Source organism: Anaerovibrio lipolyticus (assembly GCF_021531495.1).
Taxonomy (GTDB): domain Bacteria; phylum Bacillota; class Negativicutes; order Selenomonadales; family Selenomonadaceae; genus Anaerovibrio.
Map to the genome: position 1 here is coordinate 1 of NZ_JADYTY010000005.1, position 92,951 is coordinate 92,951.

90 protein-coding genes and 3 tRNA genes are annotated in these 92,951 nt (G+C 45.5%); 11 read left to right on the forward strand and 82 right to left on the reverse strand.

Translation table 11 applies throughout. The features are described from left to right. Window positions 1-108: 108 nt before the first annotated feature. On the forward strand, window positions 109-672 hold the full coding sequence (locus tag I6E26_RS03230; protein ID WP_235320401.1) for a hypothetical protein: 564 nt from the start codon (window positions 109-111) through the stop codon (window positions 670-672). A gap of 48 nt (window positions 673-720) precedes the next feature. On the opposite strand, the gene I6E26_RS03235 is transcribed toward I6E26_RS03230, so the two are convergent. From I6E26_RS03235 to I6E26_RS03300, 14 genes are all read right to left on the reverse strand, one after another. Continuing rightward, on the reverse strand, window positions 721-1,572 hold the full coding sequence (locus I6E26_RS03235; RefSeq protein WP_235320402.1) for a histidinol-phosphatase: 852 nt from the start codon (window positions 1,570-1,572) through the stop codon (window positions 721-723). Then, window positions 1,572-2,372, reverse strand: a complete 801-nt coding sequence (locus I6E26_RS03240; protein WP_235320403.1) for an HAD family hydrolase — start codon at window positions 2,370-2,372, stop codon at window positions 1,572-1,574. The genes I6E26_RS03235 and I6E26_RS03240 overlap by 1 nt, the downstream gene beginning before the upstream one ends. 80 nt (window positions 2,373-2,452) lie before the next feature. Continuing rightward, a complete protein-coding gene (gene nirJ2, locus I6E26_RS03245) occupies window positions 2,453-3,445 on the reverse strand; it encodes a putative heme d1 biosynthesis radical SAM protein NirJ2 (RefSeq protein ID WP_235320404.1) in 993 nt (330 codons plus the stop codon). After that, window positions 3,442-4,635: a putative heme d1 biosynthesis radical SAM protein NirJ1 gene (gene nirJ1, locus I6E26_RS03250; protein ID WP_235320405.1), complete on the reverse strand. Its 1,194-nt coding sequence runs from the start codon at window positions 4,633-4,635 to the stop codon at window positions 3,442-3,444. The genes nirJ2 and nirJ1 overlap by 4 nt, the downstream gene beginning before the upstream one ends. Before the next feature lie 30 nt (window positions 4,636-4,665). Beyond that, a complete protein-coding gene (locus I6E26_RS03255; protein ID WP_235320406.1) occupies window positions 4,666-5,298 on the reverse strand; it encodes a TetR/AcrR family transcriptional regulator in 633 nt (210 codons plus the stop codon). A 125-nt stretch (window positions 5,299-5,423) separates the two neighbouring features. After that, a complete protein-coding gene (locus I6E26_RS03260; RefSeq protein ID WP_235320407.1) occupies window positions 5,424-7,187 on the reverse strand; it encodes a phosphoethanolamine transferase in 1,764 nt (587 codons plus the stop codon). Window positions 7,188-7,952: 765 nt separating this feature from the next. Next, window positions 7,953-8,030 (reverse strand) — tRNA-Arg (locus tag I6E26_RS03265). 124 nt (window positions 8,031-8,154) lie between these two features. Continuing rightward, window positions 8,155-8,514, reverse strand: coding sequence for a hypothetical protein (locus tag I6E26_RS03270; protein ID WP_235320408.1), 360 nt, complete (start codon window positions 8,512-8,514; stop codon window positions 8,155-8,157). A gap of 175 nt (window positions 8,515-8,689) precedes the next feature. Beyond that, the gene (gene yqeB / locus I6E26_RS03275) at window positions 8,690-9,529 is read right to left on the reverse strand and encodes a selenium-dependent molybdenum cofactor biosynthesis protein YqeB (RefSeq protein WP_235320409.1); all 840 of its coding nucleotides are present in this window, start codon (window positions 9,527-9,529) and stop codon (window positions 8,690-8,692) included. 66 nt (window positions 9,530-9,595) lie between these two features. After that, the gene (locus tag I6E26_RS03280) at window positions 9,596-10,255 is read right to left on the reverse strand and encodes a TatD family nuclease-associated radical SAM protein (protein ID WP_235320410.1); all 660 of its coding nucleotides are present in this window, start codon (window positions 10,253-10,255) and stop codon (window positions 9,596-9,598) included. A 1-nt stretch (window position 10,256) separates the two neighbouring features. Beyond that, a complete protein-coding gene (locus I6E26_RS03285; RefSeq protein ID WP_235320411.1) occupies window positions 10,257-11,084 on the reverse strand; it encodes a pyridoxamine kinase in 828 nt (275 codons plus the stop codon). 15 nt (window positions 11,085-11,099) lie between these two features. After that, complete coding sequence (locus tag I6E26_RS03290) at window positions 11,100-12,317, reverse strand: FtsW/RodA/SpoVE family cell cycle protein (RefSeq protein WP_235320412.1); 1,218 nt, start codon at window positions 12,315-12,317, stop codon at window positions 11,100-11,102. Continuing rightward, window positions 12,314-12,964 (reverse strand): tRNA (guanosine(46)-N7)-methyltransferase TrmB, encoded by a 651-nt coding sequence (gene trmB, locus I6E26_RS03295; RefSeq protein ID WP_235320413.1) that lies wholly within the window; start codon window positions 12,962-12,964, stop codon window positions 12,314-12,316. The genes I6E26_RS03290 and trmB overlap by 4 nt, the downstream gene beginning before the upstream one ends. Before the next feature lie 18 nt (window positions 12,965-12,982). Further along, entirely contained in the window at window positions 12,983-14,914 is a 1,932-nt protein-coding gene (locus I6E26_RS03300; RefSeq protein ID WP_235320414.1) for a sigma-54-dependent Fis family transcriptional regulator, read from the reverse strand. 198 nt (window positions 14,915-15,112) lie between these two features. Here I6E26_RS03300 and I6E26_RS03305 point away from each other — a divergent pair, with 198 nt between their 5' ends. Continuing rightward, window positions 15,113-15,451 carry a hypothetical protein gene (locus I6E26_RS03305; RefSeq protein ID WP_235320415.1) on the forward strand — a complete coding sequence of 113 codons (339 nt, stop codon included), beginning with the start codon at window positions 15,113-15,115 and terminating at the stop codon, window positions 15,449-15,451. Between the two features lie 55 nt (window positions 15,452-15,506). On the opposite strand, the gene I6E26_RS03310 is transcribed toward I6E26_RS03305, so the two are convergent. The 26 genes from I6E26_RS03310 to I6E26_RS03435 form a co-directional block, all read right to left on the reverse strand. Then, entirely contained in the window at window positions 15,507-15,932 is a 426-nt protein-coding gene (locus I6E26_RS03310; RefSeq protein WP_235320416.1) for a F0F1 ATP synthase subunit epsilon, read from the reverse strand. Window positions 15,933-15,935: 3 nt separating this feature from the next. After that, entirely contained in the window at window positions 15,936-17,348 is a 1,413-nt protein-coding gene (atpD, locus tag I6E26_RS03315) for a F0F1 ATP synthase subunit beta (protein WP_235320417.1), read from the reverse strand. Between the two features lie 12 nt (window positions 17,349-17,360). Next, complete coding sequence (gene atpG, locus I6E26_RS03320) at window positions 17,361-18,209, reverse strand: ATP synthase F1 subunit gamma (protein ID WP_235320418.1); 849 nt, start codon at window positions 18,207-18,209, stop codon at window positions 17,361-17,363. 16 nt (window positions 18,210-18,225) lie between these two features. Continuing rightward, window positions 18,226-19,761, reverse strand: coding sequence for a F0F1 ATP synthase subunit alpha (gene atpA / locus I6E26_RS03325; RefSeq protein WP_235320419.1), 1,536 nt, complete (start codon window positions 19,759-19,761; stop codon window positions 18,226-18,228). Between the two features lie 23 nt (window positions 19,762-19,784). Then, window positions 19,785-20,327, reverse strand: a complete 543-nt coding sequence (atpH, locus tag I6E26_RS03330) for an ATP synthase F1 subunit delta (RefSeq protein WP_235320420.1) — start codon at window positions 20,325-20,327, stop codon at window positions 19,785-19,787. Continuing rightward, window positions 20,321-20,824 (reverse strand): F0F1 ATP synthase subunit B, encoded by a 504-nt coding sequence (gene atpF, locus I6E26_RS03335; RefSeq protein WP_235320421.1) that lies wholly within the window; start codon window positions 20,822-20,824, stop codon window positions 20,321-20,323. The genes atpH and atpF overlap by 7 nt, the downstream gene beginning before the upstream one ends. Before the next feature lie 40 nt (window positions 20,825-20,864). Then, window positions 20,865-21,116, reverse strand: a complete 252-nt coding sequence (gene atpE, locus I6E26_RS03340) for a F0F1 ATP synthase subunit C (RefSeq protein ID WP_154406142.1) — start codon at window positions 21,114-21,116, stop codon at window positions 20,865-20,867. 48 nt (window positions 21,117-21,164) lie between these two features. After that, a complete protein-coding gene (atpB, locus tag I6E26_RS03345) occupies window positions 21,165-21,836 on the reverse strand; it encodes a F0F1 ATP synthase subunit A (RefSeq protein ID WP_235320422.1) in 672 nt (223 codons plus the stop codon). Between the two features lie 83 nt (window positions 21,837-21,919). Further along, the gene (locus I6E26_RS03350) at window positions 21,920-22,291 is read right to left on the reverse strand and encodes a hypothetical protein (RefSeq protein WP_235320423.1); all 372 of its coding nucleotides are present in this window, start codon (window positions 22,289-22,291) and stop codon (window positions 21,920-21,922) included. Between the two features lie 343 nt (window positions 22,292-22,634). After that, window positions 22,635-23,006 (reverse strand): flagellar protein FliT, encoded by a 372-nt coding sequence (locus tag I6E26_RS03355; RefSeq protein WP_235320424.1) that lies wholly within the window; start codon window positions 23,004-23,006, stop codon window positions 22,635-22,637. Continuing rightward, the gene (gene fliS / locus I6E26_RS03360; RefSeq protein WP_235320425.1) at window positions 23,006-23,392 is read right to left on the reverse strand and encodes a flagellar export chaperone FliS; all 387 of its coding nucleotides are present in this window, start codon (window positions 23,390-23,392) and stop codon (window positions 23,006-23,008) included. The genes I6E26_RS03355 and fliS overlap by 1 nt, the downstream gene beginning before the upstream one ends. 23 nt (window positions 23,393-23,415) lie before the next feature. Then, the gene (gene fliD / locus I6E26_RS03365) at window positions 23,416-25,185 is read right to left on the reverse strand and encodes a flagellar filament capping protein FliD (RefSeq protein WP_235320426.1); all 1,770 of its coding nucleotides are present in this window, start codon (window positions 25,183-25,185) and stop codon (window positions 23,416-23,418) included. A gap of 17 nt (window positions 25,186-25,202) precedes the next feature. Further along, window positions 25,203-25,664, reverse strand: a complete 462-nt coding sequence (locus I6E26_RS03370) for a flagellar protein FlaG (RefSeq protein ID WP_235320427.1) — start codon at window positions 25,662-25,664, stop codon at window positions 25,203-25,205. Window positions 25,665-25,698: 34 nt separating this feature from the next. Continuing rightward, the gene (csrA, locus tag I6E26_RS03375) at window positions 25,699-25,926 is read right to left on the reverse strand and encodes a carbon storage regulator CsrA (protein ID WP_235320428.1); all 228 of its coding nucleotides are present in this window, start codon (window positions 25,924-25,926) and stop codon (window positions 25,699-25,701) included. After that, window positions 25,926-26,372: a flagellar assembly protein FliW gene (gene fliW / locus I6E26_RS03380; RefSeq protein WP_235320429.1), complete on the reverse strand. Its 447-nt coding sequence runs from the start codon at window positions 26,370-26,372 to the stop codon at window positions 25,926-25,928. The genes csrA and fliW overlap by 1 nt, the downstream gene beginning before the upstream one ends. Window positions 26,373-26,451: 79 nt before the next feature. Continuing rightward, a complete protein-coding gene (locus I6E26_RS03385) occupies window positions 26,452-27,078 on the reverse strand; it encodes a DUF6470 family protein (protein WP_235320430.1) in 627 nt (208 codons plus the stop codon). Between the two features lie 58 nt (window positions 27,079-27,136). After that, a complete protein-coding gene (locus I6E26_RS03390; RefSeq protein ID WP_235320431.1) occupies window positions 27,137-28,960 on the reverse strand; it encodes a flagellin N-terminal helical domain-containing protein in 1,824 nt (607 codons plus the stop codon). 10 nt (window positions 28,961-28,970) lie between these two features. After that, window positions 28,971-30,806, reverse strand: coding sequence for a flagellar hook-associated protein FlgK (gene flgK / locus I6E26_RS03395; protein ID WP_235320432.1), 1,836 nt, complete (start codon window positions 30,804-30,806; stop codon window positions 28,971-28,973). 17 nt (window positions 30,807-30,823) lie between these two features. After that, the gene (gene flgN, locus I6E26_RS03400) at window positions 30,824-31,291 is read right to left on the reverse strand and encodes a flagellar export chaperone FlgN (protein WP_235320433.1); all 468 of its coding nucleotides are present in this window, start codon (window positions 31,289-31,291) and stop codon (window positions 30,824-30,826) included. Between the two features lies 1 nt (window position 31,292). Continuing rightward, entirely contained in the window at window positions 31,293-31,778 is a 486-nt protein-coding gene (locus I6E26_RS03405; protein WP_235320434.1) for a flagellar protein FlgN, read from the reverse strand. Between the two features lie 14 nt (window positions 31,779-31,792). Next, window positions 31,793-32,071: a flagellar biosynthesis anti-sigma factor FlgM gene (flgM, locus tag I6E26_RS03410; RefSeq protein WP_235320435.1), complete on the reverse strand. Its 279-nt coding sequence runs from the start codon at window positions 32,069-32,071 to the stop codon at window positions 31,793-31,795. Window positions 32,072-32,301: 230 nt separating this feature from the next. Continuing rightward, window positions 32,302-32,697, reverse strand: coding sequence for a flagellar protein (locus tag I6E26_RS03415; RefSeq protein WP_235320436.1), 396 nt, complete (start codon window positions 32,695-32,697; stop codon window positions 32,302-32,304). Window positions 32,698-32,776: 79 nt separating this feature from the next. Continuing rightward, window positions 32,777-33,430 carry a ComF family protein gene (locus I6E26_RS03420; protein WP_235320437.1) on the reverse strand — a complete coding sequence of 218 codons (654 nt, stop codon included), beginning with the start codon at window positions 33,428-33,430 and terminating at the stop codon, window positions 32,777-32,779. Window positions 33,431-33,445: 15 nt separating this feature from the next. Then, entirely contained in the window at window positions 33,446-35,620 is a 2,175-nt protein-coding gene (gene recD2, locus I6E26_RS03425; protein WP_235320438.1) for an SF1B family DNA helicase RecD2, read from the reverse strand. A 37-nt stretch (window positions 35,621-35,657) separates the two neighbouring features. Next, window positions 35,658-37,634 (reverse strand): ABC-F family ATP-binding cassette domain-containing protein, encoded by a 1,977-nt coding sequence (locus I6E26_RS03430; protein WP_235320439.1) that lies wholly within the window; start codon window positions 37,632-37,634, stop codon window positions 35,658-35,660. Between the two features lie 12 nt (window positions 37,635-37,646). Next, window positions 37,647-38,993: an LCP family protein gene (locus I6E26_RS03435; RefSeq protein WP_235320440.1), complete on the reverse strand. Its 1,347-nt coding sequence runs from the start codon at window positions 38,991-38,993 to the stop codon at window positions 37,647-37,649. 270 nt (window positions 38,994-39,263) lie between these two features. Here I6E26_RS03435 and I6E26_RS03440 point away from each other — a divergent pair, with 270 nt between their 5' ends. Both I6E26_RS03440 and I6E26_RS03445 read left to right on the forward strand, forming a co-directional pair. Beyond that, window positions 39,264-39,422 carry a hypothetical protein gene (locus tag I6E26_RS03440; protein ID WP_235320441.1) on the forward strand — a complete coding sequence of 53 codons (159 nt, stop codon included), beginning with the start codon at window positions 39,264-39,266 and terminating at the stop codon, window positions 39,420-39,422. A 42-nt stretch (window positions 39,423-39,464) separates the two neighbouring features. After that, window positions 39,465-40,607 carry an HD-GYP domain-containing protein gene (locus tag I6E26_RS03445; RefSeq protein ID WP_235320442.1) on the forward strand — a complete coding sequence of 381 codons (1,143 nt, stop codon included), beginning with the start codon at window positions 39,465-39,467 and terminating at the stop codon, window positions 40,605-40,607. Window positions 40,608-40,916: 309 nt separating this feature from the next. On the opposite strand, the gene I6E26_RS03450 is transcribed toward I6E26_RS03445, so the two are convergent. Further along, window positions 40,917-42,233, reverse strand: a complete 1,317-nt coding sequence (locus tag I6E26_RS03450; protein WP_268824782.1) for an IS4 family transposase — start codon at window positions 42,231-42,233, stop codon at window positions 40,917-40,919. Window positions 42,234-42,551: 318 nt separating this feature from the next. Here I6E26_RS03450 and I6E26_RS03455 point away from each other — a divergent pair, with 318 nt between their 5' ends. From I6E26_RS03455 to I6E26_RS03465, 3 genes are all read left to right on the forward strand, one after another. Further along, window positions 42,552-42,731 (forward strand): hypothetical protein, encoded by a 180-nt coding sequence (locus I6E26_RS03455; RefSeq protein ID WP_235320444.1) that lies wholly within the window; start codon window positions 42,552-42,554, stop codon window positions 42,729-42,731. Continuing rightward, complete coding sequence (locus tag I6E26_RS03460) at window positions 42,716-43,423, forward strand: hypothetical protein (RefSeq protein ID WP_235320445.1); 708 nt, start codon at window positions 42,716-42,718, stop codon at window positions 43,421-43,423. The genes I6E26_RS03455 and I6E26_RS03460 overlap by 16 nt, the downstream gene beginning before the upstream one ends. A 93-nt stretch (window positions 43,424-43,516) precedes the next feature. Next, on the forward strand, window positions 43,517-44,797 hold the full coding sequence (locus I6E26_RS03465; protein WP_235320446.1) for a YadA-like family protein: 1,281 nt from the start codon (window positions 43,517-43,519) through the stop codon (window positions 44,795-44,797). 56 nt (window positions 44,798-44,853) lie between these two features. On the opposite strand, the gene I6E26_RS03470 is transcribed toward I6E26_RS03465, so the two are convergent. The 15 genes from I6E26_RS03470 to I6E26_RS03535 form a co-directional block, all read right to left on the reverse strand. Then, a complete protein-coding gene (locus tag I6E26_RS03470) occupies window positions 44,854-46,710 on the reverse strand; it encodes a hypothetical protein (protein ID WP_235320447.1) in 1,857 nt (618 codons plus the stop codon). Continuing rightward, entirely contained in the window at window positions 46,700-48,379 is a 1,680-nt protein-coding gene (locus I6E26_RS03475) for an ATP-binding protein (RefSeq protein ID WP_235320448.1), read from the reverse strand. Before I6E26_RS03475 ends, I6E26_RS03470 begins: the two co-directional genes overlap by 11 nt. A gap of 14 nt (window positions 48,380-48,393) precedes the next feature. After that, window positions 48,394-50,007 carry an ATP-binding protein gene (locus I6E26_RS03480; RefSeq protein WP_235320449.1) on the reverse strand — a complete coding sequence of 538 codons (1,614 nt, stop codon included), beginning with the start codon at window positions 50,005-50,007 and terminating at the stop codon, window positions 48,394-48,396. A gap of 96 nt (window positions 50,008-50,103) precedes the next feature. Further along, window positions 50,104-51,276: a hypothetical protein gene (locus I6E26_RS03485; protein WP_235320450.1), complete on the reverse strand. Its 1,173-nt coding sequence runs from the start codon at window positions 51,274-51,276 to the stop codon at window positions 50,104-50,106. 185 nt (window positions 51,277-51,461) lie between these two features. Beyond that, complete coding sequence (locus I6E26_RS11305; RefSeq protein WP_328227958.1) at window positions 51,462-51,671, reverse strand: helix-turn-helix domain-containing protein; 210 nt, start codon at window positions 51,669-51,671, stop codon at window positions 51,462-51,464. 236 nt (window positions 51,672-51,907) lie between these two features. Beyond that, window positions 51,908-52,165: a hypothetical protein gene (locus I6E26_RS03490; RefSeq protein WP_235320451.1), complete on the reverse strand. Its 258-nt coding sequence runs from the start codon at window positions 52,163-52,165 to the stop codon at window positions 51,908-51,910. Window positions 52,166-52,338: 173 nt separating this feature from the next. Next, window positions 52,339-53,508, reverse strand: coding sequence for an IS200/IS605 family element RNA-guided endonuclease TnpB (gene tnpB / locus I6E26_RS03495; protein ID WP_235320452.1), 1,170 nt, complete (start codon window positions 53,506-53,508; stop codon window positions 52,339-52,341). A 532-nt stretch (window positions 53,509-54,040) separates the two neighbouring features. Next, entirely contained in the window at window positions 54,041-54,499 is a 459-nt protein-coding gene (locus tag I6E26_RS03500) for a PHP domain-containing protein (RefSeq protein ID WP_235320453.1), read from the reverse strand. Further along, complete coding sequence (locus I6E26_RS03505) at window positions 54,496-54,759, reverse strand: TIGR03905 family TSCPD domain-containing protein (RefSeq protein WP_235320454.1); 264 nt, start codon at window positions 54,757-54,759, stop codon at window positions 54,496-54,498. The genes I6E26_RS03500 and I6E26_RS03505 overlap by 4 nt, the downstream gene beginning before the upstream one ends. 57 nt (window positions 54,760-54,816) lie before the next feature. Next, window positions 54,817-55,683: a 16S rRNA (adenine(1518)-N(6)/adenine(1519)-N(6))-dimethyltransferase RsmA gene (gene rsmA, locus I6E26_RS03510; RefSeq protein WP_235320455.1), complete on the reverse strand. Its 867-nt coding sequence runs from the start codon at window positions 55,681-55,683 to the stop codon at window positions 54,817-54,819. A gap of 14 nt (window positions 55,684-55,697) precedes the next feature. Further along, the gene (gene rnmV / locus I6E26_RS03515; protein ID WP_235320456.1) at window positions 55,698-56,234 is read right to left on the reverse strand and encodes a ribonuclease M5; all 537 of its coding nucleotides are present in this window, start codon (window positions 56,232-56,234) and stop codon (window positions 55,698-55,700) included. Beyond that, window positions 56,227-56,916: a dTMP kinase gene (locus tag I6E26_RS03520; RefSeq protein ID WP_235320457.1), complete on the reverse strand. Its 690-nt coding sequence runs from the start codon at window positions 56,914-56,916 to the stop codon at window positions 56,227-56,229. The genes rnmV and I6E26_RS03520 overlap by 8 nt, the downstream gene beginning before the upstream one ends. 42 nt (window positions 56,917-56,958) lie before the next feature. Continuing rightward, window positions 56,959-58,545: an aminotransferase class I/II-fold pyridoxal phosphate-dependent enzyme gene (locus I6E26_RS03525; RefSeq protein ID WP_235320458.1), complete on the reverse strand. Its 1,587-nt coding sequence runs from the start codon at window positions 58,543-58,545 to the stop codon at window positions 56,959-56,961. Continuing rightward, window positions 58,545-59,729 carry a sensor histidine kinase gene (locus tag I6E26_RS03530; RefSeq protein ID WP_235320459.1) on the reverse strand — a complete coding sequence of 395 codons (1,185 nt, stop codon included), beginning with the start codon at window positions 59,727-59,729 and terminating at the stop codon, window positions 58,545-58,547. The genes I6E26_RS03525 and I6E26_RS03530 overlap by 1 nt, the downstream gene beginning before the upstream one ends. A gap of 119 nt (window positions 59,730-59,848) precedes the next feature. Continuing rightward, on the reverse strand, window positions 59,849-61,009 hold the full coding sequence (locus I6E26_RS03535; protein ID WP_235320460.1) for a type III PLP-dependent enzyme: 1,161 nt from the start codon (window positions 61,007-61,009) through the stop codon (window positions 59,849-59,851). Window positions 61,010-61,254: 245 nt separating this feature from the next. On the opposite strand from I6E26_RS03535, the gene I6E26_RS03540 reads away from it, so the two are divergent. Beyond that, window positions 61,255-61,716: a nitrous oxide-stimulated promoter family protein gene (locus tag I6E26_RS03540; RefSeq protein WP_235320461.1), complete on the forward strand. Its 462-nt coding sequence runs from the start codon at window positions 61,255-61,257 to the stop codon at window positions 61,714-61,716. A gap of 54 nt (window positions 61,717-61,770) precedes the next feature. Here I6E26_RS03540 and rbr read toward each other — a convergent pair whose 3' ends face one another. The 3 genes from rbr to ilvB form a co-directional block, all read right to left on the reverse strand. Beyond that, a complete protein-coding gene (gene rbr / locus I6E26_RS03545) occupies window positions 61,771-62,313 on the reverse strand; it encodes a rubrerythrin (protein WP_268824780.1) in 543 nt (180 codons plus the stop codon). Window positions 62,314-62,409: 96 nt separating this feature from the next. After that, complete coding sequence (gene ilvN, locus I6E26_RS03550) at window positions 62,410-62,910, reverse strand: acetolactate synthase small subunit (protein WP_235320462.1); 501 nt, start codon at window positions 62,908-62,910, stop codon at window positions 62,410-62,412. Further along, entirely contained in the window at window positions 62,907-64,598 is a 1,692-nt protein-coding gene (gene ilvB / locus I6E26_RS03555) for a biosynthetic-type acetolactate synthase large subunit (RefSeq protein ID WP_235320487.1), read from the reverse strand. Before ilvB ends, ilvN begins: the two co-directional genes overlap by 4 nt. A gap of 294 nt (window positions 64,599-64,892) precedes the next feature. On the opposite strand from ilvB, the gene I6E26_RS03560 reads away from it, so the two are divergent. Beyond that, window positions 64,893-64,966 (forward strand) — tRNA-Gly (locus I6E26_RS03560). A gap of 57 nt (window positions 64,967-65,023) precedes the next feature. On the opposite strand, the gene I6E26_RS03565 is transcribed toward I6E26_RS03560, so the two are convergent. The 11 genes from I6E26_RS03565 to I6E26_RS03615 form a co-directional block, all read right to left on the reverse strand. Then, complete coding sequence (locus tag I6E26_RS03565) at window positions 65,024-65,248, reverse strand: hypothetical protein (RefSeq protein ID WP_235320463.1); 225 nt, start codon at window positions 65,246-65,248, stop codon at window positions 65,024-65,026. A gap of 22 nt (window positions 65,249-65,270) precedes the next feature. Continuing rightward, on the reverse strand, window positions 65,271-67,028 hold the full coding sequence (locus tag I6E26_RS03570; protein ID WP_235320464.1) for a GTPase: 1,758 nt from the start codon (window positions 67,026-67,028) through the stop codon (window positions 65,271-65,273). 14 nt (window positions 67,029-67,042) lie between these two features. Further along, on the reverse strand, window positions 67,043-68,764 hold the full coding sequence (locus tag I6E26_RS03575) for a B12-binding domain-containing radical SAM protein (protein WP_235320465.1): 1,722 nt from the start codon (window positions 68,762-68,764) through the stop codon (window positions 67,043-67,045). Next, window positions 68,764-69,942 carry a radical SAM/SPASM domain-containing protein gene (locus tag I6E26_RS03580; protein WP_235320466.1) on the reverse strand — a complete coding sequence of 393 codons (1,179 nt, stop codon included), beginning with the start codon at window positions 69,940-69,942 and terminating at the stop codon, window positions 68,764-68,766. Before I6E26_RS03580 ends, I6E26_RS03575 begins: the two co-directional genes overlap by 1 nt. A gap of 9 nt (window positions 69,943-69,951) precedes the next feature. After that, a complete protein-coding gene (locus I6E26_RS03585; RefSeq protein ID WP_235320467.1) occupies window positions 69,952-71,706 on the reverse strand; it encodes a hypothetical protein in 1,755 nt (584 codons plus the stop codon). Then, window positions 71,703-72,113: a hypothetical protein gene (locus I6E26_RS03590; protein WP_235320468.1), complete on the reverse strand. Its 411-nt coding sequence runs from the start codon at window positions 72,111-72,113 to the stop codon at window positions 71,703-71,705. The genes I6E26_RS03585 and I6E26_RS03590 overlap by 4 nt, the downstream gene beginning before the upstream one ends. Window positions 72,114-72,125: 12 nt before the next feature. Next, complete coding sequence (locus I6E26_RS03595; RefSeq protein ID WP_235320469.1) at window positions 72,126-73,031, reverse strand: GTPase; 906 nt, start codon at window positions 73,029-73,031, stop codon at window positions 72,126-72,128. A gap of 294 nt (window positions 73,032-73,325) precedes the next feature. After that, window positions 73,326-74,273, reverse strand: a complete 948-nt coding sequence (locus I6E26_RS03600; protein WP_235320470.1) for a cell division protein FtsZ — start codon at window positions 74,271-74,273, stop codon at window positions 73,326-73,328. A 29-nt stretch (window positions 74,274-74,302) separates the two neighbouring features. Then, window positions 74,303-74,482 (reverse strand): hypothetical protein, encoded by a 180-nt coding sequence (locus I6E26_RS03605; RefSeq protein ID WP_235320471.1) that lies wholly within the window; start codon window positions 74,480-74,482, stop codon window positions 74,303-74,305. A 237-nt stretch (window positions 74,483-74,719) separates the two neighbouring features. Continuing rightward, window positions 74,720-75,256 (reverse strand): helix-turn-helix domain-containing protein, encoded by a 537-nt coding sequence (locus tag I6E26_RS03610; RefSeq protein WP_235320472.1) that lies wholly within the window; start codon window positions 75,254-75,256, stop codon window positions 74,720-74,722. Window positions 75,257-75,261: 5 nt separating this feature from the next. Next, window positions 75,262-75,792 (reverse strand): hypothetical protein, encoded by a 531-nt coding sequence (locus tag I6E26_RS03615; RefSeq protein WP_235320473.1) that lies wholly within the window; start codon window positions 75,790-75,792, stop codon window positions 75,262-75,264. A gap of 347 nt (window positions 75,793-76,139) precedes the next feature. On the opposite strand from I6E26_RS03615, the gene I6E26_RS03620 reads away from it, so the two are divergent. Further along, window positions 76,140-76,214: transfer RNA gene (locus I6E26_RS03620), tRNA-Glu, on the forward strand. A gap of 678 nt (window positions 76,215-76,892) precedes the next feature. Here I6E26_RS03620 and ilvA read toward each other — a convergent pair. The 12 genes from ilvA to I6E26_RS03680 form a co-directional block, all read right to left on the reverse strand. Further along, complete coding sequence (gene ilvA, locus I6E26_RS03625) at window positions 76,893-78,146, reverse strand: threonine ammonia-lyase (protein WP_235320474.1); 1,254 nt, start codon at window positions 78,144-78,146, stop codon at window positions 76,893-76,895. Window positions 78,147-78,251: 105 nt separating this feature from the next. Further along, window positions 78,252-79,271, reverse strand: coding sequence for a PocR ligand-binding domain-containing protein (locus tag I6E26_RS03630; protein ID WP_235320475.1), 1,020 nt, complete (start codon window positions 79,269-79,271; stop codon window positions 78,252-78,254). A 256-nt stretch (window positions 79,272-79,527) separates the two neighbouring features. After that, window positions 79,528-80,439 (reverse strand): radical SAM protein, encoded by a 912-nt coding sequence (locus I6E26_RS03635; protein ID WP_235320476.1) that lies wholly within the window; start codon window positions 80,437-80,439, stop codon window positions 79,528-79,530. Between the two features lie 76 nt (window positions 80,440-80,515). Continuing rightward, complete coding sequence (locus I6E26_RS03640) at window positions 80,516-82,429, reverse strand: LTA synthase family protein (protein ID WP_235320477.1); 1,914 nt, start codon at window positions 82,427-82,429, stop codon at window positions 80,516-80,518. 77 nt (window positions 82,430-82,506) lie between these two features. Beyond that, window positions 82,507-83,274: a DeoR/GlpR family DNA-binding transcription regulator gene (locus tag I6E26_RS03645; RefSeq protein ID WP_235320478.1), complete on the reverse strand. Its 768-nt coding sequence runs from the start codon at window positions 83,272-83,274 to the stop codon at window positions 82,507-82,509. Window positions 83,275-83,548: 274 nt separating this feature from the next. After that, window positions 83,549-84,871: a ClC family H(+)/Cl(-) exchange transporter gene (locus I6E26_RS03650; protein WP_235320479.1), complete on the reverse strand. Its 1,323-nt coding sequence runs from the start codon at window positions 84,869-84,871 to the stop codon at window positions 83,549-83,551. A 113-nt stretch (window positions 84,872-84,984) separates the two neighbouring features. Next, on the reverse strand, window positions 84,985-85,218 hold the full coding sequence (gene rpsR / locus I6E26_RS03655) for a 30S ribosomal protein S18 (RefSeq protein ID WP_154406631.1): 234 nt from the start codon (window positions 85,216-85,218) through the stop codon (window positions 84,985-84,987). A 69-nt stretch (window positions 85,219-85,287) separates the two neighbouring features. Then, complete coding sequence (rpsF, locus tag I6E26_RS03660) at window positions 85,288-85,572, reverse strand: 30S ribosomal protein S6 (protein ID WP_235320480.1); 285 nt, start codon at window positions 85,570-85,572, stop codon at window positions 85,288-85,290. Between the two features lie 170 nt (window positions 85,573-85,742). After that, the gene (locus I6E26_RS03665; RefSeq protein WP_235320481.1) at window positions 85,743-87,251 is read right to left on the reverse strand and encodes a phosphomannomutase/phosphoglucomutase; all 1,509 of its coding nucleotides are present in this window, start codon (window positions 87,249-87,251) and stop codon (window positions 85,743-85,745) included. 13 nt (window positions 87,252-87,264) lie between these two features. Beyond that, a complete protein-coding gene (locus tag I6E26_RS03670; protein ID WP_235320482.1) occupies window positions 87,265-87,915 on the reverse strand; it encodes an HAD family hydrolase in 651 nt (216 codons plus the stop codon). Window positions 87,916-87,935: 20 nt separating this feature from the next. Next, window positions 87,936-89,846: a fructose-1,6-bisphosphatase gene (locus I6E26_RS03675; RefSeq protein ID WP_235320483.1), complete on the reverse strand. Its 1,911-nt coding sequence runs from the start codon at window positions 89,844-89,846 to the stop codon at window positions 87,936-87,938. A gap of 318 nt (window positions 89,847-90,164) precedes the next feature. Beyond that, window positions 90,165-91,490: a flagellin N-terminal helical domain-containing protein gene (locus I6E26_RS03680; RefSeq protein WP_235320484.1), complete on the reverse strand. Its 1,326-nt coding sequence runs from the start codon at window positions 91,488-91,490 to the stop codon at window positions 90,165-90,167. A 317-nt stretch (window positions 91,491-91,807) separates the two neighbouring features. Here I6E26_RS03680 and I6E26_RS03685 point away from each other — a divergent pair, with 317 nt between their 5' ends. Next, a complete protein-coding gene (locus I6E26_RS03685; RefSeq protein WP_235320485.1) occupies window positions 91,808-92,818 on the forward strand; it encodes a DUF2939 domain-containing protein in 1,011 nt (336 codons plus the stop codon). Window positions 92,819-92,951 lie beyond the last annotated feature (133 nt).

Here is a 92,951-nt window from a genome sequence, read left to right on the forward strand (position 1 = left end):
ACGCCTTTTTTATCTTCTGAAATATACAGTTTTCAAGGAACTACACCATTTTACGGTGTGGGAAGTTTAAAAATGTTATAATAAAACCATGAAATTAAGGAGGAAACTATGGAATATATAAATTTTCAGGTAGGTGAAAAATTCCCCCTGCCTATTAAGAATCAGGGGGATGGTGGTCTATTTCAAATTGACGCCAATGGCTGTATGTTTATTTTGCAGCTTAGCAAAACCGATGTTATTGCAGTAGAGGCCTTTCGTACTGGCAAGCTGGAGCTGGGCCTCTATGAACAGGATGGTATTTTGTTCCTGCTTTACAAGATTGATGGCATCTTCAAGGATGGCTGGGGAGATTGCCCTCTAGGTGTACAGTTGCTGCCACCTGGGCTAAAGCCTATTTTAGAGGACTTGCAGGAGCCTGTTATGCACCTTTATCTGGTAGATACCCAGTTGCAGGTTCTGCTGGCTCAGCGTACCGTAGAGCTTTCTGAGGAGTTCTTTGACCAGCTTCGCCATGCTGTAAAAAATCAATTAGAATCCTCTATGACCTCCGGTGCCTTTGTTACAACTTTGCAGAAAATCTGGGCTCAGCATACTTCCAAGGATATGAGCGAGCACCTCTTAGCCCACCAGCAAATAGAGATGAAAATCCCACCTATGGCACCAAAACACTAAAAGCAAAGCCCCCGCAACTGTCATTTGCGGGGGCTTTGTGCTGTCATTCTACCCTAGCTCCACCAGATTTCTCTGTCTATGGTCAAAGGTAAGGCCCTGAGTATATCCAAATCCCTTAGCATATTCAATGGCCTTGTCAATATAGCTGCCACAATCCCCTGGCTTATGGGCATCAGAGGAAGTAATTATAGGCAGATCATATTCCTTGGCCAGCTTCATAAACTCTGGATAAGGAGAAATTTCCTCAATAGGATAACGATATAGGGTGCCAGTATTCACATCTACACCCATATTGGCTTTTTTCAGAGCCTTAACAGCTCGCAGCAGATATGGCTGTACATCAAAATCTGGCAAATATTTATACAAACGTATATTGAAAGGATGTCCCAACACATCATAGCAGCCACCAGCACAGAGATGTTCAATCTCCTGGGTGTACCACTCATAAATATCATCTAAGGAATGATTCTGCCACTCAGCCTTGATTTCACTGGAATCATAGGCCCAACCTCGAATGAAGTGTATAGAGCCAATAACATAATCAAAATCATAGTGAGACAAAATTTCCCTTACCTTGGCCTGATTCTGAAAATTGCAAACCTCAATACCGGTTTTTACTTTATAACCCAAAGACCGGAGCTTGGCCATAAAAGCGAAATAATCCTCCAAAGTATGCTTGAATTTATTCCGCTTTAACCATTTTTGCTGAAAACTTCCTACAAAGGAATCATCCAAAATCAAATCATCGTAATAAAGCTGCTGAAACTCTGGAAAGGTATGGCTATGCTCGCTAATACCGATTTCATCCAAGCCTCTTTTCTGTGCCGCCTCAAAGAAGCCCTTTACCCACTCCACATCATAATCGCCATATTCAAAATGCATATGATAATCGTATTTCACTAAATCATCCCCTGACGAATAAACTCCTTAATCTGCTCCATTACCCCATGCTCTACATTGCTCTTGCACTGGAATCTAGCCACCTTTTTCAAATCAGGATGGGCATTGGCCATAGCATAGCTGTAGTACACGGACTGCATCATTTCATAGTCATTCATATAGTCGCCAAAGGCAGCACATTCCTCTGGCTTGAAGCCAAATTTTTCCTGCACCTTTTTAACCGCCCAGCCCTTGTTAGCATCTGGATTCAAATAATCCACCCACACATTGCTGCTCAGAGTACGATGGAGATAGGTATCCAAATCAGACATAGGTTCCCAGATATTCTTTACAGAATCCTCATATTCATTGTCTGCCAAGGCCAGTTTGATGAAATCATCATCAATATCCTCAAATCTGTCTACATACTCAGCTCTGGTATAATATTTGTGCAGTTCTCCAATATATGGCTCCCACTGGCGCAGAACGTAGCTGTTCTTTTTACCACTGACTACGGGATAAATATGAGGTATACTCATGGCCTTGTAAAGAACCTTCATATATTCAGCCTTATCAATAGTGCTGGAAAACATTTCCTTTTCCCGATAGCAGGAATAAGCTCCATTCTCTGCCAGAAAGAGGAAATCATCCTTGTACTTACCCATTTGATACATCAGGGCATAATACTGACGGCCACTGGTAGGAGCAAAAATTACATTCCGCTTTTTCAGCTCTTCCATAACCTCATCAAATTCAGCTGGCAGCTGGCCATTCTCGTCCAGCAAGGTTCCATCCATGTCAGAAAAAATTACTTTTATCATATACTTCACCCCGTATCACCAATTGCCAAGAGATTGGCAACCCTACAACATCTCTACAGCCTGCCCCAACCATCCTGATTTTAGCCCTTGCGGCCATGATAAAGGCACCAAGGCTCCTCTGCCATATAGTCACCCTCATGGTAGTAGGCAGCTCTGGCCCGACAGCCACCGCAGGCTCTCTTGTACTGACAGCTGCCGCAGCCACCGGAATATTCCATAGTACGCAGTTTGTTCAGCACAGGGCTGTTTTTCCAGATTTCATCAAATGGAGTCTGGCGCACATCCCCCAGCTCCATATTCAAATAAGCACAAGGCTGTACCTTGCCCTTAGGGCTAATTATACAATAGGCTGTACCAGCAAGGCAACCTCTGCGGAAGCGGGTTTTCAATCCCATCTGGTCTGCAATCCGCAGGAACTGCGGAGCACAGGTTGGCTTCAATTCAATATCCACCTGCTGCTGTTTTTTCATGATTCTGGTCAGGGTTTCCTCATAAGCCTCTGCCCGCAAGGACTCTGCTTCAATGGTTTTGGCTCGTCCCGTAGGCACCAAGAAGAAGAAATGATGGGCCACGGCCCCCTCGGCTACGGCAAAATCCGTCAAAGCCTCCAGCTCGTGATTGTTCCACTCCATAACTGTGGTGTGAATCTGAAAGGGCAGGCCTACAGCACGACAATTTCGCATCCCCTGTACCGCCCCTTCCCAGGCTCCCGGGAACTTACGGAACTGATTGTGCTTCTCCTTATCCATAGAGTCCAAGGAGATTCCCATGCCCATAGCCCCGGCATCCTTTAGCTTTTGGGCCATTTCCAAGGTAATCAAAGTGCCATTGGTACCAAATACCGGCCGAAGACCTAGACTGGTGGCATAGGCTACCAGCTCCACAATATCAGGCCGCATCAAAGGCTCGCCCCCAGAAAAAATCATAATTTTGAAATTGGCTCTAGCTATCTGCTCCAAAAGCGTCTTGGCCTCTGCTGTAGACAGCTCCTCCTCAGCCTTACAGCCTGCATCTCGATAGCAATGGTCACAGTACATATTGCAGGCATTGGTAGTATTCCAGGAAACTATCATTTGTCAGCACCTCCTGCTATACCAATTTCCTCATCTGTCAAATAACATGATGGGTCAGACTCCCAGAAATCCCCGGTAACAGCCTCTGCCCTGGTACGGAAATTGCCATTGCAATTTTCCAGGAAACGACACTGACTGCAGCGCCCCTTTAATAGTGGCTTTCTATCCTTTAGACCAGCCATAATTGGATTGGAGGTGTCCTGCCAAATTTCACTAAATTTCCTATCCCTTACATTGCCAAAGGTGTGATGCTGGGTAAACTGGTCTGGGTGAACATAGCCAAAGGGATCTACCTCCCCAAAGGCTATACCAGAGCGATTGCCTCCGTTCATGGAAATATATTTCTTTATCTGGGCCGCCTGCTGGTCATTGCCCTCTGAAACAGCCTTGAGATACATATAAACACCATCACAATGGTTATCTACAGTAAGAATCTCCTTTTCCAGACCTCTATCCTCAAAATCCTTGGTACGGCGAATAATAATATCCATAGCCCGACGGGATTCCTCCGCGGTAACATCCTGATTCTTCATGGCTGTACCCCGACCGGAATAAACCAAATGATAGAAGCAGACTCTGTTAATATTCTCCCGTTCAATAAAATCAAAAATATTTTCCAGCTCCTGAATATTGTGATGATTAATGGTAAAGCGCAGGCCCACCCGCTGACCTACAGCCACACAATTCTGAATACCCGCCATAGCCTTCTGGAAGGCTCCTTCTACTCCTCGGAACTGGTCATTTACATCCTGCAAGCCATCCAGGGAAATCCCTACATAACCCACCCCAATATCCTTGATGCGCTGAGCCACCTCTCTGGTAATCAAGGTGCCATTGGTGGACAGGGTTGGACGCACTCCCTTGGCCTGAGCATATTCTGCCAGCTCAAAGAAATCTGGACGAATCAAAGGCTCACCGCCAGAGAATAGCAATACTGGTACATGAAAATCTGCCAAATCATCAATGAAGCTTTTGGCTTCCTGGGTAGTCAGCTCATTCTGATACTTCTTATTATCAGAGCTCATATAGCAATGACGACATTTCAGATTGCAGGTTTTGGTGGAATTCCATACCACCACCGGCCCCATGCCCTCACCGGCACCATTTCGCATGGCATGGGCATTCTTGGTATATCTCAGAGAATCACCATAGTATTCTCTGGCAAATAAAAGCTTGGTTACACTAATCATTTTTTACACTCATCCTATTACACAATTTATCTATTTGGTACAGATAGCATCAATTATCAGTCTAAGCTTCATGGTAATATTTTCTTCAAAGCTTAAAGGCAGACTGCTAAAGGCTGCTGCCTGAAACAAAGAATGGAACATTTCCGTAATAATTTCTGCAGAAACATCCTGCCGAAATTCTCCACTGGCCTGTCCCTCCTGCACCAGCTGTAGAAACATGGCCATAAAAGCAGGACCATGACCTCTATGCTCATGAGGTTCCAGGTCACAGTCCTTTTCCTTGCCCTTAGCCTCCTCTGAAGCTTGCTCCGGCCGTGCTCCAGCACTTAAGAACAAAGGCAGGACATATTTATTGCTATCTACCAGCTGTGCCGTCATCAGCACCATCTCTCGCAGGATTTCTGCCTTGCTTTTTTGCTCTGCGGTCAAATGCTGCAACCTCTGCTGCAACTGTACAGCTAGATTATCTAACAAGTAGTGCAGCAGCTGATCCTTAGAGTCAAAATAATTATAGAAGGTTCCCAATCCCATATTGGCTGCCTTCATAATATCCGCTATTGAAGTGGCTTGAAATCCCCGCTGGACAAATTGTTCAATGGCTGTTTCCATGATTGTTTGCTTAGCTAGAAGCTTTTTTTGCTCCCTTTTGCTAATTTCAGCCATAAAAAAACACCTCCCAAATAACTCATTGCTATATTATATATGATATTCATGGATTTTTAAAGTAAAAAATGAATTGTGTTCATATTTTTGCATCTGCAAAAACCTAATTTTAGGACATCTTGTCATTAATGACTATAAATCTCGCCACCATAAATGCGGTCAAAAGGTTCAAAATCATTGCTAAAAATACTTTTAGAGATTTTATTATCTGAAAAATTCACACCTATTGCATCAAAAATAGAATACATTAGATAATCTGTACGATATGGTCTGTGAACACCATTTTTTATGCGCTGCCATACTTCTGGATATTGTTCACGATATTGCTTAGAGGTCCATACCACAAAGGGAATCTCAATCATATGCTTGCTTCTTTTTTCCTCAGCAGTATGCTGGGCATTTTTTGAAGTGTCATAAAGATCCATACCATGATCAGAAATATAGAAAATTATCGCATTTTTGTCCTCAAAACGACGAATAATTTCATTGACTATATAATCATTATAGAGTACAGCATTATCATATTCTGCCTTGGTTTGCTTCTCCCCTTTGCTATCTCCTTCTTCGTCATCAGCCGTAAATTTGGCAAATTTATCAGTATACCGTGAACTGAATATTTCGTGTGTACCGTATAGATGAATTGTATAATACTGTCTAGGCTGGTGGTTATCCTGCAAAAATTCATCTAAATAAGGCAGTAATTGTTCATCTGGCTGAGCAGCAACAAAACCGCCTCCCTTTATGCCACCGGTTATGCGCATGAATTTGAATTCATCGGAACGGTGTGCATATACCCCTTCAAGGTTTCCCCAGCCTGAGGATGGTTCCTGATTAGATAGCCACGTTGTATGATATCCAGCCATCCTTATAGTATCTATAAGATTCAAGTATTCATACCAGGGATCGCTACTGTCCCTATCCTTTGGTGCTGTATTAAAAATCATACTCATGGCCTGTGTAGTTCCGTTACCGCAGGCTATGGTATCATCAAATACCGCCAGCTCGCCTTGTTTTTCCCTTGCTTCAAGCAAAGGACTGGTAGGTAGGTTGTAACCATATAAGCTCATATGATTTCTATCCGTGGATTCTCCTAAAACAAACACCACATAAGGAACCTTCATATCTCCAGCTTCTACAATCTGCGATTCTTTGGCCTTATCCATACCTGAACAAATAATATCGTCACCGCCAATCTCCATCCGTGCTGCATAAAAATCCATACAAAAACGAGCCACATCCCAATATTTATAGAGTGTATCGTATTTCCAATGAGTAATTTCCCATGAATAGTCTATATCGTCACAGATGGATTCTTTGGCGATATAACCCATTTTGGCAAATGAACATAGAAAACATATTAGTATAAATATAGACAGTTTTGGATTAAGGCCTATGTGACGGATTTTATGTATTGTATATGCAAACAAAGAAAGGAAGCACACCAATGCTAGAATTACCTTTACATGTAATACATATGCCCTCAAAAATTCCCAGGCTGTTCCAGGATCGGTGCTTAGGATAATAGCTAGTTTTGTCTGATCCAATACATCTCCATATTGGTAAAGCAGGAACCAGTCTACTGTGCATACAATTATTGCTATGATAATAAAACATCTTTCAAGAAATACTTTGAATATACAACCTGGGAGGTAGCGAATAACAGCTGCTGTTATGTATATCATAGAAAAGCTGGTTAAAAAATGACCTATAGCTTCGATAAGTGCCTTAACTGGTGCAGAGCTATCTGCTTGTAAATAAAAAAGTCCAATTATGCTGCTATTAAACAGCATCATTAAGCATAAAAAATCCTTGATTCTATCGGTAATACGAAATACTTTATCTAAGATATTTTGAAATAATATTTTTATTTTCATCCACAAATCTACCATTGATAATCTTCATCCCTTTAATGTATTTTTTGTTGTACGCCCTCAATATTATACAATATTACAAAAAATTTGTTGACAAAATTCTGATTTGTAGAGCCAAAGAATTATTTGCATAATGGCATACATATACTCTTTACTGAGTCATGACATATACCCTTACAGGCACGCTCGCGCTATATTGATGTGCCTCACGCTGCTAAACTCATTTAATCACATGAAAAGTTTCACGATGTTCATCTTTTCATGGCTTAAATTCGTTAAGAAGCAAGGCACATCGATATACCTGTTAAGGGTATATGTCATGCCTTCTACTTTGTATATTCATTGCACCTTCCTGCTTTGGCACAATTTGGAACGACCTATTTTCTACGAGGATAGCAGAATTATTTGGATTGACAATATCGATAAGCCTTGATGATTCGGCAACAGCCGAAGGGACATGACACTTTTGCGTCGGGAGACTCCTGCTTTTGCGTAGCAAAAGTGGCCCCGGTAGCACTCTCTATCATTACGGCCTCTGTGAATTGGCTCAGCGACAAGCGGTATTACTGCGTATGGATAAATCACCAGATAGGGCCATTAAGTCGGACAGAGCAAAAGTCGTTATGACCGCAGGCTGTATATCGAGAATCTTTGACATCCCGAATTATATTTACATTCTTAGGGAGATAGGCAACTCGTCAAATCAGAATTTCTCTTGCGTGCAAAATAGAATATTTACGCACAAAAAAACCTCTACCCAAATGGATAAAGGTTTAATCTCAATGGTGACCCAGGAGGGACTCGAACCCCCGACCCTTTGATTCGTAGTCAAATACTCTAATCCAGCTGAGCTACTGAGTCATAATGTCAATCTCACAATCAACATTATTATATTATCACATCACCTATATCGTGTCAACACTTTTTCAGCAATTCCCAATTATTTTTCAAGAATTACTCAATCAAAAGCATAGTCACTAATCTCTTAGATTTCTGCCTTGCTCACACCATCAGGTACCAAGGCAGAACTCATCTGCACCCACACCTTATCCTCCTCGCTGCAGGAGTAAAGCTTCTGATGCTCGGCTGGCACTGGCTGATTTTCCTCTACCTGGCTAATATCCAGCTGAAGGCGATTCCTGGCATCCCGGCGGAAGGAATATTCCCCTCTAGTAGACAGCCATTCATTCACCATTTCCAGATTCATAAAGGAAGCCGCCTTGTTATAGGCCTTGTACTCCTCGGTAGCCGCCGCAGCAGCCTGCTTTATATCACTATAAGCACCTAGCAGAAAAAAATCCACGCTTTTTTCTGTGGTTACTAATTTGGTAACTACATAAGACACAAAAACACCACCAATTTATTACAGTCCCATTGAAGGGCTAGACTGATTAATTTACCCCATGCTAACGGGTGCTAAGACCCCCTCCTCTTAGGAGGGAGTTAAGCACCCGTAAGGCTCTGGATTTATTCGACTAAATTCAGTGGGAGTCTAAAGCTCCCACTGAATAAGTCTCATTTTACTTCTTCCAAGAGAAGCGGGACTTCTTCGCATGGGAATTTTCCCACACCATAATAGCCTCCAGCACAGAGCCGGAAATACAACGGCTCTTAGCAGAGATAGTTGTGCAGTTGGCTGGCTGGGTGCTAGGATCTATTTCCGCAATCTTCAAGCCTGTACGCACTGGACAGCCATCATGCAAAAGACCTCTCAATACACCCTCCACAGGAGCCTTGATTTCAAAAACATTGCCCCCATCCATATTCAGCTTGGCTATAACCTCATCCTTCTTCACAATATAGGACAGAGGATGTCCAGCCTCCAAATAACCATCACAAGGAGCATTAATGGAGTGGGAAGCCCGCATCAAAGCCCGCAGCTCTACAGTTTCCTTCTCTGGCAGGGCCTGTCCTTCATAAATAATCCGGCCCAGATTATGACCTCTGGTAGTTTCAATAACACAGTTTACATCCCGGCCAGCCACAAAGCCAGGGCCAATAGCCACGGTGAAATCCGCCATATCCATATAGGTTCCCATATTCCGCTTGGCATAAATAGCATCTATCAGGATTCTTGGCTTTAGCTTCTGAAGACAATCTGCCTCTGGATCCACCATAATCACAATCTGACCGTTTTTCAGCATTTTCTCTGCATCATGGAGAGAATCCGCCCGGGTACAGATGGTACGCTCCACTTTCTTTTCCCCATCATAAACAGCCTCAGCAAAAACAATATCCCGACGTATGGCAGAGGGAGCAGCCTTCTCCAGCATCAGCACCTGAAAACCAGTATTATGGAGACGATGGGCAATACCTGTGGCCAGCTCGCCACCACCACGAATTACTACAAGTTTTTTCATACAGAAATCACTCCTACAATATTTCCTTCACACATACCGGAGGCTCCGGCTAGCATCATAGCTATATCAGCTATCCTCATATACACGAACTCTCAGCTTTAGGCCCCGTTCATCACATAGCTTCTGACAAAGGTCAATCTCCGCCTGATTCTCCACCTTTTCTACCACAGTGAGCACCACATGAGGTACGTATTTCTTGCAATCCACAGCAAATTTCAGCATGGCATCAAAGGAAGGCAGACCATATTGAGCATGAGTCAGCTCCAAATACCGCTGGGCATTGGAGGCATTCAGGCTAATGGATATAGTATCTAGAAGTCCCTGAAAATCCTTGGCTGTATCCCGACCATAAAGCAAATCAGACAAACCATTGGTATTTAACCGGGTTGGTATCTCTGGATGAATCTTTTTTACATAGGCCATCAGCTCCAAAAGTACCTCCAGCCGCATGGTAGGCTCACCAAAGCCACAGAAAACAATTTCCTTGACTATATCCCAGGGCAGCTTGTCCAGCTCTGCCTTTACTTCCTCAGCTGTTGGCTCCTTCTTCAGCCACAGACTGCTTTCCTCTGCCATATGCTTCATAGTCCGCAGGCAGAAGCTGCAGCTGCAATTACAGCGATTGGTAATATTCACATAGATGCCTCTTTTGCCCTGAGGCTGTTCCTTTAGGCTATCCTCTACCCGGACATAGCGTCCGCCCTCATGTACTGCATATACCAACATATCAGCTCAACTCCGTTAAATATTCTTCAAAGGCCAAACCATAATTCCAAGGCAAATCCAACTCCACAGTGTAGCCCAGCACCTTGGTAATAAACTCAGCCGCCTTATTTACTGCCACAGACAGGCTCTCTCCCTTAATCAGGCTAGCCGCCACAATGGCAGCAAAGGCATCTCCTGTACCAGAGCGATCCCCGCCAATTTTTGGCTGGCTGACAATGGACTGACAACCATTTTTTTCGTAGACAAAATTCAAAACCTTGCCCTCAGCATGAAGCCCCGTAATAACCACCTGCTCCGGGCCTTTATCTGCTAAAGCCTTGGCTAACTTAGCCAGCTCCTCTTCCTTAATATCCCCATTTTCTGGATATTCCATATCCAAAAGCTGGCAGGCCTCTGTAAGATTTGGGGTAAGCAAATCCGCGTGAGCCAAAAGCCGCTTCATTTCATGACATATTTCCGGGGTATAGGAGGAATACAGCTTGCCATAATCTCCCATTACCGGATCCACCATAACCTTGGTAAAGGGCTTTTTAAACCGTTGAATAAATTCTTCCACAATATTTATCTGAGCTACAGAGCCCAAAAAGCCTGTGCAGATACCATCAAATTCCAGACCATTAACCGCCCAGTTTTCCATATAAGGCACCATACGCTCTGTATAATCATCTATATAATGCTGAGGAAATCCCGTATGCACTGACAAAATAGCTGTAGGCAGGGGACATGCCTGTATCTTCATAGCCGAAATCAAGGGCAGCTCCACCGCAATGGAACAGCGGCCAAAGCCAGTCATATCGTTGATTAGGGCAATTCTTTTCTGTCTTTTCATCGTCTAACTCTCTTTTTATTTAATTCTGGTAAGCTTCGGACGCTGGCCCGGCATCAATCGCATAGGCTTTTGCCGGTTTGCCAGATTGTGCTCCGTCAGCTTTTCCATTTTCCGTTGCTTAATCAAGCTATAACGGTTAATATTCACCAATATTCCCAAGGCCGCCATACTTACCAGCAAGGAACAGCCTCCGTAGCTGATAAAGGGCAGAGGAACACCAATGACAGGCAGGAAACCTGACACCATAAACATATTAATAACAGCCTGCAGGCAAATCAGAATAACCAAGCCGCCAGCCAAAACCTGACCATAGGCATCATAGGCATTTTTGGCAATTTTTGCGCCAAAATATCCCAAAAGACCATATAATATTATCAGGCCTGCCGCCAGCAAAAAGCCATTCTCCTGACAAAATACCGCAAAGGCAAAGTCAGTATGAGCCTCCGGCAAATAAGCATATTTGGCCAATCCCTCACCTAGTCCCATGCCCCAGAATCCACCGGAACCAATGGCCGTAATAGACTGTACCGTCTGATAGCCCATGCCCTGAGCATCTGCCCAAGGATCTAACATAACCTTTATACGCTGCAAACGATAAGGCTGATATATACACAGGGCTGTCGCTGCCGCCACAACAATAAAGATGAGATTTTTAATCTTGCCCATATCCAGACCAGCAACTATCAGCATCAAAAGAGGCACGCCTAAAATAATCATCATGGTACCCATATCCGGCTCCAGCTCGACCAAGGCAGCCAAAACCACCAATGTTCCATGCTGACTCTGTATCAGCTTAAATGCCTGTCTTTTTTGAATACAATAGGACAAATAATAGGCCTCAATCATCACACTGCATATCTTGGCAAATTCTGCTGGCTGAACAGAAAAGGAACCTATATATATCCAACGCTTGGCACCATTAACTGCCGTACCAAACCCCAATACATATACAAGCATAGCTATAATAACCAATATTATAGGCACTAGAATATCCCGCCACCTATGATAATCCACCCAATAGCAGAGGAAAAAAAACAAGCCTCCCACACCCATAATCAGCAAATGCTTCAGCAAATAGAAATAAGGAGAACTCCCCTCATCCTCAGCCATGACAAAGGTGGCACTAAAGATATTAACACTGCCTGCTATCAACAGCATAACCATAATCCAGATAACAGCCTCATGGTCATTACTCCAAATAGCCAATTTTTCAGGTATTGTTACCTTTTTCAAGCAAACACGACCTCACAGCGATTTATTTTCTCGCCAAATCCACTAAATTTACGCTCATACTCCGTCATAATATTATCAGGACGGTTCTCACTATGGAGATCAAAGGATACATCCTCCACCTGCAGACCAGCCTCCTGGAACTGCTCCAAGGAGAAATCAAAGAGGGGCCTGTTATCAGTCTTAAAAATCAATTTACCTGGCTTTTTCAACAGCTTATCATAGCGGTGCAAGAAACCAATATGGGTAAGACGCCTCTTGGCATGTCTTGCCTTAGGCCAAGGATCGCAGAAATTAATATAGAACTGATCTACCTCTGGCTGGTCAAAAATCGTTTCTATATTGTTAATATCAAAAACCAGCAGCTTAACATTAGTCAGCCCCAGTTCTCTAATCTTCTTAGCAGCAGAATACAATACATCCTGCTGAGCCTCAATGCCAATAAAATTCACCTCTGGATGCCGCAGAGCCAGCTGGCTGATAAAATCACCCTTGCCAGTGCCCAGTTCTACATACAAAGGAGCCTGACGGCCAAATACCTCATGCCAACGGCCCTTCTGCTCCTCCCCTGCTGGCTTATCCTTTGGAAATACAAAATCATCAAAATCATGAATTGCTTCATCAACCCAAGGTTTTCTTCTTAAACGCACAATAGCCTCCTAAATTCTCTACTTATCAAAAATTGTCTTATCAAGACCAAACTTCTTTAAATATCTATATAATGTTACCCGGCTTACATTCAGCATATTGGCCAAACGGCTGATATTGCCTCCCGCCACAGACCAAAGCTGAACAAATACCTCCTTGTCCTCTTTCCAAGGACGTCCCTTGCGGGCGCTGCAGGTAAAGTCCACATCATCCGGGCTAACCAAGGTACCGGGAGTGTTGAAAAATACTGACTCCATAACATTCTGCAGCTGCTTAATATTTCCCGGCCAATCATAGGAGAAAAGCTTTTCCACAGCCTCCGGCGTCAGCACCTTCACAGGCACCTGATGCATAGCCGCCAGCTCCTTTAGCATCTGGCTGGCTAAGGCCCCTATATCCTCCTTGCGGTTCCGCAAAGCCGGCAGCCTAATAGTATGGCCAGCAACAATATTCAAAAGCTCCTGAGGGAACTCTCCCCGCTCCACATAGCGTCTTAGATCTCCATCACAGGCAGCAATAATCCGCACATTAATATGACGGCTGGTGCTTTCCCCTACCCGTCTGGATTCCATAGTTACCAGCGTAGCAGCCAGAGTACGGGCCAAATCCATAGGCATTTTTTCAATATCATCAATAAACAGAGTGCCTCCGTCAGCCAGCTCCAGCTTCCCGGGATGGCTTACATCCTTGTTCACGCTGATACCAAAAAGCTCCTGCTCCATAATATCCGGCGTGCTATCCCCGCATTGATAGATAATAAAAGGGCCCTGAGCCTGACGGCTGGCTTGATGAATACCATGAGCCATCCGCTGCTTGCCTGTACCTGCTTCACCTAGCAGCAAGATATGCTTCTTGCTCTTAGCCACCCGCTGAGCCTTGGCCTTCACAGAGGCAAAGGCACTTTCCTCATCACATACCAGAGAGCTAAGGCTGTACTTGGCGGTAAAACCTGCAGCATGAGCCACCATAGTACGAAGATCTTCTATAGGCATGGAAACCGTCACAACACTTTTCACCTTGTCGTGAATATCCCTTTCCACAGGCACCACGGTGGTAATATCCTCATAGGTTTTGTGCTGGGTAATCCAGGTTACCTCCTTGTTATGGCTGGAAATCCCCTGCAAGCCCTTATAGATAGGTGTATGCTTATAATTAATCACCATATCCGTCAGCTTTATATCCAGATTCCGCAGCTCCTTACGGCCTACACCGATTTTTCGCAACCGTTGCAACCCCAGCTTATTGGCATAGGATACATTGGAATCCTCCAAAACATGATATACCGCAAAGGGCACTACATCCAAGAGCATTTCCTGAGCATTCAAGCGCTTTTGCTGCTGCAAATACTTCTCCATGCCATATACCAAGGTTTTCATAAAGGCCATAACAGCCTCCTGAGGCATATTTTCGTAATGCATCCCCACCATAGTTATAATATAGCACATTTTATTGTCCACAAAAACTGGTGCGGAACAAGCATCGCTATCATGAGATTCCCTTATCCACATTTCTGGGCCAAATACCCAGAAAGGAGTCTGCAGCTCACAAGCCATGCTAACACTGCTGGTGCCTATCTGCTCCAAGCCAACCCGTACTCCTTCAATTTCTCCCGGAGTCATCTGATAGAAAGGCATGGAATAGCTTTTTAGCACCACACATTCATCGTCTAAAAGCAACAGACTAATATCATATTCCTTGAAAAAATCCCTTAGACCGGTAGTCAGATGCTTTAGATACATCATAGCATCCCGATGCAGCTTTTGTCTGGCGGCAAAGGTTTCAGGAGATAGGCGGCAATCAGTACGGATTCTATCTGTAGGAGGATTTAACTCACGACTTTTTTGCCAGGAAGCTGCAATTTCCGGATTTACATTGGGGTCAATCTGGCCTGTTTTCATATATAAATCATAATAGCCTTGCAGTTTTTCTCTATTTCTTGGGCCTCGTACCATGCAGCATCCTCTCCTTCATACCATTTATTCTATCATTAGCAGTTTTTTACTGCAAATTTATTTTGTCAGAACGCTTTCTTTAAGGCCTACGGCATGACAATATATGTTTTCTCCAAGTCCGATTGAAAATTGCAAATAACAATAGTATATGATACAATAATATAGTGTTTTTAATATGAAAGGGACGGGGGTTCTCAAATGGCAACTCAATATAAGAAAATTCAGAACAAGCTGCATCCAAAGGAAGCGGAGCAGAGCAAGACTGACCTGAAACCAAAGGCCAGCCGTGATGCACTGCTTTTGGTGCTGATTGCTTTAACACTGGTTATTTTGGCAATAGGCTGGAATACTATGGATGATATTGGCCGTGCTATGTATGGCTTCATGGTAGCAGGTATGGTAATTGTTTATCTCAATCGCCGCCTTACCAATCTCTCCGAAAATATTCGCAAATGCCTGATTGCTGTCAGCTCAACACTCTTGCTAGGCTCCATTGTTATGCTAGGCTACAGCGTATATTTACAGTTTTTCAAATAAAGAATTACACAAAAATACGATGTTCGGTTCGAACATCGTATTTTTTTACGCTTTTTTATTCGATTGATTTGCCACAGGCTCTGAGGCGGGCCATCGCACGCTGCAAGGCAATCTCAGCACGCTTGTTGTCGATAGGTGGATCAGTCTGACGACCACTCTTGAAGGCCTCCAGACGCTCTCTTGCTCTATCATATGCCTTCTGGGCACGCAGAACATCAATCTCCACAGGCAGCTCTGCTGCAGAAGCCAACACCGTAATCTTCTCCGGCTGAACCTCCATAAAGCCACCAGCCACAGCAATCAGGGACTCTGTGCCATCAATCTTCACCCGCATGGCATGAGGTATCAAACCTGTAACCATAGGAGCATGCTTAGGCAGAATACCCAGCTCGCCAGCTGTGGAACGAACAATCAGCATATTTATATCGGCTGTATAAACAACCTTGTCAGGAGATACAATCTCTAGCTTAATAGTAGCCATTGATTAACCCTCCTTCTTCAGCTGCTCCGCCTTTGCCACAACCTCTTCGATACCGCCTACCATGTAGAAGGCAGCCTCTGGCAGGTCATCATATTTACCCTCCAGAATTTCCTTGAAGCCACGGATGGTATCCCTGAGCTCTACATACTTACCAGGAGTGCCGGTAAATACCTCGGCTACAGCAAATGGCTGAGACAGGAAACGCTGAATCTTACGGGCACGAGCAACAGTCAGCTTATCCTCATCGGACAGCTCCTCCATACCCAGAATAGCAATAATATCCTGCAGCTCCTTGTACTTCTGCAATACAGCCTGCACGCCACGGGCTACCTCATAATGCTCTGTACCAATAACATTAGGATCCAGAATACGAGAAGTAGAATCCAATGGATCTACGGCTGGATAGATACCCAGCTCTGCAATCTGACGAGACAATACTGTAGTTGCATCCAGATGGGTAAAGGTACCAGCTGGAGCAGGGTCAGTCAAGTCATCGGCAGGTACATATACAGCCTGTACAGAGGTAATGGAACCCTTCTTGGTGGAGGTAATACGCTCCTGCAAAGCACCAATATCAGTGCTGAGGGTTGGCTGATAACCTACTGCGGAAGGCATACGGCCCAGCAGTGCGGATACCTCGGAACCAGCCTGAATGAAACGGAAAATATTATCGATGAACAGCAGCACGTCCTGGCCCTGTACATCACGGAAATACTCAGCCATGGTCAAGCCAGTCAGAGCAACACGCATACGTGCTCCTGGTGGCTCATTCATCTGACCATATACCAGAGCTGTTTTGTCAATAACTCCGGACTCAGTCATCTCAGACCACAGGTCGTTACCCTCACGGGTACGCTCACCTACACCAGCAAATACGGAATAACCACCATGCTGGGTAGCAATATTATGAATCAGCTCCATGATAAGAACTGTCTTGCCTACGCCGGCACCACCAAAGAGGCCGATCTTACCACCACGGGAATATGGAGCAATCAGGTCAACAACCTTGATACCAGTCTCCAGAATCTGAGTGGAAGTCTCCTGCTCATCAAACTTTGGTGCAGGACGATGAATTGGCCAGAACTCCTTATTGCCAACAGGCTCAGGATTGTGGTCAACTGTCTGTCCCAAAATATTAAATACTCGACCAAGGCAGGCGTCGCCTACTGGAACCTTAATAGGTGAACCAGTATCAACAGCCTCCATCCCGCGGGTGAGACCATCAGTAGAGCTCATAGCGATACAGCGGGTAACACAATCACCCAGATGCTGCATAACCTCTACTACCAGATCAATATTCACATCGCTGGCTTTACCCTGGATTGTAACTGCATTGAGGATCTCCGGCAGCTGACCTGCAGGAAATTCAATATCTACGACAGGTCCAATAACCTGTACGACTTTACCCTTTGCCAATGGTAAACCCCCTTATTTCAGTGCCTCAGCACCGCCCACGATTTCTGTAATCTCGCGAGTGATACCGGCCTGACGAACTTTATTATAATGCAAATCAAGTTTTGCGATAAGCTCCTGTGCATTGTCCGTAGCATTGCTCATAGCATTCATACGGGAGCTGAGCTCGCTGGCTGCAGCCTGCAAAAGAGCGGCATAGATTGTAGTTACCAGATACTGTGGCAGCATATAGCCCAGTACAGACTGAGCATCCGGCTCATAGATGTACTCGGCATGGGTTCCACCCTGACCAGCCAAATTGCCAAAAGGCAAAAGCTGAACAGTCTCAGGAACACAGCTGATAGCTGACACAAAACGGGTATAAACCATAGAGATTTCCTTGACCTCCCCAGAAACAAATCTGGAAATCAGGTCTACAGCAATCTCCTTGGCATTATCATAGGAAGGACGCTCACTGATACCAATATAGGACTTGGCCACCTCATAATCCCGATTTTTAAAGAAAGCATCGGTTTTGCGGCCTACAGCCACGATTTCAGTGTTGGACTTGTCCTCAATACCAGCCACAGCCTCCTTGAAGGCATTGCTGGCATACGCACCAGCCAGGCCCTTGTCAGAAGCCATTACCAGAATCAGCTTTTTGCCCTCCTGGCGCGCCTCCAGCAGAGGATGAGTAAAATCCCCTGCATTGGCAGCGATATCTGATACTACCTGTGCCATTTTATCTGCATAAGGCTTGTTGGCCACAGCCGCCTCCTTTGCCTTGCGCAAACGAGAGGTTGCAACCATGTTCATAGCGTTTGTGATTTGCTGAATACTCTTTACGCTCTTGATACGACGGCGTATATCCTGTAAACTAGCCAAATAAAATCACCTCGCCTTATGCCATTTTGTATGTTACAGTTTCCTTGAATTCCTCAATAGACGCGGAAATAGCCTTCTCCAGTGCATCATCCAGCTTCTGCTGCTGAACAATCTTCTCACCGATTTCTGGATGCTCTGCATGCATGAACTTCAGGTACTCATCCTGGAAGGCTACTACCTTCTCTACAGGAATATCTACCAGATAGCCACGAACAGCAGTAAAGATAACCAGTACCTGATCCTCTACAGACATTGGAGAATACTGAGCCTGCTTCAAAGTCTCAACCATGCGGACACCACGGTCAAGCTGAGCCTTGGTAGCGGCATCCAGATCAGAAGCAAACTGGGAGAATGCTGCCAGCTCACGATACTGAGCCAAATCCAGACGCATGGTACCAGCAACCTGCTTCATAGCCTTAATCTGAGCGGAACCACCTACACGGGATACGGACAGACCTACGCTGATAGCAGGACGGATACCGGAATAGAAAGCATCGGTCTCCAGCATGATCTGACCATCTGTAATGGAAATTACGTTGGTAGGAATATATGCGGAAAGGTCACCTGCCAAAGTCTCAATAATTGGCAGTGCAGTAATAGAGCCTGCACCCAGATCATCAGACAATTTAGCAGCACGCTCCAACAGACGGGAATGTAGATAGAATACATCGCCTGGATATGCCTCACGTCCTGGTGGTCTGCGGAGCAGCAGGGACATAGCACGGTATGCCGCAGCATGCTTGGTTAAATCATCATAAACGCAGAGACAGTGGCCGCCCTGACCATTCTCATCTTTTCTATACATAAAATACTCTGCCATAGCAACACCGGCATAAGGAGCCAGATACTGCAAAGGAGCAGAATCAGCAGCTGTAGCAGCTACTACGATACTATATTCCATAGCACCGGCATCTTCCAAGGTCTTTACCACGCGGGCTACGGTGGAAGCCTTCTGACCAATAGCTACATATACGCAGATACAGTTCTGGCCCTTCTGGTTCAGAATGGTATCTACGGCAATAGCAGTCTTACCAGTACCACGGTCACCGATAATCAACTCACGCTGACCACGGCCGATTGGTACCAGAGCATCCAATGCCTTGATACCAGTCTGGAGAGGCTCATGTACAGACTTTCTGTCTGCAATACCAGGAGCATTAAACTCAACTGGACGAGTCTCAGTAGTAGGAATAGGGCCCTTGCCATCAATAGGACGGCCCAAGGCATCTACTACACGGCCAATCATGGCCTGACCTACAGGAACCTGCATAATAGTTCCAGTTCTCTTTACCTGAGCGCCTTCCTTAATCTCGGTTTCACCGCCAAGAATAACGGCACCTACGTTGTCCTGCTCCAGGTTCAGAACCAGACCATATATATCATTACCGAAATCCAACAGCTCGCCAGCCATGGCCTTGTTCAAGCCATGAATATGGGCAATACCGTCACCGATTTCGATAACAGAGCCAACTTCATCAACATTCAGATCAACAGCATAATTTTTGATCTGATCCTTGATAATGGCTGTTATTTCTTCCGGATTCATCTTCATACTTCGCTGTCACCCCAATTTTATCAATTACTTGCCATCAATTCAGCCTTGAGAGCCTGCAAGCGTCCGATAACACTGCCGTCAATACGGGTGTCACCAATCTTTACCACCACGCCGCCAATAATGGACTGGTCCTGATGAGTACGGAGCTGTACCTTTTTGCCGGTTACAGACTCCAGCTTGCTGCTCAGGCGGCTCCGAAGCTCCGCCTTCAATTCATAAGCCGTAGTAACATCTGCAACGATGATACCCTGGGCCTTGTTGGACAGCTCCTGATAGCAGTCGTTAATAGCCTCCAGCAGCACAATGCGGCGCTTGTCCACCAGCAGGAGCAGGAAATTCATCATCATAGGTGAAACCTGATCCTTTAACAGCCTGAGAAGCACCTGCTTCTTATCTTCCGGCTGTATCTGGGGATTGGTCAGGAAGTCCTTCAATTCTGCCTGAGCAAATAGAGCCTGACTTACATCGGCAAGCTCACGGCCATATTCCTCAAGCTTATTGTCCTCATTGGCAATCTCAAAGATTGCCGTCCCGTATTTACGGGCAAGCTGTATATTTAGCATGGCAGATCACCAATTTTGTCCTTATCCAGCTGATCAATAAACTCGCCAATAAGGGCCTCATTCTCAGCAGCATCCATATTCTTGGAAACAATCTTCTGAGCTGCAGCCATTGAAAGAACCACCATCTGGCTTTTCAACTGCTCTACAGCCTGGGAACGCTCACGCTGAATCTGCTGCTGGGCAGCTTCCTTCATCTGCTTGATTTCGCTATGAGTCTCCTGAATCTTGGCAGAATGCTCATCCTGAGCACGCTTTTCTGCCTTATCCATAATATCCTGTGCCTTGACACGAGCACTAGCCAGCTGTGCCTTGTAATCCTTCAGGACAGCTTCAGCCTCTGCCATATCAGCATCAGCCTTCTCAATGCTGCCAGCAATGCGCTCCTCGCGCTCCTTCAGCATTTTTACGATAGGCTTATAGGCCACCAAGCGGAGAACGACAACCAGAATCAAGAAGTTCAGCATCTGAGCAACCAGTGTTGCATTTATATCTATCAATTCTATTGCCTCCTCTAAAAATCACACTTCAAATAGTCTCTTATTTGATGAGCGGATTTGCAAAGAGCATAATCAGGGCAATAACTGTAGCAATAATTGCCATGGACTCTACCAGACCGATAGAAATCAGGGTGTTGGTGAACAGCACGTTCTTAGCCTCTGGCTGACGAGTCAAGCCCTCGATGAACTTGCTAGCAACAAGGCTATCGCCAAGACCTGCACCGATTGCTGCCAAACCCATAGTAATACCTGCACCCAGCAGAGCTGCTGCTACCATAATTGCGTTTTCCATTAGAAAAATCCTCCTCTTACATTCCAATTCATAAAAATAGATAAATCCTTAGTCTTCACTTTCCTTGACTGCATTGGCAAGATATGCCAAGGACAGACTGGTGAAGATAAATGCCTGAACTCCGCCGATAAAGATACTGAAAGCCAGCCATACAACAGATGGTATAGGCATCCAGATTGGTACCAGCTTCAGCAGGATGATAATCAGAATCTCGCCTGCCATAATGTTACCAAATAGACGGAAGGACAGAGTGATAGGCTTTGCTACCTCCTCAATGGCATTGATAACCACAAATGGGGCTACTGGCTTGAAGAAATGCTGAATATAATGCATGCCCTTCATGTAGATACCCAGAACGTGGACAATCAGAACCATCAGGAGAGCCAGACCTAAGGTGGTGTTCAGATCATTTGTCGGAGATGCCATCTGTGGCACCAGACCTAGCCAGTTGGAAATTACCAGGAACAGGAACAAGGTAACAATCAAAGGTGTCAAAAAATCCCCTCTGGTTCCCAAATTGTTGTGAACCTGTTCACGGAGCCAAACAATGAGAATTTCTACTACATTCTGAGCTCCGGTAGGCACCAGCTTAAGACTTCTGGAAGCCAAAAAACCAATTGCTATAACAATGGCCATGGTTATCCAGGTCATCACCAGTGTTTCCCAATTGAAGGTCAGTCCGGCAAACTGCACTGTTTCGCGAACACCGATTTCGTGCATAGAACCTCTACCTCCTTTTGTTGTGCAGACTCTAAGTCTGTCACACCACTTGAAATTCCTTTGACAAAATATTGGGGAAGCCTCTACATTTGTCTGGCTGATAGAATCAGCATTACCATGCCCAGCATATACACTATGCCAAAGCCTGTGACCGTGGCCAGAAACTGTCCAAAGGACACCTGTATCGCAGCCCAAAATACAACCGCCATCAGCATCAATCGTAGGATTGCACCTATAACCACATGCTGCTTGGCTTGGGCGATAGTCATATCTCCGCTGCGCCACAATCTGCCGAACATTACACCATACCAAACCATGCCAAGGCCATAGCCTGCTAATAGACCAGCCAGCAGCTCCAGCTTGCCAGCAGCCCATAGATTCACCACAATCAGCACCGTACCAGCAATGAGATACTTTGCCAGTGGCCTGGCCTTTGTCAAAAAAATTTCCCTCATATTCCTCCTCCGATGCAGAGCATCTTCGATTGAATATTAATAAATTGGCAGAAATATAATCCGCCCTCTAACCGTTTCATTATAACATATCTTTTCAGAGAATACATCGCTATTGTGTAAAATAATTAAATTTATTTATTTATTTTTTTGTATGTATAAACATACCTTATATGTAAATAATTATTAGTTATTGAACCTCATTGTTTCAGTAGATAAAGATTTTTATTCTCAACTATATTGTTCTGAATGCAATCGAATTACAAAAAATATCGAATATAACCCATTTAGCTGTAAAAGAAAAAGCCACAACATTTTCTGTCGTGGCCTTCTCAAAATATTTAATTTAAAGCTGGCGATTAAAACTATAGCCGCCGTTGGTAACTCCCCGTATCCCGTCATAAGCCCTAACCTGAGTATTGTTTCGGCGGGATTTGTTCAGCCAGGTTCTAGCCTTGTACATAATCTGCATATCCAGAGGCTTAATCTGTTCCTTGAGCTGAGCACATTCCTCCGTATGGCGGAAATCCTGCTTTTCCACTGGCAGAGCCTTCATCATTTCCATCAGCTGCTGCCGCTGATCCACCAAATTCAAAAAGGTATCAATCTCCTCAGCCTTAATAAACTTCAAAAGCTCCTTAGTAACCATCCAATACTTTTCCCACAGCTGGCGATCCGTAAACTCCAACTGGCGTCTAGGCATAACAGGAGGCTTCATTAGGAAGCACCTCTTTCCTGACGAGCGGTTTTCATAGCCTGAGCCCAGGCATCCCGCAGCTCACGGATAATATCCATGCACTCCGTAACCTTCTCCGGCTTGCTTTTCATATTAGCCTCTACCAGACCATTGTAAACATAATCATAGAGAGGCATAAGCTGCTTGGAAATATCATATTCCATCTTCAAGGTAGCCTGAAACTCCAGAATAATCTTCTGGGCTTTCTGGAGAGAGTTGTTGCAACGCTCCCACTCCTTGGCCTCCATAGCCTCCAGCCCTTCCTTCATAAACCGGAGCGCACCATTATATAGCATCAGGGTTAAAGCCTCTGGCGTAGCGGTCATAACCTGCTGTCTCTTATAGGCTTCTGCTGCATTATTAATCATATATTTCCCTCTTTTTCAGGCCATTAGCCAGTAATATAGCTAAGCTGAGCACCTAGCTTGGAAAGAGCAACCTCCATAGCATCATACTTTTTGTACAGCTTGCTTTCATAGGACTTCATCAAGGTCTGGAAGCTGGTCATCTTGGTGTTCATATTGGTAATCAGCTTGCCCAGATAGCTTTCATCATCAGTTTCCTTGCTGGTGCCGGCATAGTTTTCCAGATTCCTAATGTTAGTGGTCATAGAATTGTACAATCTGTTGGCAATACCAGTGTTGAGATAGTCACTCTTGCTGGTGTAGGTATCAGACTGGTTCTTGTTGGTAGAGCCAGAGATATAGGTACTATCCTGGTCAGAAGCAAAGAGCTGGTACACGCAATCCGGATCCTCAGTCAAAGCCTTCTTCAGCTTTTCCTCATCCAGAGTAATATGGCCCTGGTTAGTGGAGGAAGTAATACCTATAGAGGACATAGAATTATAAGAATACTTGTTGCCCCTAGCATCGGTAAGAACTGTATCCACCGCATCCACCTCGGTATAGAGAGCTTCCCGCATATCACTGATAATGGAATAGATATTGTTATCATGATACAGAAGGCCAGACTTAGCCTTTTCATTCCACTTGTTAATCTGGGACTCTGTCATTTCAGATTCCTGCTTCTTGGTCAGTGGCTTGTAGTCAGTATTCTTTTCCTCTCTATACTTAGTGTTAAGGCTGTCAATGAGAGTATTGTAGGTTTCTACAAACTTCTTCACATTATCCACAATCTTGTCAGTGTCCTGAGAAACGCTGATGGTAGAAGCCTGATAGGTGCCATCTGCATTCTTGGCAGATACCCCATTGAAATTGTAGATAACATTGGCTACATTCAGCTTGTTAGTATCAGATTCATAGGTCTTGCCATCAATGGTAGCCTTGGCATTGGTGCCAGTAGCAGCTACATTCATTTTGTCTGTTTCGAAAGTAATTGCACTGCCCAAGGTATTATTCTGTCCATCGTAGCTGGCCAGATGAAGCTTGTTCAGAAGCTTGGCAGATGCCTCGTTATTAGCTTTTAAGCCGATTTTGTTAGCAGAGCCGCTGGTTTTGTTATACAGGCTGAAGCTGTCGTTGACAGTGTCATAGCCACCCTGAACATTGGCACCGCTGTTGGAGAAGGCAGTAGCCAAATCATTCAGCGTCTTGTTATCCCCAAATATCTGATCATAGGTAAACTCTACCTTGTGGGTAACAGGCTTGCCATCGCTATCCACCTCATCGCCATCCTGCACTTCAATGGAAATAGCTACATCAGAGCCTTTGAAGGTATCATTCTTGCCAGTGGTATCATTCTTAACAAGGTAAGAGGTTTGACCATCGACAGTAGTCTTAGTAGCATCTCCACTAAAAAGCACATCCTTCAGATATGCACTATTAGCAGCAGAATTATTAGCTCTGTCAATCTTCTGGCCATTGGCCGTCATCAGATAGGCATTGCTGGCCACCTGCTCCACAGTTATCTTGTGGTTCATGGCAGCAGCCGCACCATTGGCAGTAACGCTAACCACATCATTATTGCTGCTGGTTGCCTGCATGGCACTCATATTGGACTGCATTTTGAAGGTAGACATGCTTTCCTTAAATGCTTTTACATCTGTATATACTGTGTTATAGGCTTCCTTTACCCAGGTCTGCTTTAGCTGAGTCTGGTACATCTTATCGTACTGATTCTGCTTGTTCATCATTCCCATTTTTACCAGGGATTCAATGTCAAGACCTGAGCCGGACAAGCCATAGATTCCGTTTGCACCCATTGCCGGTCCCTCCTTTATTACGCTTTCTTATCCAGGAAGGCGCCTAGCCATTCCTGAGCCTTAATCATTCCTTCCACCATTTCCTCTGGTGGATATTCCTTAATAACTTCCTTGGTGTTCTTGTCCACCATCTTTACGGACATAACTCCTACTTCCTTGTGATATTGGAACTCCAGGTCACAGTTCAACTTGCTCATAAGCTCATTCAGCTCTCTGGTCATTTCGCTGACAAACTCATGGGACAGAGGGTTTTTGCTATCCTGATTTTCCTGCTGTTCATCCCCGGTCTGTTGAGGGTTGCCAGCAGCATTAATGGCATCCACGCCATCGGTCTGAACCGCTGACTTAACAACAGCATTGCTATCTGACTGAGTATTCTGACTGCTTGCCTTGGTCTCGCTGGTATACCTTGATCTCTTGTTATCAGCAGCAGATACAACCACTGCTGCCGTTACCATGTCCTGCATCTTTCCAATCATCGTTATCCCTCCATAGAAAAAATGATTTAGTCCTTTAGTTTTTTTCAGGCAAAGCCTGTGACAGATCAAAATCTGCAGGTGCCGCCGCTGCATTGCGGTTCTCATCCTTAATCGCCCTGTAAATTTCTCCCCGATAGATCTTTACATGCCGAGGGGCATCTATTGCTACCCGGACATTTTCGCCATTAACATCCACAATATTAATGACTATATCATCCCCTACCATAATCTGCTGGTGGGGGCGTCTAGTCAATACAAGCATTATTCTGCCTCCTTCTTCTTAGGAAACAGTCGATGCTTGGTGGTATACTGAGTCTTTTCCAGCACCACCTGTCTAGCCTCTCTGCTGTGTCTGTTAATAACCACTGGTGCCAGCAGATTAGTAGTCATATTGGCAATACCTGTAGCCGGAATAGATATGAGGGTACATACCAGAATATCATCCATTGCCTCCACCCCTAGCTTCTCCATATTGGTATCATCCAGTTCAAAGCTGTAATCTGGGAAGAAAACAAAAGGATCCGTCATGAGAAAAGCCAGTTCAGGAGTAGTCAAAGATTGCAAAAACATATATGGTGTACCTTCTTCATAAGGCAGTACCACAAATTCATGCTCCTCCTCAAAGGCTGGCAGGCCATCAGCAAATCTGATAATATCCTGATCCTCAATCTCCAGCTCGCCAAAACGGCGGGTATTTATCTTTCTCATATAAAAGCCTCCAAAAATTATTTTCGCAATCCTCTACATACAAATCATAAGCAGGACAATTACTTGTAAAGTTCACACCCTATGCCTGTATATCATAATGACCTTCCGTGGTCCACATGCGAATGGAGCCTTCCGTAGCAATATATGTTTCAGCCTCGCCAACCCGAATATCTATATTGGCCTTGGCCTGAGGCTTAATACTATATCTATCATGTCCCACATTCATCTGCCCCTTTATCTCCGAAGGGGTTACAGTAAATACCGGATCAGGAATATCCTTGGCCACCCAGGTGGGCCATTTTACCACCTGGTTCCAGAAGTGGGAACGATTCTGACGGCCAATAATGCTTTCTCCCGGCTTGGCTCCGTTTTTCGCCATATCCCAGCCCTCCTGGGTATGACGGGAGGTAGCCGCCGCTATATCCTGCTGTCCCTTCTGTCCATAGGTCTGAGCAAAATCCGTATTATTGAGATAACCATAGGCCTTGCGGCAGGGATAACAATCAATATCCACCTTCACCAGACTAACGCCCATATCAGCCAAAGGAGGCTCATAATCCCGGTGCATTTCTGCTGGAACATAGCCGTTTTTCAATCCCATAGCCTGCTGCTGGCGAATACCAATGCGAGGCAGCTTCTGGTCAATATTCACATATTTCATAGTGGACAGGATACCTGTGCCTCCAATACCATCTAACATTCCCATCTGCCTCACATCCTTTCTAATTTAAGTATACATCACCAAGACAATTTAGACCAGCAAATTACAAATAATCTGCCAAGGTACCTGGCAAAATCTTGGAGCCTACAGACAGAGACAAGCTATAGATTGTCTGGTACTCCATCAGCTTGGTAGCCAACTGAGCCACATCGGTACTGGATACATCAGAAATATCACTGGTAATGGATTCATTCTGAGTTACCAGCATACTGGAGGAGGATTTGTAGGCCTGCTGTCTAGCTGCCATCTTGGTCTGAGCACCCAGCACTGTAGCATGGGCACTATCAGCAATGGTCATGCCCTGCTCACCAGCCCATTTGTAATCCGCAGCATCCATCTTGGCTACAGTGTACAAAAGCTGATTCAATCTGGCTGTACCACTATGAGGATCATTGCCTACATCGAAAAGATCACAGCCATTAATATCCTGACCAGTAACATTTACCGTATCAGTAGCTTTATCTACACCGCCATTTTTCTTAACCATGGAGATGTATTTATCATCACCAGCATATTTAACAATATACTGCTTAGTGGTAGACAATCCTGTTTTAGATTTACCATCTCCAGCCAAATCTAAAATATTGCCTTTATTATCCTTAACCTGCAAAACCTCACCAGCAGTATTAATAACACCATTTTCGTTGAAGAAATCATTAACACGGAAGTTATTAACAGCCTTATCCTTTAAATTTGCCTTCGGTGTTAAAGGATTTTTAGTCAATGCCAATACACCGTTTTTATTTAAATCCTGTGCATCATTTATAGTGTCCTGAGTATATTGATTTCCTTTTTCATCAACATAGAAATTATATCCACTACCTGCATCTTTATACTGTACCAGCTTTTTCGAAGAAAAGTATGCTTGCTGAGTATCATTCAAGTATATTTCTTGACCTGTGGCAGTTGCCTGATTCATGTTGTACATATTATTACTTGGTATTTGCAAATCACTAACAGGTATCTCCAATACATTAATGACATCTACAACATTTGGACTAGCTGCTGCTTTATCATAAATATTCCCAGCACCATCAACATAATATGATTTACCGTCAATTGTACCAGTATAATCTTTCAAATTTTTCGAGCCAAAAAATGTTTTCAAGGCATCATTTTGCAACACTTTCCTGCTACCATCATCTCTATACTCATTTACACAGGTAACTCTATCGCGAGCAGCATCAAAATTTTCCTGATTTTTATAGCCATTTTTAACAAAATCTTCAGTAAAAATATCTCCTGTATTAACATTCATATAATATGTACTAACAATTTTATTTCCTTTTCCATCGTCCGTAGTACACTGCAATTTCAGCATCTGCTTTAGAGTAGTATTTTCCTCACCCCAATTAGAAGCTCCGGAGAAAAAGGCAGACTGCTTTTCATCCAAGGTAAAGGTATCGCCCCTATTCATTTTATCAGCGCTGATTTCAAAAGGCATAGTAGTATCCTTCTGTCCAGCAAAAAGGAAGCGATCTCCAATCTGGGTATTCAAATCCGCCACCTGCTCCTGCACATTGGCCAAAAGCTCCTTGGCAATATCCTTCATATCGCTCTCATTGTTGGTAGAATTAGAACCCTGCTCCACCTTGGCCTTAAAGGTCTGCAACAAATCAGTTACATTTACCAAAGCCGCATCCGCATTCTTCATCCAGCTAGCCGCAGTGCTAACATTGCTCTGATACTGCTCATTGCTAATCTGATTGTTCTGATAACGCAGATATTTGGAATAGCCCACTGCATTATCTGAAGCTCTATGCAGCTTGCTGCCATCAGCCTGCTCCATCAGCTTGCTGTACTGCTCATAAGTTCCGTTCAGCTGCTTCAAATAATTATTGGACATCATTGTACTAGAAATTCGCATCTATATCACCTTATCTTCCCACAGTACCAGTACCGTTAATCAATTTATCCAGACATTCATCCATTGCAGACAAGCAACGGGAGCAGGCAGAATATCCCTGCTGGAAGGTTATCATATTGCTAAGCTCCTCATCCCAATTTACGCCATTGGTGGAACTTCTGAGATTTTCTACCTGATACATAACCCCAGACTGGAATTTTACCCTGCCGTTCATATTGGAGGCATCAGAACCCATAGTGGTCATGCTGGTGTTGTAATAGCTGTAGAGAGAACCATTACCAATCAAGCGGTCTGTGCCGTTCACCTCTGGGCTGGTCTTGTCCCGCTCACAGTTAAAGAGAGCTGCCACCCATACCGCATTGCTGCCATCACCTGTACCATTAACCCCTACTACCAAAGGCTTACCCTGAGCATCCAACTCAATATCGCTAAGCAGATATAATGGATTGCCATCTGCATCTTGCTTGGCCAGCTTGGCATTTGTGGTAGTACCGCCATTCAGAGCCATATAAATTTTTTTGCCGCCAGTTTCCTGTTTAGCCAAATTAGCATCTGTGGTAGTTATGTTACTAGTAACACCAGTAGTACCAGTAGCAGTCTTAGTTTGATATAGAATGTTGCCTGTATCGCTACGTTCTCCGCTTCTAGTAGCCAGCTTCTTGTGACCATCTGTAGCGGTCAGCTCGCTGTTAACAGTCAGCTTTTCCAGAATCTGCATACCAGAAAGTTCTTCCTTATCCCCGGTATTTACATCATACATAGCCAGCTTGCCAGTCTTGGCATCCCACTGGAAAGCCTTATCGCTTTCACCGTAGAAATTCAAGCCAGTGGTGGCATTATCCTTGGCATTAGCATTGCCAAAAGGCTTATCCTTAAATCCATCAATACCATAACCTGCCTTGTGCTGGTCATTCATGGTAGTAAACATAAAGGCCGCCATATTGGCCACCTGATCTATATACCCCTTGTCCTCAGCTACAGCCTCAAACTGAGCTTTCAACTCACCATTGCCAGGAGTATACACCGTGCCAGTCTGCTTAATCATAATATCATAATCACTGAGGCTGTAGGTGGTGTTATTCTTCGGTGCAGACATTTCCAAATCCACCTTGGTAATGCCATTAACCAAGGTAGTACCGTTGCTGACCAAGGTGTACATACCATTGGCAGATTCATAAACCGTAATATCTGTCATAGAGGTAAGCTGATCTACAATCAAATCTCTCTGATCCCGCAAATCATTGGCATGAGCACCAGTGGCTTCAATACCAGAAATATTCTTATTCAGCTCTACCACCTGTCCCATAAGGCGGTTCATCTTTACCACGCTAAGACTGATATCATCATAGAGGGAATCAATCTGCTCCTTGGTCTGTTTAGCTGCAATCTGCAGGCTCTGAGCAAAATTCTGTCCTGCATTAATAACATTCTGACGGCTGGTATCACTGCTGGCCGTAGTAGAGCAATCCTGCCATGCCTGGTAGAACTTCTCCATAGCATTCTGAACACCGCTGTTATCAGAATCATTAAAGATAGACTCTATCTTGGCATAATTATCAGCCTTGCCATTGTAGTAGCCATCAGTACTATTTTCCTTCCAATACTGACGATCTGCATATATATCTCTAGCCCGAATAACAGAGGTAACTGTGGAACCATTACCCACCTGACTGGCTCCTGCCAAGGTATACACCTCGGAGGAAGGGGTGGCCGCTGCATGAGCAGTCTGGCGGGAATATCCCTCTGTATTGGAATTACTGATATTGTGACCAACGGTATTTAACCCCAGTCGCTGTGTATAGATACCATTTACCATGGTATTAAGACCTGAAAAGGTACTCTGCATTTTTTACACCTGCCTAATTATATATTTGCTTCAAACATCTTGGTACCGGTCAGAGTGCCCACCCCGCCAGCCTCAGCTGCACTATAGGTTATTCCTGCCACGGCTCCAGTTAGAACATTTATATTGTAATCAATATAGCTCATATTCTTATCAAGATACTGCTTGTTATCTCCAGCCACAGTTTTTAGCTGATTGAGAGCCTTTTCCAGCTTCCCTACCAGCTGCAGAGCCATATTTTTCTCCAGGCTATCCCTTTGAGTTGACAGCCATTCTACTGCACTCTGTGCCTTCTGCTGTTGGAGAAAAGCCTGTCTCCTTTTTTCCAGCAGATTCAAATCTATAATCACGGTCTCGATTTCCTTGGTAAGACGCCGTACTGCAGGAGCTGCTGTATGTATAAGAGCTTCCCTTTGCTGACCTGACAGCTCCAAAAGCCGCAAGCACAGTACCAGCTGCTGTCGTAAAAACTGTATAAATTCCTGCACCTTATGCCTCCAGATTAAAATTCTTGCGATGAATAACCTGCTCCTGGCCCCGACTGCCATAGGTAGGCTCCACCATAGAGCCTCCCAGTTGGTTCAGCTTGGCATTAATAGCCTCCAAGGCACTGGTAATCAGGATTTCATTATTGGCATTGGCCTCCTGCACATCCTTTACCAGCTGAGCCAGCATCTTGTGCAGCTTATAGAGAAGCTCCTTTTGCTGAGCATTAGGACACTGCTCCCAAACCTGATGCATTTCCATATCAGGCCGTACCTTGACACCGCTATCAGCCATTTTTTGTAACAGCTGCTGCCGTTGTTTCTCCGCCTGATTGATTTCCTTAATAATATCTTCTTCTCTGAAAATCAGCTTTTCCAACTCCTGCATTTTTACCAGCACCAGAACACCATGCTTTTCCTTGTTCAGCTCCTGCAGCTTTTGGTAATTGCTAATTAAAAGGGCCAGTATCCTGGCCAATTCCTGCCACATATCCCTACCTCATCTCAATAACGATACTGCAGCAGCTTGTCTGCCAAAGCACCATTATCAACCTTATAGGTACCAGCAGCCAGCATATTCTCATACATAGCCACCTTGTCCATCCGCACATCAGAGCCAGCCTTTAGCTTACGCATAATCTCATTAAACTGCTGTCCCTGAGAAGAAATCTGAATATCATCCCCGGCAGGCTCTGACTGCTGATAGGCCTTACTAACCTTGTTATTACTGCCTGCATTAGCATATACACCTGCAATGCCCTGCAAATTGCCATTAATAATCACATTGCTCACCATCCTAAACATCTATCACAGAGAAAATCAGTCTGCCCTTTCCCAGTGGCACACCAACCCAAATCATTAATTCTAGGAAAAATATCGAAAAAAAAGACAGGATTCTTAAATCCTGCCAGCCTATATCAAAAATTTTGTCAACTCCAAAAAGCTCCCCTCAGGGAGTCATGAAAAGATGTTGTCATAATCTCTTCAAGCTATAAAATTATCCTTGCCATTGCTTATCTATTTCTAGTGGTATTGTACATAGTCGTACTGCGGTCTACCTTCTTCATATTTTTCTCGGCCTTCAACCGCTCCGCCTGATTGCGAATATTCTTGCTGCATTTAGCGCACAGCTTGCCTGTAGTAATAGGGGCACCACAGCCCTGACATGGATAGCTAATCTCCAGCCCGCTGGCAATAAACCGGCCAGCTTTCAACATACGGAACACTACCTTTTCCTTAACGCCGGTACCATCAACAATCTCCTTGATACTGCATTTATCATGATCCCGAACAAAGGAGTATACCACCTGCTCCATTTCCTGTTCCTTGCGGAAGCAGTCCTGGCACATGCCTTGACCAATTTCCATATACAATCTCCCACATTCAGAGCAATTTTTCAGCTTATTCATAAAATCCACTCCTATTCCATTGTCCCTTTGTCCTATTATAATGGATTTTCAGCATACATTCAATATATTTTACTTTGGACTATTTTCGTCCCGAAGCAACAACCAGTCCTGTAATATCCACTGCCCCTGCTTTTTTCAGCACCCGACCACACTCCAGCAGGGTTGCCCCAGTAGTCATAATATCATCCACCAGCAAAAGTCTCCTTCCCTGCAAGGATTTTTCCCCAGCCAGTTCAAAGACATGATGGAGATTTTTCCGTCGCTGTACTCCACTCAGACCATATTGAGGCTTGGTAGCCTTGGTTCGTATCAGCCAATCCTCCGTAGCTATACCATAATCGGCCAAAGGCTTCTGAAAAATCAACTTACTTTGATTGAAGCCTCGCTGAGCCTGCTTCTCTTTGTGAAGAGGCACAGGAACCGCCACCAAATTTTCCCACAAGGCAGGTATCCGCCCTATCCCCTCTGCCACTAGACTATGTAGACCGGGAACCATCACCTGCTTCTGCTGATATTTCAGTTGTCTCAGCATATTCCTAAGTTCCCCTTCATACAAGCCCAAAGCCCAAATGCCACCAAGAAAAAGCTCTGTCATTTCCCTGTCCAAGGGCAATAAATGAGGTCGGCACACTCTGGCCAAACATTCATTGCACCACTGTCCCTGATGCTCCACATAGTCATTACAGCCGGGACACTTGGGAGGAAAAAGTAAATTCCAAAGCCACTCCACCATGCCAATCCCTCATTTCTACAGCCTATGTCCCAGTCTTTCCGCCAACAGGGTATAACGCTTTCTGGTTCTATCATTCTCCACGGCAGTATTAAGAGCCGCCTTGGAACCTATTAAAATCACCAGCTTCTTAGCTCTGGTAACAGCCGTATACAAAAGATTCCGCTGCAGCATAATATAATGAGCTGACACCAAAGGCAGTACCACCACTGGATATTCACTGCCCTGACTTTTGTGTACCGTCATGCAGTAGGCCAGCTGCAGCTGGTTAAATTCCGAGCTTTCGTATTCCGCCTCCAGCTCCTCACCAAAATGCACCAGCATCCGTCCCGGCTCCAAATCCACAATATAGCCAATATCCCCGTTAAATACTCCCTTGTCATAATTATTTTTATTCTGCATTACCTTATCTCCCAGGCGGAAGCTGCGACTGCCATTTACCACCTCTGGCATATCCTCCTGCAATGGATTCATGGCATTCTGCAACAGTTGGTTCAACCGCTCCACCCCACAGGCATTTCTATGCATAGGAGAAAGCACCTGCACATCATACATAGGCTCATAGCCCATCTTCGGCAGATAGGTCTTGCACAAGGCCACAATCTGCTGTTCCGCCCAGTCAGCATTATTCTGCTCAATAAAAATAAAATCACTGCCCTTTTCTCTGGAGCACTGAGGCAGCCGCCCTGCATTAATAGCATGGGCATTTAGCACAATGGTGCTGTCATCGCTTTGACGGAAAACCTCTGTCAGGCATATCTTAGGCACCACACCGCTGCGAATAATATCCTGCAGCACTGAGCCAGGCCCCACCGCTGGCAGCTGATCCACATCTCCCACCAAAATCAAATGGGCACCATCTGGCACCGCTGCCAAAAAGTGCTTCATCAGCACAATATCCATCATGGAAACCTCGTCCAGAATAATTACATCTGCCTCCAAAGGTTCATCCTGATTGCGCCCAAATCCAGAGCCACCCTCCTCTGGATTGCCGCCCGCCTCCAACATACGGTGCACAGTACAAGCACCTCTATGAGTAGCCTCGCTAAGTCTTTTGGCCGCCCGGCCTGTAGGAGCACCTAATAGGATTTCCAGCCCCTGCTGTTCCAATATATCCAGCATAGCCCGAATCACTGTGGTTTTGCCAGTACCAGGCCCTCCGGTCAGCACAAACAAGCCATGCTCCAGCACAGCCTCCACTGCCTGCCGCTGCTGCTCTGCCAGAGTTATTCCTGTGGAACGCTCCCATTTAGCCACCAGCTTCCCCCGTCCCCTGGCGGAAACAGGCATAGCCTCCCGCTGAATCTGCAAAAGTCTTTGCGCCGTTTCTCGCTCAGCCCTGTAAAGATAATCTGGATAAACCAGCACATCCTCTCCCACAGACTCCTGAGCCAAAAGCCCCTCTGCCAAATCCTGCTTCATAACCTCCCAGACAATATCCCTGGGAACCCCAATGCCCTTTTCCACATCGCTAACCAACTGGCCATCAGGAATACAGCAATGGCCATAAAGAGCAATTTTCTGCAACTGAAAATCCAGAGCCGCCGACACTCTAAACCGGCCACAGGTATCCATACCCATCCCCTTGGCAATATTATCTGCCACCAGAAAGCCAATGCCATCTACCTCTCGTACCAGACGGTAAGGATTCTGCTCCATAACTTCCACCGCAAAAGAGCCGTATTTCTCATAAATACGGCCTGCATAAATGCCAGATACCTCATGCTCCTCCAACCACAGCATTACCTGCCGCAGCTCAGCCTTTTCCTGATAGGAAGCATGAATTTTTTCTGCTGTTTTGGCCCCAATGCCTCGCACCTCCCGCAGGCGATGGGGCTGTTTTTCAATAATCTCCAAGGTCTGCCCGCCAAAGACAGCCACAATTCTAGCCGCCATAGCCTTGCCTACCCCTTCGATTACCCCAGAGGCCAAAAACCTTTCAATGCCCTGGGGACTGGTGGGAGCGCTAATCACCATATGGAGAGCCTTAAACTGACTGCCAAAGCGGGGATGCTCTATCCACTGTCCCTTTAGCTCCAGCTGCTGTCCCTGCAAAGGGGCCGTAGTCTGCACCGTTACAGTAACAGTGCTATGCTGTCCCTCTGGCTTAAAGCGAAATACGCTAAAAGCACCATCAGGACTGCTGTAAATAATATTTTCTACCACGCCTGTCATGGCTTCCAGTTCTTCCATGCTCTCCTCCTTTCTCTGCCCCCTAAAAAGGCTTCTCTTACAAATCAGACAACTGCTCCCATTTCTCGTACTTGGCCTGAATCTCCGCTTCCTTATCACTATAGGCCTGAGCGATTTCCATGCTTTTCTCTGGATCAGCCTGAATAGCTGGATCATTCATTTCCATTTCCAGCATCTTCAACTCCGCCTCTGCCATAGCAATCTCCGCCTCAGTTCGCTGGAGGGTTTCCGTCCTCTTAGCCTCGCTCATGCCCCTAAAAGGATTGTTCTTTTCAACCTTTTTCTCTGCCTTTGCCTCAGCAGCTTTACCAGCAGTCTTGGCCCTGTCAGATAATTTAACTGCCTCAGCCTTGGCTTTGGCCTTTTCTGCCTCTGCTGCTGCCTTGGCCTCAGCCTCCAGTTCTGCCAGTTCCTGAGCCTCCTCAGCCTTTTTCTCCCGATAATAACTGTAATTGCCATTGTATTCCTGGAGACGGCCATCTGCTATTTCCAACACGCAATTGGCCACCTTGTCCAAGAAATAACGGTCATGGGACACAGTAATATAGGTACCTGGGAAGGTGGACAAAGCCTCCTCCACTGCCTCCTTGGCTGGAATATCCAAATGGTTGGTAGGCTCATCCAACACCAGGAAATTGGCTCCTGTCAGCATCAGCTTCAAAAAAGCCAAACGGGACTGCTCTCCACCAGATAGGGAGCCAATCAACCGCAGTACCTCATCCCCATGAAAGAGAAAAGCTCCCAAATATCTACGGCTTTGCTCCTCCGACAGGCCGTATTCATATTCCATTTCCTCCAGCACAGTACGCTCCATATGCAGCCCCTCATGCTGCTGAGAAAAATAGCCAATCTTCACTCTGGAACCCAGCTTGATTCTACCCTGAGAAGCCTCCAGCTCCCCAATCAAAAGCCGCAGGAAGGTAGTCTTGCCAGCACCGTTAGGCCCTACCACAGCCACACCGTCCCCCTTGCGAATCAGCACATTCACATGGTCAAAGAGATTCTTGTGACTATCTGGGAAATTGTAGGCCACATCCTCAAACTCAGCCACCCGCTGGGCACATTCTCCGGTCGGATTAAAGGCAAAATAATTAAAGGCTGCCGTATCAGCCGGCTTCACAATCCGCTCCAGCCTATTTAGCTGGCTCTGGCGGCCTCTAGCCTGCTTGGACTTAATCCCGGCCTTATACTTGCGGATATATTCCTCGGTTTTTTTAATATGCTCCTGCTGCTTTTCATAGGCCGAAAGCTGAGCCGCCCGCCGCTGCTCCCGCACCTTCATGTAATAGGTATAGTTTCCCTCATAGGCTGTTACCGTCTTGTTTTCAATCTCAAAAATCCTGTTGGCCACCCTGTCCAGGAAAAACCGGTCATGGGAAATAATCAGCACCCCACCGGCGTAGTTCTGCAAAAATCCCTCCAGCCACTCAATCATGCCTACATCCAAATGGTTGGTAGGCTCGTCCAAAAACAGGAAGTCCGGCTGTCTCAGCAAGGCCTTAGCCAGGCAGACTCTGGTTTTCTGACCACCAGAAAAATTAGCCACCTGCTTAGCCAAATCTTCCTGAGTAAAACCCAAACCAAAGGCAGTACGGCGAATACGGCTTTCAAAATCATAGCCACCTGCATTCTCAAACCGCTCTACCAGACGACCGTAGGCCTCCAGCTTTTCCTCACTATGATTCTCCTTGATTTCCGCCTCCATAGCCTCCTTGGCCGCAGCCAAAGCCAGTACATCCTCAAAGGCTGTTTTCAGCTCATCATAGAGGGTATAGTCACTGCTCATATCCGCCTGCTGTTCCACATAGCCAATGGTATCCACTGGCTCCATAGATACAGTACCCTTATCATATTCCACCTTGTTCAGCAGGCATTTCATCAAGGTAGACTTGCCAGCTCCATTAGCGCCCACAAAGCCTACTCGTTCTCCCCGCTTAATCTCGAAGCTGACATCATTAAACAGCTCCTCTATACCAAAGGCCTTGCACAGGCCTGTAACCTTTATGCTTCCCATTCTATCTCCTATTTACTCATAATCCCGACCGATATAAATAACCGCTTCATTAGGCTCCCCGCCATCCATAATGGTGCAGGCAAAAGGCATACCATAAAACCAATCAGTATTACTGCTGTCTGTTACAATAATGGTATGTGCTCTATCGCTCTTGCGACCGGTGTCTACACCGGTTACATTAAAGCCCTTGGCCCGCAGCTTGTCTGCCATGCGGGCTGCCGCCCCATTAATACCGCTATCATTAATAATGAACACCGAAATTCCCTCTGGACCAGAGGCCTTGGCCACCTTTGCCTTGGTTTCAGTCTTAGACTCCTTATCCCCCTCCTCAGAAGCAGACTTAGAGGACTTGGTTTGAGCCGTATCGGATTTTTCCGCCATTACCGTAATTCCCTTTGGCAAGGAAGCCTCATATTCCTTTACCAGCACCTGGGCAGACTCCAGAGCGCTATCTGCCAGCTCTGTATTCATTTGGCTGGCCACTAGCTGTCTTAGCTTCATTATATCTGGCAGCCAATAGCTGATATCCTCCAAATAAGCAGGACTGCCTGGCACCATTTCCGAGATCATACCATGCTCCCTGATGGAAGGCAGCAGCTGAGCCAGAGAAACCATCTCCGTCAACGGCATATCTGTTTCTACAGCCGATTGAATCTCCTCCATCAGCTTAGGCAATTTAGGCACTACTGATGGAGAAAGCATCTTTTCCATTACCGCCTGCATAAAATGCTGTTGGCGGGCTATACGGCCAATATCCCCCTCCCCATCTCTAAACCGTACATATTGAATAGCCTTTTTGCCATCCATATGCTGCATACCAGGATACAAATCAATGACCAGTCCCCCATCATCATCCCAGGGATCCTCATAATACATCCGCTTTTCTACATTAATATCCACACCATCCAGAGCATCAATAATCCGCTCAAAGGCCTGAATATCCACCAGCACATAATAATCCATCGGCACTCCCAGCAGCTTCTCCACAGTTTTTCGTGTCAGCTTGTGACCGCCATAGGCATAAGCATGATTAATCTTGTCGTAACCATTGCCTTCAATCTGTACTCTGGTATCTCTAGGCAGGGACAAAATCTGGGCTGTTCCTGCATCCTTATTTACAGTAACTGCCATCAGGGTATCACTGCGGCCTGCATCATCATTACGGCGATCCACACCCATAACCATAATATGCAGATAATTATCTGACTTCTGAATCCCTGACTGAGTCTCTATATTTTCCGCGACTTCCTGACTACCAAACCAATTAGCAGCCACAACTCCTGTTACAATTACCACCAATATTACCGCCAGAATATATACTCTGGTCAGATTACGACGACGCCTGCGCCTAACTCGCATCTTTTCAAACTCCTCTTTTCCACACAATCACAAACGAATCTTCTAAACCTTTCCCTAGTATATCAAAAGGCGGTAGCTGTCGCAAGGAATATCCCCCTTTTTCCTAATTAACAAATAAATTCAATTGCCTAGTATCTTTTCCTATGTTATAATTAAATTAGAAACATGTTTTCTTATGCGAAAGTGGGATTATATGACAAACAGAAAAATTCGCGATACTGTTTTTTGCCATTTCATGAGTAATGAATCACATCCTTTGAGCAGCAAACATTGAAGCTAAGCGATGCCTTTGAAACTCAGTCAGACAAATTAGAACTTGCTGTCCATGTATATAATCTGGCGGATGGCATGGATGATGAATTGAAAAGAAAATGCCTGCCTATAGGAGAATACAGCATATTCTCCAACGCTTATAAGCATGTGATATGATATAAATGCATGATTTGTAGTTTCTGAAAGAGATATTATACCATGATTAGATTACCCATAAATAAATTAAAACCAGGAATGGTTACAGCCCAGAGTATCTACAACGAAAAAGGAGCCAGCTACCTCACTCGAGGTACCAAATTAAGCAGACAGTATATAAACAGCCTGCGGAAAATTGGTATTTCCAAGGTAACTATTACCTCTCTGGATCCAGATTTACCCCTGGCACCACCAGAGGATATTATCAAGGAGGAAACCAGGGTAACGGCTATCCATCAGGTATTTGATACCTACTGCCGTCTACAGCAGAATGACCAACTGGATATACCCCCTTTGCTTTCAACCTCTGAATCCATTATTGAGGATTTGATTCAAAAGCCGGAAAATCTGGTGCAGATTACGGATATCCGACTTTATGACGATTATACCTTTGCCCATTCCGTTAATGTGGCAGCTCTTTCTGCCATGCTGGGCCTGCTATGCCATTATTCTAAAAAGGATTTAATGACTCTCACGGCAGGTGCCCTGCTTCACGATATTGGCAAGCTGGATGTATCCCTCAAGATTCTCAACAAGACCACGGCTTTATCTGATGATGAGTTTACCCTGATTCGCCATCATCCTGAGTGGGGCTATCTGCGGCTGATCAATACTAAGGACAGCAATCTGAATATGAAAGCCATTGCGGATATTGCCTACCAGCATCACGAGCACCTTGATGGGCATGGCTATCCAAATCATTTGGTAGAGGAGCAGATTTCTGAATTTGCCCGCATTGTGGCCATTACAGATGTGTATGATGCTCTCACCACCCAGAGGCCATACAAAAAGGCTTATTCACCTCATATTGCCTACAAGATTATGACCAAATGCTCCGGCAAGCAATTTGATCCATTGCTTCTGGACCTGTTCTTTAACCATGTTGCTCTGTTCCCAGTAGGCACGGTACTGAGAACTGCCCTTGGATTTGCTATTGTCAAATCCACCACCATTGGAATGACTCGGTACCCCAAGGTAATTCTTTTTACCGACAGCAATCGCCGCCTGCTGGATACCCCCGTTACTCTGGAGGTCAGCCAACAGGAACCTGGTTTTATTGAATCTATCTTGGATGGCTCTGAGCTAACCGCCCTGGGCTATCACTTGAAATACAATCCGTCCGTACTATTGCTGGAGAACCAATAAAATAATCTGCACAAAAAAACAGCGAGGCAATCCCCGCTGTCATTAAGTTAGGGGTCAGATTTATTCTGACCTCTTTCTTATACCCATAAGCCATTAAGTTAAGACGTTAAAACAGTCTCCCATGTATGGATAAAACCAAGTCCAAGCATGGGAGGCTTCTTTTTGTTTTTTTGGGGGCTATATTCTTCCACTCCAACCCCGATAATGAGGCATAACCACCGAAAATCCGGAGAATTTTGCCACACCAAACAGGGCAGTCCCAATATCTCGGACTCCCCTAAAATACTTTCCTGTTAAGTTGCAGTGTGGCTACGCCACCCGATAACCAAAGGCAACGGCAGACTTTGTCTTAATATTCCGCTCGTCCTGCCGTCCTTGACGAATGGGCTGCTTGTATTTGAGTAGTTCCTCGTACAGCTTTGTTATCGGCTCGTTGCGATAAAGCCTAAAGAAGCTGCGGGTGGACAGACACGCCATCTTGAAATCAATGGCATATAGATATTTAGTATCTTTCTCGACGTCTTTTTTGATAGTAGAATTTTCTGCATTTTCCTCAGACTGTTTTGCTGTCTCCGCCTTAGCTGCTTCCCATTCCCAAGCCGCAATGACATTCCTCGCCACGGCATTGAACATGATAAGATGTGCGTAAATCTCCATCTGAACAGCTTCGTCCTTCTTGCTGTGGAAGTGCATACCACCGAGGGAATATTTCATATCTCGAAAGCTCGTTTCGATACCCCAACGCATGTGGTAAATCTCTTTCATTTGGGCAATAGAAAATTCAAACCTGCTGAGGTTCGTAATCAGAATCTCCCAGGCGTCGTCACCAGTGTCGGGGTCGTTTATGAGGAACTTTACGACGCGGAACGTGATTGTACAGGCGTCCTCAAAATCCCATCGTTGAGTTCTTGTTTTTGGGGAGCGGGTTTCTTTAATGTGTCGCCTGGGTGCGTTGATTTTATAGACTGGTTCTCCATTAGCCCGCTTATTCAGATATTCTGTATGCGAAGTAGTCACAGGAATAGCAATCTCCATGTCACACTCCTCATCGGGAAGATAGTTGATTTCTTTGATGCCATTCGTTCTCGCCCGAAGTACATAATGGCAGTTTTCCGTGCGGTTCAGTGTCTCGATTAAGTTGAAACTCTCATAGCCCCTGTCCATGATAATTATGAACGGGTTGTCTTTGGACAAACGGCTAATCATCTTCAGGGCAGCGTTTCTTTCGTCCCAGGAGTTTCTAGGCTGCAATACGCAATCCATATACTGACGAGACGCTATGTCGTACATAATGTTGGCATGAATCTGGCAGAACGGTTTGATAAACGCTCCGTTCCTTTTGTTCGTGTCCACGACAAAAGCCGACTGCGGATTCCACGGCGTAGTGAAGTCCGAGCCGTCAATAGCGTACAGGCGGTATTTCCCGTTGAACAGTTTCTTCGGGGCAGACTGGTTGTAATGAGACAGCAAATCCTCAAAGACAGGCAGGGACAGCTTATCTCTTGCCTGAACATAAGCAGAGGTAGTTATTCTCTCGGAAAGTTCAGGGAATGCTTCCTGCAATTCGGCGTTGAGGCTGTTACCCTGCATATTGAGCATAACCTTTACGAGCTTATCAAACGGCAGTTTGCTTTTGCGGGCGAAGTCCTACGGCTGTTTCCTGTAACAGTCGATGTTCTCCGTTATATGGGAAATGGAGGTATTGAGGGCATCCATTGCGTTCGACTTGCGTTCTGGCATGACGGTCAATACCTCCTTCCTGATTTATCGTTTACATGAACCGTTCATAATATAACTATAGCACGTGGTCAATCTTTATGTTGAAATCGGGGCACTGGATACAAAAAACCTTAAAAAACGTTTGCTATGCTTAGAGCAATGAGGCTCAGAAGCTAGAATTCAGCCTCAGAGAATAAGTATTTAGAAGAAAAAGGATGATTTTTCATGCGTAGAAGAAAGAAAACCGCAATCATGTTGGCGGTAATGGGATTAAATGCCATTTCGGTCACAATGGACAATAGCCCTACGGAGTGGGCTTTGGAAAGTATGAGTAAGGCTGAGGCTGCGTTTCAATACATTCCTATTAACGAAGTCTCGGGGACGGTCATGTGTACCAAGGTGTAGACAATTATGTAAAAGGAGTTGCTCCTGAAGACGGATTCCTGCTAATTGGCAGTGGAGACGTTGACGACATGCACGTAATTGTCGATGGAAAAGAAATAGCATACAATTATGCTGATTGGTCATCCACAACAGTACCTATAGCAGCAGGCTCTTCCTATGAAATATATGACTCGGACGGGGGATTTAATAATGGTAGTATATATTTTGTCAAGACACCACTTTCATCGTCTACTATCGAAGGAGCTACTAAAGAAATCCTTAAAAAAGAAGGGGTTTCCAAAAAATATATTGATGATGTAGCTAAAGGCAAAGCAAATGTCTCTCTCAACAACATCACCGACGCAGGTAAACAGGTTATCAAAAACACCGTTGCAGGGGACATTTCCGCTGCTGAAAATCGAGCTAAGACCGACGCCCAGAACAAGGCAAATACGGCTCAAAGCAACGCCAACGCATACACCAATCAAAAACTGGCGGAAGCCGAAAATCGAGCAAAAGCTGACGCCACGAATAAGGCGAATGCTGCCGAAGCTGCCGCAAAAGCGGACGCTACAAATAAGGCGAATACTGCCGAAAGTAACGCCAAATCATATACGGATATTGTAACCGACGCTGCGAAAACGTACGCCAAAACATACACAGACGAGGTTGCCAAAGGCAAAGCCAATATCTCCATGAATAATATCAACTAGGCGGGCAAGCAGGTCATTCGAGACCTTGCCAAGAACGAAATCAAGAACTCGGGCATTGATACCACGGGTGGCACCATCATCATCAACAAACCCATGGAAACAAAAGATATTCATGTTGACGGCGGAATCACCACAACAGGTGGTATCACCGCAGGCGGAAATATCCATGGCAAGGGCGATTTGGAAATCTACGGTAAAACACACCTGCACGGCGATACGGAAATCGACAAAAACCTCACCGTACATGGCAATGAGCGGATAGATGGTTCTCTGGACGTTGGCGGGGATTCTCATATTCATGGAAACCAGACCGTAGACGGTGACAGCCACATAAAAGGCAACGAAACTGTTGACAAGAACCTGACTGTACACGGGAATGAGACTGTTGATGGTACACTCCACGTCAAGGATAACGCCGAATTCGATAAGGATGTGACAGTTCATGGCTCCGAGACTATTGACAAAAATCTCCATGTGAAGGGCAACTCTGAAACTGACGGTAATGCCACGGTGCATGGCAGCCAGACCGTCGATAAAGACCTGAATGTCAAGGGCAACACGACGCTAGGAGATAATGCCACGGACAAGCTGACCGTGAATGCCACCTCCGAGTTCAAAGCCAATGCGACCTTCGATAAGGACGTACATATCAAAGGAAACCTCGAAACAGACGGCAACTCCGTAACTCATGGAAACCAGACTATCGACGGCGATAGCCACACCAAGGGCGATGCCAAGGTAGACGGCGATATTTATGGACGCTCCTTCAATGTCGGCAATGAACGTTACATCGACAAAGACGGTATCAACGCCAATAACCATAAAATCTGCAACGTCGCAGACGGCGAAATCTCCCCGAACAGCCTCGATGCCGTGAACGGTCGTCAGCTCTGGCATACCCGAGAAGAACTCCAACACAATATCAATCAGGTCGGTGCTGGCTCCGCTGCCATGGCAAATCTGCACCCTCTTGAATTTGAGCACAATGACAAGATTTCTGTATCCGCTGCCGTAGGCAACTACAAAAGCGAAACAGCAATGGCGGTCGGTGCGTTCTATCGCCCCAACCCTAAGACCATGTTTTCTGTCTCTGGCTCCTTTGGAAGCAGCGAGAATACGATTGGTGCTGGTGTTTCCACGAAGTTCGGCAAAGTCTCTGAGATTGACCAGATGAACGAGGAACAGCTCAAGGACAAGATTGAAACGCTCAACGAGAGCAACGAATCCTTGAAAGGGGAAGTCTCGGAGCTTTCCAAGAAGAACACCCTTCTGGAGACCAGCCTTTCCGAAGTCAAGAATGCCTACAATGCCCTCATGGCGAAGGTAGACGGGCTGATGGCTAAGATTGGTTTCTCTGATACCACCGAGAAGTAAATATTTTCCCATAAAAAAGCACTCGCTCTCTATAAAAGAGAATGAGTGCTTTTTTGTTATTTATTTGATTCAAAGTCATCACGAGTGATGGTGTAGTAACGCAGAACCCGCAGAATATCCTCGTCTGATGTCAGGGACTCTATATTACTGAAGTCATTGGCACCTATGATTTCCTCTAATTGCTGTTTCTTTGCTGATGATATATTAGATACTCTTCTAAATTCTTCCCACCATTCAGGTTCCAAACCATTCTCCTTATAGTAGAAACGATAGATTATCATAGCCTCTGGCATATACATCCGTTCCCAAAAACCTTCATCATCCTTGCCGAATGCTTCATCAAAGAAGGATTTTCCTCTGCCTATCTTTCCTTTTGTGGAATTCAATATAGCTTGAACAGAGCGGATAAACTTTCTGTTCCAATGCTTTCCCAGATAAGTTCTGTCCCTGAAATACTTAGGGTCTTGAATGGGGTGGTACTTCATGGGGAATGAGTATATGCTAATCCCCAATTCATCACAAAGGTCTACATTCTTCTTCATCCTGTAATACAACTCGATGGGTTTATCCTTAAAGTTATATAAAAGATAGTTCGACAAATGGGTAATTCCATGTTCAGCAGCCAGCCTCACCGATTTCTCATAGACGTCCCGCAGTTTCCAATGGTCGAAAGCTATACGAAGAGGGCGAACTGGTATCTCTGCCAGTTTCTTTATATTCTCCTCATTGATGAGCCGCGAGTCAATGCCTTGATTGAAGTCTACATATCTTGCCTTGGGCTTGTTCTTGTATATCTTTTCGAATTTAGGGGCAAAGAAATCATCAACTGCCAATATGTTTTCAACCGTCATGGTGTGAATATCATCGAGGTCATTATCGCTCAAGACATCTATGATTTCTTTTTTGTCATCAATATCGGCGGTTTTCTTTAACAGCAAGTCATATTGCTTTCGCAGACTCTTGATATAAGCGGGGATATTATAGCCATCACGAATATTTTTTATCGCTACCGCATAATAATCAGGGGCAATATAATTATTTTCTTTGGTGAATCCCGATTCCTTTATCTCTTCGATGATATTATCGAAGTCGGCTGAAGCCAGCACATTGTTATCCAGCAACAACAAATTCCTTTTCTCGCCGAATCTTTCTCTGGTATCCTCGATTTTATCCTTGATGGAAATATGAGTCTGATATGTTGGCTCTAATTTAGGAACTACACAAAAAGCACATTTATTAACGCAACCTCTGGTCATATAGCCATAATAGCCATCATGCTCTGGATACTTGTAGTCGATTTCCTCCAGTATGGAGTAGTCGAGCGGCAGCTTGTCGATGATAATATCGTTGTCATCCAGCTCACCGCCTTTGTCCAGCAAACCAACGATAGGCTTTATCCCCGTTTCCTGTTCCATCTCATGTGGCATTACCGACGCAGATATGCCGCCTACAAAAACTTGGTCTGGGTCTTTACAGAATTGCTTATAATAATTTATGGCGTCTACGGTTTTAGCCCAATAGAAGGTAAAGAGCGTTGTAACGCATACTCTGTCCCATTGCGGGTTTTTCAAATACATCTTGTTATGATAATACCTGCGATATGATTCTAAGGTCTTCTTTACCAAAGGCGTGTATGATAAATCATATAAAGTTTCTAGTAATTCTCGACTCCCTTTCCTTAGGTATAAGGCTATGTCATCCCAATGAGCGTTCCAATTAACTGTCCTGTCATTGTTATAAAGCGTTGATATGGTCAGTTTCATTGTCTCGTTGACAGCAAAATCAACGTCATTCCCTTTATAAAAAGTAACCTCGTCACCCAATCTGCGGTGGTATGTTGCCAGCTTCATCAAGCTCATAGGGGGATATTTGTTTTTGTAGTTAGGTTCAATCAGTAATACTTTACGAGACATTATTCTTTTTCAGTTCCTCCTGAATTCTTTGTATCAAAGAATCGGCTTCATCAAAAATCATATTTTTGTGGATAACATCATATATCTTGGAAACTAATTTCCGTTCGCTTTTGTTCAAATTGCTGAGTTCATCCACCAGAAGTTTCGGCTTCTTTTTTGTTTTGTCGAGTGGTTTATGCTCTACTTTTGGCTTTTCCTTATCCTTCTTGGAATCTGGCTCTTCAATAATAGGAACGTCCTTCTCCAGCCGTTCTTTCACTTTTTCTAAGTCTATTTTGCGTTCATCTGTAACTGTTTTTACCAGTTTGGAAAGAGCGGATACGTCCGACTGCTTGGACTTGTTCTCTATGCGGACAATATCCTTGATTGCCTTTTCCGCTTTCTCTTTTGCATTTACCAATTCTTTTTTTAATTTGGTTTCTTCGGTAGATGAAGAGAATCCCTTTTTCTTTTTCTCATTGACCTTTTTCTGTAGCTCACTGTATTTTTCCAGCTTATCATAACCGCTGTTAATTGTACTGCCATCTTTATATAGCCCGTCCAAATTATCAGCAATGTACTTTCGTAAAGCATATTCAAGGTCTTTGACCTCATTGCTCTCGTTGAAGTAGTCCCTTCGAGCATTAGGGCGGAGGTTTTTATTGGCTATTGTATGGACTTCACCTATAAAATAGCCATTGCCACGAGGCTCCTTGAAAAACTTGGGACTTTCCGATAATGTTTCCCTGTTGCCGATGAGGATATTGAACTGGCGTAGTCTCAGCCCCCGCATTGGATTGCCGACTGCATTTATTTGGGCCTTGAATGAAGAAATGGCATACCATATCCATGCGATAGGCTGACCATTATCATCTCTGATAATGTCCGCATGAATACCATTCAGGGTGTCAACCTGAGTTTTATGCCCATTATTCACTTTGTAGATGTGATTGGTATAATTCTTTCTGATTTCTATTAAATCGCCGTCATCATGTCTGATAAATACCTTGTATGTGTTTATAGGGGGGATTTCGTCTGCATGTTCTTTTACGAATCGTTCAATGTCTGGTCTGAACCAGAATGGTTCAGTATAATCGACAGGTGCAACCTCGGATATGTATTGGCTCACATCGTCCTCGTCGAGCAGCCTGTCATTTTCAGCATTGATTCCCAGCATTTCTACCCTAAAGAAATGCTTATCCTTGTCGCAAGGCGTTTCTTCATAGCTAATAATCTTATCCAAAACCTGTTCCGCAGTATCATGGTTTGAAGAATCTCCTATGATAGCCCTAAGTCTTGTCGCGTCCCAAATCATCGTTGTCTGTGTAGGTTCGCCATAATAGGAGGTGACAAATCGCAGCTCTTTGCAGTAGCCAATGCCACCCAAGCGTCCAATCCCTCGGAATCCCTTGGACTCTCCTTGGATTTTCTCGGAATCAGCCACATTAGCTAGACGTTTCTCAATTTCGTTGGCAGGGATACCATTCGCATTATCTTCGATGAAGATGTTCCTATGCTTCTTATCTAATTGGATAACAATATGCAAATCTTCGTCTGGGAAAGACTGGTTGTTTGTTGCAATATCAATCTGGTCAGAAGAGTTCTGTATATATTCCCGATATACAATGCGGGAATCGTCATACATGGCCTGAGTCAAATTCTCAAGCACATTTTTTCCTATCTTTGCCATGCTCACACATCCTGTTACTTAAATTGTCTATAAATCGGTAAGGGGAACTTTATATGCAGCAACGAGTTGAAGCTGAAGCTCTGCACTATATATTCGCCTGGTTTAAGCCTTGTCATCATGCTCTGATAAACCTTGGGAATATATTTATAGTTCGTCTTCGATACTTCGATGGCATTGGTGCGTCCATAAGCAAATGCGGCACAGTTGCCTGTTACCCTTGTATGGATAGCACTCATAAACTGTTCTGCTCCGAACAGAACCACACCCAAGGAGCGACCACGCTCAGCTATATCCAAAATTTGACGGATAATCGGGGAGTTCTTAGGGGTCTCCGTAGAAGCGTACTTATTCAACTCGTCTATGAAGATAATGATTCTAGACGGGGGCTTACGTCCATCTTCAAAAACATCTGTTTTTTCTCCCAACTGGTAGTCCATTATCTCCCGAACCGTGTTACCGAAAACAAAAGCCTGCATATTGGAGTCGAGCTTTGCCATGTCTACGACATATACATCGTTCGCCTTGATTTTCTGGATTTTGTCAGCTATACGAACCTCGTTATCGTCTTCGTGTACAGCACCAAACAAGCAGTTATGGGAGATGGACTTCTTTATCATGCGGGCAAACTTACGCCAGCTCATCACAGGAATCTCCTTGTCTTTGCTGACGTTGCCAGCCTTTCCCATCTCCTCAATAACCGCAATGAAGCGGTTCCATTCCGTGATGCTGCCGAATTTCCCCTGACCACTGACAATGTAGTTGATGATGGCGTCCATCGTCTGATTCGGGTCATCAATATTGGCGAACATCAAATCAAGATTCTGTTTGTCCTTCTCGAAGTCGAATTTGTACTCAAAGGCTTTATTCTTCGATTTCTGCTTGCTGAACAGGTCTTTATCCACATGGCTGTTCTTGGTTTTGTTATTGGAAGCGGGGTACAGGTAGGTCACGTTCTGGAATGGTTTGGTGGTCAGCCCCAAGTCCTCATACTCCTTCAAGACAGCTTTCCTTTTGTCGTCCTTGTTCTCGAAATCATTCATCTCGTCTATAGCCAGCAAATCCTTGCCTTTGACATTGAAGACGACAAAGGCAACGCCATCATCGTATTCATTTTCGGCTTGTTCTTCGGCCTGCTTTATATACTTGTCCTGTATGGACTTCAACAGGAACATAGCATAAGAAGTCTTGGCTGCCAAGCCAGAAATACCCGAAATATTAAGATGTGCTCCCTCTGGGCCAATCAGGAAATCGGAATTGATATTTACAGGCATGGTTATCTTTTCCCCAGCGTCCTCGTACATTTCAAGGAAACCGCAGCATACGGGGTTCTTTATATTATCCAGTCCCAGTGCCTTTTCTACTTCCTCTCTGGAGGCCAGATATACCTTGGTGTTGCTCAATACTGGAGAATCAATATGCTTTGTATTTCCTACAACCTTTGCTTTCACGCAGTTCATGCCAATCCTGAAGGTAGTATCTTCTATTTCAGCGTCCCCGAAATCGTTGGAGATAAAGCTGGACAGGAAACTCGCAGAATCCGTAATATGGGATATTTCTTCGACAACACCAAAGGTGGTACTATTGTTCAAGTGGTCTACCTTGACCACATCAAAGGGATGCAGTATCATCTCTGGTTGCGTCCAAAAATAGAAAGTATCAATAGTCGTAGGAACTTTCTCTGTCGCTATGACTTTTCCGATTGATTCTGGCATTTCCAACACTCCTTAAAACAGGCTTAAAAATAAGCCGTTGCTCATATATTTGCTCTTAGCATAGGTTTCTGTTACATATATGGGGTATAAGTGGTTTGCCCATCGACTGTCATTTCCATAGCATACAGGATTGGCTTCCTTCAGCAAGAAAGCTGACAGCATATCAATCAGGTCGGTGCTCACCCCATGCTTGACCTCATTCTCCTGTATGAGTTTTTCGATTTTGATAATCCCATCAAAAACATTGTGCGTGTATTTACTGTCCCTTATTCGCAAGTACCATACACAAAACGAGACGCCTTCACCCGAAATCTTTGATTCATAGCAATATGCTGGAGTACGCTCATTTTTCCGTAATCCAGCTATTATGCTTGAATTAGTGCCGCCACCCTTTACATAGCACTTGGTCGGGTTGAATGATTTCGAGACGCCTATTACATATTGGTAATAATGCTTCATCTTAGCTTCGGACAGGTTCATGCTGTGATTTTCAACAGCCTTATATTCCAGAGAGCCATCCTTTATGAGATATGCTCCTGCTTTGACCTTGTTCGCTTTGACCAGACTGATAACGGCGTTCTTTTCCTGCTCTATCATGTAATCTTGGATTTTTGCGATACCCTTGCTCTCATACTTGGCGTCCAAGTCGAGATTATAGGGGATTATATCGTCTATGGATAAATTTTCGTTTTTGAATTTCTTTCGTGCTACGACCAATTTTTCGCTTTTGTTTATTTTGTCCCTCAGCTTGAGAGCGTCATCAATCTTATCGAATTCAGATGGCAATGCACTATTAGGGACGGACATAACCAGTTTGCGGTCAAAGAACTCCTGCTGCATCTTCTTTCCGTCACGACGGCAGCAACTAATTCCCACCTGTCCAGCCAGTATGGGATATACATTCTTCCCCAAAGACATATCATCGACTTTGTAGGTATGTCTCGACCCGTCCAGAAAATATTTGAACCATGATTCCTGACCTGCCAATTTCTGTTTGGTGGCAGTCAGGTCTCTGGGCTTAGTGAAATGTTCAGTTTCCCCGTACTCTTTCCAGTTCACCTCTTGGTCGGCGTCATACTCTATGACGGAGTTGTTTGCCGTATCATAGCAGAATTTATGTGACTGATACCTTTTACCGTGTAATTTCTTGGTAGCTTGCTCAAGCGTATCCATTATGCCATCCATAAAGGCACCCTCCTTTGACTTCTGAGAAATCGCGATACTCTGACTTTCATGGCCTTACTCAGGCAGGCTCGGAATCCTGACCAATGACCACATTCAGTACCGCCTTCTTCAGCCTGATGCCCAGCCCCTCTGCACAGAGAGCAGGGCGATGACATCATGGTTCGAGTGGTATTCTCCATATTCCGTCATATAGTTTCTCCATTACTTAAAACAAACTCTCTTCGGAATGTTGTCCCCGTGACCTTAGCAATACGCTCCATGTCAACAACCGAGAAGGACTCTCTCTGCATTTTCCCGTTGAAATTCTGTGGTGATGTCCCGAGACGCCGTGCCAGCTCAGATACGCTTATGTTGTTCCTGACGCACAGAATCTTTATCTGTTCGGAGATTGTCATAATGGTACTCCTTTTAATCCTAAATATTTATGTTTCAATTATAAACTCTGGGATTTATAGTGTCAATCACGCCTTCATCAAGTCGCTGTGCCTAAATGGCTTTTGCTTTCCTCGTTGAATGTCCTCTGCATACATACAACAAAAAAGCCCCCTCCAAAAATGAAGAGGGGACTAATTTGACGATTTGGGCTTAACTTAATAACATTGAGGCAATCCCCGCTGTTTTTTTATTGCCCTTATTTGCAAAGCTGCATTTTGCGCTGGGTAAAGGTAACAGGCTGCAGTTTAGCAGTCTCTGCCAGCTCCAAGGCTATTTGGAAATTCATGCCGATATTCTGAGCTGTATGAGCATCAGAGCCAAGAGATACATACCGTCCTCCCAGAGCATAATAACGCTGATAGATAGGCAGCAGCTTCTCCGCTGCCTCCTTGTCCCCCAGACGGCGGGTATTCAATTCCATAATCGTATCAGTTTCCAAGGCTGTTCTCAGCACAGCATCCACTTCCTCATGGAATTGACCATAGATGATATTCTTGTCCTCATAAGGAGCATAACGGCAGATATACTGAACCTCCCACGACTAAAGTCGCGGGGTTCCCAGCCAAGAATCCATTAGGATTCAGATACACTGGGCTATCCCCGTAGTTCCTACGGTTCTTGTATATGTTATAATCCAACTATTCGGAGTCCTTCATTTAGAATATTTATAGCTGCATTTACATCCCTATCATGGACAGTTCCGCATTGCGGACAAGCCCATTTTCGCACTGACAAATCCTTGGTTTCAGAATGTTTATGACCACAACAGTTACAAATTTGGCTTGATGGAAAGAACTTGTCTATTTTGACAATCTTCCTCCCATACCATTCTGCCTTGTAGCTAAGCATCCTGACAAACTCAGACCATGAAACATCCGAAATCGCCTGTGCCAGCTTATGGTTCTTGACCATATTCTTGACCTGCAAATCTTCAAGGCATATCATATCATTGTTTCTTATCAGCTCTGTAGACAGCTTCTGCAAAAAATCCCTTCTCTGATTGGTAATCTTTGCATACAATCTTGCTACCTTGATTCTAGCCTTGTTCCTGTTTGAGCTGCCCTTTGTTTTTCGGGACAGGCTCTTTTGCAAAAACTTTAACCGTTTCAAGTATTTAGCCAAATATTTAGGATTTGCATACTTCGTGCCGTCAGAGGCTATGGCAAACTCCTTCAGTCCTAGGTCTATGCCGACATTGTGATTTACTGTCTCTAAGGCTACCATGGGGACATCAGTACAACAGATGGAAACATAATATTTGCCATCTGGCTCTCGCGAAACTGTCGCATTGAGAATCCTGCCTTCAAGGTGCGTTCGCTTGTCCTTTATCTTGACCTTGCCCAGCTTGGGAAGCTGAATCTTCTTCACCAAGAACTTGATATTTCCATTCGTGTAGCTTGTGCGATAGGACTTGTGCCTATCGTGCTTGCTCTTAAACTTTGGAAAGCCAGCTTCGGGGCGAGCAAAAAAATTCTTGTACGCTACATCCAAATCCTTTAAGGACTTTTGCAAGGCATCCTTGTCAGGTTCTTTTAGCCATGTAAGTTCCTGCTTTAGGACTGTAAGCTCCTTGGAGCATTGATTGTATGACATACTGGATTTATCCTGCTTGTACAGCTCAATCCTCTTAGCAAGAAAATAATTATAGATGTATCTAGTGCAACCAAAGGTCTTTTGCAATAAAACCTGTTGAGTCTTATTCGGATATATTCTAAATTTAAATGCCTTTTCCATGTCAATCACTTCTTTTCTGTCCTTGAATGCAACACAGACTCTATGTCTATAATTATAGCACATACAATCGGTAGATTCAATTTCAATCCGTGATTTTCATGGATTTGGCAATAACATATGTAAGAATCATAGGATTCTATTTTAGTCGTATTTGGGAGATTGTCGTTCACCGAAAGCCGCTACCCTCTCGGCAGTTCTCTTATGAACTTCTTGCATTTTCACGCAAGCACAGACTATATCTTGTCCGTCAGCCTTGCCTGTTACGGTCTACCCACTTCCCGCCACTTGGCGGTACTTCCCTCAGGAGGAATAGTCGTTGAGCTTTCTCCTATTCGGAGCTTAGTTGCTGATTGTCCATTCTTTAGCACTTAGGCTTTAACCTTATGCCATATAGCAGATTTTTTCCGCTTTCGCCACATTCACGTCTAGGCTTGTTTCATCCTTGCGTTGTAGTTCTGCTATCTTTAGGAGTTTCCAGCAGTTCGAGTAGTATTGGATAGATTTTGAGCATCTATCTCTACGCACATATTTCTATATGCGCTGACTAGCTTGGTCGCCTAACTCACGACTAAAGTCACGAGTATGCGGCTCCCATTTAATCAATGTGCCCCAGCACATCAACATAGGAATGTCTTGCCAGCTCCCGAGCCATTACCCGCAAATAGATTCCATAGGCCTCTTCCTTGGATTTGCCCTGATAAAAATCCTCATAATACAAATCCATTAAATCAATGATATGTATGGAGCCTATGACCAAATCAAAGGGAGCCTGAGCCACAAATTCCTGATTGGCCTTCAAGCAGGTATCAGTAATACCTACCTCTACTCCTAGCTGCAGATTCCCGCCCCGCTGACTGCCATACTGCTGCCAATATTCACTAGGCCCAAATCTGAAATCCATATCCTTATAGTTTTTGGTATTAACATAGTCATAATCAAAATGCTCTGTCAGAGTCAGACCTATCCCTAACTTCTCCCTGGCTTCTATGGCCTCCTGCAAGGTCATCTGGGAATCAGAAGAAAACTCTGTATGGGCATGATTGTCGAAGATCATTGCTCCCCAGCCTCCTCCAGATACTGCTTCAAAGCCTTGGCCAGCTGATCCGGACAGGAGGTAGCCTTGGCACCACAGCGAATCCCCTCCAGCCTGCTCACAATCTCCTGCAGCTCCATGCCCTCAGTCAGCTTGCCGATACCCTGCAAATTGCCGTTACAGCCACCTAGCACTCTAAGATTGTGCAGCTTGCCATCTTCTACCTCAAATTTCATCAAACGGGCACACACACCCTGAGGTGCATACTCCACCTTTGCCATGTGAATCTCTCCTTTTAACGAATTATCTACCAAATTTATCTGCATCTGCCAAAGCCCTTATTTCTGGACAAAGGCATCTGCCAAAATCCCAAATTCCTCCAAGGAGAAGGTTTCTCCTCGACGACCGCTGTCCAAACCACATTTGTCAAAAGCCGCCTTAATATCCTCTTGCTGAAAGCCTGCTCCCTTCAAGGCATTGGCTATAGTTTTCCGCCGCTGGCCAAAGGCCGCCTTAACCACTCGGAAGAACATTTTCTCACTCTTTACCTCCACCGCTGGCTTCTCCCGCACATCACAGACAATAACCACGGAATCCACCTCTGGGGCTGGTATAAAGGAACGAGGCGGCACATCAAAGGCAATATGAGGCCTGGTATAATACTGTACTGCCACAGACAGAGCACCATAAATCTTGCTGCCTGGCTGGGCAATCATTCTCAAGGCCACTTCCTTTTGCACCATAGTAACCAGAATGGAAATTGGCAAATGCTGTTCCAGCAAAGCCATCAAAATCGGAGTGGTAATATAGTAAGGCAGATTGGCTGCCACCTTAAAGGGTTTGTTCCCCATCAGCTCAGGAATATTCACTTTGAGAATATCTCCCGGCACAATGGTAACATTATCATAGCCTTCCAGCGTGTGGGCCAACACTGCTGGCAGCTTCTTGTCCAGCTCCACTGCAGTTACCTTGGCGCCAGATTCTGCCAGTCCCTGAGTCAAAGTACCAATACCTGGCCCAATCTCCAAGATATTATCCTCCGGCCCTGCCCCGGCTGCATCCACAATTCCCTGAACAATACCTGCATCCACCAGGAAATTCTGTCCCAGCTTCTTGGCCGCTCTCAGGTTAAAGGCCTTCATAATATGCCTGGTAACCTGGGGATTGGCGATTACCGGATGGGTGGTTTTTATAGTATCTGTCATATATCTCTACTCCTTTATTTCTCCAGCTCTGCCACAGCCTGCTGAAACTCCTGACGAGTAATACCGTAGTGATTCAACCGCTGCAAAAAGGTCTTTGCGTTGGCATAGCCAATTCCCAGCACAGCTCCCAGCTTGGCCCGTTTCTCGCTGGCTGCTGGGGAACCGCTAATCCCTGCCCTGAGCAAATCCGCTCCAGTAAAATTGTTGGTTGGCTCCCAATCCATAGTTCTTACCTTGGCCAAGGCAGTGCGAATGGCCTCGGGGGAAGCCTGCTCAATTCCTATATCATTATTGGCTGTAGCATCTTCCTTGGGAATAAAGGCGTGCTTGGCCTCCGGAAATCTCTTGGTTAGAAAACGACGAATCCTCTCTCCTGCTGAATCTGGATCTGTCATAATGATAATGCCCCGCTTCTGGTAGGCCTTGGCAATGGAATCCAATGCCTGAGGTTTGAGATTAAACCCCTCTGTAATAATGCAATCTGCCTCCACAGCCTTGTCTATGGCCACTACATCCATTTTTCCTTCAACAACTAAAACTTCCTTAATCATTTTCGTCCCTCAATATTTCCTTAACCGCCTGATATACATCCTCGTGAATATCCTGCACTGTTCGCAAATTTCCCTGCTGGGCACAGCTAATCTTAACCCAGCCATATTTTTCAGCCACCTCATTATAAGCCCTATGGCAATGATGGAGATAGCTGGTATCCTTCTCATGAATGTCCTTTTTTCGGCTGCTGTCCTTGGCCGCCCGGCTATTAATCAGCCTATCGCTAATCTCCGGCGGCATATCCAGATAAATAACCATATCTGGCACCGGCAGCTGCAATCTGCCAAATTCAAAATCCCACAGCCAGGTCAAAAATTCCTCCCGCTCTGCAGGATCCTTCAGCTTCACCGCCTGATGTACCATATTGGAGGTAGTATATCTATCCGCCAAAATAATCCAGCCAGATTCATAGGCCTGGCGCCACTTCAAAAGATAGGAAGCATAGCGATCCACCGCAAAAAAGCTAGATGCCCCATAGGCACTGACATTTTCTGCCTGCTGACCAAATTCTCCACCTAGATACATTCGCACCAAGGCGGAGGATTCAGATTGATAATCAGGATATTCCACCTTTAGAACCTGGTAGCCCTCAGCCAACAGCCTATCATACAAGGCCTTGGTCTGGGTAGCCTTGCCAGAGCCATCTCCTGCCTCTATGGTAATCAGCTTTCCCTTGCTCATATATATATGTTCACTCCTTGGCATATCCTTTTTACAATCTAATCAATCCTGTATGCCAGCCTTCTGACACACTCTGATAGTTTCCAGCCTGCTATCGACAGCCCCAGACAAGCGCATACCCTGGGCCTGATAAAATCGAATGTATTCCACCAAGGCCTCTGTAATCTCCTCTCCGGGACACAAAACCGGAATCCCGGGAGGATAGAAGGCAATGGTTTCCCCGCAAATACAGCCAATGGCCTTTTCCAGCGCCACAGTCCTAATAGGAGCAAAAAAAGCTTCCCTAGGATTCATACGTTGAACCGCCACAGGCATATCAGCCATATGGCAGATATTATCCGCCCCCCGGCACCCCTGCTCTTCCGCAATACCAGAATCATCTTTATTGGCTGTCTTTGTTGCCATTGTCCGCTGATGCTTAGCCGCCAGCTCCTGCAATACCTGCAGCAATCTATCTGCCTCTCTCTGGGTATCTGCCATGGAAATAATAAAAAGCAGATTCTCAGGATCTGACAGCTCGCACTGCACCTTCCACTGATGCCGCAGCAACAGCTCTGCCTCCTGACCGGAAATATCCAGCCCTGCCAGATTAACCGTTACCTTGGCCCAATCTAAAGCCACCGCCCCTACATCTGCTAAGTCCTCATCGCCAGCCACCAGCGAACCAGCTTTCTGACCTGCCCAGATTTCCTTGCCAGGACAGTACAGCCCCGGAATTTCATTGATTTTTTTTCTTAGCCACTGAGCCAGCTCCACAGCTCTATTTACCCGCTGTGCCCCTTCCTGAGCCATTTGCAAGCGAGCAATATCCAAAGAAGCCAACAGCAGTTGATTAGGGCTGGTGGATTGCAGGAGACTGGCTGCTTGCCGAATCCGCTCCGCCTCCACCCTATTACTGCCAATATGCAGCATAGAGGTCTGAGTCATGGAACCTAACAGCTTGTGGGTGCTCTGAGCCGCCACATCAGCTCCCAGCTCTATAGCCTGCTTAGGCAAGTCCTTGCCAAAGCGTAAATGAGCACCATGAGCCTCATCCACCAGCAACAGCATATTTGCTTCGTGGAGCAGCTCTCCTATCCGCTGTAAATCACAGCAAAAACCATAATAGGTAGGATATACAGCCACAAGAGCCTTGGCCTCTGGATGTTCCTTGATAGCCTGCTTAACCGTTGCCACACTTAGTCCCATGGCAATACCCAAGCGGGTATCTATCTCTGGCTGAATGTATATGGGCACTGCCCCAGCCAGAATAATGCCCCCCATAATGGAACGATGGACATTCCTAGGCACCAGCACCGTATCTCCCGGCGACAGAGTACCCACCAACATCGCCTGAATAGCTCCAGTGGTGCCATTAATTACAAAAAGGCTTTCCCTAGCGCCCCACAGCTCTGCTGCCAGCTCCTGAGCCTCCTTGATACAGCCTGCTGGCTCATGTAAATCATCCAGCTCCTCCATAAGAGAAACCTCCTGCCGCAGGCCTGCCTCTGTAATCAGTCTCTTTAACAGAGGATGGGCCCCCAGGCCCTGCTTATGACCGGGGGTATGAAAAGCAAGGGCACCGTCCCCTGCATATGCTTCCATTGCCTTAGAAATCGGTGCCGTAAACTGTCTATTATTCTTTTTCATTAGCTCGCCACCGGACAAGGCAGCTTAATATGTACCTTGGTGCCTTCTCCCGGCTTGGAAATAACATTTAAGGAGGCTCCTATGAGCTTGACTCTTTCCTCCATGCCCAAAAGGCCAAAATGACCATCCCCATCGCCCCGTTTTCTAGCATATTCCATTTGCTCCACATCAAAGCCCTTGCCTGCATCCTCTACCAGAATAGACAGACATCCTCTGGTAAACAAAAGCCTTAGATTGCACTCCTCCACCTCTGCGTGGCGTTGCACATTACCCAGTGCCTCCTGAATGATTCTAAAGAGAGTAACCTCCACGTGCTTCTCCAGCACACACTCCTTACCCTTGACACTGAAATCCACCTGCAGACCTTTACGCTCTGCCAGCTTGCCCACAAGCTGCCGCAGGGCTGCCACCAGTCCCAAATCATCCAAGGACATAGGCCGCATATCAAAAATAATCTGCCGTACATCTGCCAGACAGTGACGAATCTGCCGTCTCAGCTCCTGCAGGCCCTTCTTGGCCTCCTCTGGGTGAGTATCCACCAAGCGTTCACAAATAGAAGCCTGATAAACCAAGGTAGCCATTTCCTGGGCTGGGCCATCATGTATCTCTCTGGAGACTCGGAGACGCTCATCCTCCTGAGCCTTGATAATCTGTACCCCTAGGAATTTGTTCTTGGAAGCCACATCCATCTGGGCTACCACATTGCTAATCTGAGAGGTAAGATACCCAACTACTGTACCCAGCTTGGTAGCCAAACGCTCTGCCATCATCAAGGTCTGCTCCATGCCCCGCAGTCTCAGCTCCAGACGATCCCGCTGACGGCGGGACTGAAACTCCTTCTCCTTGGCCAGAGCCAGCCTTACCTGTACATCCTTAACAGCCTCATAGCTCTCCCGAATCTTGTCCTCGGAATAATTAGCAAAATTACTGCTAACCTGTACCAAACGCTGTTTCTCCTGTTGCTCACAGTGCACCAGCATATCCACCTCATCCTGCAGCTTGCGAGTTTCCGCCTTCAGCTCCTTCAGCATTACAGTGGAAGCTTCCACATCACTTTTGGTATTTTCGTATATTTCGTAAATCTGCCCCTTGCTGTTTTCCATAGCCTCCACAGTATTTTGGAAGGCATCTCTAAGCATTTTTTCTCCCTGCTTATCCATATCTATGTCATTTGAAAGTGCCATGCCCTATTCTCCCGCATAAAAAAATTACCCAATCCATTTTATTGTACATTATCAAAAGAAATTAAGCAAAATATTTTTTCCACAAAAAACAGGCCCCCATGAGAGAGCCTGTAGATTATTCAGCGGGCCATAGCAGAGATATTTTCTGCTACCCCTATATTATCCTCATAAACAATGGTTTTGGCTGGCTGGAAGCCATTAAAGCCGGTGGCTGCCGAGGAGCTGTAGGCTCCCATTTCCGGACTAAGCACCAAAGAACCTACCTGCAAGACAGGAGCAGGATAATCCCTGGCCACCACATCAATGGAATCACAACTAGGCCCTACAAAAACCGAAGGTACCTTGACACCATGCTGGAAAAATTCCAGCTTGTAGGTCCAATGGTCAAAAACCAATCCATTGTAGCTGCCATACATACCATCATCCAACACATACCAAGGCTGGCCATTCCGCTCCTTGGTGCCGATTACCCTTGTGACCAGATTCACCGCTGTACCACACATATAACGGCCTGGCTCTGACCAGATTTCCACCTCTGGAAACAGCCTGTCCAGATGACGGCGAATCTCCTCCGTCATGGCATCCAAATCCGGCTCTGGCTGTCCAGCCTCCGGAATAGGCAGACCACCGCCAATATCCAGCACAGTCAGCTTCATGCCCTGCTGCTCCGCCTCATCAAAGAGCCTCCGACACAAGGTCAAAGCCCTGCCATAGGCTTCAGATTTCAAGGACTGACTGCCAACATGGAAGCAAATACCTGCTGGCACCAAGCCAGCCTCCTTGGCCTTATGCAAAAGAGACAATGCCTTGTCAGGCACCACCCCAAATTTTTCGTTCAGATTAATCACCGCAGAATCATTCTCCACCTGTACCCGCACCAATACCTGGGCACCAGGAGCAGCTGCTGCCATTTTTTCTATTTCGCTTTCATCATCGAAGGTAAATCTATCCACCCCCAGCTTAGCCGCCTCAGCAATATCCCAGGCCGGTTTCACAGGGTTAGCATAAATCATTCTACTGCCTGGCACTCCCAAAGAGGCCAGCAGCCTTATTTCCCCAATAGATGCCACATCAAAATTCGACCCAAGGGCAGCCATGCGCTGCAAAATCGCCGGTTCTGAATTGGCCTTAATAGCGTAAAATACCTTGACACGAGGTAACTTCTCACAGAGATAGCGATAATTTTTTTCTACCCTATCCAGAGACACCACCATAAATGGGGTTGGATATCTGTCTGCCAGATATTCCATTTCTTCTTCAGTTAAACGAAAGCTTTTCATAACAACTCCTATTCTTCTCATAAGGTTCCTTGCGGCTTCCTTATGCAGTGTACAAATGCGGTGTGCTATACGTCCTCAATGTACACTGTCTTTGCATCTTTGTATTTTTTAGCACACCTATGACTTGCATTATAGACTTATCCAACTATAAATGCAATAAAAAATTTGCATTTATAGAGATTTCAAAGTACAATTTATAGATAGATAAACACAGCATAATGCTGACGCATAAAAGGAGAAGTTAGATGAGCATTTTTGACAGATTTTTACCCAAAAAGAAACAGCCTGAGGTAAAAAATACCATTCCTCAGGAAAAGACCAATATTAAAAAGACCTTCGGTGTATATTGCCACAAGCATCACAACACCAGCGGCGATAAGCTTTGTCCAAAATGTACTGCCCTTCTGGCCACCGTTATGACCAAGATTAACCGCTGCCCATATGGTATTACCAAGCCAATCTGCGACCGTTGCGAGATTATGTGCTTCGGCTCTAAGCAGAACAAGGAATTTATGACCATTATGTCCAGTTCCAGCAAGGGGATGCTGCTGAGACACCCTATGATGAGCCTTAAGCACAAAATGGCCAGCTTTAGTGTGGACTACGCCAAGCGGGAGCAGGAAAAGCGAGCTTCCGAAAAGGCTGCTGCCAAGAAGAAAAATGCTGAGGAAAAGGCAAAAGCCAAGGATGAAAGCAAAAAGAAATAATTACACCAAAATAGGGGCTGTCGCATTGCGACAGCCCCTTTAGTATATCTCAAATTATCTCTTGTAGGTTTCGTCCAGAACCACGAAGTAAGACTTAGGATGAGCACATACAGGGCACTCCTCTGGAGCCTCCTTGCCAGTGCATACATAGCCACAGTTGGAGCACTGCCAGATAACAGTGTCATCAGCCTTGAAAACCTTCTCAGCCTCTACATTGGCCAACAGAATCTTGTAACGCTCCTCATGTTCCTTCTCAATAGCAGCCACAGCCTCAAAGAGCTGAGCAATCTTGTCAAAACCTTCCTCCCGGGCAGTCTTGGCAAACTCAGGATACATGGAGGTCCACTCCTCGTTCTCACCGCTAGCAGCAGCCTTCAGATTTTCCTCAGTGGAGCCTACACCATCATTAATCAGCTTGTACCAAATTTTGGCATGCTCCTTCTCGTTCTTGGAAGTCTCCAAAAAGAGATTCTGAATCTGCACATAGCCGTCCTTCTTAGCCTGAGAAGCAAAATACTGATACTTAGTATGAGCCTGAGACTCACCAGCAAAAGCAGCCTTCAGATTTTCTAATGTCTTTGAATCCTTCAATTCCATAATATTACCTCCTCGACCTAAATACACAATGGATAATAATTATCCTTTGCTAATAGTTTATCATTTAATGGCAAAAAGTCAAGAAAATATTTTAATTTACATATTTTTTACTGGTATAGGTCCTCTGGACAGAGCAATAGCTCCAGTTCTGGCAATCTCAATAATCTGGAACTCAGCCAGCATTTCACAGATTGCATCTATCTTGCTACGGGAGCCTGTAAGCTCGATAACCACATTTTCAGGGCTGACATCTACAATATTGCCCCGGAAAATATCTACAATATTGCGAATATCTGACAGGGTTTCCTTTTGAGCCTTAACCTTCAACAGTACCAGCTCACGCACAATGGAATCAACCTCGCCCAGATTGACAATCTTGATAACATCTATCAGCTTGCCCAGCTGGCTTACCACCTGCTCCAGCTCCCGATTATCCTCTACGGAAACCTCAATATTGATTCTGGTAACATCCCGCTCCTCTGTATAACCGGCGGAAATACTCTCAATATTAAAGGCACGACGGCTGATAAGTCCGGATACATGGGTCAGAACACCTGGCTTGTTGTCTACAAGGACTGCTAAAATGTATTTTTTCATTCCTTTTCTCCTCCCAGTACCATATCACTGATGCAAGCCCCTGGTGCCACCATTGGCAATACATCCTCATTGGCAGGCAGCATTACATCAATCAGCATAGGCCCCTCGGCAGCCAAGGCTGCTCTCAGACCTGGCAGCAGCTCCTCTGGCTTGCTGATACGGCAGGCCTTCATACCCATAGCCTCAGCCAGCTTGACAAAATCAGTCTTGCCCCCCAGCAAGGTCTGGGAATAGCGCTTGCCATAGAACATTCTCTGCCACTGAGTAACCATACCCAGCACTCTATTGTGCAGCAAAACAATTTTTACATCAATATCATTGTCAGCAGCAGTGGACATTTCCTGACAGTTCATCATAATACTGCCATCACCAGTAAAGAGAACCACCTTTTTGTCAGGCCGGCCCAGCTTTGCCCCCAGAGCCGCTGGCAGGCCGTAGCCCATAGTGCCCAAGCCTCCAGAGGTCAGGAACTGACGAGGCTTACGGCTGTTAAAGAACTGTGCCGCCCACATCTGATGCTGACCAACATCTGTAACCACAATGGTATTATCATCCACCAGTTGGCTAACTGTCTCAATCAGCTCCTGTGGCATTATATATTCACTATGCTTTTGATAAGCAAATGGATACTGATCATTCATTTCAATAACATAATTACGCCAGATATTGAAACGAGCCGTATAATTCTCCCCAGAGCTTTGCAGCAAATGGGCAAAAATCGGCATGGACCAGCGCAAATCTCCCACTACTGGATAATCTGCTACCACATTTTTGTTAATTTCCGCTCTATCCACATCAAAATGAACCACCTTGGCCTTAGGAGCAAAGGCTGCTACCTTACCAATAACCCGGTCATCGAAACGGACACCTACACCAATCAGCAGATCACATTCCTGAACAGCCATATTAGCTGCATAGGAACCATGCATACCCACCATGCCCAAAAATCCATCCTGGGTAGAAGGCACACAGCCCAAGCCCATAAGAGAGCTGACTACAGGAATATGGGTATGGTCTACAATCTGACGAAACAGCTCTGTCTGATTGGACAGATTCACACCGCCGCCGATAAAGAACAAAGGACGCTTGGCCTTGCCCAGAGCTTCCACCACAGCGGACACCTGAGCCTCATCTCCGGTGAAATCTCCGCTATAGCCTGGCAGATGTACTTTTTCTGGATATTCATAATCCAGCTCTGCAGTGAATACATCCTTGGCAATATCAATAACTACAGGACCTGGCCGACCAGTGCTGGCAATGAAGAAGGCTTCCTTGATAACCCTTGGCAGCTCCTGCACCTTTTTTACTAAGTAATTATGCTTGGTAATAGGGGTGGTAATGCCTACAATATCTGCTTCCTGAAAGGAGTCCTTGCCAATGTATGGATTGCCTACCTGACCAGTAAAGCATACCATTGGAATAGAATCCATATTGGCTGTAGCAATACCTGTAATCAAATTGGTAGCACCAGGGCCAGAGGTAGCAAAGCAGACTCCTACCTTGCCAGTGGCTCTGGCATAACCGTCTGCTCCGTGCACAGCACCCTGCTCGTGGCGGGTAAGGATATGAGGATACTTTGCCTTGTACAGAGCATCATAAAGATCCAGAACCGCTCCTCCCGGATAACCAAATATTACTTCTACATTTTCCCGTCTCAGGCTTTCCAGTACAGCCTGTGCTCCATTCATTAACAAGAAAATCTCTCCCCTTTCCAAAGCGCGCCCACCACCAACAAAGGTTGAAAGCATCGGATATTTCGTTCTATTATACTCCAATATAATATAGTATTTCAATACGAACTTTACAAATTTACAACAAAAAAACCGCTCAGAACCCCAAACTCAGCGGTTATTTTTTTAAAACACTAACCGACTAGCGAGGAGGACAAGCCGCCTGCTGGTGGTTTTAGAAAAATAAAATCCTGTTCTTGAAATTATATATAAATCGTGCTATTATATAAGTGTTGTTGGTTTTCACAATTTGCGGGCGTAGTTCATTGGTAGAACGTCAGCTTCCCAAGCTAAAGAGGGGGGTTCGATTCCCCTCGCCCGCTCCATAGAGCATTAAACGGTTGCATAAGCAACCGTTTTTTTTATGCCTTTAATTCCCCTCCCTATTTTCCCGCAGTTCCTGCAAATGATTGGACATGAAAGGGGTCAATCACTTTCTCCGTCCCTGAAAAACGGTTGATTTGAATCCAGTTCCCCTCACGATAGGCAACGCCGCCAGACTTTACCTCTACAGACAATATCCCCAGCACCAGATGCAGGATGACAAAATCTGCCTCCCCATCACTGCTATGATAATTTTTGTCAATTGTGGGAAAGAATCTTGCCATAATGCACCATCCTCAAAAGCTATTAATTCCCCCCTAACTCTACCAACAGCTGATGGTATTCATTACACAGGGAACGCAGTGCCGCCACATCATTCATGCGCTCTGCACCCTGCTCGCGACGATTTTCAAGCTCCTTCCTAAAAGGTTCTTCGTAAGTGTTTAGCGTTTCTTTAATGGCCTGGTTTGCAGCAGATTTTAATTCATCAGCCAAATTATCTACCCAATATAGGCATTTTTGATTAATTTCCTGCCGCGCCTGTTTTTCCATTTCCAAACGTTGTCTAGCTGCTTCGTTTCGCTGCCTTGCTTCTTCTTCCAAACGCTTATTATCATCGTTGTCACCTAGAAATTTAATAATTTTTCTAAGGATTTCTATTATCACTATTGGAGGGATTGGCCCAGGAATCGGCGGCATCGGCATGACTGAACTTGTCGCCGAGCCTAACATCTTACCGATAGTGGTACCGGCAAACGCCTTGCCGATACTCGTTTTTGCCAGACTTGACACTACGGATTTTCCACTGCCTACCAACAGACTGCCCACCATTTCTGCCACTGCTGGCGTGACCATGATTTCCTTCATGTCGAAATCGCCCGTATCGGTCAGCAAATCTTTATTGACAGATGCCTCGCCTGTCAAGCTGCTGTTTAACTGCTCTAAATTCGCTAAAATATTTTTTAAGCTATCGGCATCGACACTGCTGGTTTCAATCTTGACCTCCACAAATGACTTCAGCTCCATGTCTAACGTCTCGGTCGCTTCCTCGATGAGTTGCTGGATATGCTCCTCCACGCTTTGGTTTAACTTGGCTAACTTTTCCCCTACGACCTTATTTATATTATCCTGGTTTTCGCGATTAGACCAAATAGCTTCTGCCATTTCGGGAGCCAGCAAGTCCGTCTTTCTGTCGATAAACGTATTTACCTGCTGCCGAATGTTCCGCTTCTGTATACCAAAGTTTTCCAGCACTTGATTCATCTTTACTAGCAGTTCGGAGCTCTCCTGTGCCTTTACTTCCTCGGCAAATTTCTCCAAGCATTCTTCCATCTGGACGATTGACCGCCGAAGTACATCAAAGGAAGATGTCTTTTTCAATTCCGTCAGAATGATGTTTTTCAGCCCGTTGATATTGCTCATTTCGACAAGAGCTGTTTTATTGGTTATCCTCCCTTTACGTGCCCTGTCAGCGTTCACTATCTCAATATGGAATCTGTCATCTATATTAGCTATGCCGGTTTTGCGCATATTGGCATCGATTTTTTGCTTAATGAGTTGCAGCGTATCATCATGTTTTCCCAAGTCGCCAGTTTTATCATTAAGAACAATGATGATCTTCTTTCCAGCATCGGCAATATCTTTCATACGGCTATAATTGGTTTCACGCTCATAGCCTCCTGCATTACTCATGACAAACAGAACAATATCGGCTTTTTTCAAATGTTCCTTTGTGATTTCCTCGTGCTCTATAGGAGCATCGACACCAGGAGTATCTGCCAATTTGTACCCTTGCCAATCATAGTAGGTTATTTTATCCGTTTCTGGAATCTCAGAAACCCGTGCTTTATCATCGCCAATCAGCTCATTGATAATGCTGCTCTTGCCAGCACTAAATATGCCATAGACCATGATTTCCGGCAATGTGCTCTTTACCTTGGTATTGTTTATATCGCGATACCGCTTTACCTCATCAATGGCTAAATCCGGGTATTTGCAGAAATATCCTTCTGCCACCTCGGACTTTTCCTGCAAGATGCTTTGATAGTTCGTCAATTCTCTCATAGTCCATTCCTCCGTCAAATTGCATATACGATGAAGTGTCGCCGTTCCAAACGGGTCAGCACGTTCATCACTATTTCATTGTCACTACCTGTGCGCTCACAAATTTCCTCGACACTGACTTTGCCCGTGGTCAGCAACACGATATCCATTTCCTCCTTAGAAAAGTACTCACCTCTTATCTCCACTCGCCCATCGCCGCACCTTTGCATATGCTTATACAAAGGAACCACTCGCAACGGATGGGCTTTAGCTATTTCATCAACATCCTTTGATGATTGGCCTTCGCCAAGGTACAACATCTCATAATAGGGATACAAAACTTCCTGCCCCAACAGCTTCACATACCAGCCACCGTATCCTTCCCGATAGGCTGATTTAGCAAACCAGCTCAATACCCTTTCGGTAGGCACCTCCCAATTTTCAAGCATGTCTATCATCTGCCGGGAAATCCTTTCCTCCAGCTCCCGTTGCATCATGGCTATATCATATCTATCCAATTCAGCCGTTTCCGCTTGGGGGAAATCTCCCACCGATGTCACAAATTCCTTGTCGCATATCTTGACGCCGTAATCCGCAGGGGCAGTGGTCATGGGCGTTTCCGGCAATGGCCAAAAGGACACCACGCCAATCTCTGCCGTGCCACAGCCTTCTTTTAGCAGCTTCTGAACAAATTTTTTGTCCTGCTCATAGATTTCCTTGCTAAAATTAGCCCCCGCCAAAATGATATTGCCGTAAATCTGTTTAATCCCAGCATCACGGCATTGGCGAACGACGGAAAGTATTTCCTCCGGAGTCGTATTTTTTCCGTAGGCTTTCAGAACAGGGGCTGTCCCGGCCTCGATGCCTAATTGAATGCGAGTGCATCCGGCACGTCCCAAGTCCGCTATCATTTCCGGGTGGTTGTAGAGCGTATGCACATGCCCCTCGCAAAACCACTTGAAAGACCGCTTTTTTTGCCGCTTTACCAGCCCGTCACACAGTTCCTTGACCCGCTTAGGTTGCAAGGTCAATGTATCGTCAGTGAACAGTATATAAAGATTTTCCGACTTATTTTTGGCCAGATAATCGTCTATCTCGGCTAATACATTTGCCACGGAGCGAAAACGCACCTTGCGGGTATGTGCCCCCTCGTGGCAAAAGGCACAATGAAAAGGGCAGCCGCGACCTGTCATGATGCTGAGACCATGAAAGAATTGTCTTGGTTCCAGGTAGCAATCCTCATCAATGAAGGGCAATTTATCCAGATTTTCAATCAATGGCCGCTCTGTATTTGTAATCAGCTTTCCGTTATCCAGGAACGAAATGCCGCGTATGCTAGCTAAATCTCCTACATCTTCCAAAAAATAGTTCATCAATTCCAGCAGCGTCAATTCGCCCTCATAACGAACCAAGGCATCACAGCCCGATTTTCTACAGAAATCCTCCCGCAGAGCCGTAGTCTGTGGACCGCCCACTACTACCGGCAAATGATATTTTTCTTTGATATAATGGCAAAGGAATACATTCTCGCTTACATTGTCGTAGTCACAGTACAGGCCGACCATAGCCACACCACCAGTGGCACATAACGCATCGACCCTTTTCTGTCCTTCCAGCAAAGTGCCAGAAAAGCTCTTGGCTTGATAACCTTCCTGTCGTGCAAAGGCAGCCAATAGATATATCCCAAGGAAACCGCCGTATTGAGGAATATAGTTCAAATAGCGGCGATGAACATTCAGCAGCAGAATATCCAGCATCAGCCATCACCACCAGTCAAATTTATCCCCTCGATTTCTCGCATGATTTTCTTTTTGCTCCTTAACAGTTCACGATGTTTTATCTTTTCCCGTATCAACGACTGCTTGAATTTGCTCAATCCCTCCGTCCGTAAATAGTGCAGGAACTCCCGCCACGGCTGGCAATGAGAGTAGTTCGCCATAACATTGCCGAAACTATTGAAGGCTTCATAGGCGCAACCGCCGTGGCATAAATCCCACTCCGGGCAGCCTTGGCAATCATGCTGGGCAAGGTATTCCTGCCTTTGCCTAATCTTCTGGGCGTTTTCGGAGTGATACAGTTCCAGCAGAGTCTTTTCATGGATATTACCGTAAATGAATTGGCGAGATAAATTATCCCGGCCACAGAAGCCCACCTCGCCGTCGGAATACAAGCATAGCAAATCACTGCCGCATCTTCCATTGTATGAGCACTCGCGCACAGGGGAAATGCCTAAAATTGCATCTAATAAATAATCCAACGGCTGAATACTTATTTTCCTATCACTTTCCAGCACCATCGTCAATAGCTCTTTAAGCAACGCAAGATATTTTTCATAAACAGCATCCGTATCCTGGCGATCTGAAGCCCGCCCACAGGGAACTACTGCATGGATTTTCATATGCAGTTTGTTGTCACAGATAAAAGCATACAGTTTCTCGGCATCAATAGCCTCGGCAGAGTTCATCACCATCAATGTTCCCACGTTGACACTGGCGGCTTGCAGCTTTCGTATATTAGCCAAGACCAACTGCGAGGTAGGTTCCCCGTGTTTATTGCGCCTGTACTTATCGTGTATTTCCCCATAGCCATCCAAGGAAACGCCGATAGAAATATTCTCATCCCGAAACAGTTTTATCCAGTCATCATCCACCAAGGTGCCATTAGTCTGCAAAAGGAAGTTTACCTTGGCAGCGGTCAGTTTGCTTTTGGCATAGTTTATGAGCTTCTTCAGCGGTTCTCTACCGTAGAGCAGCGGTTCTCCCCCGTGGAAAAGAAAGTCTACTCGATTTTCATTTTTTGCCGTCAGTAAAGCCGGCAAATCGTCTACCAGCTTGTAAAAGGTATTCTCTGATAGCCTGTGTGATCCCTGATTACCTTCACTGCAATAGGCACAACCTAGATTGCAGTCTGTCGTGAGTTTTAAGATTATTTGCATGGCTTAACATCAAACCTTTAGCTTATTTAACTTATCTTCTAAATGACTAATCTCTTGCCGCATTTTCCCCACTAGCTGCTCCTGTTGGTGGAAATAACTGTTTTCCAGCATTTTCAGGCTAGCGGTAGCCTCATCCCTAGAGAATTGCTCCACCTGCGGCATCAAATCCTCCATAAACTTATCAATATTGGTGCCAATATCAATGGTTTCTTCCTCCGTATGCTCCCTAGTTCTTATGGTTCTATACTTCTTGCCAAACCACCCTCTAATAGTCTCTATAATACCATCAGGGTCACGCTCTACCGTATATGACTCCGTATAGATGTGTTTTATCGTGGTCGTTTTCTTCTCCAAGGTACCGACTTCCAAATTGGCTTGGACATGGGGCAATTCCTGCTGTTCATAGTCTTCGATAACTTCGGTCATCTGCCTGTTTATCTCTTTATTTAACTTCTCCTGAACCACCTGGGAAATGCTCTTGTTTACATTAGTCGTATCAAATTTTCCGCCATGATTCACCTGACGGTTCCAGTCGTTGGAAAGCCGCGTTATCTCTATCCGAACTTCCCGTTTTACGTTGGATACGATAATATTGGCCAATGCTTTCATGCCGTTTTTGTATTTGTTAACGGCCTCCTGCATCTTGTTTAGATCATCATTAATACCGCCAAGGTCTGACAGGATTTGCTCGATGAAGCCGTTCAGGAGTCTCCGCGGATTTTCCTGCTTGCGGGCGATGGCATTGTCACTGACCTTGTTACCCAAAATCTGCATGAGCTTATCCAGATTGCTGGCTTTGTATTTCTCGTCATCGTTTTCGGCGATGGCCTCTTGGGCCAGCAGGGTAGATATGCTGATAGCCCGAAACTTTTCTACATCAATATTCGGGTAGGCTTTTTTTACACGCTTGCAACAATCATCCTCCTGCAACTTGCGGTTCTCCGGCGTTTTGGGAATTGTAACGGAGATAAGATTTCCCTCATCATCCACATCCTCTTCCTTCTTGTCCGACCGGGTAATGACGATTAACGCCTCTTGCCCCTGCTTGTTAAGTTCGTTCATATAGCGCATATCGTCCTGCAATCCCGGCTCGGAGCTGTTCATGAGAAAAATGCACATATCGGTATAGGGCAGGTATTCTTCCACTAGCTTGGTCATGTCCTTGTAATCGCCGTCTTTTTCCACGGCCCCGGTTCCCGGCGAGTCTACCCAGCGCAGGCCACTAAGGGTGAAATACTGTATAGTGCCGGTTGTGTCAGTCACCCCCTCCGAAAACCAGGTATTCCCGTTCTCGTCTTTCTCTACATCGCCGCTATTACGTCCACGTTCCTCCGTTTCAAACACAGGAGGCGCAATATGCTTGTAGCGATTATCAAAAGGGGCGGTAAGGAACTTCTGCCCAGCAAAGAAATTACCTAAAGAGCTTTTTCCAGTCTTGACTGCGCCAAAAATCATTACCACCAGATACTTCTCATTCTTCTGAATGAACTCTCGACCCTTGCGGTCCTGCTCTATTTTATGGCGCCATGATTCAATGCTGGTCCGCAGATTAGCCAATGAATTTTGTGCCGCCTTATCTACCGCATTCTTGCTGGATAGCTTCATATTCTCGGATGAGTCAAATACCGCCTTTTCAAAATTCCTTAACAAGGCCGGTATCTTTTCGCTGCGGTCGTCTATCTCCTGAGAAAACTTTGCCAATTCCTGTTGCATTCTGTCCAGTTTGGCAAAAAAATCCTCTACAGTCTCCACGATATATCTCATGCTTTACCTCCCTGATGGTTTTCGGCCAGTTCGATTTCATTAATCCTGGCTATCATCTGGTCAATGTATTCTAGTTGTTGCTTTTCGTCCTGTATCTCGGCAGCCACTTCTGCCTGCATTTCCTTTTTTACATCCTCTAATATATTGGCTTTTGCTGCGTCTAGGGACGCATAAGTTTCTTCCTGTTTTAGCTCATTTAGCCGTGCCTGATATTTTTCCTTGGCATCCCGCTTATACGCTTCGATGCCTTTTTCCTTTTTATTTACCTCATCTTCCAGCTTCTTTATCTCATCCAGCTCACTGGAATCACCATATTCAGAATAATTATAATGGTCGCTGTAGTCGCTGTGATTGACTGCCCCGATAACCACAGCGCCTACTACGCCGCCTACCGCCGCTACAAACATATGCCATCCTCCTCAAAACTTGGCTTTGTCCTTTTCATGCTTTTCCCGCAAAAGCTTTAAACGATGTTTCAGATCCGACAGCCGCTCAGTGCGGGACTTTAATTCCTCTTCCCGTTCCCTTTGTTCTCCGATAATATTTTCCAGCTTCGTAATGATGATTTGTTGCTTGGCCTTGCGAGCGGCTTCTTTCGCTTCCATGGTCTTCTCTATATTAGTCCGTTCCTGTTCTAATTGCTTTTGCAACTCCTCCTTTTCCTTGTGTATCCTTGTTTTGCGGATAACATCATTTTCCGCCAGCCATTCGTCCACCTGACTCTGCAAATAATCCCGCAGTTCCGTTATGCCGCTTTTGTTCAGCAGGACTTTCTTGTCTTCGTCACGGCCTTTACGATAGCGCGGATTGGATACCACAAACGTCCTGAAATTCTCGCCGCCGCAGACATTCTTCACGTCCAACAGGATTTTTCCTTTGATTTTGGCGAGGTTTTCCTCATCCTGAGCATCTGCCGCCGTCAGCACCAGGCAGAAGTGCTGCCAGAAGAAGTCTTCGCTGACAAAAAAGGTCTTTATCTTATTGATGGCCGCTAATTCGTTGGCGTGCAGTTCTCCCGTTCCCAGTGTATGCACGAATATTATCACATTGGCCCGTGGATAGGCTTTATAAGCCTCCTTATCGTCAGTATCCTCTGCATCAAGTCCGGGTGTATCTACCAGATACACATTATCCTGCCACAGCACCTTATCTGCAACTACCGTCGTGCGTATATCCTCCTCGGCGAAGTGGATGCAATCTAGCAGGGAATTGAATAGGGAGCTTTTGCCGTGGTTCATGTTCCCGGCGTTGACGATATGCACGGCCTTGACCTCTTGCTCAATCTCAGCGATTTTTTGCTGGAACATCGCTATGTAATCCTTCATATTCAGCCCTCCCAAGCTATCTCAGGCAAAATTCTAATACTATATTTCTCAGCACTCCGAGCTACCATAAAATTTATCCATTCTATTATTTTGAAATTTCATTTTTAATCCTATAAAAATGACACAACCGAATACATCTAAAACCATCTCGAAGTCATAATTCATAATTATAATCAAACTCATTTATATCAAATTAGATTTAGTATTGCTAGTATACAATCCCTCCGTGGGCCTACGCATACTCCTTTAGAGTATGCGCAACCTTACAAAATTTCTTCATTATTCTATTTAGCTTTATACTTCCACCTCATCGCTATCTTCCGCCAGCTTCGTGGCTATTACGATGACACTTGCTTTTTCCCCCATGGCTTCGTCCGTTGTAACCCCCCAGATGATTTCTGCATCCTGATGCGCCAGTTCCTGTATGGCTGTTGTAGCTTCGTTGACTTCAACCATGCCGCCAATGGATCTGTTAGAGCCGACAATATTCATCAAGATGGCCCGCGCTCCTTTCAGCCCTTTCAAGAGCGGTGACTCTATGGCCGCTTTGACTGCCGCAAGTGACGCTTTTTCACCGGCAGCCTCGCCAAAGCCAATAAACGCCGTGCCGGAATTAGCCAGTATGGATTTTACATCAGCAAAATCCAAATTGACGCTACCGGACTGGCCGATAATGTCACCAATACCTTTCACAATCTGATAGAATATATTGTCGGCAGCGCGAACAGCTTCTTCTATAGATGTATCTTGGCCATTAATTTCCCAAAGGCATTGGCGAGAAACAGTAATTACGGCATCGGCTTGCTCTTTTAATTTGTCAATGACAGACGCAGCCTTTGACGCTGCATCCTTTTCTTTGACGTGGAAAGGTTCTGTTACCAAAGCCACCGTCAATGCCCCCAGCTCTCTGGCGCAACCTGCCACCACCGTGGCGGCTCCGCTGCCTGTGCCTCCGTCCAGCCCGGCGACAACAAACACCATGTCTGCGCCCCGCAAAGCCTCAAGTATATCTTCACGGGACTCTTCGGCGAGTCCCTCGCTCGTTTCCGGATGATGGTCATTCGTTCCTTTTTTCGCACCAATCTGCACCCGCTTTGGGGCCGCAGATTTGAGCAATGTCTCGGCATCGCTGTCAATAGCGATAAAGCCCACGTTTTCCAGCCCTTGCTCTATCATGTTATTGACGGCATCAATACCGCCACCGCCCACGCCCACAACCGTTATCTTGGCAAAATTATCCATAGTGGTATCTTCTAACTCAAACATCAAAATCAAAACCCTTTCTTTGATGTAGTACGCTCAAATATTTTCTTCATAATATCCGGTGTCCCGCACCAGTGATGATAGCTGGGTGGCCATTCCTCATCTCTAGCCTTTTCCTTAGAACGTTCCCATTCCTCCTTGAGCCACTCTTGCCCTTTTCGGGCAAGAAAATCCGAAATTTCGCTCATTCTCCACACATCCCTTCTTATGCGTTGACCGATAGCATCCCCTGCTTCAGCGCGGCCAGCGTCTCGTCCAGATCCTTTGTCAGCTCTACTACTTTCCCCTTGAAACGAGGACGTGCGCTGCTCCCGCAAGCCTGTGATATACGCCTTATTTTATGCGGCTTAGCTTTAGTATAGTACGGACAAACAGTCAAAAGGTTGCCTAGCAGGCAACCTTGGAATTTTTTTAGCTGTACAGGGTTACTCATCCTTGAGCTTTCGCCAGTTTGTAAGCGGCTTGTGGCTCCGGAGGCATAGTTGCTCATTGATGCTGTCAACGTTGTAGATTCCCTTGGTGATGAAATACTCCACGATGAGGTCGCTCTCGTTGCTGTGGGAGAGGGCGTAGCCGGCCCGCTTGATAAGTTCAGCTGTCTCCTTAAGGCCGAGATGCAGAACAACGGCAAATGCCAAAGCTGTCTCCTTTGACGGGTGGTAATCCTTGTCAGCCTTGATTTTCGCGAAGTGAGACTTGGTGACTCCTGCCTTGGTGTATATTTCCGCTGGTGTGCGCCCCTTCTTCTCTATAAGTTCCATCAGGCTCTCGGAAAAAGTAGGTTCCAGCTTTTCCAGCAGGAAATCCAGTGCCCATCTAGCCCCACCGATACTCGGCTCGGTGGCATCGGTGCCAAGCCTGTAAGTGGCAAAACTGCTGTACCTTGGCCCCTCCGAGCATAGATACTGCCGAATATAGGCATCTATCTCCAGTGTCAGTCTGTCATATCGCTCGTCCCTCATGTCTCTCATATCCCCAACGCAAAGTAAAGGCTTTTTTCAATGATGCGCCGCTCACGCTTCAGCACGGGACTATAGCCGTTCTTGTCTCCAAAGAACTTCATGTTATAAGCTGAGACAAATGCCACCTCAGCCGTATTCGGTATCAGCGGATTTCCTTCGGCATGGCTATAATCACGGTGGATATCCCAATCCTTCCACTGCTGCCCGAACGGATAAGCTATACTCTTTCTATCCCAATCATATCGGAAACGCAGGGTAAACACATCCCCCAGAGTATACGGACCTCCTACATAGGTTTCATGCTGCCGCCAATAGTCATCCGAAAATGTCACAGACACCACGTTTATGGCAATCTGGTAATCCGGAGGTGCATAACGCTCAACCACCACTGATGTCCTATCCGCATACCTGCCCACCCCCATACCGCCATCCACCAACACCAGATTACCGTTGTCCAGTGTAGCCGGATAATTGGCCAATGCTGCTGCGGAAAGCAGCAGCATTGTAAGGCACACCAGAACTACCGTCTTCATCATAATTCGCAATCCAATCAGCCCCTTTATTATAAGCTACATCCACTAATATCTTTGTTTTTTATTCCGCGCTGTCTAAATCTCTCAGCTGCATGAGCTGTAACAAAAACCATATCGTTTTCGTAATAAAGCTGTAACTTTTTTATGTCTATCAATTATATCACCACCTATGGCCTATGCTTAGACATTCTATTTTTTCCATTACATTCCTGCACTCTAATTCTATCACAAAACCTATTCCATAGTACACAAATTCATTCTCCTAAAACCATCACTCGCCTCGTTATTTTTTATTTTTCAAAAAAAGCTTGCATTATATTTTTCAATATGGTATAGTATTCTTTGTTCACGGCGCGTTGGTCAAGTGGTTAAGACTCCGCCCTCTCACGGCGGCTTCAAGGGTTCGAATCCCTTACGCGTCACCACGCATATAATAGCTCGAAGCAAAGCTTCGGGCTTTTTTTGTTGCCTTTGAAAGACGATTTTTATTTTCAATAAATTTTACGCAAAATTTACATATTTTGTTCTCTAAACATATTTATGGCGAATATCCGCTACATTTATACACAGTTTTTTGACTTATGCACAGTTTTGTGGAAAAAGTTGTGGATAAACTCCTGTTTATACACACAGAATCACATTTTATCCACAAAGTTATCCACATTAGGAAAAAATTGTGGATAAATATCCCTCCAGGTCTTGACAAACGACCTATAATATACTCCGTTCGACATACTGTATACATTGTACTGTATTTCCGAGTTTTTGTCGCGTAAAGAATATTTTTCGTCGTAATGTTCATAGATGAAAAAACGGTTTTATATTATACTCTTACTCGTAAGTAGTAATTACTTTCAATTCCCTACTAAGCTCGATATCAATGTTTCCCCTAAACAAAGATATATTCCCATACGAGCTTAAAATACTTTCATAGATAATGCCTGTCGTTACCTAAACATCCTATAATCCCTTTTTAGAAACAGCTGCTCCCCACACCGCAGCTGTTTTCTTATGCCCTGAATTAATTTTTATCAACAAAAAACCAGCCACCGCTGGCAGACAGAAACATTCTGTCCACAGCCTTGGCTGGTTTATTTTTATTCTTAATAAATCTTGTCTACTACAAAGCCGGCATTTTCCAAAGCACGGATAATACGCTGTACATGGTCATGACCGTGAGTCTCTACAGTTACCTCCAGCATAACCTTCTTGAAGCTGTCAGTTACCTTGGACTGGTTGTGCTCCAGCTTGATAACATTGGCGTTCTCGTCAGCCAATACCTGAGATACATGAAGTAACTGGCCTGGCTTATCTGGCAGTTGAACAGAGAAGCAAAATACCCGGCCTCTGGCAATCAAGGCCTTGTCAATCAGAGCAGAAATGGTGGAAATATCAATATTGCCGCCACTGATAATGGCTGCTACCTTTTTGCCCTTGAAAGGAAGCTTGTTCAAGGCAGCCAAACTGAGGGCACCAGCGCCCTCGGCTATCAGCTTGTGCTTCTCAATCAGGGACAGAAGTGCAGACATAATTTCCATTTCAGATACGGTAATAATCTGATCCAGATACTTCTTGCAGAAAGCATAGGTCAAATCACCAGGAGTCTTAACAGCACAGCCATCTGCCACAGTATCTACTGCGGACAGAGTTGTTATATGGCCCTCCATAAAGGATTTCTCCATGCAAGGTGCTCCCTCTGGCTCTACACCGATAACCTTTACATTTGGATTGACAGCCTTGGTAGCTAGAGCTACACCGCTGGCAAAGCCGCCGCCCCCAATAGGCACCAGAATGGCATCTACATCCTTCAGCTCATCAATAATCTCCAAGGCTGTGGTGCCCTGACCAGCCAATACCTTCTGGTCGTTAAATGGATGAATATAAACATAGCCCTTTTTCTTCTGCAGCTCCAAGGACTTGGCATAGGCATCATCAAAGCTATCACCATAGAGAACTACCTCTGCCCCATAGGCACGAGTAGCTTCTACCTTCAAAATTGGAGTAGTGGCAGGCATACAAATAACAGCCTTGCAATTCAAGGCTCTGGCAGCAAAGGCCACACCCTGAGCATGGTTGCCGGCAGAGGCAGTAATAACGCCCCGCTTCCGTTCGTCCTCATTGAGCTGGCTAATCTTGTTGTAGGCACCTCTCAGCTTGAAGGAACCTGTATTTTGCAAATTTTCTGGCTTTAGATAAACATTGTTGCCACACAAATCTGAAAAATAGGGACTCTCTATCAAATGGGTTTTAGCCGCCACACCGTCCAACTGTTTGGCTGCCTGGTACACATCTGCAATAGATGTACTGGCCAGAACCTCCTCTATACTAAGCTCTGCTTTCTTTGCTTCCTCTGCCATATATGGGCCTCCTTGTATCTGTGTTTTCCTCTTAGAATAGCACCACAGATATTATCTGTCAACAAAAATAGTGCTCCACGGAGTTCATGAAGCACTATCTAGGGATTACTGTTTGTTGTGTTTAATCATATCTACCAGCTTGCCAGCAGTAGCAGACAAATCAGCCAGCTCCTGGGCTACACCGGCAATAGCCGTGGTCTGCTGACTAACGATGCCAGAGGTGGCCTCACCCTTAGCTACTGTTTCATTAACAGACTCACCAATCTGGCTGGTGAACTCCTGAATCTTGTCTACAGTCTCACGAGAGCTATCCGCCAGCTTGCCAATCTCCTCAGATACAACAGCGAAGCCTGCACCAGCTATACCAGCCCGAGCAGCCTCAATAGAAGCATTAAGCCCCAGCAGACGAGTCTGCTTGGCAATATCACGAATCAGATTGGTAAATTCGTTAATCTTGCTGGAAATTTCACTTACATTGGCGATTTCCTTGTTCAGAGCCAACTGGTTCTCGTTAACATCGTTGGCAGAAGCAGCCAGCTCCTCCATGGTGGCAGATACCTGCATAGCATTTTCGTTAATGGAAGCAGCCATCTTCCGCAACTCAAAGCGATAATGGCCCATCTGGGAGAAGAAGGAAGCCATCAAGAACAGAGTCTGAGCTGCATACTCCAGACGTTCACGAGGCATAATCTGAATCTTGCGGACAGCCTCAACATACTTCTCAGGATCTACCCCGATTTCCTTGGCATAAGCCCGGAACTTATCCTCATCTGGTGGTGCATTGAGAACCTGACCACCCAGAATGGAACCAATCTGCTTGCCATCTACAATAATAGGAGCACCAAAATCCATAAGGCCCGCATGACACTCATAAACCGCAGGCTTACCGGTACGGGCAGCAGTCTCACCGCCGTTCTTGTCGCACTGCTCACAGCGGTGGCATCCCTCAGCACTGCCACGAGTATACTTCATGCAGAACTCAGACCAATCAGTAGGTCTGGTAACAGGCTTACCATCCTTGTCTACGGTTACTGCGGTCATACCAACAGCTCTGGCAAAGCTATCCTGGAATGACTGCAAAAAGTCCATATCAAATACGTCTGAAAGCTTAATATCTTCTGCCATAAAAAACCACCTCTCCCTTTCACTATATAAGGAACTGCCTTTTATGGCAAGTCCTCTCTTCCTAATTCTTCTTTATTATACTCGGAAAATTCCTTTAATACAATAAATATTTCCTTTATAACGAGGTGTCCGATGTCCCCCTCCTCTATAGGTGGCGGGAGGCTGTGCTAATGACAGGGTGGAGCTAATATCTCCACCCTCGTCGAAACCCCATTGAAAGAAAATGCAAGGGCATTTTCTTTGAATAATCTAGGGGTTATAGACCATCATCCTGCCAATCTGGTACATAGGCCTTGGTAGCAGAACTGCGCTGCTGAATAAAGCATTGAGTAAAGCCTAATTCACTGGCATAATCTGTCACTGATTGATATTCAAAGGTGGTAAGCCTCCGCTTAAGATTTTTATATTCCCCTGCCTTATACATAGGAGTGTACTGACTCATCAGGCTGAGATAAATATCATTACCAAAGGTCTGCCACAGCCAGCCCAAAAGCTTCATACTGTCATGGCGGGCCCCAGGCAATACCATATGCCGTACCAGTACACCTCTAGTCATAATGCCCTGAGCATCCAAAACCGGCCTGCCTACCTGCTGTACCATAGCCTTAATGGCCTTGGCAGCTACAGGAAAATAATCCTGAGCCTTGGAATATGCCCCGGATAATTCCGAGGCATAATATTTCAAATCCGGCAGATATACATCCACTGTTCCTGCCAGCAACTCAATGGTGGACACGCTTTCGTAGCCACTAGAATTGTACACTACAGGCAGGGAAAAACCTCGTTCCTTGGCATAGGCCAAAGCCTGAATAATCTGAGGCACATAATGGGTGGGAGTAACCAGATCCAAGGTAGCTGCCCCCTGGGCCTGTTGATGGAGAAAAATTTCTCCCAGCTCCTCTGAGGTGACTTCCCTGCCCTTTTCATAATGGCTTATTTCGTAGTTCTGACAGAAAACACAGCGAAGATTACAACCAGAAAAGAAAACCGTTCCAGCACCCTTGCCAGTTTCCGGGCCAGCTATGGCTGGCTCCTCCCAAGGGTGCAGGCTGACCTTGGCTACTCTGGCCAAGGCTCCTCCGCCGCAAGCCCCTGACCTTTCATAGCGGTTCACACCACAACTGCGGGGACACAACTGGCAGTTGCTAAGCAAATCCCTTGCCTGCAAGCTATCACTTCCTTATCTGAATCTTAACGCTAAGTTCCATCTCTACCCCTTATTGAACCAAGCATAGGGTAAGATTTTATCTGTCCTTTAGCAGGGCCTCGTCCAAAACAGGGCCATATTTAGGCCGCCACCAGGAAATACTCCGTACAGCATCTATATAATGCTGCAGAGCCGGCTCATTGATAGGCCGTCCTTGACTGCCCTCTATCTGAACAGGCTCCAAAGGAATCCTATCTGCCTCCCCCATAAAGTCCCTGGTTATCCAGAAGCCGTAGTTCACGCCCTGACGGTTGCTGCGGGTAAGACTGGAACCAATAGCATAGTAGACAAAGCCCTTGGGGGCTACCATTTCAATAATCGTAGGGCCAATATCAATCTGACTGCCTGCGCTATCTGGCAGGAGGATTCCCTTGTGGACACCAGCTCCCGTTACAACGAAAGGCACTACATACCGCTCGTACATGGACGGCTGTTTGTCAATATTGTACCTATCAGCATGATCTCCCACAATCAGCACCAGACAATCTGGATATTTTTCCTTGAGGTTCTTTACAAAGCCTGCCAACTCTCTATCTGCATACCAATAATGTCCCAGCTCATTTACCAGACAATCATCCTTGGCTGCCTCTGGAGGCAAAGCCTGCCGCAGCTTGTCGGCATCAAAGCCCTTGGCTGCTACATCCACCGTATAGGGGGAATGGTTGGATACATTGAGAATGACATTAAAGCTGGAGGTGTCAGGACTAACCTTTTGCAATACCTGGGCATAGAGATATTCATCATCACAGCCCCACACACTGCCCTCTGCCTCCTCTGGCATATCTCCCCGGCCATAGAAGTGCTGGAAGCCCTGAGCCTCTGTAAAGGCACCTATCCGCTCCCAGGTAGCAGGGCCGGCATACCAGAAATTGGTGATGTAGCCTAGCTTCTCCATCTGGGGAGCTATGGCGGTAATATAGGGCTGCTTAAAGGACTCCGGCATGGTGGTGAGATAAAGGTTGGCATCTGCCAAACCTGTGGTCACACCAGTCAAGGCGGAAATGGTGCTGGCTCCATTAGGCAGCATGGCATTGCAATAATCTGCATCCTCTCCTGCAATAATCCCTTTCATGCCATCGGCAATGTGAAGCTGGCTGTATTTGTCCAAAAGAGGCCAGTTAGCATAGCTTTCGGATACAATCAGGAAAATCTGCTTGGGCTTGGCCACCTGGGCACCCTGAGCCTCCCGACGAAGATAATCATCTAGATTATTGCTATCCGCACTACGGCCAGCCAGCTCTCCTGCCAGCTGCTGAATCTGCTCTGCGGTAAAATTCAGGCCATTGCAGGCCAGCATACGGTTATTCATGCGATAGCCCCGATATATAGCCTGATAATCGTCCAATATAGCCTCGTTCATAAAGCTATCCTTGGTAACGCCTACATTTTCCCATTCCAAGGCTGTTTCCCAGCCCCAGCTGCCCCCAAAGACAATCAATCTCCCCAGCACATAAAGCAACAAAGCCATAGCCGCCCCCGTGGCAATGCTTTTGTCACGGGAAGCCTTGATATATAGACTGTAAGCAGTCCTAGGCTTGGCCTCGCCCCAGGCCAGAAAATATTTCAGACCTTGCCAAAGACAAAAGGCCAAAAGCAATGCCCCTGCCAACCGCAAAGGCAGGTTAAATTCCTGCACCAGGGATATAAACAGGGCATACATATCATCATTGCCAGCATTAAAAAGAAGCTGGTGAAAACGACTGTGAAACTGACCATAATAAGGAAAGCTGGCCACAAACAAAATAGAGGTTATGGTCAGGACTATGCCGCTAAGGAGGCTCTCAACTCTACGGCTCCAAAGGCGGGACAGTATATTTATCAGTCCGGCAGGCACCGCGGTAAAGAGGGCCAAAATACCAGCGGTTTGAATGCTAAGGCGGGAACCTAGCCACAGTGTCTGCAGCAAATCCTCCCAGCCTGTATTTGGACCCCAATATTCATGCAAAACCAAGCAGAATATGAGCCTGCAAAGAGAAAGGACTGAAAGGTAATATAAAAATACCTTCAGTCCTCTATAGATACAATTCATCATGGTACAATCAGCTGAACACCATATCTTGACAGAGCCTCACATACCTTCTCAGATGGCATAGAGTCGGTAATCAAGCCAGAAAGGGTATCAAGGGTAGCGTAGTTGTAGTTGCCGTCAGTGCTAAGCTTTTTGGCTTCGGCTACTACATAGGCTTTCTTACTAACCCGAATAATCTGGGCCTTATTGATACCATCCTCAATGTCATAGGTGGAAACGCTGTTTTCCATAGCATCTACGCCAATGGCACCTACAAAGGCTACATCTGGCTTCAGGCGGGAAATGAAATCCATAGTCATACCGCCCCAGAAGCCGTCACGGCTCTTGTTAATCTTGCCGCCGGCAAATACCACCCGAATCTTAGGATGATTAGCTAGAATCAGCAGAATGTCAATCATATTGGTAACAATGGTCAGCTCACGCTGATCCTTGGCCAAAAGCTCAGCAATGGCCAGATTGCTGGTGGAAATATCCAGGAAAACCATATCTCTGTCATGAATCAGCTTAACGGCAGCATGAGCAATACGGCGCTTGGCATCCACATCTGTGGTCTTGCGCTTGCTAATCTCGATAACATGGTTGTTTTCTCTCAGAACCACAGCACCACCATAGGTACGCTTTAGACGGCCCTGCTTTTCCAGAGAACCCAAATCCTTACGAATACAGTCCTCGGTAACACCAAATTTCTCACTAAGCTCTTTTACCCTTACTTTGCCATCAGCATTCAGCATATTCATTATGCTTTCCTGACGTTCCTCCAAAAACATAATATCACTCCCTAGTACAAAATATTTCTCTGCTTTTTTCTCTATTATTTTATTTTGTGCACTAATGCACAATTATTGGATTGCCATTGTTCAAATTTCATTCAATAATGTTTAATAATTCCAATTTACTATTATTCTACACGGAATATTGATTTTTATCAAGTGGAATTTTTGTTTATTGTTTTATTAGGACTTAAAACCTAACAAATTGTATTTTCTCAAACATTCTAACAGAAATACGGTCTAACGGTCAACCCCCTGCTAAATTGAATGTTTACTTGCTTTTACCCAAGGCTCTGTCCAGAAGCTCATCATAAACCGGCCGTCCCCCCGTTAAATCGGAAATTACATAGGCTGTCAGGGATACCACCAGCAAAGCCAGCATATGCTGAAAGGAGCCGGTCATTTCCAGTATCAGGATACTGCCTGTAACCGGGGATTTCACTACGGAGGAGAAATAGGCCGCCATGCCAAAGACAATAATATCTGCATAATACATGGCTGGCAATAAGCCTGCCAGTACCAGCAGCTTGGCCAGGACAGCTCCCCCGGCCGCTCCCAGCACCAGCATAGGCAGGAAGATGCCCCCCGGCACACCAGAGCCAAAACAAATCATGGTAAAAAGAAATTTTCCTACAAATAAAAGACACAGAAAGCCAATGGTATAGTCTGTTACCACCAGTGAATCCACCAGCAGATTGCCTCCTCCTAGAATCTCTGGCAAAACAAAGCCCAGGATGCCAGCCAAGGCCAAGGGTACAAGTGGCTTTTTCATGCCGGACAATCCCAGCCTGCTATAGGTATTCAAGGAGTATGCCAAGGCTATGTTGAAGAGTCGGCCCAGGAGTCCAATAACAATGCCTGTTGCCACCAGAACATCAAAAAGATTCAAAGGGAGAGGCAGAAGATATCCCATGGAAAATACCGGGGACATACCAAAAACCACCTCTGTAACAGTGGCTGCTGTAATAGAAGCGGTAATACCTGTAAGAAGAAGGGCAGGAGATATGGTTTTCTGCATTTCCTCCAAACCGAAGATAACTCCTGCCAGAGGGGCATTAAAGGCAGCAGCCAAACCTGCCCCGGCTCCAGCAGTCATAAGGATACGACTTTCGAATCTAGTGCGACGACTGGTTTGGCTTAACCCCTGACCAACGCAGGCACCTATCTGAACGCTAGGGCCTTCCCGGCCCAGGGACATACCGGCGCCAATGGCCAGTACACCGCCAATAATCTTGGACCAGAGGACGGAAAACCATCTCATGGACATATCTCCCTGCAGAATACCCTTTATCTGGGGAATACCGCTGCCGGTGCACATAGGCTCTCTGGCTACAATCAGCTTTAGCAAATAGGCGATAATAATAAAGGAAAGAATATATAAGGCCAGCCATTGCCATTGTCCATCAGCCAATGCTTCCCTGAGATTGTGATAAATCACAGGACGCAGTATCTCGGAGCCTGCTAAGAGATAGCGAAATACACTGATGCTGATACCTGCCCCCAGGCCTACGGCCAGTCCCTCCAGCAGCAGCCTCAGGCTGAATCTTCTTTTGTCTACTAATAGCTCTAGTAGATTGTCAGTTTTTTTGTTCATATTTTCTCCGCAAAAATATTCAGGGCCAAGGGCGCCTAATTTCTCTAGTAAAATGAGACTTTTTCCATGGAAAATCAAAAAGGACCTCCTTACGGAGGCCCCCTCTATTTCACTTACTCAGCAGTGAAAGGCAAGAGTGCAATGTTACGTGCACGCTTGATAGCAACTGTTACCTGACGCTGATGCTTAGCACAGTTACCAGAAATACGACGAGGCAAAATCTTGCCGCGTTCGGTAATATAACGACGGAGCTTTGCTACGTCCTTGTAATCAATCTGCTCTACCTTATCTACGCAGAAACTGCAAACCTTTTTACGAGGTCTTCTGCTTCTATCACGCTTGATCAAAGTATATTCCCTCCTTCAATATGGAATATCATTCCTGTTGGAATGTCACCTTCACGAATTGTCGCGAAATTAGTCCTCTGCTTTAACAATCATGTGCTTCAGCAGCTCATCAGTAATCTTCATTACACGATCAGCCTCAGCCACACATGCAGGCTCTGCTGTAACGTTCAGCAGTACATAGTAGCCCTCGGTGCAGTCCTTGATCTCATAAGCAAGACGCTTCTTGCCCCAACGATCCTCGCTGTCAACTGTACCGCCATTGTCAGCAATCAACTTGGTGAACTTCTCAACTACAGCGTTGGTTGCTTCTTCCTCCATTGGTTTAACAATGAATATGACTTCGTACTTTCTCACGAAATCACCTCCCTCTTTGGTCTTTGGCTCCCTCTTGCTGAAGGAGCAGAGAAAGTTTGCAAATGCAATTTGCAACTATCTTGTCCTTTTGACTGAATGAGTATATCATTTATTGAAGCTTTTGGCAAGGATTTTTTTGAAAATTTGCCCCCAAAATACTCATAGATTTTTTAGCCCAATACGCTAATATCCAAATGTGGGAAGCCTGTTACCATTTCCTTCACAATGGCAGTTAGCTTCTCACAGCCTCCTACATGGGTGCTTTCCATATTCATTGGCATATTAGGATCGTGGAGGGACATACGCAGAAGTACCCAGCCTTCCCCTGGAAATACCAGACGGATTCCCTCATAGGATGGAGTTGCCATCTTAATGCCCTTGGCCTTAGCCCGCTTCTCAAACTCGGCCAATACAGACTGGCCATAGCTGCGGAAATCCTCCACATCCTTAATCTTCAAGCGATACTCTTTTTCCTCCGCTGGATGCTGCAAATCCTTAATCAAATCCGCCAGCACCTTGCCCTCGGCTTTAGCCTTGGCGGCAGCAATCAATAACTTAACAGCCAGATAAGCACCATCATCCAAATAGTAGTTTTCGCTAAGAGCACCATGTCCAGAGGTTTCAATGGCCAATGGAGATACAGTGCCAGCCTTGTTCAGGCGAATACATTCATTGATAACATTCTTGTAGCCCCGCATATAGCGATGATGCTTCAAATGCAGCTTGTTCTCCAAAAAGTCTGCCAGCTCATCAGAGGTCACAGAATCTGTAATAATGGTGCTGCCTGGATAGTCTGGAGCCAGAATAGCAGCCATCATGGCAATCAGGGCATTACGGCTAATCTGCTGACCATCAGGCAATACAGCACTCATGCGATCCACATCAGTATCAAAAATAATACCCAAATCTGCATGGCTAGAGAGAACTGCTCCCTTAATGGCATCCATAGCAGCCTGGTTCTCTGGATTTGGAATATGATTTGGGAAATGTCCATCTGGCTCCAGATAGAGACTGCCCTCAATATCAGCCCCCAGAGGAACCAGTACCTTGTTGGCAAAGAAACCACCAGCACCATTGCCGGCATCTACTACAATATGCATTCCCTTGAGAGGCTGGTCATAGTTCTCGGCTTGAATCCCCTGACGAATCTTTTCACAGAGATTCTTGGCGTAAATGTCAATTAAATCCAGTGGCTTAGCCTGAGTCAAGTCTGCACTGCGCTCCTGCAGGCCTGCTGCAATCTCCAAAAGCTCAATGATATCTTCCTTTTCCAAACCGCCATCCTTGGTAAAGAACTTCAAGCCATTACGATTGAAAGGCAAATGGCTGGCGGTAATCATGATGGAGCCATCCATGGCAGTTTCTGGGAAAACAATGGACATAAACATGGCTGGGGTAGATGCCATATGACAGTCATAGGCCTGAGCACCCTCTGCCAGAATCCCCTGCAGAGCAGCTTCCTTCAGGCTGGTGGCAGACAGACGGGAATCATGGCCTATAGCCAGCTTCAATTCCCCAGCAGGACGGCCCAGCTTCTTGCTCAAAAACTTTACAAAGGCGGCGGCAATCAGATTAGCTGCCTCGGGGCGCAGGTTAACCTTTTCCCCCTCTACACCTTCTAGGGCAATGCCACGAACATCGCTGCCATTCTGCAATTTCATCAATTCTTTTTCTGTCATATTATGCAACTCCTTATATAGATATTTCTTCATATTTATTAATAATTCTATCTGCCAAAGACAAATCCTGCTGGCCAGAATTAGGATTCCGAACAGCAATACACTGCATACCAGCAGCCTTGGCCGCCTTTACTCCAGAAGCAGCATCCTCCACAACGGTGCAATCAGCGGGATTTACCCCCAGCCTCTTGGCAGCCAGCAAATATATGGCTGGATCCGGCTTGGCATGCTCCACCTCATCACCTGTGGTCAAAGCATCAAAATACTCAATAATGCCAAATCTGGTTAGGACATTATTGACCATAGGCCGAATTGAGGAAGAGCCAAGGCCTATTTTGTAGCCCTTGGCCTTCAAGCGCTGCAGCAGCTCCGGAAGTCCCGGTATGGCCTTAATGGTGGCATCATTATTGAAAATGTCCATGTATTTCTCATGTTTTTTGCCAGCCATAACCTGCCATTCCTCCGTGAAAACATCTGGAAATCTGGCCTTCATATCCCCCCAGAAGGATTTGGAACTGCGGCCTACATATTTGTCCAGGTCAATTTCCTGGGCACTAAGGGTGATGCCATATTCCCGCAGGGTAGCCATTTTGGCTCTAGCGTGTATAGGCTCGCTGTCAATAATAACTCCATCCATGTCAAAAATAAATGCTTTGTTGTTCATATTTTCCTTTCTATAGTTCCTCACTCATCTTGGGGCTTAATGGTTCCATGCTCATAGGCCAGCAGCAGGCTGTACAAATCCGTGATTTTCTCCTGTATCACCCTGCCCTCATCTGTATCTCCTACAGAGGTGATTTTGGACTGGAGCTCAATGGTACGGGACACGGATTCAATGTCCTTGTTGTTCCGCAGAGCTTCCCTGACATCAGCCACATTTTGATGTTCCAAAAGCCTAAAGCCTCGGGAATTGTAAATCAGGGTATAACCGGAAATACCGGTTTTCTGATGATAAGCCCGACAGAAGCCACCATCTATACATAGCGCCTTGCCATTGGCCTTGATAGGGGTTTCCCCCTTGGATACCTTTACTGGCACGTGGCCGTTAATAATATGGCCATCCTTGGGATTCAGACCAAATTCCTCCAACAGCTCCTCACAGATTTCCTCCCGGTCAATAAGCTCATAATAAGGATCGGAAGGCTCCTTCCAGGTGCTTTCATCCTCTAGGAACATGCGCTCAAAGGTGGTAAACTCCCGCCCAGAAATAGGAGAAAGCAGGCCATTCCACAGGAACCACATAAAGTCCAAGGCCTTTTGTTCCTTGGTGGCTCTGGCCTTACGGGCCATCTGATCGCAGAAATCCATATAGGACTTGCCCTTGTAAGGCCTGCCATCAAAGGAAACCTCCTTCATAGTGCCATCCCAATTCAGAGGAATACAGCCATGAAATAGCAGGTTCTGATTACAGCAGGTATAGACACTACCTTTCTTGTAGATAAATTCCACATGGCGCTGCAGCCGTTCGCTTTCAATAAAGTAGGACTTCAAATCCCCAATAATCTGCTTTTCTTCATCCGTCAGCTCATAAGGATTCTTAGGGTCCACCGTAGGGAAATAGGCACTGCTTAGCTCATAGCGCTTGCCATTAAGGTTATAGAAGCTGGCATTATAATCCACATTCTGCAGCTGAAGACGGCTTTCCATTTTGAAATCCGGATTCCGGAGAATCAACTGTCCCTCCAGCTTGAACATTATCATGGAAATAGCCTTTTCCGATGCCTTGAGCGGATTTTCATCGGGATATATTCGCTGGGCATACATGGTGAGAGGCCGCAGGCTAATAGCATAGCCTTTTTCCAGCACCTCGGTATTTTTGTATCGCAAACTGTTTCTTACTACCCCGGCAATACATACCTCACTGCCACTGGCAGCTCCCATCCACAAAATATCGTGGTTGCCCCACTGAATATCCAGGGAATGGTATTCCTGCACCATATCCAGGATGGTATCCGGCCGATTTCCCCGGTCAAAGAAATCCCCAATGATATGCATATGGCCCACAGCCAGACATTTTATCAGGCTGGTTAGAGCCACAATAAAATCTGACGCCCCTCCCACCTGCACAATCATATTCAGCAGTCTTTTGCTGTAAAGGAATTGTGCTCTATCTGCCTCTGGATGGGTGTTAAACAGCTCCGTAATTACACTGCGGTAGTTTTGAGGAATAAAGCTTTTCACCTTGGTCAACGGATATTTGTAGGTCATGAGCTTGCTAACCTCCAACAGACGGGATAGATTTTCCCGATACCATTCAGGAGTATCGCGCCGCTCTGCCTCCAACTGTTGGATTTTCTCCACAGGATAATATATCAGGGTGCAGAATTCCGCCTTTTCTTCATCTGTTAATCTGGCCCCAAAAACATAGTCTACCTTTTCCTTAATAACCCCGGAACAGTTATTGAGAATATGGTAAAAAAGCTCATATTCACCGTGCAAATCACTGACAAAATGCTCTACTGACTTAGGCAGGCACAGGCTGGCCTGAAGATTTATTAAATCCGCATAAACAGCCTCTTTGGTAGGATATTTTTCCGCCAACAACCGCAAATACTTTTGCTTTTGCCGCTGCATGGTATTTGCCGAATTAATCATACTAGCTCCCTTTCCAATTCCGGCAGTCATTAACCTCTATATACTGCTACAGAATCTTGCATAGTCAAAATACTGCTTCTCTAAATATCCGCTTCAAAAAAATTTTCTCTTCTCCTATTATAACATTTACATTGTGCAAAGAAAATGCCTCCCCCTTTCTTTCCGTAGCGAAACCTAAAGATTGATGAAATTCCCTCTTTCTTTAAATAGATACAGCCATCTTATTTTATGTAAAAAGAAAGTCGCTGTAGAAAGCAGAATTTTCCCTATCTGTTTCTCTACAGCGACATAACTTGACTATTTAATTGTGAAAATATTTTATTTCAGCAGGTTCAGGAACCAGCTAGAGTTCTGATAGGACTGAGCCAGCATGGCCTGAGTGGTCTGCATCAAAATATTGTCAGAAGCCAGATTGGTTATTTCCTTGGCCATATCTGCGCCAATTAAGGTGGTCTGAGCTGCCGTAAGATTCTCCGACTCGGTATTCAGATTCTTGTAGGTATATTCCAGGCGGCTGCTGACAGCACCTACAGTGGTGGACTGATCCAGCACCTTGCTAATGGCATTGTCTATAACAGCCAAAGCTGCCTGAGCATCCTCTGCGGTGGCTACACTAAGACAGGAACCATCACTGCCCTGCAAGCCTAGAGCACGAGCGGAAATATTCCCCAGCCCTACCTTGATGGACTGGTTGGCATCTGCACCTACCTGCAGGGTAAGAGCGTTGCCAGAGCGATTCTCTGCTGCCCCAATGGATTCATAGAAATTATTAAAGACATTGTTTACAGCCTTCCGCTCCTGACCATCTGCTGTCTGAACAGAAATGGCAAAACCTGCAATCTCTCCTGCCTTACCGGCCTGAGCTGCCTTGACTGTAATGGCGTTTTTCCCATCTGGGGTATTCAAGGTCTTGCCACTGGCATCTGTGCCAATTTCCTTGGTACTGCCTATATTGGTATCAAAAATATCTCCAATACCAGCCTTCTGGCCAGCCTGATTGGCACTGACAAAAATATCTGCCAGAGTAGCATTGCCGGCCTTGAAACTATTGGTATAGGTCTTGCCATCCTTCACAAAGGAAACTGTAACTGTATCTGTGGCCTGAATCTCCATACTGTCACCATGACGATAAGCCAAATCTGTCAGCTTGGTATCCCCGGCAGTATCTGCGCTGAAGGTCTTATTGGTATAAGCCTGGGTGGTCATACTGCTCTGACCGCCATGACTGCCATCCATTAAGCTCATGCCGTTATATTCCACCAACGAATTATCTGTAATCTGGTCAATATACTGGTTAAACTCCTTCTGAATGCTGGCTCTGTCGCTGTCCTTGGCAGTGGAGTTGGCAGCGGCCAAAGCCCGCTCCCGCATAGTGGCCAGAATATCCAGAGTATTGCTCATAGCTCCATCAGCTACCTTTAGCATAGCAGAACCAGTCTGGGTATTGGCTGCTGCTTGGTCTAAGGCGCCGATACGAATCCCCATCTTAGTGCCAATGGCATAAACGGAAGGGTTGTCTGCCGGACTATTTACCTTATTGCCTGTGGCAATGGCGGTCATATGCTTGTTAAAGGATTTATTCGCTCTATTCAGCTGATTCAGCAGGGCCAGCTGCTGAGGATAACCTCCTACTCTTGCTGCCATATTAATTCCTCCTTGATTGTATAAACATCCCTGTTTTTATGGGGCAGCCTGCTTTTTCCTTAGGAGCAAATATTATGGCTTCCCCATGAATATTTCAATTTATAGTTCCTAACTATGTTATCGACAATATAAACTACAATCTTTATAGGCTTGGAAAATTTTTAGAGGGTTATAATTTGTCCTAGCAGGACTTCAATGCTATAATATGAATATTGAAAAAAGAAGGGATGGACACAATGGGTAAATTTGATTGGCAACAGCAACTGGAACAGCGTCGCCGACGGACTCGCTATGAGCGTATAGGAGTCCTATTTCTGTTGATATTTGTATTAGGTTTTGGTCTGTGGCGTTTTTTTTATGCTGATTCTCCGGAATACGCCTTGGAACAGCTGCATCAGGCTATCAAAAATCATGATGCTAAGGCGCTGCAGGAATATTGCAATCTAGAAGCTGTTAGCGGACAGGCCTACGATGACCTCACCAGAGATATGTTTGCCCAAGATGACAATCTTTCCAATGATACCAAGGTGATGTTTGAGCAGTTCTACATCAAAATCAAGCCCCAGGTGGTAAGAGATACCATCCAGCTCCTTTTGGCCTATGCCGACAAGGGAAGCTGGCAGAATCCTTCTGATGACAATCTTCTCAAGGGACGACAGCTAGGTATGGATTATGAATATCTGATTGAGCGTTCTCAGATAAGAAATACCAGCATTGTAAAAATAGACAAAATTAATCGCAATAAGGATACTGCTTTGGCCAAGATACAGGTTAAGGATGATTATACCAACACCCTTTTTACTCTGAATCTCCTTATGAATAAGACTGAGGAGGGCTGGAAGGTAGTTCGGATTGTTAACTATCGTGACTATCTGGATTTTGTTACCCCGATTCAGACCTCCGGCCTGCTGGCCTACAAGCGGGCGACTGAGGATATTATTGACAAGTATAATGATATTCTGGATACCCAGCAAACCAGATTCAATCAGCTGACTGCTACCTCTGATGGCCGTCTGTCCGCTAGTCAGCGCAGTAAGCTGTCTGATTATATCAAATCTGATATTATACCAGCTCTGGAAAAACGGCAACAAGAGCTGGATGCTATTCCACCTAGAGATGGTGCCCAGTATCTACAAGCTCTAAGAGCAGAGGAAACCAAGACCTCTATTGCCCAGTGGCAGCATTTCCTAACAGGTATCCAGAATGACAATCTATCTGAGCTGAATACAGCCAATGCCTTTCATAAGAAAGCTCTGGATTTGCGGCACCGCATTGATGATGTTAGCAAAAATACAGCTATTACCAAAATGCCTCAAAGCATTCCTTAAGCAGTTGATGATATAAATTCTGATTTGCCGAATACATCAATTATCTATACACTTCTCGTAGGCATGGCATATACCCTTACAGGCACGCTCGCGCTATATTGATGTGCAAAACTATCCCCTATTAATGGCGATA

What these genes read in the sequence shown, in the direction of transcription:
- I6E26_RS03230 (WP_235320401.1), top strand. Translation starts at nt 109, where the DNA reads ATGGAATATATAAATTTTCAGGTAGGTGAAAAATTCCCCCTGCCTATT.
- I6E26_RS03240 (WP_235320403.1), bottom strand. Translation starts at nt 2,372, where the DNA reads ATGATAAAAGTAATTTTTTCTGACATGGATGGAACCTTGCTGGACGAG.
- nirJ2 (WP_235320404.1), bottom strand. Translation starts at nt 3,445, where the DNA reads ATGATAGTTTCCTGGAATACTACCAATGCCTGCAATATGTACTGTGAC.
- nirJ1 (WP_235320405.1), bottom strand. Translation starts at nt 4,635, where the DNA reads ATGATTAGTGTAACCAAGCTTTTATTTGCCAGAGAATACTATGGTGAT.
- I6E26_RS03255 (WP_235320406.1), bottom strand. Translation starts at nt 5,298, where the DNA reads ATGGCTGAAATTAGCAAAAGGGAGCAAAAAAAGCTTCTAGCTAAGCAA.
- I6E26_RS03260 (WP_235320407.1), bottom strand. Translation starts at nt 7,187, where the DNA reads ATGGTAGATTTGTGGATGAAAATAAAAATATTATTTCAAAATATCTTA.
- yqeB (WP_235320409.1), bottom strand. Translation starts at nt 9,529, where the DNA reads ATGAAAAAACTTGTAGTAATTCGTGGTGGTGGCGAGCTGGCCACAGGT.
- I6E26_RS03280 (WP_235320410.1), bottom strand. Translation starts at nt 10,255, where the DNA reads ATGTTGGTATATGCAGTACATGAGGGCGGACGCTATGTCCGGGTAGAG.
- I6E26_RS03285 (WP_235320411.1), bottom strand. Translation starts at nt 11,084, where the DNA reads ATGAAAAGACAGAAAAGAATTGCCCTAATCAACGATATGACTGGCTTT.
- I6E26_RS03300 (WP_235320414.1), bottom strand. Translation starts at nt 14,914, where the DNA reads ATGGTACGAGGCCCAAGAAATAGAGAAAAACTGCAAGGCTATTATGAT.
- I6E26_RS03305 (WP_235320415.1), top strand. Translation starts at nt 15,113, where the DNA reads ATGGCAACTCAATATAAGAAAATTCAGAACAAGCTGCATCCAAAGGAA.
- I6E26_RS03310 (WP_235320416.1), bottom strand. Translation starts at nt 15,932, where the DNA reads ATGGCTACTATTAAGCTAGAGATTGTATCTCCTGACAAGGTTGTTTAT.
- atpA (WP_235320419.1), bottom strand. Translation starts at nt 19,761, where the DNA reads ATGAAGATGAATCCGGAAGAAATAACAGCCATTATCAAGGATCAGATC.
- atpH (WP_235320420.1), bottom strand. Translation starts at nt 20,327, where the DNA reads ATGCTAAATATACAGCTTGCCCGTAAATACGGGACGGCAATCTTTGAG.
- atpE (WP_154406142.1), bottom strand. Translation starts at nt 21,116, where the DNA reads ATGGAAAACGCAATTATGGTAGCAGCAGCTCTGCTGGGTGCAGGTATT.
- atpB (WP_235320422.1), bottom strand. Translation starts at nt 21,836, where the DNA reads ATGCACGAAATCGGTGTTCGCGAAACAGTGCAGTTTGCCGGACTGACC.
- I6E26_RS03350 (WP_235320423.1), bottom strand. Translation starts at nt 22,291, where the DNA reads ATGAGGGAAATTTTTTTGACAAAGGCCAGGCCACTGGCAAAGTATCTC.
- I6E26_RS03355 (WP_235320424.1), bottom strand. Translation starts at nt 23,006, where the DNA reads ATGAAGCCTCCTGTTATGCCTAGACGCCAGTTGGAGTTTACGGATCGC.
- fliS (WP_235320425.1), bottom strand. Translation starts at nt 23,392, where the DNA reads ATGATTAATAATGCAGCAGAAGCCTATAAGAGACAGCAGGTTATGACC.
- fliD (WP_235320426.1), bottom strand. Translation starts at nt 25,185, where the DNA reads ATGGGTGCAAACGGAATCTATGGCTTGTCCGGCTCAGGTCTTGACATT.
- I6E26_RS03370 (WP_235320427.1), bottom strand. Translation starts at nt 25,664, where the DNA reads ATGATTGGAAAGATGCAGGACATGGTAACGGCAGCAGTGGTTGTATCT.
- csrA (WP_235320428.1), bottom strand. Translation starts at nt 25,926, where the DNA reads ATGCTTGTATTGACTAGACGCCCCCACCAGCAGATTATGGTAGGGGAT.
- fliW (WP_235320429.1), bottom strand. Translation starts at nt 26,372, where the DNA reads ATGAGAAAGATAAATACCCGCCGTTTTGGCGAGCTGGAGATTGAGGAT.
- I6E26_RS03385 (WP_235320430.1), bottom strand. Translation starts at nt 27,078, where the DNA reads ATGGGAATGTTAGATGGTATTGGAGGCACAGGTATCCTGTCCACTATG.
- I6E26_RS03390 (WP_235320431.1), bottom strand. Translation starts at nt 28,960, where the DNA reads ATGCGAATTTCTAGTACAATGATGTCCAATAATTATTTGAAGCAGCTG.
- flgK (WP_235320432.1), bottom strand. Translation starts at nt 30,806, where the DNA reads ATGCAGAGTACCTTTTCAGGTCTTAATACCATGGTAAATGGTATCTAT.
- I6E26_RS03405 (WP_235320434.1), bottom strand. Translation starts at nt 31,778, where the DNA reads ATGTGGCAGGAATTGGCCAGGATACTGGCCCTTTTAATTAGCAATTAC.
- I6E26_RS03415 (WP_235320436.1), bottom strand. Translation starts at nt 32,697, where the DNA reads ATGAATAAGCTGAAAAATTGCTCTGAATGTGGGAGATTGTATATGGAA.
- I6E26_RS03420 (WP_235320437.1), bottom strand. Translation starts at nt 33,430, where the DNA reads ATGGTGGAGTGGCTTTGGAATTTACTTTTTCCTCCCAAGTGTCCCGGC.
- recD2 (WP_235320438.1), bottom strand. Translation starts at nt 35,620, where the DNA reads ATGGAAGAACTGGAAGCCATGACAGGCGTGGTAGAAAATATTATTTAC.
- I6E26_RS03430 (WP_235320439.1), bottom strand. Translation starts at nt 37,634, where the DNA reads ATGGGAAGCATAAAGGTTACAGGCCTGTGCAAGGCCTTTGGTATAGAG.
- I6E26_RS03435 (WP_235320440.1), bottom strand. Translation starts at nt 38,993, where the DNA reads ATGCGAGTTAGGCGCAGGCGTCGTCGTAATCTGACCAGAGTATATATT.
- I6E26_RS03445 (WP_235320442.1), top strand. Translation starts at nt 39,465, where the DNA reads ATGATTAGATTACCCATAAATAAATTAAAACCAGGAATGGTTACAGCC.
- I6E26_RS03455 (WP_235320444.1), top strand. Translation starts at nt 42,552, where the DNA reads ATGCGTAGAAGAAAGAAAACCGCAATCATGTTGGCGGTAATGGGATTA.
- I6E26_RS03465 (WP_235320446.1), top strand. Translation starts at nt 43,517, where the DNA reads ATGGAAACAAAAGATATTCATGTTGACGGCGGAATCACCACAACAGGT.
- I6E26_RS03470 (WP_235320447.1), bottom strand. Translation starts at nt 46,710, where the DNA reads ATGTCTCGTAAAGTATTACTGATTGAACCTAACTACAAAAACAAATAT.
- I6E26_RS03475 (WP_235320448.1), bottom strand. Translation starts at nt 48,379, where the DNA reads ATGGCAAAGATAGGAAAAAATGTGCTTGAGAATTTGACTCAGGCCATG.
- I6E26_RS03480 (WP_235320449.1), bottom strand. Translation starts at nt 50,007, where the DNA reads ATGATACTGCATCCCTTTGATGTGGTCAAGGTAGACCACTTGAACAAT.
- I6E26_RS03485 (WP_235320450.1), bottom strand. Translation starts at nt 51,276, where the DNA reads ATGGATGGCATAATGGATACGCTTGAGCAAGCTACCAAGAAATTACAC.
- I6E26_RS11305 (WP_328227958.1), bottom strand. Translation starts at nt 51,671, where the DNA reads ATGACAATCTCCGAACAGATAAAGATTCTGTGCGTCAGGAACAACATA.
- tnpB (WP_235320452.1), bottom strand. Translation starts at nt 53,508, where the DNA reads ATGTGCTATAATTATAGACATAGAGTCTGTGTTGCATTCAAGGACAGA.
- I6E26_RS03500 (WP_235320453.1), bottom strand. Translation starts at nt 54,499, where the DNA reads ATGATCTTCGACAATCATGCCCATACAGAGTTTTCTTCTGATTCCCAG.
- I6E26_RS03505 (WP_235320454.1), bottom strand. Translation starts at nt 54,759, where the DNA reads ATGGCAAAGGTGGAGTATGCACCTCAGGGTGTGTGTGCCCGTTTGATG.
- rsmA (WP_235320455.1), bottom strand. Translation starts at nt 55,683, where the DNA reads ATGACAGATACTATAAAAACCACCCATCCGGTAATCGCCAATCCCCAG.
- rnmV (WP_235320456.1), bottom strand. Translation starts at nt 56,234, where the DNA reads ATGATTAAGGAAGTTTTAGTTGTTGAAGGAAAAATGGATGTAGTGGCC.
- I6E26_RS03520 (WP_235320457.1), bottom strand. Translation starts at nt 56,916, where the DNA reads ATGAGCAAGGGAAAGCTGATTACCATAGAGGCAGGAGATGGCTCTGGC.
- I6E26_RS03525 (WP_235320458.1), bottom strand. Translation starts at nt 58,545, where the DNA reads ATGAAAAAGAATAATAGACAGTTTACGGCACCGATTTCTAAGGCAATG.
- I6E26_RS03530 (WP_235320459.1), bottom strand. Translation starts at nt 59,729, where the DNA reads ATGGCACTTTCAAATGACATAGATATGGATAAGCAGGGAGAAAAAATG.
- I6E26_RS03535 (WP_235320460.1), bottom strand. Translation starts at nt 61,009, where the DNA reads ATGAAAAGCTTTCGTTTAACTGAAGAAGAAATGGAATATCTGGCAGAC.
- I6E26_RS03540 (WP_235320461.1), top strand. Translation starts at nt 61,255, where the DNA reads ATGAGCATTTTTGACAGATTTTTACCCAAAAAGAAACAGCCTGAGGTA.
- rbr (WP_268824780.1), bottom strand. Translation starts at nt 62,313, where the DNA reads ATGGAATTGAAGGATTCAAAGACATTAGAAAATCTGAAGGCTGCTTTT.
- ilvN (WP_235320462.1), bottom strand. Translation starts at nt 62,910, where the DNA reads ATGAAAAAATACATTTTAGCAGTCCTTGTAGACAACAAGCCAGGTGTT.
- ilvB (WP_235320487.1), bottom strand. Translation starts at nt 64,598, where the DNA reads ATGAATGGAGCACAGGCTGTACTGGAAAGCCTGAGACGGGAAAATGTA.
- I6E26_RS03565 (WP_235320463.1), bottom strand. Translation starts at nt 65,248, where the DNA reads ATGGCAAGATTCTTTCCCACAATTGACAAAAATTATCATAGCAGTGAT.
- I6E26_RS03570 (WP_235320464.1), bottom strand. Translation starts at nt 67,028, where the DNA reads ATGAGAGAATTGACGAACTATCAAAGCATCTTGCAGGAAAAGTCCGAG.
- I6E26_RS03575 (WP_235320465.1), bottom strand. Translation starts at nt 68,764, where the DNA reads ATGCTGGATATTCTGCTGCTGAATGTTCATCGCCGCTATTTGAACTAT.
- I6E26_RS03580 (WP_235320466.1), bottom strand. Translation starts at nt 69,942, where the DNA reads ATGCAAATAATCTTAAAACTCACGACAGACTGCAATCTAGGTTGTGCC.
- I6E26_RS03585 (WP_235320467.1), bottom strand. Translation starts at nt 71,706, where the DNA reads ATGAGATATATCGTGGAGACTGTAGAGGATTTTTTTGCCAAACTGGAC.
- I6E26_RS03590 (WP_235320468.1), bottom strand. Translation starts at nt 72,113, where the DNA reads ATGTTTGTAGCGGCGGTAGGCGGCGTAGTAGGCGCTGTGGTTATCGGG.
- I6E26_RS03595 (WP_235320469.1), bottom strand. Translation starts at nt 73,031, where the DNA reads ATGAAGGATTACATAGCGATGTTCCAGCAAAAAATCGCTGAGATTGAG.
- I6E26_RS03600 (WP_235320470.1), bottom strand. Translation starts at nt 74,273, where the DNA reads ATGGATAATTTTGCCAAGATAACGGTTGTGGGCGTGGGCGGTGGCGGT.
- I6E26_RS03605 (WP_235320471.1), bottom strand. Translation starts at nt 74,482, where the DNA reads ATGAGCGAAATTTCGGATTTTCTTGCCCGAAAAGGGCAAGAGTGGCTC.
- I6E26_RS03610 (WP_235320472.1), bottom strand. Translation starts at nt 75,256, where the DNA reads ATGAGGGACGAGCGATATGACAGACTGACACTGGAGATAGATGCCTAT.
- I6E26_RS03615 (WP_235320473.1), bottom strand. Translation starts at nt 75,792, where the DNA reads ATGATGAAGACGGTAGTTCTGGTGTGCCTTACAATGCTGCTGCTTTCC.
- ilvA (WP_235320474.1), bottom strand. Translation starts at nt 78,146, where the DNA reads ATGGCAGAGGAAGCAAAGAAAGCAGAGCTTAGTATAGAGGAGGTTCTG.
- I6E26_RS03630 (WP_235320475.1), bottom strand. Translation starts at nt 79,271, where the DNA reads ATGGCAGAAGATATTAAGCTTTCAGACGTATTTGATATGGACTTTTTG.
- I6E26_RS03645 (WP_235320478.1), bottom strand. Translation starts at nt 83,274, where the DNA reads ATGTTTTTGGAGGAACGTCAGGAAAGCATAATGAATATGCTGAATGCT.
- I6E26_RS03650 (WP_235320479.1), bottom strand. Translation starts at nt 84,871, where the DNA reads ATGAACAAAAAAACTGACAATCTACTAGAGCTATTAGTAGACAAAAGA.
- I6E26_RS03665 (WP_235320481.1), bottom strand. Translation starts at nt 87,251, where the DNA reads ATGACAGAAAAAGAATTGATGAAATTGCAGAATGGCAGCGATGTTCGT.
- I6E26_RS03670 (WP_235320482.1), bottom strand. Translation starts at nt 87,915, where the DNA reads ATGAACAACAAAGCATTTATTTTTGACATGGATGGAGTTATTATTGAC.
- I6E26_RS03675 (WP_235320483.1), bottom strand. Translation starts at nt 89,846, where the DNA reads ATGATTAATTCGGCAAATACCATGCAGCGGCAAAAGCAAAAGTATTTG.
- I6E26_RS03680 (WP_235320484.1), bottom strand. Translation starts at nt 91,490, where the DNA reads ATGGCAGCAAGAGTAGGAGGTTATCCTCAGCAGCTGGCCCTGCTGAAT.